The organism is Neisseria mucosa, assembly GCA_003028315.1.
GTDB lineage: Bacteria > Pseudomonadota > Gammaproteobacteria > Burkholderiales > Neisseriaceae > Neisseria > Neisseria mucosa.
This window is the reverse complement of record CP028150.1, coordinates 2355423-2470765: the sequence shown is the minus strand read 5'-3', so window position 1 is coordinate 2470765 and position 115343 is coordinate 2355423. Positions and strand designations below refer to the sequence as shown.

Annotated in this window: 98 protein-coding genes, 7 tRNA genes, 3 rRNA genes and 18 pseudogenes (2 of these 126 cut by a window edge); 43 read left to right on the top strand and 83 right to left on the bottom strand. The window is 50.7% G+C overall.

The window, feature by feature from the left end; all coding sequences use genetic code 11:
* Together NM96_12530 and NM96_12525 are read right to left on the bottom strand one after the other, a co-directional pair.
* Nucleotides 1–650: the 5' portion of a peptidylprolyl isomerase gene (locus NM96_12530; protein AVR80023.1), read on the bottom strand. It extends 346 nt beyond the left edge of the window; 650 of the gene's 996 nt are visible here — the first part of the coding sequence; it begins with the start codon at nucleotides 648–650; the stop codon falls past the left edge of the window.
* Complete coding sequence (locus NM96_12525) at nucleotides 647–3028, bottom strand: LPS-assembly protein LptD (protein ID AVR80022.1); 2382 nt, start codon at nucleotides 3026–3028, stop codon at nucleotides 647–649. Before NM96_12525 ends, NM96_12530 begins: the two co-directional genes overlap by 4 nt.
* 96 nt (nucleotides 3029–3124) lie before the next feature.
* Here NM96_12525 and NM96_12520 point away from each other — a divergent pair, with 96 nt between their 5' ends.
* A complete protein-coding gene (locus tag NM96_12520; protein ID AVR80021.1) occupies nucleotides 3125–4129 on the top strand; it encodes an aminoglycoside phosphotransferase in 1005 nt (334 codons plus the stop codon).
* On the opposite strand, the pseudogene NM96_12515 reads toward NM96_12520, so the two are convergent.
* A pseudogene (locus tag NM96_12515) lies at nucleotides 4130–4246 on the bottom strand (NAD(P)H-flavin oxidoreductase).
* Between NM96_12515 and NM96_12510 the strand changes: the two are divergent.
* Nucleotides 4199–5206: an IS5 family transposase gene (locus NM96_12510; GenBank protein AVR80020.1), complete on the top strand. Its 1008-nt coding sequence runs from the start codon at nucleotides 4199–4201 to the stop codon at nucleotides 5204–5206. The pseudogene NM96_12515 and the gene NM96_12510 sit on opposite strands and share 48 nt — an antisense overlap.
* Here NM96_12510 and NM96_12505 read toward each other — a convergent pair.
* The 5 genes and pseudogenes from NM96_12505 to NM96_12485 all read right to left on the bottom strand — a co-directional run bounded on the left by NM96_12505 (nucleotide 5175) and on the right by NM96_12485 (nucleotide 8814).
* Nucleotides 5175–5359: pseudogene (locus NM96_12505) on the bottom strand (IS110 family transposase). The gene NM96_12510 and the pseudogene NM96_12505 sit on opposite strands and share 32 nt — an antisense overlap.
* A 330-nt stretch (nucleotides 5360–5689) precedes the next feature.
* On the bottom strand, nucleotides 5690–7165 hold the full coding sequence (locus tag NM96_12500) for a malate:quinone oxidoreductase (GenBank protein AVR80019.1): 1476 nt from the start codon (nucleotides 7163–7165) through the stop codon (nucleotides 5690–5692).
* Nucleotides 7166–7175: 10 nt separating this feature from the next.
* Complete coding sequence (locus tag NM96_12495; GenBank protein ID AVR80349.1) at nucleotides 7176–7361, bottom strand: phage-shock protein; 186 nt, start codon at nucleotides 7359–7361, stop codon at nucleotides 7176–7178.
* A 179-nt stretch (nucleotides 7362–7540) separates the two neighbouring features.
* Nucleotides 7541–8128, bottom strand: a complete 588-nt coding sequence (locus NM96_12490; GenBank protein AVR80018.1) for an N-acetyltransferase — start codon at nucleotides 8126–8128, stop codon at nucleotides 7541–7543.
* A gap of 95 nt (nucleotides 8129–8223) precedes the next feature.
* The gene (locus tag NM96_12485; GenBank protein ID AVR80017.1) at nucleotides 8224–8814 is read right to left on the bottom strand and encodes a 5-formyltetrahydrofolate cyclo-ligase; all 591 of its coding nucleotides are present in this window, start codon (nucleotides 8812–8814) and stop codon (nucleotides 8224–8226) included.
* A gap of 77 nt (nucleotides 8815–8891) precedes the next feature.
* Between NM96_12485 and NM96_12480 the strand changes: the two genes are divergently transcribed.
* The 8 genes and pseudogenes from NM96_12480 (at nucleotide 8892) to NM96_12445 (ending at nucleotide 15062) form a co-directional block, all read left to right on the top strand.
* A complete protein-coding gene (locus NM96_12480; protein ID AVR80016.1) occupies nucleotides 8892–9134 on the top strand; it encodes a hypothetical protein in 243 nt (80 codons plus the stop codon).
* A 173-nt stretch (nucleotides 9135–9307) separates the two neighbouring features.
* Complete coding sequence (gene rpsB, locus NM96_12475; GenBank protein ID AVR80015.1) at nucleotides 9308–10036, top strand: 30S ribosomal protein S2; 729 nt, start codon at nucleotides 9308–9310, stop codon at nucleotides 10034–10036.
* A 24-nt stretch (nucleotides 10037–10060) separates the two neighbouring features.
* A pseudogene (locus tag NM96_12470) lies at nucleotides 10061–10218 on the top strand (elongation factor Ts).
* A complete protein-coding gene (locus tag NM96_12465) occupies nucleotides 10158–11012 on the top strand; it encodes an elongation factor Ts (GenBank protein AVR80014.1) in 855 nt (284 codons plus the stop codon). The pseudogene NM96_12470 and the gene NM96_12465 overlap by 61 nt, the downstream one beginning before the upstream one ends.
* A 433-nt stretch (nucleotides 11013–11445) precedes the next feature.
* On the top strand, nucleotides 11446–12165 hold the full coding sequence (locus tag NM96_12460; GenBank protein AVR80013.1) for a UMP kinase: 720 nt from the start codon (nucleotides 11446–11448) through the stop codon (nucleotides 12163–12165).
* Nucleotides 12166–12443: 278 nt separating this feature from the next.
* Nucleotides 12444–13285: pseudogene (locus tag NM96_12455) on the top strand (IS30 family transposase).
* A 46-nt stretch (nucleotides 13286–13331) separates the two neighbouring features.
* Entirely contained in the window at nucleotides 13332–14138 is an 807-nt protein-coding gene (locus tag NM96_12450) for an IS481 family transposase (GenBank protein ID AVR80012.1), read from the top strand.
* 204 nt (nucleotides 14139–14342) lie between these two features.
* A complete protein-coding gene (locus NM96_12445) occupies nucleotides 14343–15062 on the top strand; it encodes a bifunctional 3-demethylubiquinol 3-O-methyltransferase/2-polyprenyl-6-hydroxyphenol methylase (protein AVR80011.1) in 720 nt (239 codons plus the stop codon).
* Between the two features lie 168 nt (nucleotides 15063–15230).
* Here the strand turns inward: NM96_12445 and NM96_12440 are convergent, their stop codons facing one another.
* The 3 genes from NM96_12440 to NM96_12430 are packed head-to-tail and all read right to left on the bottom strand — an operon-like array spanning nucleotide 15231 to nucleotide 16464.
* Nucleotides 15231–15719, bottom strand: a complete 489-nt coding sequence (locus tag NM96_12440; protein AVR80010.1) for a TlpA family protein disulfide reductase — start codon at nucleotides 15717–15719, stop codon at nucleotides 15231–15233.
* A complete protein-coding gene (locus tag NM96_12435) occupies nucleotides 15716–16102 on the bottom strand; it encodes an acyl-CoA thioesterase (protein ID AVR80009.1) in 387 nt (128 codons plus the stop codon). The genes NM96_12440 and NM96_12435 overlap by 4 nt, the downstream gene beginning before the upstream one ends.
* On the bottom strand, nucleotides 16102–16464 hold the full coding sequence (locus NM96_12430; GenBank protein AVR80008.1) for a VacJ: 363 nt from the start codon (nucleotides 16462–16464) through the stop codon (nucleotides 16102–16104). Before NM96_12430 ends, NM96_12435 begins: the two co-directional genes overlap by 1 nt.
* A gap of 141 nt (nucleotides 16465–16605) precedes the next feature.
* Here NM96_12430 and NM96_12425 point away from each other — a divergent pair.
* Together NM96_12425 and NM96_12420 are read left to right on the top strand one after the other, a co-directional pair.
* A pseudogene (locus tag NM96_12425) lies at nucleotides 16606–17013 on the top strand (transposase).
* On the top strand, nucleotides 16917–17813 hold the full coding sequence (locus NM96_12420) for a hypothetical protein (GenBank protein ID AVR80007.1): 897 nt from the start codon (nucleotides 16917–16919) through the stop codon (nucleotides 17811–17813). Before NM96_12425 ends, NM96_12420 begins: the two are co-directional and overlap by 97 nt.
* 90 nt (nucleotides 17814–17903) lie before the next feature.
* Here the strand turns inward: NM96_12420 and NM96_12415 are convergent, their stop codons facing one another.
* From NM96_12415 to NM96_12405, 3 genes are all read right to left on the bottom strand, one after another.
* Entirely contained in the window at nucleotides 17904–20012 is a 2109-nt protein-coding gene (locus NM96_12415) for a TonB-dependent siderophore receptor (GenBank protein ID AVR80006.1), read from the bottom strand.
* 262 nt (nucleotides 20013–20274) lie between these two features.
* Nucleotides 20275–20781 carry a pantetheine-phosphate adenylyltransferase gene (gene coaD, locus NM96_12410; protein ID AVR80005.1) on the bottom strand — a complete coding sequence of 169 codons (507 nt, stop codon included), beginning with the start codon at nucleotides 20779–20781 and terminating at the stop codon, nucleotides 20275–20277.
* 129 nt (nucleotides 20782–20910) lie between these two features.
* Nucleotides 20911–21597 carry a BAX inhibitor (BI)-1/YccA family protein gene (locus NM96_12405; protein ID AVR80004.1) on the bottom strand — a complete coding sequence of 229 codons (687 nt, stop codon included), beginning with the start codon at nucleotides 21595–21597 and terminating at the stop codon, nucleotides 20911–20913.
* Nucleotides 21598–21848: 251 nt separating this feature from the next.
* On the opposite strand from NM96_12405, the gene NM96_12400 reads away from it, so the two are divergent.
* From NM96_12400 to NM96_12385, 4 genes are all read left to right on the top strand, one after another.
* Nucleotides 21849–22490 (top strand): orotate phosphoribosyltransferase, encoded by a 642-nt coding sequence (locus NM96_12400; GenBank protein ID AVR80003.1) that lies wholly within the window; start codon nucleotides 21849–21851, stop codon nucleotides 22488–22490.
* A 112-nt stretch (nucleotides 22491–22602) separates the two neighbouring features.
* Nucleotides 22603–23088 carry a hypothetical protein gene (locus NM96_12395; GenBank protein ID AVR80002.1) on the top strand — a complete coding sequence of 162 codons (486 nt, stop codon included), beginning with the start codon at nucleotides 22603–22605 and terminating at the stop codon, nucleotides 23086–23088.
* Nucleotides 23085–24395, top strand: coding sequence for an amino-acid N-acetyltransferase (gene argA / locus NM96_12390; protein AVR80001.1), 1311 nt, complete (start codon nucleotides 23085–23087; stop codon nucleotides 24393–24395). The genes NM96_12395 and argA overlap by 4 nt, the downstream gene beginning before the upstream one ends.
* Before the next feature lie 314 nt (nucleotides 24396–24709).
* Nucleotides 24710–24785: transfer RNA gene (locus NM96_12385), tRNA-Thr, on the top strand.
* 69 nt (nucleotides 24786–24854) lie between these two features.
* Here the strand turns inward: NM96_12385 and NM96_12380 are convergent.
* Both NM96_12380 and NM96_12375 read right to left on the bottom strand, forming a co-directional pair.
* The gene (locus tag NM96_12380) at nucleotides 24855–25484 is read right to left on the bottom strand and encodes an IS3 family transposase (GenBank protein AVR80000.1); all 630 of its coding nucleotides are present in this window, start codon (nucleotides 25482–25484) and stop codon (nucleotides 24855–24857) included.
* A 170-nt stretch (nucleotides 25485–25654) separates the two neighbouring features.
* Nucleotides 25655–26038, bottom strand: a pseudogene (locus NM96_12375) (transposase).
* Here NM96_12375 and NM96_12370 point away from each other — a divergent pair.
* Nucleotides 25998–26078 (top strand): annotated as a pseudogene (locus tag NM96_12370) (bifunctional heptose 7-phosphate kinase/heptose 1-phosphate adenyltransferase). The pseudogenes NM96_12375 and NM96_12370 overlap by 41 nt on opposite strands.
* A gap of 14 nt (nucleotides 26079–26092) precedes the next feature.
* Here the strand turns inward: NM96_12370 and NM96_12365 are convergent.
* From NM96_12365 to NM96_12335, 7 genes and pseudogenes are all read right to left on the bottom strand, one after another.
* A complete protein-coding gene (locus NM96_12365; GenBank protein ID AVR80348.1) occupies nucleotides 26093–27577 on the bottom strand; it encodes an NTPase in 1485 nt (494 codons plus the stop codon).
* Nucleotides 27578–27710: 133 nt separating this feature from the next.
* Nucleotides 27711–28169 (bottom strand): hypothetical protein, encoded by a 459-nt coding sequence (locus tag NM96_12360; GenBank protein ID AVR79999.1) that lies wholly within the window; start codon nucleotides 28167–28169, stop codon nucleotides 27711–27713.
* 185 nt (nucleotides 28170–28354) lie between these two features.
* Nucleotides 28355–28771, bottom strand: coding sequence for a hypothetical protein (locus NM96_12355; GenBank protein ID AVR79998.1), 417 nt, complete (start codon nucleotides 28769–28771; stop codon nucleotides 28355–28357).
* 324 nt (nucleotides 28772–29095) lie between these two features.
* Nucleotides 29096–29386, bottom strand: a pseudogene (gidA, locus tag NM96_12350) (tRNA uridine-5-carboxymethylaminomethyl(34) synthesis enzyme MnmG).
* 163 nt (nucleotides 29387–29549) lie between these two features.
* Complete coding sequence (locus tag NM96_12345; GenBank protein AVR79997.1) at nucleotides 29550–30905, bottom strand: sel1 repeat family protein; 1356 nt, start codon at nucleotides 30903–30905, stop codon at nucleotides 29550–29552.
* Nucleotides 30906–31045: 140 nt separating this feature from the next.
* A complete protein-coding gene (locus tag NM96_12340) occupies nucleotides 31046–32941 on the bottom strand; it encodes a tRNA uridine-5-carboxymethylaminomethyl(34) synthesis enzyme MnmG (GenBank protein AVR79996.1) in 1896 nt (631 codons plus the stop codon).
* 23 nt (nucleotides 32942–32964) lie between these two features.
* Nucleotides 32965–33153, bottom strand: a complete 189-nt coding sequence (locus NM96_12335; protein AVR79995.1) for a hypothetical protein — start codon at nucleotides 33151–33153, stop codon at nucleotides 32965–32967.
* Between the two features lie 513 nt (nucleotides 33154–33666).
* Here NM96_12335 and NM96_12330 point away from each other — a divergent pair.
* Nucleotides 33667–34454, top strand: a protein-coding gene (locus tag NM96_12330; protein AVR80347.1) for an IS630 family transposase whose coding sequence is annotated in 2 segments (ribosomal slippage) — nucleotides 33667–33910 and nucleotides 33910–34454 — 789 coding nt in all. Because the reading frame shifts where the segments join, the coding sequence is not laid out codon by codon here.
* Between the two features lie 313 nt (nucleotides 34455–34767).
* Here the strand turns inward: NM96_12330 and NM96_12325 are convergent.
* The 6 genes from NM96_12325 to rpoC all read right to left on the bottom strand — a co-directional run bounded on the left by NM96_12325 (nucleotide 34768) and on the right by rpoC (nucleotide 43983).
* The gene (locus NM96_12325; GenBank protein AVR79994.1) at nucleotides 34768–35079 is read right to left on the bottom strand and encodes a 30S ribosomal protein S10; all 312 of its coding nucleotides are present in this window, start codon (nucleotides 35077–35079) and stop codon (nucleotides 34768–34770) included.
* Nucleotides 35080–35096: 17 nt separating this feature from the next.
* Nucleotides 35097–36281, bottom strand: a complete 1185-nt coding sequence (gene tuf / locus NM96_12320; GenBank protein ID AVR79993.1) for an elongation factor Tu — start codon at nucleotides 36279–36281, stop codon at nucleotides 35097–35099.
* A 91-nt stretch (nucleotides 36282–36372) separates the two neighbouring features.
* Entirely contained in the window at nucleotides 36373–38478 is a 2106-nt protein-coding gene (gene fusA, locus NM96_12315) for an elongation factor G (GenBank protein AVR79992.1), read from the bottom strand.
* Between the two features lie 18 nt (nucleotides 38479–38496).
* Nucleotides 38497–38967, bottom strand: a complete 471-nt coding sequence (locus tag NM96_12310) for a 30S ribosomal protein S7 (GenBank protein ID AVR79991.1) — start codon at nucleotides 38965–38967, stop codon at nucleotides 38497–38499.
* Between the two features lie 117 nt (nucleotides 38968–39084).
* Entirely contained in the window at nucleotides 39085–39456 is a 372-nt protein-coding gene (locus NM96_12305) for a 30S ribosomal protein S12 (GenBank protein AVR79990.1), read from the bottom strand.
* A gap of 351 nt (nucleotides 39457–39807) precedes the next feature.
* Nucleotides 39808–43983 carry a DNA-directed RNA polymerase subunit beta' gene (gene rpoC, locus NM96_12300; GenBank protein AVR79989.1) on the bottom strand — a complete coding sequence of 1392 codons (4176 nt, stop codon included), beginning with the start codon at nucleotides 43981–43983 and terminating at the stop codon, nucleotides 39808–39810.
* Between the two features lie 48 nt (nucleotides 43984–44031).
* Here rpoC and NM96_12295 point away from each other — a divergent pair, with 48 nt between their 5' ends.
* The gene (locus NM96_12295; GenBank protein AVR80346.1) at nucleotides 44032–44184 is read left to right on the top strand and encodes a histidine kinase; all 153 of its coding nucleotides are present in this window, start codon (nucleotides 44032–44034) and stop codon (nucleotides 44182–44184) included.
* On the opposite strand, the gene rpoB is transcribed toward NM96_12295, so the two are convergent.
* From rpoB to NM96_12215, 16 genes are all read right to left on the bottom strand, one after another.
* Nucleotides 44149–48327, bottom strand: coding sequence for a DNA-directed RNA polymerase subunit beta (gene rpoB, locus NM96_12290; GenBank protein AVR79988.1), 4179 nt, complete (start codon nucleotides 48325–48327; stop codon nucleotides 44149–44151). The genes NM96_12295 and rpoB overlap by 36 nt on opposite strands.
* Nucleotides 48328–48515: 188 nt before the next feature.
* Nucleotides 48516–48887 (bottom strand): 50S ribosomal protein L7/L12, encoded by a 372-nt coding sequence (locus NM96_12285; protein ID AVR79987.1) that lies wholly within the window; start codon nucleotides 48885–48887, stop codon nucleotides 48516–48518.
* A 58-nt stretch (nucleotides 48888–48945) separates the two neighbouring features.
* Nucleotides 48946–49446, bottom strand: a complete 501-nt coding sequence (locus NM96_12280) for a 50S ribosomal protein L10 (protein AVR79986.1) — start codon at nucleotides 49444–49446, stop codon at nucleotides 48946–48948.
* 17 nt (nucleotides 49447–49463) lie between these two features.
* Entirely contained in the window at nucleotides 49464–49607 is a 144-nt protein-coding gene (locus NM96_12275; GenBank protein ID AVR79985.1) for a hypothetical protein, read from the bottom strand.
* Between the two features lie 65 nt (nucleotides 49608–49672).
* Entirely contained in the window at nucleotides 49673–50368 is a 696-nt protein-coding gene (locus NM96_12270; protein AVR79984.1) for a 50S ribosomal protein L1, read from the bottom strand.
* Nucleotides 50368–50802, bottom strand: a complete 435-nt coding sequence (gene rplK, locus NM96_12265; GenBank protein ID AVR79983.1) for a 50S ribosomal protein L11 — start codon at nucleotides 50800–50802, stop codon at nucleotides 50368–50370. Before rplK ends, NM96_12270 begins: the two co-directional genes overlap by 1 nt.
* Nucleotides 50803–50908: 106 nt before the next feature.
* Entirely contained in the window at nucleotides 50909–51442 is a 534-nt protein-coding gene (locus NM96_12260) for a transcription termination/antitermination protein NusG (GenBank protein AVR79982.1), read from the bottom strand.
* Between the two features lie 2 nt (nucleotides 51443–51444).
* On the bottom strand, nucleotides 51445–51717 hold the full coding sequence (gene secE, locus NM96_12255) for a preprotein translocase subunit SecE (protein ID AVR79981.1): 273 nt from the start codon (nucleotides 51715–51717) through the stop codon (nucleotides 51445–51447).
* Between the two features lie 119 nt (nucleotides 51718–51836).
* Nucleotides 51837–51912 (bottom strand) — tRNA-Trp (locus NM96_12250).
* Between the two features lie 6 nt (nucleotides 51913–51918).
* Complete coding sequence (tuf, locus tag NM96_12245) at nucleotides 51919–53103, bottom strand: elongation factor Tu (protein AVR79980.1); 1185 nt, start codon at nucleotides 53101–53103, stop codon at nucleotides 51919–51921.
* A gap of 40 nt (nucleotides 53104–53143) precedes the next feature.
* Nucleotides 53144–53218 (bottom strand) — tRNA-Thr (locus NM96_12240).
* A gap of 11 nt (nucleotides 53219–53229) precedes the next feature.
* Nucleotides 53230–53303 (bottom strand) — tRNA-Gly (locus tag NM96_12235).
* A gap of 36 nt (nucleotides 53304–53339) precedes the next feature.
* A tRNA-Tyr gene (locus NM96_12230) sits at nucleotides 53340–53423 on the bottom strand.
* A 99-nt stretch (nucleotides 53424–53522) separates the two neighbouring features.
* Entirely contained in the window at nucleotides 53523–53774 is a 252-nt protein-coding gene (locus NM96_12225) for a ferredoxin (protein AVR79979.1), read from the bottom strand.
* Between the two features lie 121 nt (nucleotides 53775–53895).
* Nucleotides 53896–54462, bottom strand: a complete 567-nt coding sequence (rsmD, locus tag NM96_12220; GenBank protein AVR79978.1) for a 16S rRNA (guanine(966)-N(2))-methyltransferase RsmD — start codon at nucleotides 54460–54462, stop codon at nucleotides 53896–53898.
* A 141-nt stretch (nucleotides 54463–54603) separates the two neighbouring features.
* Nucleotides 54604–54825, bottom strand: a complete 222-nt coding sequence (locus tag NM96_12215; GenBank protein ID AVR80345.1) for a hypothetical protein — start codon at nucleotides 54823–54825, stop codon at nucleotides 54604–54606.
* On the opposite strand from NM96_12215, the gene NM96_12210 reads away from it, so the two are divergent.
* Complete coding sequence (locus tag NM96_12210) at nucleotides 54733–54954, top strand: hypothetical protein (GenBank protein ID AVR79977.1); 222 nt, start codon at nucleotides 54733–54735, stop codon at nucleotides 54952–54954. The genes NM96_12215 and NM96_12210 overlap by 93 nt on opposite strands.
* Nucleotides 54955–55143: 189 nt before the next feature.
* Entirely contained in the window at nucleotides 55144–55839 is a 696-nt protein-coding gene (locus NM96_12205; GenBank protein AVR80344.1) for a hypothetical protein, read from the top strand.
* A 71-nt stretch (nucleotides 55840–55910) separates the two neighbouring features.
* Here the strand turns inward: NM96_12205 and NM96_12200 are convergent, their stop codons facing one another.
* From NM96_12200 to NM96_12170, 7 genes are all read right to left on the bottom strand, one after another.
* Nucleotides 55911–58217 carry a type I DNA topoisomerase gene (locus NM96_12200; GenBank protein AVR79976.1) on the bottom strand — a complete coding sequence of 769 codons (2307 nt, stop codon included), beginning with the start codon at nucleotides 58215–58217 and terminating at the stop codon, nucleotides 55911–55913.
* A gap of 84 nt (nucleotides 58218–58301) precedes the next feature.
* Nucleotides 58302–58757, bottom strand: coding sequence for a DUF494 domain-containing protein (locus tag NM96_12195; protein AVR79975.1), 456 nt, complete (start codon nucleotides 58755–58757; stop codon nucleotides 58302–58304).
* A gap of 25 nt (nucleotides 58758–58782) precedes the next feature.
* Entirely contained in the window at nucleotides 58783–60003 is a 1221-nt protein-coding gene (gene dprA, locus NM96_12190) for a DNA-protecting protein DprA (protein ID AVR79974.1), read from the bottom strand.
* 377 nt (nucleotides 60004–60380) lie between these two features.
* Complete coding sequence (locus NM96_12185) at nucleotides 60381–61664, bottom strand: sigma-54-dependent Fis family transcriptional regulator (protein AVR79973.1); 1284 nt, start codon at nucleotides 61662–61664, stop codon at nucleotides 60381–60383.
* A complete protein-coding gene (locus NM96_12180; GenBank protein ID AVR79972.1) occupies nucleotides 61657–63780 on the bottom strand; it encodes a PAS domain-containing sensor histidine kinase in 2124 nt (707 codons plus the stop codon). The genes NM96_12185 and NM96_12180 overlap by 8 nt, the downstream gene beginning before the upstream one ends.
* Before the next feature lie 3 nt (nucleotides 63781–63783).
* The gene (locus NM96_12175; GenBank protein ID AVR79971.1) at nucleotides 63784–64377 is read right to left on the bottom strand and encodes a DUF4390 domain-containing protein; all 594 of its coding nucleotides are present in this window, start codon (nucleotides 64375–64377) and stop codon (nucleotides 63784–63786) included.
* Entirely contained in the window at nucleotides 64343–65602 is a 1260-nt protein-coding gene (locus tag NM96_12170; GenBank protein ID AVR79970.1) for a 16S rRNA (cytosine(967)-C(5))-methyltransferase RsmB, read from the bottom strand. Before NM96_12170 ends, NM96_12175 begins: the two co-directional genes overlap by 35 nt.
* Nucleotides 65603–65879: 277 nt before the next feature.
* Between NM96_12170 and NM96_12165 the strand changes: the two genes are divergently transcribed.
* Nucleotides 65880–66164, top strand: a complete 285-nt coding sequence (locus NM96_12165) for a peptidase (protein ID AVR79969.1) — start codon at nucleotides 65880–65882, stop codon at nucleotides 66162–66164.
* Nucleotides 66165–66281: 117 nt separating this feature from the next.
* Here NM96_12165 and NM96_12160 read toward each other — a convergent pair whose 3' ends face one another.
* From NM96_12160 to def, 3 genes are all read right to left on the bottom strand, one after another.
* Complete coding sequence (locus tag NM96_12160; protein ID AVR79968.1) at nucleotides 66282–66803, bottom strand: O-acetyl-ADP-ribose deacetylase; 522 nt, start codon at nucleotides 66801–66803, stop codon at nucleotides 66282–66284.
* Between the two features lie 133 nt (nucleotides 66804–66936).
* Nucleotides 66937–67863 carry a methionyl-tRNA formyltransferase gene (locus NM96_12155; protein ID AVR79967.1) on the bottom strand — a complete coding sequence of 309 codons (927 nt, stop codon included), beginning with the start codon at nucleotides 67861–67863 and terminating at the stop codon, nucleotides 66937–66939.
* Nucleotides 67864–68006: 143 nt separating this feature from the next.
* Nucleotides 68007–68510, bottom strand: coding sequence for a peptide deformylase (def, locus tag NM96_12150; protein ID AVR80343.1), 504 nt, complete (start codon nucleotides 68508–68510; stop codon nucleotides 68007–68009).
* Between the two features lie 280 nt (nucleotides 68511–68790).
* Here def and NM96_12145 point away from each other — a divergent pair, with 280 nt between their 5' ends.
* Nucleotides 68791–70071, top strand: a complete 1281-nt coding sequence (locus NM96_12145; GenBank protein AVR79966.1) for a LysM peptidoglycan-binding domain-containing protein — start codon at nucleotides 68791–68793, stop codon at nucleotides 70069–70071.
* A gap of 386 nt (nucleotides 70072–70457) precedes the next feature.
* Here the strand turns inward: NM96_12145 and NM96_12140 are convergent, their stop codons facing one another.
* Together NM96_12140 and NM96_12135 are read right to left on the bottom strand one after the other, a co-directional pair.
* Nucleotides 70458–71078, bottom strand: coding sequence for a nucleoside-diphosphate sugar epimerase (locus NM96_12140; protein ID AVR79965.1), 621 nt, complete (start codon nucleotides 71076–71078; stop codon nucleotides 70458–70460).
* Nucleotides 71079–72151: 1073 nt separating this feature from the next.
* Nucleotides 72152–73972 carry a putative heme utilization radical SAM enzyme HutW gene (locus NM96_12135; protein AVR79964.1) on the bottom strand — a complete coding sequence of 607 codons (1821 nt, stop codon included), beginning with the start codon at nucleotides 73970–73972 and terminating at the stop codon, nucleotides 72152–72154.
* A gap of 97 nt (nucleotides 73973–74069) precedes the next feature.
* On the opposite strand from NM96_12135, the pseudogene NM96_12130 reads away from it, so the two are divergent.
* A pseudogene (locus NM96_12130) lies at nucleotides 74070–74150 on the top strand (transposase).
* Nucleotides 74151–74319: 169 nt separating this feature from the next.
* Here the strand turns inward: NM96_12130 and NM96_12125 are convergent.
* Both NM96_12125 and ppk2 read right to left on the bottom strand, forming a co-directional pair.
* The gene (locus tag NM96_12125) at nucleotides 74320–75183 is read right to left on the bottom strand and encodes a TonB-dependent receptor (GenBank protein AVR79963.1); all 864 of its coding nucleotides are present in this window, start codon (nucleotides 75181–75183) and stop codon (nucleotides 74320–74322) included.
* A gap of 97 nt (nucleotides 75184–75280) precedes the next feature.
* Nucleotides 75281–76210 (bottom strand): polyphosphate kinase 2, encoded by a 930-nt coding sequence (ppk2, locus tag NM96_12120; protein AVR79962.1) that lies wholly within the window; start codon nucleotides 76208–76210, stop codon nucleotides 75281–75283.
* A gap of 166 nt (nucleotides 76211–76376) precedes the next feature.
* Between ppk2 and NM96_12115 the strand changes: the two genes are divergently transcribed.
* Nucleotides 76377–78293, top strand: a complete 1917-nt coding sequence (locus NM96_12115; GenBank protein ID AVR79961.1) for a bifunctional aminodeoxychorismate synthase component I/aminodeoxychorismate lyase — start codon at nucleotides 76377–76379, stop codon at nucleotides 78291–78293.
* A gap of 53 nt (nucleotides 78294–78346) precedes the next feature.
* Here NM96_12115 and NM96_12110 read toward each other — a convergent pair whose 3' ends face one another.
* The 3 genes and pseudogenes from NM96_12110 to NM96_12100 all read right to left on the bottom strand — a co-directional run bounded on the left by NM96_12110 (nucleotide 78347) and on the right by NM96_12100 (nucleotide 80387).
* Nucleotides 78347–79798, bottom strand: a complete 1452-nt coding sequence (locus NM96_12110) for a TIGR00341 family protein (protein ID AVR79960.1) — start codon at nucleotides 79796–79798, stop codon at nucleotides 78347–78349.
* 134 nt (nucleotides 79799–79932) lie between these two features.
* Nucleotides 79933–80031 (bottom strand): annotated as a pseudogene (locus NM96_12105) (superoxide dismutase).
* 267 nt (nucleotides 80032–80298) lie between these two features.
* Nucleotides 80299–80387 (bottom strand): annotated as a pseudogene (locus NM96_12100) (superoxide dismutase).
* Nucleotides 80388–80733: 346 nt separating this feature from the next.
* Between NM96_12100 and NM96_12095 the strand changes: the two are divergent.
* The 3 genes from NM96_12095 to NM96_12085 all read left to right on the top strand — a co-directional run bounded on the left by NM96_12095 (nucleotide 80734) and on the right by NM96_12085 (nucleotide 83265).
* Complete coding sequence (locus tag NM96_12095) at nucleotides 80734–80970, top strand: acyl carrier protein (GenBank protein AVR79959.1); 237 nt, start codon at nucleotides 80734–80736, stop codon at nucleotides 80968–80970.
* Nucleotides 80971–81145: 175 nt separating this feature from the next.
* On the top strand, nucleotides 81146–82393 hold the full coding sequence (gene fabF / locus NM96_12090; protein AVR79958.1) for a beta-ketoacyl-[acyl-carrier-protein] synthase II: 1248 nt from the start codon (nucleotides 81146–81148) through the stop codon (nucleotides 82391–82393).
* Nucleotides 82394–82572: 179 nt separating this feature from the next.
* A complete protein-coding gene (locus NM96_12085) occupies nucleotides 82573–83265 on the top strand; it encodes a hypothetical protein (GenBank protein ID AVR79957.1) in 693 nt (230 codons plus the stop codon).
* A gap of 237 nt (nucleotides 83266–83502) precedes the next feature.
* On the opposite strand, the gene NM96_12080 is transcribed toward NM96_12085, so the two are convergent.
* Together NM96_12080 and NM96_12075 are read right to left on the bottom strand one after the other, a co-directional pair.
* Complete coding sequence (locus NM96_12080) at nucleotides 83503–84510, bottom strand: IS5/IS1182 family transposase (GenBank protein ID AVR79956.1); 1008 nt, start codon at nucleotides 84508–84510, stop codon at nucleotides 83503–83505.
* Between the two features lie 226 nt (nucleotides 84511–84736).
* Nucleotides 84737–85264 (bottom strand): hypothetical protein, encoded by a 528-nt coding sequence (locus NM96_12075; GenBank protein ID AVR79955.1) that lies wholly within the window; start codon nucleotides 85262–85264, stop codon nucleotides 84737–84739.
* Between the two features lie 221 nt (nucleotides 85265–85485).
* Here NM96_12075 and NM96_12070 point away from each other — a divergent pair, with 221 nt between their 5' ends.
* The 4 genes from NM96_12070 to NM96_12055 all read left to right on the top strand — a co-directional run bounded on the left by NM96_12070 (nucleotide 85486) and on the right by NM96_12055 (nucleotide 88537).
* Complete coding sequence (locus NM96_12070) at nucleotides 85486–86124, top strand: hypothetical protein (protein ID AVR79954.1); 639 nt, start codon at nucleotides 85486–85488, stop codon at nucleotides 86122–86124.
* A 47-nt stretch (nucleotides 86125–86171) separates the two neighbouring features.
* Complete coding sequence (locus NM96_12065) at nucleotides 86172–86630, top strand: transposase (GenBank protein ID AVR79953.1); 459 nt, start codon at nucleotides 86172–86174, stop codon at nucleotides 86628–86630.
* Nucleotides 86631–86632: 2 nt separating this feature from the next.
* Entirely contained in the window at nucleotides 86633–87430 is a 798-nt protein-coding gene (locus tag NM96_12060) for a hypothetical protein (protein ID AVR79952.1), read from the top strand.
* 141 nt (nucleotides 87431–87571) lie between these two features.
* A complete protein-coding gene (locus tag NM96_12055) occupies nucleotides 87572–88537 on the top strand; it encodes an IS30 family transposase (GenBank protein AVR79951.1) in 966 nt (321 codons plus the stop codon).
* Nucleotides 88538–88595: 58 nt separating this feature from the next.
* Here the strand turns inward: NM96_12055 and pyk are convergent, their stop codons facing one another.
* The 3 genes and pseudogenes from pyk to NM96_12040 all read right to left on the bottom strand — a co-directional run bounded on the left by pyk (nucleotide 88596) and on the right by NM96_12040 (nucleotide 91361).
* The gene (gene pyk / locus NM96_12050; GenBank protein ID AVR79950.1) at nucleotides 88596–90068 is read right to left on the bottom strand and encodes a pyruvate kinase; all 1473 of its coding nucleotides are present in this window, start codon (nucleotides 90066–90068) and stop codon (nucleotides 88596–88598) included.
* 359 nt (nucleotides 90069–90427) lie between these two features.
* Complete coding sequence (locus tag NM96_12045) at nucleotides 90428–90619, bottom strand: hypothetical protein (protein AVR79949.1); 192 nt, start codon at nucleotides 90617–90619, stop codon at nucleotides 90428–90430.
* A gap of 349 nt (nucleotides 90620–90968) precedes the next feature.
* A pseudogene (locus tag NM96_12040) lies at nucleotides 90969–91361 on the bottom strand (IS5/IS1182 family transposase).
* A gap of 142 nt (nucleotides 91362–91503) precedes the next feature.
* On the opposite strand from NM96_12040, the gene NM96_12035 reads away from it, so the two are divergent.
* The 9 genes and pseudogenes from NM96_12035 (at nucleotide 91504) to NM96_11995 (ending at nucleotide 103230) form a co-directional block, all read left to right on the top strand.
* Nucleotides 91504–92577 carry a hypothetical protein gene (locus tag NM96_12035; protein AVR79948.1) on the top strand — a complete coding sequence of 358 codons (1074 nt, stop codon included), beginning with the start codon at nucleotides 91504–91506 and terminating at the stop codon, nucleotides 92575–92577.
* Nucleotides 92578–92756: 179 nt separating this feature from the next.
* Nucleotides 92757–93734, top strand: coding sequence for an IS30 family transposase (locus NM96_12030; protein AVR79947.1), 978 nt, complete (start codon nucleotides 92757–92759; stop codon nucleotides 93732–93734).
* A 65-nt stretch (nucleotides 93735–93799) separates the two neighbouring features.
* Nucleotides 93800–95197, top strand: coding sequence for an ATP-dependent RNA helicase HrpA (hrpA, locus tag NM96_12025; protein AVR79946.1), 1398 nt, complete (start codon nucleotides 93800–93802; stop codon nucleotides 95195–95197).
* 223 nt (nucleotides 95198–95420) lie between these two features.
* Complete coding sequence (locus NM96_12020; GenBank protein AVR80342.1) at nucleotides 95421–95858, top strand: DUF4760 domain-containing protein; 438 nt, start codon at nucleotides 95421–95423, stop codon at nucleotides 95856–95858.
* A 62-nt stretch (nucleotides 95859–95920) separates the two neighbouring features.
* Complete coding sequence (locus NM96_12015) at nucleotides 95921–99208, top strand: ATP-dependent helicase (protein ID AVR79945.1); 3288 nt, start codon at nucleotides 95921–95923, stop codon at nucleotides 99206–99208.
* Nucleotides 99209–99224: 16 nt separating this feature from the next.
* Entirely contained in the window at nucleotides 99225–100457 is a 1233-nt protein-coding gene (locus NM96_12010) for a hypothetical protein (GenBank protein AVR79944.1), read from the top strand.
* 24 nt (nucleotides 100458–100481) lie between these two features.
* A complete protein-coding gene (locus NM96_12005; protein ID AVR79943.1) occupies nucleotides 100482–101252 on the top strand; it encodes a hypothetical protein in 771 nt (256 codons plus the stop codon).
* Between the two features lie 203 nt (nucleotides 101253–101455).
* Nucleotides 101456–101551, top strand: a pseudogene (locus NM96_12000) (DNA-formamidopyrimidine glycosylase).
* A gap of 173 nt (nucleotides 101552–101724) precedes the next feature.
* Nucleotides 101725–103230: a hypothetical protein gene (locus tag NM96_11995; protein AVR79942.1), complete on the top strand. Its 1506-nt coding sequence runs from the start codon at nucleotides 101725–101727 to the stop codon at nucleotides 103228–103230.
* Nucleotides 103231–103347: 117 nt separating this feature from the next.
* Here the strand turns inward: NM96_11995 and NM96_11990 are convergent.
* The 3 genes and pseudogenes from NM96_11990 to NM96_11980 all read right to left on the bottom strand — a co-directional run bounded on the left by NM96_11990 (nucleotide 103348) and on the right by NM96_11980 (nucleotide 104641).
* A pseudogene (locus tag NM96_11990) lies at nucleotides 103348–103641 on the bottom strand (IS30 family transposase).
* Nucleotides 103602–104075, bottom strand: a complete 474-nt coding sequence (locus NM96_11985) for a hypothetical protein (protein ID AVR79941.1) — start codon at nucleotides 104073–104075, stop codon at nucleotides 103602–103604. The pseudogene NM96_11990 and the gene NM96_11985 overlap by 40 nt, the downstream one beginning before the upstream one ends.
* A gap of 170 nt (nucleotides 104076–104245) precedes the next feature.
* A pseudogene (locus NM96_11980) lies at nucleotides 104246–104641 on the bottom strand (transposase).
* A gap of 19 nt (nucleotides 104642–104660) precedes the next feature.
* Here NM96_11980 and NM96_11975 point away from each other — a divergent pair.
* Nucleotides 104661–104804, top strand: a pseudogene (locus NM96_11975) (IS5/IS1182 family transposase).
* Here the strand turns inward: NM96_11975 and NM96_11970 are convergent.
* The 8 genes and pseudogenes from NM96_11970 to NM96_11935 form a co-directional block, all read right to left on the bottom strand.
* Nucleotides 104773–104963, bottom strand: a pseudogene (locus NM96_11970) (IS110 family transposase). The pseudogenes NM96_11975 and NM96_11970 overlap by 32 nt on opposite strands.
* 26 nt (nucleotides 104964–104989) lie before the next feature.
* Nucleotides 104990–105782 (bottom strand): IS5 family transposase gene (locus NM96_11965; protein AVR79940.1). Its coding sequence is split into 2 segments (ribosomal slippage): nucleotides 104990–105518 and nucleotides 105517–105782, totalling 795 coding nucleotides; the frame shifts between segments, so codons are not numbered across the junction.
* Between the two features lie 192 nt (nucleotides 105783–105974).
* Nucleotides 105975–106274, bottom strand: a complete 300-nt coding sequence (locus tag NM96_11960; protein ID AVR79939.1) for a topoisomerase — start codon at nucleotides 106272–106274, stop codon at nucleotides 105975–105977.
* A gap of 337 nt (nucleotides 106275–106611) precedes the next feature.
* A 5S ribosomal RNA gene (gene rrf / locus NM96_11955) occupies nucleotides 106612–106725 on the bottom strand.
* Between the two features lie 91 nt (nucleotides 106726–106816).
* Nucleotides 106817–109714: ribosomal RNA gene (locus tag NM96_11950) — 23S ribosomal RNA — on the bottom strand.
* Between the two features lie 427 nt (nucleotides 109715–110141).
* Nucleotides 110142–110217: transfer RNA gene (locus NM96_11945), tRNA-Ala, on the bottom strand.
* A gap of 5 nt (nucleotides 110218–110222) precedes the next feature.
* Nucleotides 110223–110299 (bottom strand) — tRNA-Ile (locus tag NM96_11940).
* 99 nt (nucleotides 110300–110398) lie between these two features.
* Nucleotides 110399–111944: ribosomal RNA gene (locus NM96_11935) — 16S ribosomal RNA — on the bottom strand.
* Together the 16S, 23S and 5S rRNA genes with 2 tRNA genes alongside form the textbook arrangement of a ribosomal RNA operon.
* 84 nt (nucleotides 111945–112028) lie before the next feature.
* Here NM96_11935 and NM96_11930 point away from each other — a divergent pair.
* Complete coding sequence (locus NM96_11930; protein AVR79938.1) at nucleotides 112029–112256, top strand: hypothetical protein; 228 nt, start codon at nucleotides 112029–112031, stop codon at nucleotides 112254–112256.
* A 132-nt stretch (nucleotides 112257–112388) separates the two neighbouring features.
* On the opposite strand, the gene dksA is transcribed toward NM96_11930, so the two are convergent.
* The 5 genes and pseudogenes from dksA to NM96_11905 form a co-directional block, all read right to left on the bottom strand.
* The gene (gene dksA, locus NM96_11925) at nucleotides 112389–112805 is read right to left on the bottom strand and encodes an RNA polymerase-binding protein DksA (GenBank protein ID AVR79937.1); all 417 of its coding nucleotides are present in this window, start codon (nucleotides 112803–112805) and stop codon (nucleotides 112389–112391) included.
* Between the two features lie 193 nt (nucleotides 112806–112998).
* Complete coding sequence (locus NM96_11920) at nucleotides 112999–113553, bottom strand: hypothetical protein (GenBank protein ID AVR79936.1); 555 nt, start codon at nucleotides 113551–113553, stop codon at nucleotides 112999–113001.
* A gap of 2 nt (nucleotides 113554–113555) precedes the next feature.
* The gene (locus NM96_11915) at nucleotides 113556–114353 is read right to left on the bottom strand and encodes a pyrroline-5-carboxylate reductase (protein ID AVR79935.1); all 798 of its coding nucleotides are present in this window, start codon (nucleotides 114351–114353) and stop codon (nucleotides 113556–113558) included.
* Nucleotides 114354–114404: 51 nt separating this feature from the next.
* Nucleotides 114405–114561 (bottom strand): annotated as a pseudogene (locus NM96_11910) (IS5/IS1182 family transposase).
* 213 nt (nucleotides 114562–114774) lie between these two features.
* On the bottom strand, nucleotides 114775–115343 hold the 3' portion of the coding sequence (locus NM96_11905) for a YggS family pyridoxal phosphate-dependent enzyme (protein AVR79934.1). 139 nt of this gene lie beyond the right edge of the window; only the last 569 of its 708 coding nucleotides appear in the window; the start codon falls outside the window, past its right edge — the gene reads right to left on this strand; it ends in the stop codon at nucleotides 114775–114777.

The window sequence follows — 115343 nt, the reverse complement described above, 5'->3', positions numbered from 1 at the left end:
ATTTTGCGGATGGTGCTTTCAGCGCCGGCCGCAACGTTTTCGTTGTCGGCCTTAATCAGGATGTGCTGCGCGCTGTATTGGCGCATCGGTTCGCCTTCGGGCAGGGCGACACCTTGTTGGCGCGCGCGCTCGATGAAACTGTTGACTTCTGCATCGCTGACGCGGCTGTTTTGCATCACGGCCTGCTGGCGCACTTTTTCCATAATGATGGTGTCGGCGATTTCGCGACGGGTCTGTGCGGACGGATTTTTCAGGGACGGCGTTTGGGCGATGACGGCATCGATTTCGGCATCGGTCGCTTGAATGTTGCGGCGTTTGCCCGCTTGAACAATCAGGGATTGGTTGACCAGTTGCGCCAGGACCTGCTGGCGGAGTTCGTCTTCGCTGATTTGCGTGCCTTTAGGAAGGTGTTGGCGCGCTTCGGCAATGGCATGTGCCAGCTGGCGCTGGGTAATGACTTCGTTGTCGGCAATGGCGGCGATGCCGTCGGAAAGGCGTACGGCGCCCGAATCGGCAGGCGTGGCTGCCGCTGCCTGTTTTGCCGCTTTCTGCGTTTTGACCGGTTTGCCTTTGGATGCAGCTTTGGGCGCGGCGTGTGCGTTCAATGCCAGACCAAGTGCGGCGGCAAGAATCAGGGGTTTGACGTTCATGGGGTAACTACCTCGTTGGTTTTGCTGTAGCCGGGAATGGCCAAGCGCAGTTTTTCAAATGGGTTGTTGCCGAGATTGCTCAGGTCTTTGAGTTGGAGATTGAAGAAAACGGCATTTTTGCGGCTGTTTTCGCCGGTCACGTAGCGTTGTCCGACAAGGCTTGCGCTCCAGCAGCCGCAGTTGCTTTTATATTCAGCTCCTACCAGCATTTCAAGAGGTTTCTTGGCTTGAATTTCGTAGTTGTAACGTGCAACGGCGTAAAGGTTTTTACGGATAGGCCATTGTGCCGCCAAATCGACTTGGCGGATTTTATCGTAGAAATAGTTGCCGTCGGATTGCAGGTAAATGCGTTCGTTGCGCCCGTATTTGTAACGCGCGCTCAACACTTTGCCCGGCTCGGGATTGTAGCGGACGGTCGCGGCATAGCTTTCGGCACGGCTTTGATTTTGGTTGTAGTGCAGATCGAAACCTACATGAAAGCTGTCACTCAGTTTGCCGTGCGCGAAGCCGACCCAGTCGGATTGGCTGCGTTTATAGCGGCCGACGCTGCCGTCCAGCAATACGTTGTCGTTTTTTAAATAAAACTTCTGTCCGATACCGGCGCGGAATAGCTCGGCACCGTTGTTCGGATTGAGAAAACGGGTTTGCGCGGCGGCAGTCAGGCTGTTGGCGGAGTTGATGCGGTCATTGCCGACGTATAAATTTTCACGGAAAAGCTGGTTGTAAGAGAAGCTGTTTTCCGAGGTGTCGAAATTGGGTAAGTCGTTTTGAGACTTGGTCGGGATGTAGTTGTAGAACAGGCGCGGTTCGAGGGTTTGCAGATAGGCGTTGCCGAACAAATTGGCGTTGCGCTCGAAGGTCATGCCGGTATCGACGTTGAATATCGGCAATACGCGGCTGACGCGGCGACCGGATTGGTTGCCGAACGAGCCTAAGTCGTAATAAGTCGCGTGTACGCCGATTTTCGGACGGATATAGCCCCATTGGTTGTTGAAATCCCAACGGACGCTGGGATACAGCACGGTACGGCTGCCGTCTTGTTTGCTGTCGTGGACGAAACGGGTGAACTGGCTGAATACGTTGATATTCGCCTTGCCTATGGTTTTCTGCCAACGTCCGGTCAGGCGCGGCATGATGGCGTAGGGTTCGTCTTTGTAACCGTTTTGGTTGGCAAGGGTTTGGTATTTCTGTACGTTCAGCGCGCCGTCAAAAGAACCGCCCCAGATATTGTCGCCGTAGTTCAGCCACAGTTGGCGGTTGAGGTTGACGTTGCTGGCAATGTCCTCGCGTCCGTAGAAATCGCGGTAGTAATTGTCGTCTGAAACCTGATTGAAGTTGATGCCGCCGCTGAGTTTGTCGGTCAGTTGGTGGTTGTGGTCAAACTTGATTTGATAGCGGTTGTTTTCATGGCGTTTTTTATCGTGCGGCATCCAATCGCCGTCAATGACGCCGTTAAATTTCGGCTCGAGATAGCGGACCTGTCCGCCAAGCTGCACGCCGCGCGAGCTGATGATACCGGGGCGGAAGGTGGCGTCCAAGTTGGGGGCGAGGTTGAAATAATAGGGAAGGGCGAGTTCCAAACCGTCCGAACCGGTTGACAAGGTCGGCACCAACAGACCGCTCTTGCGATGGCCGTTGAGCGGGAAATCCGCCCAAGGCGTATAAAGTACAGGAACGCCGCCGAACACCAGCGACGCGTCTTTTGCCACGCCTATGCCCGTTTCCTGATCGGTTTCGATGCTTTTCGCTTTGATGAACCAACTCGCATCGCCGGGCGAACAGGTATTGAATTTGGTATTGATGAGCTTGTACAGCCCTTTGCCTTTCATTTCCGCCTTTTCGCTGACGCTCTGGAGGCGGCGGCCGTCTTTTTCGGCATCGACGCGGACGTATTCGCTCGAGCCGGTATTGTCTTTCAGGTTGTAAACCAAAGTATCGCCGCTGACGGTCGAGCCGTCTTGATACAGCGTAAAGCGGTCGCCCGCCCTGACGGTATCGCTGGTTTGGTCGTAATCCGCCCAATCGGCGTTCAACACTTCCTGATTGCGCTCGATGATGACATCGCCTTCGGCGCGGACGGCGACTTTAGACTGTCCGGCAACCTTGTCCGCAATCACGCGGGTGTAGTCCTGCGGCAGGGGTTCTTCGCCGCTGCGTTTGATTTCAGGCTGCTTGTTTGCTTCCGAAGCCTGATGCTGGCAAAACAGGCAGGTATCGCCCAAGGACAATTTATCCTGATCGGCAGGACGACGGTTTTCCCCGCTCTGAACCGCAGGCGGGGTGGCCCTTACCGGCTCGTAATCGGCAGGTTGCGGCAAAGATGCATTTTGCGCATATGCCCCTCCCGCGCCGAAGCCGACGCTTAACGCCAAAACCAATGGTTTGAGTGAAAATAAACGAGCCAAAATCGCCCCTTAAATCGGTTTGCCAGTTAGAATAGCGGTTATTTTAACCTGAAAATCCGCGACACCGCTATGCAACGACAAACCGAATTACAAAATTGGCTTCGTGCCGTCTATCCCGAACAAAACTTCGAATTGAGCTTCGCCGCCGCCGATGCCGACTTCCGACGCTACTTCCGCGCTGCTTTTGCCGACGGCAAGACCGTCATCTGTATGGATGCGCCGCCCGATAAAATGAGCGTCGCTCCTTACCTAAAAGTGCAAAAACTTTTCAATATGCTTAACGTTCCCCAAGTATTGCATGTGGACGAAGCGCAGGGATTTATGGTGCTCAACGACTTGGGCAACACCACTTTCCTGACCGCCATGCAGCAAGAACAAGGCGCGGAGGCACACAAAGTCCTGCTGCTTGAAGCCATAGACGAACTGGTCGAGCTGCAAAAAGCCAGCCGCGCGGGCGAATTGCCCGATTACGACCGCGACATCATGCTGCGCGAAATCAACCTTTTCCCCGAATGGTTCGTCGCCAAAGAGCTCGGACGCGAACTCAACTTCAAACAACGCCAGCTTTGGCAGCAAACCATAGACACCCTGCTGCCGCCGCTGCTTGCCCAGCCGCAGGTGTACGTCCACCGCGACTTCATCGTCCGCAACCTCATGCTCACCACCGGCCGACCCGGCGTACTCGACTTCCAAGATGCACTCTACGGCCCGATTTCCTACGACTTGGTTTCCCTCCTGCGCGACGCCTTCATCGAATGGGAAGAAGAATTCGTCTTGGACTTGGTCATCCGTTACTGGGAAAAAGCCCGCGCCGCCGGATTGCCCGTACCCGCCGCGTTTGACGAGTTTTACCGCTGGTTTGAATGGATGGGCGTACAACGCCATCTGAAAGTCGCCGGCATCTTCGCCCGCCTGTACTACCGCGACGGCAAAGACAAATACCGCCCCGAAATCCCGCGCTTCCTCAACTACCTGCGCCGCACCTCCCGCCGCTACACCGAGCTTGCTCCGTTGTATGCGCTGTTGGTCGAACTGGTCGGCGATGATGAATTGGAAACCGGGTTTACGTTTTAAAAGGCAGAGACCTTTGCAAAATTCCCCAAAATCCCCTAAATTCCCACCAAGACATTTAGGGGATTTCCCATGAGCACCTTCTTCCAACAAACCGCACAAGCCATGATCGCCAAACACATCGACCGCTTCCCATTATTGAAGTTGGATCAGGTGATTGATTGGCAACCGATCGAACAATACCTGAACCGTCAAAGAACCCGTTACCTTAGAGATTACCGTGGCCGTCCCGCCTATCCCCTGTTGTCCATGTTCAAAGCCGTCCTGCTCGGACAATGGCACAGCCTCTCCGATCCCGAACTCGAACACAGCCTCATCACCCGCATCGATTTCAACCTGTTTTGCCGTTTTGACGAACTGAGCATCCCCGATTACAGCACCTTATGCCGTTACCGCAACTGGCTGGCGCAAGACGACACCCTGTCCGAATTGCTGGAACTGATTAACCGACAACTGGCCGAAAAAAACCTAAAAGTAGAGAAGGCATCCGCCGCCGTCATTGACGCCACCATTATTCAGACTGCCGGCAGCAAACAGCGTCAGGCCATAGAAGTCGACGAGGAAGGACAAGTCAGCGGCCAAACCACACCGAGTAAGGACAAAGATGCCCGTTGGACAAAGAAAAACGGCCTCTACAAACTCGGTTACAAACAACATACCCGTACCGATGAGGAAGGCTATATCGAGAAACTGCACATCACCCCCGCCAATGTCCATGAGTGCAACCATCTGTCCCCTTTGTTGGAAGGCATTGCCGAAGGTACGACCGTCTATGCCGACAAAGGCTACGACAGTAAGGAAAACCGGCAACATCTGAAAGAGCATCAGTTGTTAGACGGCATTATGCGCAAAGCCCACCGCAACCGTCCGCTGACGGAAGCGCAAACCAAACGTAACCGATATTTGTCGAAGACCCGTTATGTGGTCGAACAGAGCTTCGGTACGCTGCACCGTAAATTCCGCTACGCCCGGGCCGCCTATTTTGGTCTGCTCAAAGTGAGTGCGCAAAGCCATCTGAAGGCGATGTGTTTGAACCTGTTGAAAGCGGCTAACAGGCTAAGTGTGCCTGTTGCCGCCTAAAAGGCGGCCCGGATGCCTGATTATGGGGTATCCGGGGAGGATTAAGGGGGTATTTGGGTAAAATCGGTGAATATTTGAAACGAAAACAGCCGAAAATCTGTGTTGGGGTTTCGGTTGTTTGGGGAAAGGCTTTTTTGCAAAGGTCTCAGGCAGATAGCTTTGTGCCATTCTTGATGATGAAAGAGGTCGTCTGAAAATCCTGAAATGGGGTTTCAGACGACCTTTTATATTCTTTATATTTATATATGTGAATTCGGGTTTGTCCACTGTGCCAATTTAAGCTTGATCCGGCAACAATCAAAACATCGGTACCTTCATTCCCGCGTAGATGGGAATGACGGCTGAGCCTTTTTGTTCAGGTTTGCCATGTATAGCTGACTTTATTGGTTTTATGCTGGCACTGCCAACGATGGGCATTTCCATTCTATCCACACATGAAAACAGCGTATCTCAAGGATACGCTGTTTCATCCTTACTTTCCCATCATTGATGATGAATACCCAATACTTTGGCGTTGTGGCTGATGATTTCTTCGGCAAGCTGCGGGTTGTCGTTGAGCTTGATGCCGAAGCCGGGAACAAGTTCTTTCAGACGACCTTCCCATGAGGAAATGCGGCTTGGGAAGCATTGGTGGATGAGTTTGATCATCAAGGGTACGGCGGTTGATGCGCCGGGGGATGCGCCCAAGAGTGCGGCGAGCGAGCCGTCGGCGTGGGCGACGATTTCGGTGCCGAATTGGAGGACGCCGCCTTTTTCGGAGTCTTTTTTGATGATTTGAACGCGTTGTCCTGCGGTGATGAGTTCCCAGTCGTCAGGGTTTGCTTCGGGGTAGTATTCCAGCAGGGAGGCGAAGCGTTCTTCTTTGGTTTTGCGCAATTCGCCCAAGAGGTATTTGGTCAGGGGCATATTTGCCCAGCCGGCGCGCAGCATGGGGTAGAGGTTGTCCAAGTGGATGGACAGGGGCAAATCCATGAGCGAGCCTTGTTTGAGGAAGTTGGAGCGGAAACCTGCGTAAGGGCCGAACATGAGGTGGCGTTTGCCGTCCACATTGCGGGTGTCGAGGTGCGGGACGGACATGGGCGGCGCGCCGACGGAGGCTTGTCCGTACACTTTGGCGTTGTGTTGCGCGGCAGTTTCGGGGTTGCTGTTGCGGAAGAACAGTCCGGAAACGGGGAAGCCGCCGTAACCTTTGCCTTCGGGGATGCCGGATTTTTGCAGCAGGGTCAGTGCGCCGCCGCCTGCGCCGAGGAAGAGGAAGCGGGTGCGGAGAGTGAGTTGTCCGTCGGGGTTGCGGGTGTCGCTGGTTTTGAGCACCCATGCGCCGTCGGATTCGCGTTTGATGTCGTCGACGTGGCGGTTGAACTCGGTTTTGACGCCTTTTTCGCGCAGGTATTGCACCATTTGGCGGGTCAGGCTGCCGAAATCGACGTCTGTGCCTTCGGCGGAGTAGTTGGCGGCGACGGGTTGTCCTTCTTTACGGCCGTTGATGACCAGCGGCGCCCATTCGGCGATTTTGGCGCGGTCGGTGGAGAATTCCATCCGTTCGAAGAGTTTTTGGGATTTGAATGCGTCGAAACGTTTTTGCAGGTAGTCGCAATGGTCGGTGTTCATGACCAGCGACATATGCGGGACGGTATGGATGAAGGAGTTGTCGGTGATTTTGCCTTCTTCGACAAGCGATGACCAGAACTGGCGGCTGATGTGGAATTGTTCGGCAATATTGAGGGCGCGGGTCGGGTCGATGGTGCCGTCTGCGCCGAGCGGGGCGTAATTGAGTTCGCATAACGCGGAATGCCCTGTGCCGGCGTTGTTCCAAGCGTTTGACGATTCCAGCGCTACGTCTTCCAAGCGTTCGATAAGGGTGATTTCCCAAGACGGTTCGAGTTCTTTGAGCAAAACGCCCAAAGTCGCGCTCATAATGCCTCCACCCACCAAGACAACATCTGTTGCTTCAGCCATGGTTGTACTCCTAGAAACAGGCATATCCTGCCTTTATGATTATCCGTTGTATTACGAACGCCTGTTTCGGCGGTAAAACCTGCTGGCGCGGTGTTTTTGGCGTGGAAGATTGCGCGCGGGTTTTACGTTTTGAACCGATGTTAAACCGTTCATAATATGTTATTGAGAATTTAGTGGATTTTTCTGAGAATTGCAAAGATTTTCTGTTTGGATTTACATAAACGCGGTTTAAAAAGGTCGTCTGAAACATTCAGATGACCTTTATTTATCAGGGTATTGGCGGTGTCACACCTTATTTCATTAATTTTTTAAAGACTTCAGATTGTCAGCAAGATGGACTTGTTTTGATGAAAAAATGAAGAAGAAAACGTTTTTTCAGGATGCGTCATAAGCTGCCACTTTTTCGAGCAGTTTTGCCCTTGCCTGCGGCCATTCTTCGCGCAGCAGGCTGTATTCCACCGTATCGCGCACGCTGCCGTCTTTCCGCAGCTTGTGGCAGCGCAAGATGCCGTCTTGGTGTGCGCCCAGGCGTTCGATGGCGCGTTGGGAGGCGGTGTTGAGGTTGTCGGTCTGCCAGCAGACGCAGCGGCAGTTTAAAGTGTCGAAAACGTAGTCGAGCAACATGATTTTGCAGGCGGTATTGATGCGTGTGCGCCGTGCCGACAGGGCGTACCATGTGAAACCGATGTAGAGGCGGGGGATGGCGGGATCGATGTGGTAAAGCGAAGTCGATCCGACGATTTTGCCCGTGTCTTCGTCGATGACGGCAAAGGCGAGGCGGGTTTGCGTGGCGGTGCGGATGTAGTCCGCCACTTGGTCGGGTTCGGGCGCGGTGGTTACGTTCAGCTTCCAGACTTCGCCGTCGCAAACTGCTTCGCGCAAACCGGCTTCGTGTGCCGCCGTCAAAGGCTCGAGACGGACGCGGTCGAAGGACAAAACGGGAACAGATGAAAAATCAGCCATGGGGTTTCCTTTGTATTTGAAGATTTGAGTTTTCAGACGACCTTTGTATAGTGTCTTAACGGGCGACATCTTTGAGGTCGTCTGAAAGCTATTGATTAATGATGTTTGAACACCAGCACGCCCGACTCCGATACAAACCCGTCCAGCGGCAGGTCGTGCGGTTCGCGCGGCAGCGTGTCAACCAGTTGGCAAGCGAAGCCTACGCCTATGGTTTTTGCCTGTAAACGGTATTTCATCGCTGCGAGCGTCGCGTCGTAATAGCCGCCAGCCTGCCCTAAGCGGTAGCCTTCGCGGTCCATGCCGACAATCGGGACAAGCAATATCGATAAACCATGTACGCGGATTTTGCGTCCCGCAAACTGCGGTACATGGAGCTTCGCCCTGCCGCGTTTGCGTTCTTGTTTCGTCCCGTCGGCAGGATAGGGCGTGAACCACATCCGCCGCGAACGCGGTTCGATATAAGGCAGATAGAGTTTGGCGCCGCGTTTTTGCGCCACACGCACAAAGCCGTCCAGCCGCAGCTCGCTGCCCATCGGCCAATACACGCCGATCTTCCGCCCCTTCTTGATATAACGTTTGAGCAGGCGGTTAACCGTTTGCCCCGCCGCCAGCCGCCCTTGATGCCCCATCTGCGCGCGGGCGCGGCGCAATTCTCGGCGCAGGGCGTGTTTTTCCTCATTCCTCATTCCAGACGACCTTTTGAGCATTGTTGTAGAATACGGCGATTATAAACGCTCCGTTAACATCAAAACAGGATTCCGCCATGTGGCATATCGTCCTTATCGGTTACCTCTTCGTCGCCGTCATGTATTCCGCTGCCCAGCCCAGCATTGCGCGCGCTTTGATTTATTTGGTTTTTTGGGCAGTCCTGCCCGTCGCGTTTACCGTTTTCACCGTCACCATCCGCCGCCGCAACCGCCTGATGAAGCAGCAGGAAAAGGAAGCATTCGAACAAAGCCGCCGCGCAGCCGGACAAGAAGGCGGCAAACAGGATGGCAGTGCATAAAATTCCTTTTCAGACGACCCCTTATCCGCTATAATCCGTCAGTTTTCCATTTCGGAAACACACTATTTTTTAAAACTTATGCCCACTTTCGCCGAAGGGTGCTTGACAATAGGCGCAGCCTATCAAGTTCTATGCGATTGAATGTGTGCTCTTAACCCTTTCAAGGAAATAAAATGTCTCAAATTACTATGCGTCAGATGATTGAAGCCGGCGTTCACTTCGGCCACCAAACCCGTTTCTGGAATCCGAAAATGGCACAATACATTTTCGGTGCGCGCAATAAAATCCACATCGTCAACCTGGAAAAAACCCTGCCGATGTTCCAAGAAGCGCAAGAAGCCGTACGCCGTCTGGTTGCCAACAAAGGCACCGTGCTGTTTGTCGGCACCAAACGTCAAGCGCGTGAAATCATCCGCGAAGAAGCTACCCGCGCCGGTATGCCTTTTGTCGATCACCGTTGGCTGGGCGGCATGCTGACCAACTACAAAACCGTTAAGCAATCCATCAAACGCCTGGAAGAAAAAACTGCCGCTTTGGAAAACGCTGCCGAAGGCGGTTTCAACAAAAAAGAAATTCTGGAAATGCAACGCGACGTTGAAAAACTGGAACGTTCTTTGGGCGGTATCAAAAACATGAAAGGCCTGCCTGACGCGATTTTCGTTATCGACACCGGCTACCAAAAAGGTACTCTGGTCGAGGCTGAAAAACTGGGCATCCCCGTTATCGCCGTAGTCGATACCAACAACAGCCCTGATGGCGTGAAATACGTTATCCCCGGTAACGACGACTCCGCCAAAGCCATCCGCCTGTACTGCCGCGGCATCGCCGACGCAGTTTTGGAAGGCAAAAACCAAGCGCTGCAAGAAACCGTAGCCGCTGCCCAAGAAGCTGCTGCCGAGTAATCCGGCAAACTGAAGAGGGGCGTTATGCCCCTTTTCTCAAATCCCGTTCTGAAACCTTTTCAGACGACCCCATTCCCAAACACGGATATCCCGTGTTTCCCCAAAATCTAGGAGATTCAAAATGGCAGAAATTACTGCAAAAATGGTTGCCGACCTGCGCGCCGCTACCGGCCTGGGCATGATGGAATGCAAAAAAGCCTTGGTTGAAGCCGAAGGCAACTTCGAAAAAGCCGAAGAAATCCTGCGCATCAAATCCGGCGCGAAAGCCGGTAAACTGGCCGGTCGTACCGCTGCCGAAGGCGTATTGGCTTACGCCATCAACGGCAATGTCGGCGCATTGGTTGAAGTAAACTGCGAAACCGACTTCGTTGCCAAAGACGCAGGCTTCGTAGAATTCGCCAACTTCGTTGCGAAAACCGCTGCCGAGAAAAAACCTGCTTCTGTTGAAGAACTGAGCGAACTGGTTGAAGCAGAACGTAAAGCCATCATCGCCAAATTGGGCGAGAACATGTCTGTCCGCCGCTTCCAAGTGATCGACACCGCCAACCAACTGGTTGCCTACATCCACGGCGCATTGGCTACCGAAGGCGTATTGGTTGAGTTCAAAGGCTCTGAAGACGTAGCGCGTAAAATCGGTATGCACATCGTTGCCGCCAAACCGCAATGCGTAACCGAAGCCGAAGTAGATGCCGAAACCATCGAAAAAGAACGCCACATCTACACCGAGCAAGCCATCGCTTCCGGCAAACCTGCCGACATCGCCGCTAAAATGGTTGAAGGCCGTATCCGCAAATTCTTGGCCGAAATCACCCTGAACGGCCAAGCATTCGTGATGAACCCTGACCAAACCGTTGCCCAATTCGCTAAAGAAAACGGCACTGAAATCATCAGCTTCGTACGTTACAAAGTAGGCGACGGTATCGAAAAAGCCGTTGTCGACTACGCAGCCGAAGTTGCCGCTGCTGCTAAAGTGTAAGGCAGAGATGAAAAAGAAAGCACCTGGATTCCAAACGAATCAGGGTGCTTTTTTTTGAGAGTTACACTGTTTAAAATACTGTCGAACAGAAAATATTTCATCATAATCAACACATAATAATTTATCCAAACCCATATACACCCACGGAAAACGCGTTACCCTGTCAGCCAAACATCCCGAAAGGTCGTCTGAAAATCAAACGCCCTTCCCCCGAATTGAAGCAGCGCCGCAGGGTGAACTGATCATTTGGAACGAGTCGGTTTTTGGTACGGAAAACGGCAGATTCAAGGCAAAAAGCGCAGCAAGATTGGACATCTTGCAAGTATTTTTAACGCAGAATATGCCGTTTTACGGAGCAAAATACCGCCGTTATCAAATGGTCAGTTTGCCCTGCATAACTAGCGCTATCCACCCAAAGAAAGCAAGGTATCCCATGACACAGCAAATCAAATACAAACGCGTATTACTGAAACTCTCCGGCGAATCCCTGATGGGTTCCGACCCTTTCGGCATCAATCACGACACCATCGTCCAAACCGTCGGTGAAATCGCCGAAATCGTCAAAATGGGCGTACAAGTCGGCATCGTTGTCGGCGGCGGCAACATCTTCCGCGGCGTATCCGCCCAAGCAGGCAGTATGGACCGCGCCACAGCCGACTACATGGGCATGATGGCGACCGTCATGAACGCCCTTGCCCTCAAAGATGCCTTCGAAACCCTCGGCATCAAAGCGCGCGTACAATCCGCACTTTCCATGCAGCAAATCGCCGAAACCTACGCCCGCCCGAAAGCCATTCAATATTTGGAAGAAGGCAAAGTCGTGATTTTCGCCGCAGGTACCGGCAACCCGTTCTTCACCACCGACACCGCCGCCGCCCTGCGCGGAGCCGAAATGAACTGCGACGTCATGCTCAAAGCCACCAATGTGGACGGCGTTTATACCGCAGACCCGAAAAAAGACCCGTCCGCCACGCGCTACGAAACCATCACCTTTGACGAAGCCCTGAACAAAAACCTCAAAGTCATGGACGCAACCGCCTTTGCCCTCTGCCGCGAACGCAAACTCAACATCGTCGTCTTCGGCATCGCCAAACAAGGCTCGCTCAAGCGCGTCATTACCGGCGAAGACGAAGGCACGCTGGTTCACTGCTGATTCCCATCAGGCAATAATTGCAGTGATTTGATAAAGCGACAGGTCGTCTGAAAACCCGAAAATAGGTTTTCAGACGACCTTATTTTTTCTCAATATCCTCTCCCCTATGTATGGTAACGGATTACTGGAAATCTAAAGATTGCGTGCGGCGACGTAGCGCATCCGTTGCCTGCACAATCCATCTAAAGTCGGCGGATTCGCATTTGAAGTGCAACTTTCCATAACAGAAAAAGGCCAGTATGCGGTAGCATACGGCCTTTCCTGCAAGAAAGATTGCCATGAGCTACACACAACTGACCCAAGACGAACGATACCATATCCAATACCTGTCACGCGACTGCACCATCGCCGAAATCGCCAAACAACTTAACCGCCACAAAAGCACCATCAGCCGCGAAATCAAGCGGCACTGCATCCAAGGACAGCAATACAGTGCCGAAAAAGCGCAACGGCAAAGCCGGCTTACCAAACAGCGTACCACGGGATCACGCTCCATCACAGCACCATTTACCGCCACCTCCGCCAAGACAAAAACAACGGCGGCACTTTGTGGCAACACCTCAGAATATGCAGCAAACCCTACCGCAAACGCTACGGCAGCACATGGACCAGAGGCAAAGTGCCCGACCGCGTCGGCATAGAAAACCGACCTGCTATCGTCGACCAGAAAACCCGCATCGGCGATTGGGAGGCCGACACCATCGTCGGCAAAAATCAGAAAAGTGCATTATTGACCTTGGTCGAACGCACTACCCGCTACACCATCATCTGCAAATTAAAGAACTTAAAAGCCGAAGACACTGCCCGGGCGGCCATTAGGGTATTAAAGGCATATAAAGCCAAAGTCCACACCATCACCATGGATAACGGCAAAGAGTTCTACCAACACACCAAAATAGCCAAAGCATTGAAGGCGGAAACCTATTTTTGCCGCCCTTACCATTCGTGGGAGAAAGGGCTGAATGAGAACACCAACGGACTCATCCGACAATATTTCCCCAAACAGACCGATTTCCGAAATATCAGCAATCGGGAGATACGCAGGGTTCAAGATGAGTTGAACCACCGGCCGAGAAAAACACTTGGCTACGAAACGCCAAGTGTTTTATTCTTAAATGTAGAAATCAGTAGCGTTGTTTACAGTATTTCCAGGAGAATACTGAAACATGAACATGCACAAAAACACCCGTCTCACCCCGCACCACCGACAAGCCATTTGGCTGGCCTACACGCAGGGGAAGGAAAGCGTCACCTCCCCGGCACGCCGCTACCAAGTCAGCCGCGTCACCATTTACCGCGCCCTTAAAGCCGCAAGGGCCAAGCTGCTCAAACCGCAAACCAGTACCAACAACCGTTTCAAACAGGCAAAGTACGGAATGAAACGCCTGGCCAAGGTAGAACGCGGCATTCAGGAAAAACTCAAAAGGCAGGCCAAACGCTACAATAAATCCTATCCCGGAGAGCTGGTACATCTCGATACCAAACGGCTGCCGCTGCTCAAAGGGCAGAAAGCCACCGATAAGCGGGATTACCTGTTTGTCGCCATCGACGATTTCTCAAGGGAGCTATACGCCGCCATTTTGCCGGACAAAACCGCAGACAGCGCCGCCAAGTTTCTGACCGAACACCTGATTGATCCCTGCCCATACCTGATTGAGTGCGTTTACTCCGACAACGGTACGGAATACAAAGGCTCGGCCAACCATGCTTTCGGTGTAGCCTGTTACGAGAACGGGATTGGTCAAAAGTTTACCCGGGTTGCCCGTCCGCAGACCAACGGTAAGGCGGAGCGGGTTATCCGTACCCTGATGGAGATGTGGCATGAGAAACAGTCGTTTGAGAGTCCGGAACACCGGCAAAAGGAGTTGTGCCGCTTTGTTAATTTTTATAACACTGTGAAGCCACACCGCAGTTTGAACGGCGATACGCCGTTTGAGGTCTTGCAGGCTTATTTTTCTCAACCTGTTGTGTAAACAACGCGACGATTTTCTACATCTGTTCCAACCACTGGTACCCTAGTGTTGCACTTGAAATCCGAATCCAAGGTCGTCTGAAAAGGGTAAGCGGCGTTTTCAGACGACCTTTTGGCGGCTGGCGGCGGTTTGTCTCTGTTCCATCCTGCCGCTTTGCTATAAAATCGAAACCCTCTTCAACCCGAAATCCAAATCAGGAAAATCATGATGGAAGCAGCCGGACAACACAACGTCGATGCGGACGAAATCGCTAAATTCAGCCAAATTGCGGATAAATGGTGGGATAAAAACGGCGAGTTCAAACCTTTGCACGACATCAATCCGCTGCGCTTGGGCTATATAGACTCGTTCGCGCAATTGGCGGGCAAGCGTGTTTTAGATGTCGGCTGCGGCGGCGGGATTTTGTCGGAAAGCATGGCAAAGCGCGGCGCAGCGCACGTTACCGGCATCGATATGGCGGAAAAATCGTTGCAAACCGCCCAAGCCCATGCTGCTGCCGAAGGTGTGGACAATATCGATTACCGCTGCATCCGCGTCGAAGACCTTGCGGCCGAACAGCCGCACAGCTTCGATGTTGTAACCTGTATGGAAATGATGGAACACGTTCCCGACCCCGCCGCCATCGTCAAAGCCTGTTCGGAGCTGGTGAAGCCTGACGGCATGGTGTTTTTCTCCACCATCAACCGCAACCCTAAATCTTATCTCCATCTGATTGTCGGCGCGGAATATGTGTTGAACGTCGTTCCCAAAGGGACGCACGATTGGCAAAAATTCATCACGCCCGCCGAGCTGGCGCGGATGTGCAGGCAGGCAGGTTTGGACGTTATCGACACCAAGGGCATGACCTACAATCTTTTGACCCGCCGCTATTCTTTATGCGACTCGACAGAAGTGAATTATATGATTGCCTGCCGGCCGGTTTGAGAAGGTTCTTTGTCCGAATCATGATAAAAGGTTATGAAGAAAGGCACACAAAAACAATATTGCTGAAACTGCTGCCGTTTTCACACCAATCAGCATTTGCGAGAAAAGGAATCCACACGTTATCCCAATAAATACATAAGGGTGCATCATTGCGCCCTTTTTTGATTGCTACTTTGCCAATTCTTTGTCGATTTCCTGATAAAGCGCGGCGAAGTCGGGTTCTCCGACAAAGGTTTTCAGGATTTCGCCTTTTTTATTGATCAAGAAAGAAGTCGGGTAAACCTGCGTACCGAAGGCTTGGGCGGCGGCTTTATCGGCATCAAACATGACGGTAAAGGGCAAACCGTATTCTTGGACGTATTGGGTTACGCTTTCCAACGGGTCTATCGGTTGGGCAATGCCGAGTACTTGGAAGTCTTTTCCTTGATAGTCTTTGGACATTTTGATGACTTTGGGCATTTCACTGACACAGCCCGGACAGGAGGGAAACCAGAAATTGATGAAACTGACCTTGCCTTGCAAATTGGCGTTGGACACCGGTTTGCCTTGCAGGTCGAACAAAGAGAATGTGGGAGTAGGTTTGTTATCCGGAATAAGGACGATGGCGAGCAGCACGCCGATAATGGCGACTGCGGCAATGGTAATGAGTTTTTTCATGCTTCGGAGTATTGTTTTAAAAGGGTAAATAGAGGTTCGGGAATGCTGATGCTCCGCCCGCTTTCTGCGCTGACAACCATCAGCGTACTTTCGGCTTCGACGGCATTTTTGCCGCTGGGCAAAACGATGTTTTGAGTAAGGATAATATGACGCGAGGTCAGCTCTTTCAGACGACCTTCAAAACGTAATATGTCGCCATCGATGGCGGCACGGCGATAACGGATGTCGATGCGGACAACCACCAGCATCAAGCCGTCGATTTCGGACAAGAAACCGTGTTCCTCAAAAAATGTCCAGCGCGCTTCTTCGAGAAATTCGAAATAGCGCGCGTTGTTGACATGACCGTAGCCGTCAAGATGGTAATTGCGGACGCGGATATTCATCAGTTCAGATTGAAGGGTTGAAAGGCTTCACGGGCAAGCGGTTCGTGTTCGAGGTCGGTAATGACGGTGGAGAGCTGTATGTCGAACCATTCGTTGAAAATATCGGCGTCCAAATCAGGCCACTCGCTCTCATCTTCGCACCAGTCGGCAAGTTCGGCAGCGAAAATGTCTTCAAACCGCGCTTCGATTTCGTCCCATACTTCGTCGGCGGTTTCACACGGACGGACGAGATAAGAATTGGCATCGGCTTGAATATCTTCAAGCGTCAAACCGTCAAGATGATTACCGGGCAGGGTTTGCAGCCAGTTCCAAAAAGGATCGAGCGGGATGAGCAGGAAGACGCTGCGGTTGACTTCGTACATGATGTTTTCCTTGGTTTCAGATAAGGGAATGATATAGCAAAGGCCGTGCAAACGCCATCTTTACGGACTGCTGCATTCTTTGCAGCCTCAAGCGTCCCGCCTTATTCATGAGCGTATAGAAGGTAAAAGGTCGTCTGAAAACTGAACTGCACCCCAAAAGTTGGACATCCCCTCCAACTCACAAGGTGCAGTTTTTTTATGAGCAAATATACATTACACTTCAAATACCAAGCCGTACTCCACTACCTGCATATACGCAGCCAACAGCGTACCGCAGACCACTACGGCATTTCCCGAACCCACCTGCGACGATGGATACGCGCCTATCAAGAAGGCGGTATCGGTGCACTCGAACATCCCCAATCCAAAACCATGCCCCAACATCGAAAAAACCCCTTCATCGCAGATAAACCCGATCAAGAAAAAACGCAGGCAGAGCTTATTGAAGAGTTGTGCTATATGCGCGCAGAGGTCGCCTACCTAAAGGAGTTAAAAGCCCTCAGCCAAAAGCAGACCGCAAAGGACAAAGCCAAACCGTCCAAACACTGAGGGCGCAACACCCGCTCAAATACCTGCTGCACATCGCAAACCTGCCCAAAAGCAGCTTTTACTACCACCACCAAGACCGACCCGACCCCGACGCAGCCGACAAAGCCCTCCTTGTCGAAACCTACCGGCGGCATAAAGGACGCTACGGACAAAGGCGCATTGCCGCCGCATTAGATTGGAACCGCAAAAAAGTGGCGCGGTTGATGAAGCAGTTGGAACTGAAAGCCCTCATACGGGCGAAAAAAGCCTACCGCCATCCCGCCATGGGCGAGATATCGGAACACCTCCTCAAACGCCGGTTCAAAGCCCGAAAGCCCAACGAAAAATGGCTGACCGACGTTACCGAACTCAAAGGGAGCGACGGCAAACTGTACCTCTCGCCAATCTTGGACTTGTTCAACCGCGAGATCGTCGCCTACGCCATGAGCCGCAGAGCCGACAGCGAAATGGTGAAGGAAATGCTCGAAAAAGCCGCACCCCGTCTGACTGATAAAGGAACGATGCTGCATTCGGACCAAGGTGTGCTGTACCGTACGGCGGGGTATAGGGAATTGCTTGCGGAGCATTCCATGGTTCAAAGCATGTCGCGAAAGGCGAACTGTTGGGACAATGCGCCGATGGAAAGCTTCTTTGCGGTGTTGAAGACGGAGTGTTTCTATAACGCAGGTGAATTGACGGTAGATGAATTGATGAAGCAGATAGATGACTATATGGATTACTACAACCGGGAGCGTTGCAGTTTGAAATTGAAAAAGCTGAGTCCTGTCGCATACAGAACCCAGCTTGCACAGAGCGCCTGAATAGGCTTTTATGAGTGTCCAAGATTTGGGGGCCAGTTCAAACCAATATCAGGGGTTTCAGACGACCTTTGTTCCATTTCCTGCCTGGAATTAGAAACTGTAATTCACCCGCGCCGTATAAGTGCGCGGCGCGCCGGGCATGGCGTCGGAACGCCAGTATTTTTGATTGAACAGATTGCCGACGGCGAAAGTGAGGTTCAGATTTTTGCGGTTCCAGCCGAACATGGCGTCGGTGCGGACGAAGCCGGAAAGCGTGGTGGTTACCTTTTGGCTCGAATCGTAGCCGTAGCGTTTGCCCGTACCGGTTACGCCGATTTCGCCGTAGAGGTTTTCGGTCGGCGTGTAACGGAAGAACAGGTTGCCGGTAACGTTGCTGGTGTTGTCCAAATGGATGCCCACTCTGTCGGGATTTTCTTTGTCTTCAATGACTTTCGCCTGCATCACGCCCAACGATCCGCGCAGGTAGAGTTTTTTGGGGATGATTTGTCCGATGGCGGACAACTCCACGCCGCGCGAACGGTGTTTGCCGCCGACTGCCCAAGTGTAGGGATTATTTTGCGCGTCGGGGCGGTAGCGGATATTGAAGCGTTCGATTTGGTAGGCGGACAATGTGGTGCTGAGGCGGTCGTCCAGCCAACTGCTTTTGACACCGGTTTCGTATTGGCGGGTGTATTCGGGATCGGCGTTGAACACGGCGGAAGACGAAGTGTCGATGCTCAAATAGCCGCCGCGTCCGCCATAAGGTGCGAAGCCTTTGTTATACGAGGCGTAGAGCGTGTGGGCGGGCGTTACGTTCCACACTGCGCCGATATTGGGGCTGAACGAATGGCCGCTGTATTGGCGGCTGCTGCCGGTGAGTTTGTTTTCGGAATTAAAGGTGTACTTATCGTAACGGCCGCCGAGGACGAATTTGAGGTCGGGCGTGGCGGAGAAGATATTTTGCACGAAGATGCCGTAGGAGTCGGCTTTGTGGCGGTTTTGGGTGAGGACGGGTTGCAGCCTGCCCGAAGCCGGCCAGCTTGCGCGGTCGTAGGGGTCGATGGAGGCGGAGAAGGCGCGGTTGTAACCCAATGTCGGGGTGCGGTGTTCGCGGCTGTAATCCATGCCTACGGTCAGGTGGTTTTCAAAACGGCCGATGGTGTAGTCGCCGTTGAGCGTGAAGTTGGACGACAGGGTTTTGTTGTCGGTCTGCTGCCAGGCGTAATTGCGCTTGATTAGGCTGCCGTTTTCGCTGCCTGCATAGAAATGGTCGAAATCCTGCGCCGCCGTGCGGTGGGCGAGCTGCCATTGGGCGCGCCATTTGTCATTGAAGGCGTATTCGAGGTCGGAACGCCAGACTTGCAGCTTGTCTTTCACAAAATCGTTCGGGTGGGCGAAACCCATGCGGTAAGGTAGTCCGAAGCGGTCGTACACGGACTTGGTCGGGCTGCGGTCGGGCGTGCGCTCCACGTTGTCGTAGGTGTATTGCCCCGTCCATTTCAAGCCGTTGTCGAGTTTGACGGTAATGCTGGGCGAAACCATGACATTTTTGCTGTCTATGCCGCTGCGGAACGAATTGGCGCGCCCGACTTCGCCGGTGAGGCGGATGGCGACGTTTTTGTTCAGCACTTCGTTGATGTCCATATTCAGGCTGCGGTTTGCCCACGAGCCGTAAACCGCACCGATGTTGCGGCTTTGTTTGAAGTTGGCGTATTTGCTGACCATATTGATGACGCCGCCGCCGTTGGTGCGTCCGTAAAGCACGGAAGACGGGCCTTTCAGGATTTCCACGCGCTCGATGTTGGCGGTGCTGCGGCGGACCTGCCCGCTTTCGCGCACGCCGTCGCGGTAGATGTCGGATGCGTCGGCTTGAAAACCGCGCAGGAAAATGCTTTCGCCGCGCATATCGTAGGCAGCGTCAATACCGGCGTTGCCTTCGAGGATGGAACTCAAATCGTTCGTGCCGTAGTTTTTGTTTTTCTGGATGTTGAGCGTATCGACGGTTTGCGGCGTTTCTTTGATGAGCTGGCCGTTGCGGGTAACGGCGGCTTCGTCGTAATTGATGTAGCCTTTGAGTACGCTGGTGTCGGACTGTCCGACCACGGTAACGGTGGGCAGGGTGGCGGTGTAGTGTTCGCTATCGGCGGTATCGGCGGCATACAGCGGGAAGGCGGAGGCAATCAGGGCGGGAAGCAGGGAAAGGCGGGCAGAATATTGCATGTTCAACTCGAAAGGTGAAGGGATGCGGCATTATAGGAAATATTTTTGCTTAATCGAAATAATTGATAATAATTATCTTTATTTATGACAAACCGTGTTTATATTTTGCAACAAATCAGCCACCAAAAATTATATTTAAATTGAATTTAATCATTTGATTATTCAATGTAAATTTAGAATTACACAAACACTGCCATAAATCGAAAGATCGTCTGAAAACCCATATCAAGCTTTCAGACGACCTTTTCATCAACAACAGATTTCAAGTTTCATAATCCTGCACGATTTTTTCGTACACGGCTTCGGGCAGGTAGCGGCGTATTATGTCGTGCCAACCATCGGGGCCGACCAGGCCTTTGACCATAGTGGAAGACACTTCGGCGATTTCGCGCGGCGGCATCAGGAAAACCGTCGAAATTTCGGGTGCAAGGTCGCTGTTGATATAGCGCATGGAGCGTTCGTATTCATAGTCGGCGGCAGAACGAATACCGCGAACGATAAACCCTGCTCCGATTTCGCGCGCGTAGCGAACCAAGAAGCGGTTTTCAAATACGCTGATGCGGACATTGGGAAAGCCTTCCGTAATCGCTTCGAGCATATCGCGGCGTTCGTCTATAGTGTAGGTATTGTGTTTTTCAGGATTGATACCGATGGCGACGACGAGTTCGTCAAAAAGCGCCTGCGCTTCTTGTATCATCCAAAGATGACCGAGGGTCGGCGGGTCGAAGCTGCCTGCGTAAACGGCACGGCGCGGGGGGATAGTGTTCATGAGTAGTGGTGTGAGTGATGGCAGCCGTCAGGATAGCGGGCGGGGAATGGAATGTCAAAAAGGTCGTCTGAAAATCAGAAAACCTGTTTTCAGACGACCTTTGAATTCTTTCGTCAGATGCGTAAACGGTTAATCATCGCCACTGAACGCCAACAAAATACGCAACAGGCTGCTGAAGATATTGTAGATGGAGATGAAGATGGTCAGAGCCGCGCTGATATGGCTGTCTTCCCCACCGTCAATCACCGCACGCACCTGCCACATAATCATCAGCGAGCTGAATAGGACAAACGCTGCCGAAACGGCGAGGCTCAATGCCGGGATTTGCAGGAAGAAGTTGGCAATCATCGCAATCATCAACACTACCGCGCCGACGGTCAGGAAGCGGCCTAGCGAATTCATATTGACATTGGTGCGGCGCGCCATGGCAGACATGGTGAAGAATACCCCGGCAGTCATGGCGGCAGCGATGCCGACGATTTGCGTACCGTTTGGAATAGCGAGCGTATATTGCAGAAGCGGGCTGATCAGCACACCCATGCCGAAAGTGAAGATCATCAGGAGGGTTGCGCCGACATTGCTGTAACGGTTTTTCTCAATGAGGAAAGTCATGCCGTAGAAGAATACCAGCACGGCAACCAGCCCCATCCAGCCCTGACCGAACAGAGAGAATAGATTCAGTCCGAACTGGCCGCTGAAATATGCGCCGGCGACGGCGGGAATGAAAGACAGACCGAGCAGGCGGTAAGTTTTTTGCAGGACGGTATTTTTAGCAACCTGTCCCGTGGCGGTATAGTCGTAAACGTCGTTTCGCATGGCGTTTGCTCCTGAAAAATGGTTTGAAAACAAATAAATTCGGATTCTAACAGTAAATCATCGGCTTGGGCATATTATGTATGCTGCCATCGCCACTTACCGGTAGATAATGGCGGATGGCAGATTTTAAAGGGCTTGAATGAAACAGGTCGTCTGAAACCAGAAAACCTGTTTTCAGACGACCTGCATTTTCCTCATGAATCCTTTATAATCTCTTCCTTTATAAATCAATATCTTTCGAAAGAAGCAAAATGTCCGATTTCCGTCAAGATTTCCTCAAGTTTGCGCTGGCGCAGAATGTATTGAAATTCGGTGAATTCACGACCAAGGCAGGCCGTCAGTCGCCTTATTTTTTCAACGCCGGACTGTTTAACGACGGCGCATCGACGCTGCAACTGGCGAAGTTTTACGCGCAGGCGATTATCGAGAGCGGCGTAAAATTCGACATGCTGTTCGGCCCGGCTTACAAAGGCATTATTTTGGCGGCGGCGACGGCGATGATGCTGGCGGAAAAAGGCGTGAACGTACCGTTTGCCTACAACCGCAAAGAAGCGAAAGACCACGGCGAAGGCGGCGTATTGGTCGGTGCGCCGCTCAAAGGCCGCGTTTTGATTATCGACGACGTGATTTCTGCGGGAACATCTGTGCGCGAATCGGTCAAACTGATTGAAGCAGAAGGCGCAACGCCCGCCGCCGTCGCCATCGCACTCGACCGCATGGAAAAAGGTACGGGCGAATTGTCCGCCGTTCAGGAAGTGGAAAAACAATACGGCTTGCCCGTCGTCGCCATTGCCAATCTGAACGACCTGTTCACACTCCTGCAAAACAACGCGGAATTCGGCGGCTTCCTCGAGCCGGTCAGAGCCTACCGCGAACGCTACGGCGTTGCCTAAAATAGGATAAACAAAAGGTCGTCTGAAAACGGACAATCCCTTTTTCAGACGACCCACCCCAATCAAACACACATTAAAACAACACATTCCACACTTTACACGGAAAACCCCTATGCCCGCCTGTATATGCCCACACTGCAAAACCTCACTTTGGGTCAAAGACACCCAGCTCAACGTCGCACAAGGCTTTGTCGTTTGCAATAAATGCGAAGGCCTGTTCAAAGCCAAAGACAGCCTGGCGCCGTCTTCAGCACCCGCCAATCCCGACACGCTGCCCAACGCCGTTACCGACGTCCGCCTCGTACACGACATGGGCGGCAACATCCGCAACCGCAAACAACTCTCCCGCCACGAAATCGCCAGCCTGCTCGACAGCGCCGAACGCGCCAAAAAAGCCAAAGAAGAGGCGGCACGGCGCACCGAAGAGGAAAAGCGTCGTGCAGAAGAAGAAAAACGGCGGACTGAAGAATTCCAAGCCCTGATGGCGGCAGCCGCTGCCAAACCCGCCAAATCCGAAGAAGGCTTCAACTGGACGCTGGCGGTACTGGTTGCGCTGACCGTCCTCATCATGCAGCTTTTCTATCTGGTCTTGTTATGAACACATCTCCGGGCTTTGTCGCCGATTTTCGCGAAGCCGCGCCCTATATCCACTACCTGCGCGGCAAAACACTGGTTATCGGCATCACCGACAGCCTGCTCGAAGGCGACACCCTGAACCGGCTCGCCGCTGATTTCCACCTGCTCGCCGGATTGGGCGTGCGGCTCGTGTTGGTACACGGCACGCGCCATTTCCTCAACCGCCTCGCCGCCGACAGACAATTCGTTCCGCAATACCACCGCAACCGCCGCATTACCGACGACGCCACCCTGCGCGACGCCAAGCAGGCGGTCGGCATGATACGCAGCGACATCGAAGCCGCCCTGTGCAGCAGTGCATCCGCGCCCTTACGCAACAAACCGATTCCCACCGCTTCGGGCAATTTCCTCACCGCCCGTCCGCTCGGCGTCATTGACGGCATAGACATGGGCTACACCGGCATCGTCCGCAAAACCGACACAGACTCCATCAACCGACGCCTCGACGACGGCGCCATTGTCCTCATCAGCCCGCTCGGACACTCCTACGGCGGCAAAACCTTCAACCTCAGCATGAGCGAAGCCGCCGAAGCCGTCGCTGTCGCCCTTCAAGCCGAAAAACTCGTGTACCTGACTGAAGAAGCCGGCATTTGCAACGCCGACGGCATCCTCATGTCCACCCTGTCCTCAGGCGAAGTCCGCCACCTGATAGAAACCGCGCACAACGTCCCCGTGCGCCTGCTCCAAGCCGCCGTCAACGCCGTCGAAAACGGCGTCAGCCGCGTTCAAATCCTCAGCGGGCGCGAAGACGGCGGACTGTTGCGCGAACTCTTCACCCGAGAAGGCTGCGGCACCGCCATCGCCCGCGATTCCTTCGTCTCCATCCGCCAAGCCCACAGCCGCGACATCCCCCGCATCATCGCCCTGATCCGCCCGTTGGAAGAACAAGGCATCCTGTTGCACCGCAGCCGCGAATATCTCGAAAACCACATCTCCGGCTTCTCCGTCCTCGAACACGACCGCAACATCTACGGCTGCGTCGCCCTCAAAACTTTCGACGACCCCGAAATCGGCGAACTCGCCTGCCTCGTCGTCTCCCCCGAAGCCCGCGACGGCGGCTACGGCGAAATGCTGCTAGACCACCTCTTCCAAAAAGCCCGCGCCATGGGCATCCGCCGCCTGTTCGCCCTCTCCACCCACACAGGCGAATGGTTTGCCGAACGCGGTTTTCAGACGACCTCTCCCGACGCATTACCCGAAGAACGCCGCCGCGACTACCTCGCCAACGGCCGCAATTCGCAGGTGTTCGTCCGCCATCTTGAACCTTGATGCAACACACTTTGCTCCCCCCGTTCATCCAACCTTGCAGGCGAACCCATCATTCAGATTTAGCTTGTTCACTGTTAAATATTATATTTGGACGGAGGCTGACAGTTTGCCGATTCCGGATAAACCTGCCCAACCCATTGCCGTTTCCGTGTGGGCGGAAAGTGGAAAAGTCAAACAACAAAACACTATCCCCATACGGCCTTTTTAAAAGAGGTCGTCTGAAAACACGGCATATATTTTCACCGAGCAACAACCTTATCGGGAAATGCGAACTTGCCGAACATCCCGTTTATGTATATGATAACGAACACCGTGCCGGTGTAGCTCAGTCGGTAGAGCAGCGCATTCGTAACGCGAAGGTCGGGGGTTCGATTCCCTTCTCCGGCACCAGATTGGATAAAGAAAGGTCGTCTGAAAACTGAACTGGCCCCCAAATCTTGGACACTCATAAAAGCCTATTCAGGCGCTCTGTGCAAGCTGGGTTCTGTATGCGACAGGACTCAGCTTTTTCAATTTCAAACTGCAACGCTCCCGGTTGTAGTAATCCATATAGTCATCTATCTGTTTCATCAATTCATCCACCGTCAATTCTCCTGCGTTATAGAAACACTCCGTCTTCAACACCGCAAAGAAGCTTTCCATCGGCGCATTGTCCCAGCAGTTCGCCTTACGCGACATGCTTTGAACCATGGAATGTTTTGCAATCAATTTCCTATATTCCGCCGTACGGTACAGCACACCTTGGTCGGAATGCAGCATTGTTCCCTTATCAGTCAGACGGGGTGCGGCTTTTTCGAGCATTTCCTTCACCATTTCGCTGTCGGCTCTGCGGCTCATGGCGTAGGCGACGATCTCGCGGTTGAACAAGTCCAAGATTGGCGAGAGGTACAATTTGCCGTCTTTTCCTTTGAGTTCGGTAACGTCGGTCAGCCATTTTTCGTTGGGCTTTCGGGCTTTGAACCGGCGTTTGAGGAGGTTTTCCGATATTTCGCCCATAGCGGGATGGCGGTAGGCTTTTTTCGCCCGTATGAGGGCTTTCAGTTCCAACTGCTTCATCAACCGCGCCGCTTTTTTGCGGTTCCAACCCAATGCTGCGGCAATGCGCCTTTGTCCGTAGCGTCCTTTATGCCGCCGGTAGGTTTCGACAAGGAGGGCTTTGTCGGCTGCGTCGGGGTCGGGTCGGTCTTGGTGATGGTAGTAAAAGCTGCTTTTGGGCAGGTTTGCGATGTGCAGCAGGTATTTGAGCGGGTGTTGCGCCCTCAGTGTTTGGACGGTTTGGCTTTGTCCTTTGCGGTCTGCTTTTGGCTGAGGGCTTTTAACTCCTTTAGGTAGGCGACCTCTGCGCGCATATAGCACAGTTCTTCAATAAGCTCTGCCTGTGTTTTTTCTTGGTCGGGTTTATCTGCGATGAAGGGGTTTTTGCGGTGTTGGGGCATGGTTTTGGATTGGGGATGTTCGAGTGCGCCGATACCGCCTTCTTGATAGGCGCGTATCCATCGCCGCAGGTGGGTTCTGGAAATGCCGTAGTGGTCTGCGGTACGCTGTTGGCTGCGTATATGCAGATAGTGGAGTACGGCTTGGTATTTGAAGTGTAATGTATATTTGCTCATAAAAAAACTGCACCTTGTGAGTTGGAGGGGATGTCCAACTTTTGGGGTGCAGTTCAAACTTGGTTTTGGGTTTTCAGACGACCTTTTTTATTGCGGTGTTTGTTCAAGGCTGAGGACTTCGAAGGTTTCTTTTAGGATATAAAGAACGCTATCTATTCCTAGAGGAAAAATTTCTTCATTCTTAAAAAAATATTTATTTATAAGGTTTTCCCATGATTCTGGATTATGAAGGTTATCAGAGTTAAAATGTGTATCCATTTGGCTATTTAGAATGAGCATCATAGCAATTACATTTGTACTTGTATGAATACCACCTGAAATATTTTTCGGAATATTTGCTAAAGACTGAATATTAAACAATCGAGCAAAATCTTTGGCATCAGTACGATTTTTATTTATATTCTCCCTTAAACTCGGATAGAAGCAGAAAATAAATACCCCCGTAATACGCAGCAGTATATATTGCCACATTTCCCGACTATCTAATCCTCCTCTACTCAAAGAATGGTATATCTCTAAAAATCGGACTAATCGTTCCGTTTCTCTAAGTGATATATCGTTTCGTTCTATCATATCGCTGATAAAATTTATTGTTACATTGTGTTCTTCATCAATTAAGCCTCGTAGCTCACTAGCCATATGACTGGTTCGTATCAACTGTTTGAAATATTCAACTGAAACTAAAGCCCATCCTCCCCAAGAACGAACCGAAACCTTGTCAGGCAAAGCAAAGCTATACTTCAAAAACTTATCCAAATATTTGTGCGCATCCACTTCCACCCCATACCGATGATTAATTGCCGCGCGCAGTTGCTTGGTGTTCGTTACCAGCACGACTTTGACGTTTTCGACATCAAAGACATGTTTGATGACTTCCAGCATATCGACGGCGTAATCGGGGCGGCAGCGGTCGAGCTCGTCGATAAACAGGATAATCGGTTTTTCCTCTGCAAATTCTTTTAGGCAGGCTTTGAGCGTTTCCAGATTTTTTTCCGCTTCGATTTGCTCTTTCAACAAGGCTTCGACGGTTGCATCAATAGTTGCATCAATGGAATGGCTAGCAAGTGTGGTGGCAGCACCAGCTACGGTTGCCGCTGCATTTTTTGCTTCTTGTTTATCATTTATAATTTGGCTCATTCCTTCTGCTAAATCTTCCATATTTTGCTTTAGGACATGACCAACCGCTGCCTTAGCAACGGTTTTCATTACGAATCCTGCGGCTTTCGCGACTTTCTTCGTCATTTCTTTGCGTTGTTCAGACGGCTGCTCGCCAATATCTTCAGGCGTACAGGCTTTGATGATTTCGGCAAGCAATGCCAGCAGAGGCTCTCCGCTGTGGTCTGAACGGAAGGCGTCAATATAGACAGGCTGGTAATCGGGATGTTGCTGCTGCATGAGCCGAATCAGCTTTTGGCAAAATTCGGTTTTGCCCGTTCCCCAGCCACCGTCGATGACCATAGGGGAAAGGTCGATGGTCGAGGTAAGCAGCCTGATGATATTTTCAGCTATCGGCTTACGATTGAATTCGTCTTGCGTAACGAAAGTGGGGTTTTCTGAAGTTTGAGTTTCCATGTCATCCCTTTGTTTAATCATAAATTTAAGTAAGAATACCCGCATCGTCATTCCCGCGCAGGCGGGAATCCAGACCGCAATCATTCACCCGTAGCAACTGTATTTTTCACCCCGTCGGACAAAAATACAGTTACTACAAAATACGGTTTTTCCAAGCTTGAAACTGATGAAATCCGTTTAAAAGCAGCATTTGTAGCTCTTCTCCAGAAGATATGACAGTATAGTTATCACTATATTCTTCCGGTAAATGTTGTGCAGTGTCTTGTTCTAATAAGATAAATAAGGGTTCAGTATCGCTAACTTGCGGATTAACAATCACCCAATCCGCAGCACGGCACAGCTCATAGATGAAACTACACTCCTCATCCGTTAAATATGCATGACCAATATTTCCTTCAAACTGGCATTCCCTATCATTGAAATCCGTTATTTCCAAATCTGTGGAACAGTCATCAAACTCTAAATAGTTGCCGTCCTTATCACGAAGGCAGCTATCTAGTCTTCTGCTGTTTAAAAATGATTTTGCACCTTCGCGGTTGCCGTCTACCTGTTCGCCATTTTCAAAGCGGTAGAAATATAGAGAAAAGCCCATTGTTACTCCTTGTTTATTTGATTTTCAGGTTGGGTTTTACACATCAATTTTAATGTGTAGGCTGCTTTTGTAGACTTTGAAAACCTACCGCAAGTCAGATTCTTGAATCTGACATCTTGTAGTAACAGATGTGTCGAAACACAAGAATTATCTGACCTGCGGCTGCTATAGAGACTGATGAGCTTTTAGATAGCCCGAAACCGCAACCGATAAAGCAGCAACAGTGTTAGCACGGCAGTTGCTAAAAAGGGAATAGCCACCAACTGCCATACAGTATGGATGGTTTCAACAAAATCGTAAGTACTCCAACTGCCTTCGTAAGCATTCCATATCTCCATATCCGCGAAAAACCACAAACCGACCAGCCACCATCCTCCAATGGCAAAACGGACGTGCGGATGGTGTTTTAGAAGAGGGACGACCGACACTGAGACATATAGCAACGACACAACCAGCGCATCAAGGGCGATATGTGTGTAATAGTTACAAAACCAGCTATCAGAAAGACAGCTATTATCTGTATTTTCGCTCAGCTGATTCGTTGCCCAATACAGTTGGATGAAGGTAGCAGTGGCGATTGGCAGTACGGGGCGAAGTGACATATTTTTCCTTTCGACCAAGTAATTCGATATGTTTTTGACAGCATTTTTAAAAAATCGCACGTACGATGAACATCTGCCCTTTGCCTTCCTTTTCAAAGCCATAAAGAGGCTTAAAAGCAGTAGCCATAGGCCAGATTTTTGAATCCGAGATTGTGGAGTAACGGCTGTATCGGATACAAGTATCCGAATTACGGAACCGCTTCTGGATTCACGCCTGCACGAGAATGACAGCAGGGATACGTTCTATTTTAATCTACATAAATATGTGCCGGTATTAAAAAAGGCCGTCTGAAACTTTCAGACGGCCTTTATTCAAATTAACCCTTACTTGGCATCCTTAAATCCACGCTTCAAATGCACCATCAACAATGCGACGGCGGCAGGGGTTACGCCGGAGATGCGGCTGGCTTGGCCGACGGTTTCGGGTTTGTGCTGGTTGAGCTTTTGCTGCACTTCTGCCGACAAACCTTTGACTTTGCTGTAATCGATGTCGTCGGGCAGCTTTAAGGTTTCGATGTCGCGGCGGCTGTCGATTTCTTCGTTTTGGCGGTCGATATAGCCTTGGTATTTGACTTGGATTTCGACTTGCTCAATCACGTTTTCAGGCAGCCTGCACTGGCCGAATGTCAAACGGACTAAGGCGGTTGAAGAAGCCCTCAACCGCTGGACGAGAAAAGCATTGGATGATGAGATGTCGGGTGATTTGTTTTTAGTGGCGCTCGCCAATAGCATTTAAGCATTGCGCTTGAATTGCGAATACAAGGGCATCACAAGCCGTTCAATAACCTTTCTGATTTAAATAGCGGTATTGGTTGCAGGCTTCTTGAACTCCACCATCACATGCTTTACCGAACCATTCCTTGCTAAGATGCAAATCTTGGCGCACGCCTTGTCCGATGTGATACATCTCACCCAAATTATATTGGGCTTCGGCATGTCCCTGTTCCGCCGCTTTACGAAACCATCTGAACGCTTCGGCATCGTCTTGGCGTACGCCTTGTCCGTTGTCATACATAACACCCAAATTAAATTGAGCATCGGCATCCCCCTGTTCCGTTGCTTTGCGAAACCATCTGAGCGCTTCAGCATAGTCTTGGTGCACGCCATATCCGTTGTAATACATCGCCCCTAGATTATTTTGGGCATCGGCATTCCCCTGATCCGCCGCTTGGCGATACCATTTGACTGCTTCGGCATAGTCTTGGCGCACGCCATATCCGTTGTAATACATCGCCCCTAGATTATTTGGGGCATCGGCATTCCCCTGTTCTGCTGCTTTGCGAAACCATCTGAGCGCTTCAGCATAGTCTTGGCGCACGCCATATCCGTTGTAATACATCGCCCCTAGATTATTTTGGGCATAGGCATCCCCCTGTTCTGCCGCTTGGCGATACCATTTGACTGCTTCGGCATAGTCTTGGCGCACGCCTTGTCCGTTGTCATACATAACACCCAGATTATATTGGGCTTTGACATACCCCTGCTCCGCCGCTTCGCGAAACCATCTGAATGCTTCGGCATAGTCTTGGCGCACGCCTTGTCCGATGTGATACATCAGACCCAAATTATATTGGGCTTCAGCATGTCCCTGTTCCGTCGCTTTGCGATACCATCCGAGTGCTTCGGCATGGTCTTGGCGCACGCCTTGCCCGTTGTTATACATCACACCCAGATTATATTGGGCTTTGACATACCCCTGATCCGCCGCTTGGCGATACCATTTGACCGCTTCGGCATAGTCTTGGCGTACGCCTTGTCCTTTTTCATACATAACACCCAAATTATATTGGGCATAGGCATCCCCCTGTTCTGCTGCTTTGCGATACCATCTGAGTGCTTCGGCATAGTCTTGGCGCACGCCTTGTCCGTTGCCATACATAACACCCAAATTAAATTGGGCGTCGGCAAACCCCTGCGCTGCCGCTTGGCGATACCATTTGACCGCTTCGGCATAGTCTTGGCGTACGCCTCGTCCGTTTTCATACATCACACCCAAATTATATTGGGCATAGGCATATCCCTGTTCCGCCAACTGCAGGGTTTGCCGGAAATCCAATGCGTCATCCGCCCAAACTGCCTGATTCAAACCCAAAGCCAGCAATGCGGTTGCCAGTAATTTTGTCAAATGCTTCATTTTAATTCTCTTATGGTTTTAAAAACGTTCATGTATGGGCGCGTGGTATGTGCTCGAAATCTTCATACCGTCTGAAAAACGGATTTCATTCCTATTGTTTCATGACGGCTATTTGTGTGCAGCCTGCACTTTCAAGCAGCCTACTTCGCCCCCTTAAACCCGCGTTTCAAATGCACCATCAGCAACGCCACCGCCGCAGGCGTTACGCCGGAGATGCGGCTGGCTTGGCCGACGGTTTCGGGTTTGTGCTGGTTGAGCTTTTGCTGCACTTCTGCCGACAAGCCTTTGACTTTGCTGTAATCGATGTCGTCGGGCAGCTTTAAGGTTTCGATATCGCGGCGGCTGTCGATTTCTTCGTTTTGGCGGTCGATATAGCCTTGGTATTTGACTTGGATTTCGACTTGTTCGACCACTTCGGCAGACAGGTTTTCAGACGACCTTGCGCCTTCGAGCGTCATCAGTGTGGCGTAGTCGAGGTTCGGGCGGCGCAGGAGGTCGTGCAGGTTGGCTTCGCGGCTGAGTTTTTGGCCGAATACGCGCAGCTGCTCTTCTTCGGCGAGTTTTTGCGGCGTGTACCACGTTGTTTTCAAACGTTGGATTTCGCGTTCGATGGCTTCGCGTTTTTCGTTGAACATGCGCCATTGTTCTTCACCCACTAAGCCGATTTTGTAGCCGTCTTCGGTCAGGCGCATATCGGCGTTGTCTTCCCTAAGTTGCAGGCGGTATTCGGCGCGGCTGGTGAACATTCGGTAAGGCTCGTTCACGCCTTTGGTGATGAGGTCGTCCACCAATACGCCGAGATAGGCTTGTTCGCGGCGAAGTAGGAGCGGGTCTTGTTCACGGACGTATTGCACGGCGTTTGCGCCTGCGAGCAGGCCTTGCGCGGCGGCTTCTTCGTAACCGGTCGTGCCGTTGATTTGTCCGGCGAAGAAGAGGCCTTGGATGGTTTTGGTTTCGAGGCTGGCTTTGAGGTTGCGCGGGTCGAAGTAGTCGTATTCGATGGCGTAGCCGGGGCGCAGGATATGGGCGTTTTCAAGGCCTTTCATGCTGCGCACGAGCGCGATTTGGATGTCGAACGGCAGGCTGGTGGAAATACCGTTGGGGTAGTATTCGTTGGTGGTCAGGCCTTCGGGCTCGAGGAAAATCTGGTGGCTGTCTTTGTCGGCGAAGCGGTTGATTTTGTCTTCGATAGACGGACAATAGCGCGGGCCGACGCCTTCGATTTTGCCGGTGAACATGGGGCTGCGGTCGAAACCGCTGCGGATAATGTCGTGGGTTTTCAAATTGGTATGCGTAATCCAGCAGGACACTTGGCGCGGGTGCATTTCGGCGTTGCCACGCACGGAGAAAACGGGCACGGGCGTGTCGCCGGGCTGTTCGGTGAGCTGGGAGAAATCAATCGTGCGCCCATCAATGCGCGGCGGCGTGCCGGTTTTCAGACGACCTTGCGGCAGGTTCAATTCGCGCAAGCGTCCGCCCAGCGATTTGGCGGCGGGGTCGCCGGCGCGGCCGCCTTCGTAGTTTTCCAAACCGATGTGGATTTTGCCGGACAAAAACGTGCCTGCGGTCAGTACGACGGCGCGGGCTTTAAATTCCACGCCCATCGCGGTGATTACGCCTGAAATGCGGTCGCCGTCGAGCGTTACGTCGTCAACCGACTGCTGGAAAAGCTCCAAATTTTCTTGGTTTTCCAGCATTTCGCGGATGGCGGCTTTATACAGGATGCGGTCCGCCTGCGCGCGCGTGGCACGAACCGCCGCGCCTTTGCTGGCGTTCAGACGGCGGAACTGGATGCCGGATTTGTCGGTCGCCAACGCCATCGCGCCGCCGAGCGCGTCGAGTTCGCGCACAAGATGGCCTTTGCCGATGCCGCCGATGGAGGGGTTGCACGACATTTGTCCGAGCGTTTCGATGTTGTGTGTGAGCAAAAGCGTCTGCGCGCCCATGCGGGCGGCGGCAAGCGCGGCTTCCGTGCCTGCGTGGCCGCCGCCGACGACGATGACGTCGTAGGTTTTGGGGTAAATCATGTGGGTCATGTGTTTCAACGGGCCTAATGGTTTCAGACGACCTCTTTTCCCTGACGGAGGTCGTCTGAAAATATAATGAATTCAAAAATAAACGTGGGATTGTACGCTTTTTCGGTGGGATTTGACAGGTAGAAAGGCGCTTGCGGGTACGGGATGGGAAAAAGGTCGTCTGAAAATGCGGTTTCACCGAAATGAAAACGGATGAAACGGATTTGGCCCAATCTCAAATCTACAGTTTTTTAGAAGACCTTTGACTTGTTTTTAGCCCATCCTCCTTGTTTGCCGAGACCTTTCCCATTAATTTATATCAAGTCCTCCCCGCATTGCCGAAACAGCAAACCCCGACCTTCACCAAAAAGAAAACCCAATGAAACCATTTATCCGTGCCACATCCCTACTCTTCCTTGCCACCGCCTCCGCGCTTGCCTCCGGCAAAGACTTTATCATTTACGACCGCATGAACTACGTCGGCAAACCCGACCTGACTGCCGACAAATTGTCCAAAGTATTCCTGATTTATAGTCAATTAAAAATAAAATAGTACAATACTCAACTTTGAAGGTCTAACCATGGCATACTCTGCGGACTTAAGAAACAAAGCTTTAAACTATAGTGGATTAAATTTAAATCAGGACAAGGCGACGAAGCCGCAGACAGTACAGATAGTACGGCAAGGCGAGGCAACGCCGTACTGGTTTAAAGTTAATCCACTATATTACGAACAATGCAAAAACATCAGCCAAACCGCAGCAACGTTTAACTTGTCAAGAAACACGCTTTACCTGTGGATTCGCCTTAAAAAACAAACGAGCAGCCTAAAACATCAAGTTACCGGTCTAAATGCCGTCAAATTGGATAGGCAAAAACTGGCTCAATATGTTGGGCAACACCCGGATGCCTATCTGCATGAAATCGCCAAACATTTTGATTGTACGCCAGCCGCCGTTTGCTATGCACTCAAACAGATGGGAATGACGTGCAAAAAAAGACCACCACTTACAAAGAACAAGACCCGGCCAAAGTAACGCATTATTTGACACAGCTGGCCGAATTTCCCGACTACCAACGTGTTTATTTGGATGAAACAGGATTTGACCGCTACCTGTTCCGTCCCTATGCCCGCAGCCCGAAAGGGCAAATAGTGAAAGCGCAGATAAGTGGAAAAAGATACCGACGCTTATCTCTGGTGTCCGCACAAGTCGGCAACCGGCTGATTGCTCCGATGGTTTATCAAAATACGATGACCGGAGTCTTTTTTGAAGCGTGGTTTCAGCAATGCCTACTGCCTGCATTGACTCAAAAATCGGTGATTATTTTAGATAATGCGCGATTTCACCGTATGGGTGTCTTACGGGAAATGGCGGAAAAATGGGGACATAAGGTATTGCCTCTTGCACCTTATTCACCTGAGCTCAACCCGATTGAGAAGGTGTGGGCGAATATTAAGCGGTATCTGCGAACCGTATTGTCTGATTACGCCCGATTTGACGATGCGCTACTGTCCTATTTTGATTTTAATTGACTATACAAAGGTAGTCGAAAAGAGCAATGATTTTCAGACAACCTTAGATATAGGAAATTGTCACGTTGTTTACACTTTTTCTACGTCAAACAGCTGTGTTTTTGATTAAATGTTTTTTAATTAACCATCCAGCATTATCAAGAACTTAGCAGGTTTCCCGCGTCTATCAACATTCTTGACAATACCGAATTTCTACTCAATCAGCTCTTCAAACAAAAGCCGAAAGTCTAACAGCGCGGTTGATTTCCACAACACATATGGATAACAAAAAGCCGAACGGATAAACCATTCGGCTTTCTATCAAAAGCAGCGATTATTGAACTTTAATTTCTACATCAACACCGGCTGGCAAGTCCAGTTTCATCAGTGCATCGGTAGTTTTGTCAGTCCAATCCACGATGTCCATCAGGCGCAAGTGGGTGCGGATTTCCAATTGTTCACGAGAAGTTTTGTTCACGTGTGGAGAACGCAGAATGTTGAAACGTTCGATTTTAGTCGGCAACGGAATCGGACCTTTTACAACGGCACCGGTACGTTTTGCAGTTTCAACGATTTCTTGAGCAGAACGGTCGATCAGGCTGTAATCATAAGCTTTCAGGCGGATACGGATTTTTTGGTTTGCCATTTATCGATATCCTTCAATTAAGCGATGATAGAAGAAACCACACCTGCACCTACGGTACGGCCACCTTCGCGAATCGCAAAGCGCAGACCTTCTTCCATAGCAATAGGCGCAATCAGTTCTACAGTGATGGCTACATTCTCACCAGGCATAACCATTTCTACACCTTCTTCCAAAGTAACCGCACCGGTTACGTCGGTAGTACGGAAGTAGAATTGAGGACGGTAGTTAGCGAAGAACGGAGTATGACGACCACCCTCTTCTTTGCTCAATACGTACACTTCTGCTTTGAATTTGGTGTGCGGAGTGATGGTACCCGGTTTAGCCAATACTTGACCGCGTTCCACTTCTTCACGTTTGGTACCGCGCAGCAATACGCCTACGTTGTCACCGGCTTGACCTTCGTCCAGCAGTTTGCGGAACATTTCAACACCGGTACATGTGGTTTTTTGGGTTTCTTTCAGACCTACGATTTCGATCTCGTCACCAACGTGGATAACACCGCGCTCTACACGGCCGGTTACTACTGTACCACGACCGGAGATGGAGAATACGTCTTCGATAGGCAACAGGAACGGTTTGTCTACGGCACGCTCGGGAGTCGGGATGTAGCTGTCCAATGCGGCAGCCAGTTCGAAGATTTTTTCTTCGTAAGCGGCATCGCCTTCCAAGGCTTTCAGTGCAGAACCTTGTACGATCGGGCAGTCGTCGCCTGGGAAGTCGTAGCTTGACAGCAAGTCACGGATTTCCATTTCAACCAGCTCCAACAGCTCGGCATCGTCAACCATGTCGCATTTGTTCATGAACACGATGATGTAAGGTACGCCTACTTGGCGGGCTAACAGGATGTGTTCACGGGTTTGCGGCATAGGACCGTCAGCAGCGGAACATACCAAGATTGCGCCGTCCATTTGTGCGGCACCGGTAATCATGTTTTTAACGTAGTCGGCGTGACCCGGGCAGTCTACGTGTGCGTAGTGGCGGGTTTCGGTTTCGTATTCTACGTGTGAGGTATTGATGGTAATACCGCGGGCTTTTTCTTCGGGAGCGTTGTCGATTTGGTCGTAAGCTTTTGCAGCACCGCCGAATTTTTTAGCCAAAATAGTAGTCAAAGCAGCAGTCAGAGTGGTTTTACCATGGTCAACGTGACCGATGGTGCCAACGTTTACGTGCGGTTTGCTACGTTCAAATTTTTCCTTAGCCATGAGCTAATTCCTTTACATTAAAGATCGATTAAAGAACAGGGGTGGTCGTCTGAAAAATCATTTCAGCCTTTCAGACGACCTATTTGCCTGATTAGCCTTTACGGGCTTCAGTTACAGCAGCAGCTATGTGGGCAGGAGCTTCAGAATATTTCTTGAACTCCATAGAGTAAGTAGCGCGGCCTTGGGTTGCAGAACGCAGGTCGGTCGAATAACCGAACATTTCTGCCAGTGGTACTTCGGCACGGACTTTTTTACCGCCGATACCGTCATCATCCATACCCAATACGACGCCGCGACGACGGTTCAAGTCGCCCATTACGTCACCCATGTATTCTTCAGGAGTTTCCACTTCAACTGCCATGATTGGCTCAAGCAGAGCAGGATTGGCTTTACGCATACCTTCTTTGAAGGCTTGGGAAGCAGCCAATTCAAAGGCCAGTTGAGAGGAGTCGACGTCGTGTGAAGAACCGAAGATCAAACGTACGCGTACGTCAACTACTGGGTAGCCTGCAACAATACCGTTAGGCAGGGTATCGCGGATACCTTTATCGACAGACGGAATGAATTCGCGAGGAATCACACCACCTTTAATTTCGTCGATAAATTCGTAACCTGCACCACCCGGTTCCATAGGTTCCATTTTGATCACAACGTGACCGTATTGACCTTTACCACCGGATTGTTTGGCGTGTTTGTATTCGGCTTCGACTTCTTTGCGGATGGTTTCGCGGTAAGCCACTTGAGGCGCACCGATATTTGCTTCCACGCCGAATTCGCGTTTCATACGGTCAACAATAATTTCCAAGTGCAGCTCACCCATACCGGAAATAATGGTTTGACCGGATTCTTCGTCTGTACGGACACGGAAAGAAGGGTCTTCTTTAGCCAGACGGTTCAGGGCGATACCCATTTTCTCTTGGTCGGCTTTGGTTTTCGGCTCAACGGCAATATGGATTACCGGCTCAGGGAATTCCATGCGTTCCAAGATAATCGGCGCGCTTTCTGCACACAAGGTCTCACCGGTAGTAACGTCTTTCAGACCGATAGCGGCTGCGATGTCGCCAGCGCGCACTTCTTCAATTTCAGTACGGTCTGCAGCAGTCATTTGTACCAAACGACCGATACGTTCGCGAGTGCCTTTTACAGAGTTCAATACGGTATCACCGGATTTCACGACACCGGAGTAAACGCGGATGAAAGTCAGCTGACCAACGTATTTGTCGTTCAACATTTTGAACGCCAATGCAGAGAATTTCTCTTCATCGCTGGCTTGGCGGCTGTCGGCTTCTTCAGTGTTAGGGTTAACACCTTGAACCGGAGGAATATCGGTAGGAGCAGGCAGCAATTCTACAACTGCGTCCAACATACGTTGAACACCTTTGTTTTTAAATGCGGAACCGCACAACATCGGCTGAATTTCGCCTGCCAAAGTACGTTGACGCAATGCACCTACAATTTCTTCCTCGGTCAGCTCGTCGCCGCCCAAGTATTTGTCCATCAATTCTTCGCTGGCTTCTGCTGCGGCTTCAATCATGTTTTGACGCCATTCTTCAGCAGTTTCAACCAATTCAGCGGGAATGTCGCCATAGGTAAAGGTTGTACCTTTATCGGCTTCATTCCAGATGATGGATTTCATTTTCAGCAGGTCAACAACACCGGTGAAACTGTCTTCTGCGCCTACCGGAATAACGATAGGTACTGGGTTTGCGCGCAAACGGGTTTTCATTTGCTCGACAACGCGGAAAAAGTTAGCACCTTGACGGTCCATTTTATTTACAAACGCCAAGCGTGGCACTTGGTATTTGTTGGCTTGACGCCATACGGTTTCAGATTGCGGTTGAACACCACCCACCGCGCAGTAAACCATTACCGCACCATCCAATACACGCATAGAACGCTCTACCTCTACGGTAAAGTCAACGTGTCCTGGTGTGTCGATAATGTTGAAGCGGTGTTCTGGGAATTGTTTCGCCATACCGGACCAGTAGGAAGTAACGGCAGCGGAGGTAATGGTAATACCACGCTCTTGCTCTTGTTCCATGTAGTCGGTAGTAGCCGCGCCATCATGTACCTCGCCCAATTTGTGGGTCAAACCGGTATAGAACAAAATACGTTCTGTAGTAGTGGTTTTACCCGCGTCAATATGGGCGGAAATACCGATGTTGCGGTACAGGCTGATCGGGGTCTTACGAGCCATTTTATTAGCCTTTCAAAATTAGAAACGGAAGTGAGAGAATGCTTTGTTGGCTTCAGCCATGCGATGTACTTCTTCACGTTTTTTCAACGCACCGCCGCGGCCTTCGGACGCATCAATCAACTCGCCTGCCAAACGCAGGTCCATGGATTTCTCACCACGTTTGCGGGCCGCATCGCGAACCCAGCGCATTGCAAGAGCCAGACGGCGTGAAGGACGAACCTCAACAGGAACTTGGTAGTTTGCACCACCTACACGGCGGCTTTTCACTTCCACGATAGGTTTGGCGTTTGCAATGGCTTCGTTGAATACTTCGATTGCTGCTTTGCCGGTTTTTTTCTCAATTTGCTCCAACGCACCGTAAACGATACGCTCGGCAACAGATTTTTTACCGTCAATCATCAATACGTTCATGAATTTAGTCAGCTCGACGCTGCCGAATTTAGGATCAGGCAATACATCGCGCTTGGGGACTTCTCTACGTCTTGGCATTTTAATTTCCTTTAATCTATTCAGTCGGGTCAATTCCCATGAATACCCAATAGAGTATTCACTTACTCGGCCGTTGTTTAGCTTAGGCGGCCGACGTGCCTATTTAAGTCCCTGTAATTATTTAGGACGCTTAGCACCGTATTTAGAACGGGCTTGTTTACGGTCTTTAACACCTGCAGTATCCAAGGAACCGCGTACAGTGTGGTAACGTACACCCGGCAAGTCTTTTACACGACCGCCGCGAATCAGTACGACGCTGTGCTCTTGCAGGTTGTGGCCTTCACCACCGATGTATGAAATGACTTCAAAACCGTTGGTCAGGCGAACTTTACATACTTTACGCAATGCAGAGTTAGGTTTTTTAGGGGTAGTCGTGTATACACGGGTGCACACGCCGCGTTTTTGCGGGCAGGCTTCCAGTGCAGGCACTTTGTTTACGTACACGGGCTTTTGACGGCCTTTGCGTACCAATTGGTTGATAGTTGGCATATTTTCTCGTCCTGTTGAGTTAAATACTTGCCGACACCATGTCGGCAAGAGTGGAATTATATTTTTATTGCAAGAGTTTAGTCAAGCAAACGGTAGAGAAAAGTTGGTATTTTGTATTTACTAAGAACTATTTAGCAACTGAGGTCGTCTGAAATGGATAAAGAGTTCTCAAACTCTGCACTCCCTATTTCAGACGACCTTTATCAAAAATAAGTCGGTTCGCAACTCTTAAGGGCCGCCCTTCCTACCGTACTTTTCACAACGGCATTGATAATCCACACAGGTCGTCTGAAAAAGAAAACCGCAAGTGATATTGCCTTGCGGTTTTCTTTTAAACAAACATCCTACGGATTATTCATCTGTTGCTTCGATTTCGGAAGCTTCTTGCTCTGCTTCCTGCCATTGCTGGCGGCGGCTGCGGTGGTAGGTCAAACCGGTACCGGCAGGAATCAGACGACCTACGATTACGTTCTCTTTCAGACCGCGCAACTCGTCTTGCTTGCCCATAATGGCGGCTTCGGTCAGAACGCGGGTCGTTTCTTGGAACGATGCGGCAGAAATAAAGCTGTCGGTTGACAAGGAGGCTTTGGTAATACCCAACAATACATTTTCGTAACGTGCCGGTTCTTTGCCCTCTTCCAAAGCTTTTTCATTGGCTGTCATGACATCGCCACGTTCGACTTGCTCACCGGTAATGAATTCGGTTTCACCTGAATCGACAATATTCACACGGCGCAGCATCTGACGGATGATGACTTCGATGTGTTTATCGGAAATCTTCACACCTTGCAGACGGTAAACCTCTTGCACCTCTTGAACAATGTAGCGTGCCAGTGCTTCGATACCTTGCAGACGCAGAATATCATGAGGATCTACCGCTCCGTCCACAATGGTTTCGCCACGGTTTACCACTTGACCGTCGTGCACCAAAATTTGTTTCTCTTTGGAAATCAAAGTCTCGTATGCTACGCCGTCTACATCAGTGATAATCAGACGCTGTTTGCCTTTAGTCTCTTTACCGAATGAAACGGTACCGGTGATTTCTGCCAACATACCTGCATCTTTCGGCACACGTGCTTCAAACAACTCGGCAACGCGCGGCAGACCACCGGTAATATCGCGGGTTTTGGAAGAGGCTTGCGGGATACGCGCCAATACGTCGCCTTTACCAACTTCCTGACCTTCGCGCACGGTAATCACTGCACCCACAGGGAATGCCATAGATACCGGAGTAGAGGTACCCGGAATGCAGATTTCCAGACCATTTTCATCCAACAGTTTTACAGTAGGACGAAGCAGTTTGGATGCGCTGCCGGAACGGCGCTTGCCGTCGATAACCACCAAGGTAGACAAACCGGTTACATCGTCAGTTTGTTTGGCAACGGTTACACCCTCTTCAACATTTTCGAATTTCACCCAACCTGCGTGTTCGGTAATCATCGGACGGGTATGCGGATCCCAAGTTGCCAACGTTTGACCGGCTTTAATGGCTTCACCATCTTGAACCATCAAGATCGCACCGTAAGGCACTTTGTGGCGTTCGCGTTCACGGCCGATGTCATCATGGATAACTACTTCGCAAGAGCGGCCGATGACAACCAATTCGCCTTTATTGTTGGCAACATAACGCATTTGGCTGCTGAATCGTGCCGTACCGTTGGATTTGGCTTCAACTTGGCTGGCTGCTGCCGCACGGGATGCCGCACCACCGATGTGGAACGTACGCATGGTCAACTGGGTACCCGGTTCACCGATAGACTGAGCGGCAATCACGCCGACTGCTTCACCGGCATTAACCAGTTTGCCGCGTGCCAAGTCGCGACCGTAACAGTGCGCACACAAGCCATGGCGGGTTTTACAAGTAATCGGGGTACGGACTTTGACCTCATCCACACCGGATTGATCAATCATATCCACCAGTTTTTCCGTCAACAACGTACCGGCTTCAACCAAGGTCTCGCCACTTGACGGATCGACAACGTCAGACGCGGTAACACGACCCAAAATACGATCGCGCAATGCTTCAATCACATCACCGCCCTGTACGACCGCTTTCATAACAAAGCCGTCTGAAGTACCACAATCGTCTTCAACAACGACCAAGTCTTGGGTTACGTCTACCAGACGACGGGTCAGGTAACCGGAGTTCGCGGTTTTCAATGCGGTATCCGCCAAACCCTTACGCGCACCGTGGGTCGCAATAAAGTATTGCAGTACGGTCAGACCTTCGCGGAAGTTTGAGGTAATCGGCGTTTCAATAATCGAGCCGTCTGGTTTTGCCATCAAGCCACGCATACCGGACAACTGTTTAATCTGAGCCGCAGAACCACGGGCACCGGAGTCTGCCATCATATAGATGGAGTTAAATGACTCTTGATCGACTTCGTTGCCGTCACGGTCGATAACTTTTTGCTTGGACAAGTTGTCCATCATCGCTTTAGCGATTTTATCGCCGGCACGACCCCAAATATCCACCACTTTGTTGTAGCGTTCGCCGTTGGTGACCAAACCTTGACGGTATTGGTCTTCGATTTCTTTAACCTCGGCATTGGCTTCAGCCAACAAGGCTGCTTTTTCTTTCGGAATTTCCATGTCGTCAACAGCAATGGAAATACCGCCTTTGGCTGCGAATCCGAAACCGGTATACATCAAGTGGTCGGCGAAGATAACCGTATCGCGCAAGCCGCACAGGCGGAACGATGCGTTAATCAGCTTGGAAATTTCTTTTTTCTTCAGCGCTTTGTTGATGTATTCGAACGGCAGGCCTTTAGGCAGGATTTCGCTCAACAATGCACGACCGACAGTCGTTTCGTAACGGGTAACGACTGGCTCGAATTCTCCAGCTTCGTTTTTCACCCATTCGCGCAGACGTACGGTGATTTTCGTACCCAGTTCAACTTGTTTGGTATGGTATGCACGATGCACTTCTTTCACATCAGCAAACAGGCTACCTTCACCTTTGGCATTGATGCGGTCGCGGGTCATGTAGTACAGACCCAATACGATGTCTTGGGAAGGTACGATAATCGGTTCGCCGTTTGCAGGAGACAATACGTTGTTTGAAGCCAGCATCAGGGTGCGCGCTTCCATTTGCGCTTCCAAGCTCAATGGAACGTGTACCGCCATTTGGTCACCGTCAAAGTCGGCGTTAAACGCGGCACATACCAACGGATGCAGCTGAATGGCTTTACCTTCAATCAGGATGGGTTCAAACGCTTGAATACCTAAACGGTGCAGGGTCGGCGCACGGTTCAGCATAATCGGATGTTCGCGGATGACTTCCTCCAAGATGTCCCATACTTCCGGTACTTCTTGTTCTACCAATTTTTTCGCTGCTTTAACGGTAGAGGCCAGACCTTGTTTTTCCAGTTTATGGAAAATGAACGGTTTGAACAGTTCCAAAGCCATTTTTTTCGGCAAACCGCATTGGTGCAGACGCAGGTATGGACCTACGGTAATCACGGAACGACCGGAGTAGTCCACACGTTTACCCAGCAGGTTTTGACGGAAACGACCACCCTTACCTTTAATCATGTCTGCCAATGATTTCAGCGGACGTTTGTTGGCACCGGTCATGGCTTTACCGCGACGGCCATTATCCAACAGCGAGTCAACTGCTTCTTGCAACATACGTTTTTCGTTGCGGACGATGATGTCAGGAGCGTGCAGTTCCAGCAGGCGTTTCAGACGGTTATTACGGTTGATGACGCGACGGTACAAATCGTTCAAATCGGAAGTGGCAAAACGACCGCCGTCCAACGGCACCAAAGGACGCAAATCAGGCGGCAATACCGGCAGCACGTCCATAATCATCCACTCCAGTTTCATACCGGAACGATGGAAGGCTTCCAACACTTTCAAGCGTTTGGCGATTTTTTTAATTTTGGTATCAGAACCGGTCGACTCAAGCTCTTGGCGCAGGATTTCGATTTCGCCTGCTACATCCAAGGTGCGCAACAATTCGCGGATACCTTCCGCACCCATTTTGGCATCGAAATCGTCGCCGTATTCGTCCAGTTTGTTGTAGTAGTCATCTTCAGTCAGCAATTGACGGCGTTGCAGCGGAGTCATGCCGGGGTCGGTCACAACAAATGCTTCAAAGTACAATACGCGTTCAATGTCGCGCAAAGTCATGTCCAACACCATACCCAAACGAGAAGGCAGGGATTTCAAGAACCAAATGTGTGCCACAGGTGCAGCCAATTCGATATGACCCATGCGTTCGCGGCGCACCTTGGACAAAGTCACTTCCACGCCACATTTTTCACAGGTTACACCTTTAAATTTCAGGCGTTTATATTTTCCGCACAAGCACTCGTAGTCTTTAACCGGACCAAAGATTTTGGCGCAGAACAGACCGTCACGCTCAGGTTTGAACGTACGATAGTTGATGGTTTCAGGCTTTTTAACTTCGCCGTAAGACCATGAACGGATGGTTTCGGGAGAAGCAATGCCGATTTTGATGGCATCAAACTCTTCTTCCATGCCGGCAGTTTGCAACGGATTAAATAAGTTCAACAAATTCATTTTTGCTCCTTGAAGGAAGTATTTTTACCGCATGGCGGATTTTCGATATTGGAAACGGTACGTTACGGTTTCAGACGACCTGATATTTTCAGATTTCGATTCATTCATTCTTATTCTGCAACCGCTTTTTCAGACGACCTAGAGAGGTCGTCTGAAAACTTCTGTTTAGTAACGTTCCAAATCGATATCCAAGCCCAGTGAGCGAATCTCTTTAACCAATACGTTGAAGGACTCAGGCATACCGGCATCGATTTTGTGTTCGCCTTTGACGATGTTTTCGTACATTTTGGTACGGCCTGTTACGTCGTCGGACTTCACGGTCAACATCTCTTGCAGTGTGTAGGCTGCGCCGTATGCTTCCAGCGCCCAAACCTCCATCTCACCGAAACGTTGGCCACCAAACTGAGCTTTACCGCCCAGAGGCTGTTGAGTAACCAGACTGTACGGACCGGTAGAACGCGCGTGCATTTTTTCGTCAACCAAGTGGTGCAGCTTCAGATAGTGCATCACACCTACTGTTACCTTGCGGTCAAACGGTTCGCCTGAGCGTCCGTCATACAGCGTGATTTGGGTTTTGCTGTCATTAAAGCCCAATTTTTCGACTTCAGGATCATCGCTTGGATAAGCCAAGTTCAGCATTTCGCGGATTTCAGATTCTTTCGCACCATCAAACACCGGCGATGCGAAAGATGCGCCTTTACGCAGGTTGGAAGCCAGTTCGATGATTTCTTCATCAGTCAGGGCATCCAAATCTTCTTTCTTACCGCTGCCGTTGTAGAGTTTGTTCAAGAACTCGCGCAGCTCGCTGGCTTTGCGTTGCTCTTTCAGCATACGGTCGATACGCTCGCCGATACCTTTTGCCGCCCAACCCAAGTGAACTTCCAAAATCTGACCGATGTTCATACGGGAAGGTACGCCCAACGGGTTCAGTACGATGTCCACGGGACGACCGTCCGCCATGTACGGCATGTCTTCCACAGGCAGAATGCGCGATACCACACCTTTATTACCGTGGCGGCCCGCCATTTTGTCACCGGCTTGCAGACGGCGTTTGATGGCGATAAAGACTTTCACCATTTTTTGTACGCCAGGCTGCAATTCGTCGCCTTGGGTCAGTTTTTTCTTCTTGATTTCGTACAATTCGTCCGCTTCTTCGCGTTTTTGTTGCAGGCTCAATTTAATCAGTTCCAACTGTTTGGCCAAGTCTTCGTCAGCCAGACGGATGTCAAACCAATCATGTTTGCTGGACAGGCTTGCCAAATATTCGGTAGTGATTTCACTGCCTTTAGCCAGCTTCATCGGACCACCATTGGCTTTTTGACCCACAATCATACGTTCGATACGGTCGAATGCGTCATTATCGAAAATACGCAATTGATCGCCCAAATCTTGACGGTAACGTTTCAATTCAGAATCAATAATGGATTGAGCACGTTTGTCGCGTTGGATACCTTCACGGGTAAAGACTTGAACATCGATAACCGTACCGCTCATACCGGTAGGCATACGCAACGAGGTGTCTTTTACGTCGGATGCTTTTTCGCCGAAGATGGCGCGCAACAGTTTTTCTTCCGGAGTCAACTGGGTTTCGCCTTTAGGCGTTACTTTACCAACCAACACATCGCCGGCTTCCACTTCTGCACCGATGTAAACGATACCGGATTCATCCAAACGGTTTTGCATACGCTCGGACAAGTTCGGAATATCGCGGGTGATATCTTCCGCACCCAGCTTGGTATCGCGGGCAACGACATTCAATTCCTCAATGTGAATCGAAGTATAGCGGTCGTCCGCAGCCACTTTTTCAGAAATCAGAATCGAGTCTTCATAGTTATAACCGTTCCACGGCATGAAGGCGATGGTCATGTTTTGACCCAAGGCCAATTCGCCCAAATCAGTGGATGCACCGTCAGCAATCAAATCGCCGCGTTGCAAAACGTCGCCGGCTTTGACCGCAGGACGTTGGTTAATGTTGGTAGATTGGTTGGAACGAGTGAATTTAACCAAGTTGTAAATATCGACACCCACTTCACCAGCAGTCGCTTCATCGTCATGAACACGAATCACAACACGGTTGGCATCTACATACTCAACCACACCGCCGCGACGGGCAACGATTGCAGTAGCAGAGTCAACGGCAACGGAACGCTCAATACCGGTACCAACCATCGGTTTTTCAGGACGCAGGCACGGTACGGCCTGACGTTGCATGTTGGCACCCATCAATGCACGGTTCGCATCATCGTGTTCCAAGAACGGAATCAGGGATGCCGCTACGGATACCACTTGACCGGTTGCCACGTCCATATATTGCACACGGTCAGGCGTTGCCATAATGGTTTCGCCTTTTTCACGACAAGTTACCAAGTCACCAATCAAATTACCGTCTTTGTCCAAATCAGCATTCGCCTGTGCAATCACATAACGGCCTTCTTCGATGGCAGACAAGTAATCGATTTCCTCGGTTACTTTGCCGTCGATAACGCGGCGATAAGGAGTTTCCAAGAAACCATAATCATTGGTACGTGCATAAACGGACAATGAGTTAATCAAACCGATGTTCGGACCTTCAGGCGTTTCAATCGGACATACGCGGCCATAGTGAGTCGGATGCACGTCTCGCACCTCGAAACCGGCTCGTTCACGGGTCAAACCACCCGGGCCTAACGCAGATACACGGCGCTTATGGGTTACTTCAGACAAGGGGTTGGTCTGATCCATAAACTGACTCAATTGGCTTGAGCCGAAGAATTCTTTGATGGCAGCAGAAACAGGTTTCGCATTAATTAAATCATGCGGCATTAAGTTTTCTGATTCCGCTTGATTCAAGCGTTCTTTTACGGCACGTTCCACACGAGCCAAACCGCTGCGGAATTGGTTTTCAGTCAACTCACCTACCGAACGCACACGACGATTGCCCAAGTGGTCGATATCGTCCACTTCGCCATGACCGTTTCGCAATTCAACTAAAGTAGCAATTGATGCAACAATATCTTCAACGCTCAGGACATAACCGCCTTTTTCGGCAGCACCTGCGAAAGTTTCGTTCAACAAACGGCCATACCAAGACTGCTGTTGTACTTCAGACAATTTTTGCTCATAAGTACGCGTATTGAATTTCATACGGCCTACGCGAGACAAATCGTAGCTGTCTTCACTGAAGAACAAGCGGTTAAACAATTGCTCGACTGCTTCCTCGGTAGGCGGTTCGCCCGGGCGCATCATGCGGTAAATCGCAACACGTGCTGCTTGCTGATCAACAGTCTCATCAGTGCGCAGAGTATTGGAAATGTAGCCACCCTGATCCAATTCATTAATGTAAAGCGTAGTAAGCTGTTTTACACCATGGATATCAAATTTTGCCAATAATTCTTCAGTGATTTCATCATTGGCCACAGCCAATACTTCACCCGTTTCAGGGTCAATCAAATCCGCGGCCAAAGCTTTGCCAATCAGGCTTTCCGGCTCCACATCCAAACGAGTCAATCCCGCATTGCTGATATCACGGATATTTTTTGCGGTAATACGTTTACCCTTAGCAACCAATACGTTGCCTTCTTTATCCAAGATATCAACTTTGGCAGTTTCACCTTTCAGACGACCTACAACCAAATCAGTTTGGACACCATTTTCAGACAGATAGAACGTTTCTTTATCGTAGAAAATATCCAAGATCTGCTCATTGTTGTAGCCCAAGGCCTTCAACAAAATCGTAACCGGCATTTTACGGCGACGGTCGATACGGAAATACAGCAAATCTTTCGGGTCAAATTCGAAATCCAACCACGAACCACGGTAAGGAATGATTCGAGCAGAGAACAACAATTTACCGGAGGAATGAGTTTTACCACGGTCATGCTCAAAGAACACACCGGGAGAACGATGCAACTGAGAAACAATTACACGCTCGGTACCGTTAATGACAAACGAACCACTTGGAGTCATCAATGGGATTTCGCCCATGTACACTTCATTTTCACGAACTTCTTTGACTGTCGGTTTAGACGCTTCCTTGTCTAAAATAACCAGTCGGATACGCGCGCGCAAAGGGGCTGCATAAGTGATTCCGCGCAATTGACATTCAGGAATATCGAACAAAGGCTCACCCAACGTGTAATGCACAAACTCCAGACGCGCATAACCATTGTGGCTTACGATAGGGAAAATAGAATTAAATGCAGCCTGCAGACCATCGTCAGTGCGCTGATCGAAAGCATTTTCTAATTGCAGAAATTTCGCATAAGAATCAATTTGTGTTGCCAACAAAAAGGGAACGTCCAATACGTTCTCTCGTTTCGCAAAACTCTTACGGATACGTTTTTTCTCGGTAAACGAATAGTTCATATACACTCCGAAAAGCAATTTTAAAGAAAGAGGTCGTCTGAAATAACGCCTATTGTTTGTATTATTTACATTTATTTAAACTTAACTTGCGAATAAATTGCAAATAAATGTAAATAACAAATTAGCCTAATAACAATAAGCAAAATAAGGCTGGCAGAAAACTGCCAGCCTTCACAGGAAGCATCAAATTATTTGATTTCGACTTTAGCGCCGGCTTCTTCCAATTGTTTTTGGATGTCTTCAGCTTCAGCTTTAGAAACACCTTCTTTAAGAGTTTTAGGTGCACCATCAACGATGTCTTTAGCTTCTTTCAGACCCAGACCAGTAATTGCGCGGACTACTTTAATCACGCCAACTTTTTGATCACCGGCAGAAGCCAATACTACGTCAAATTCAGTTTTTTCTTCAGCGGCAGCAGCACCAGCACCAGCAGGACCTGCAACTGCAACTGCAGCAGCAGAAACGCCAAATTTTTCTTCAAAAGCTTTAACCAAGTCGTTCAATTCCATTACGGTCAAAGAACCAACTGCTTCCAAAATGTCTTCTTTAGTAATAGCCATGCTATTTATACTCCAAATATTGTATTAAAAAATAATTGATTAACAGAAACAAAATTGATTAAGCGGCTTCTTCGCCTGCTTTTTTCTCTGCCAAAGCAGCCAAACCGCGCGCAAAGCCTGATACAGGAGCTTGCATAACGAACAACAGTTTGGACAACAGCTCTTCGCGGCTCGGAATAGAAGCCAACTCAGCAACCTGAGCAGCATTCATCACTTCACCATTGTAAGAACCGGCTTTAACTACAATTTTGTCATCTTTTTTCGCGAATTGGTGCAACACTTTAGCAGCAGCAACAGCATCTTCAGAAGCAGCATAAACCAACGGACCAACCATTTGATCAGCCAAAGCTGCGAATGAAGTACCCTCTACTGCACGACGAGCCAATGTATTTTTCAGAACGCGCAAGTAAACGCCTTCTTTACGCGCATTAGCGCGAAGCTCAGTCATACTGGAAACACTGATACCGCGATATTCAGCAACCACGAGAGTCTGAGCGTTAGCAATTGCTGCGCTGATTTCCTCTACGGCTACTTTCTTGGTTTCAATATTGAGACTCAAGGTCTACCTCCCACTGTTTATAAACAGGATATCGGAATGATATCCCACCAGCGCGGTAACCTAAAAAGACATCTTACAAGCAATCTTGTAATGTGTTTCAGGACTACCGTCTGCGTAGGGCAGTTACGATTAAATCTTGCGATCCCTACGGTCTTGGACATCTACTTAATTCTAAGTAGCCCAAATTCAAGCAACTCTATTTTGAGTTGCTTGAAAATTTCTTAGATTAGTTATTCACGCTTGATGTATCAACGCGAACACCTAAACCCATAGTGCTGGATACAGCAACTTTTTTCAGGTACTGACCTTTAGCAGCAGCAGGTTTAGCTTTAACGACAGCATCCAGCAATGCATCAAAGTTCTCTTTCAAATCAGCCTCAGCGAATGAAGCACGACCGATAGTTGCATGAACGATACCAGCTTTGTCTGTACGATATTGCACTTGACCTGCTTTTGCATTTTTAACTGCTTCAGCCACATTAGGAGTAACAGTACCCACTTTAGGGTTTGGCATCAAGCCACGTGGACCCAAGATGGTACCCAATTGACCAACGATGCGCATTGCATCAGGAGAAGCAATAACAACGTCAAAGTTCAGATTACCTGCTTTGATCTCAGCAGCCAAATCTTCAAAGCCGACAACATCAGCACCAGCTTCTTTAGCTGCATCAGCATTTGCACCTTGAGTAAATACTGCTACGCGGGTTGTTTTACCGGTACCTTTAGGCAGAACAACTGAACCACGGATAACTTGGTCAGATTTACGCGGATCAACACCCAAGTTGAAAGATACGTCAACAGACTCGTCAAATTTAGCAGTCGCTGCTTTTTTTACCAAAGCAATTGCTTCATCAATTGCATATAATTTATTGGCCTCAACAGAAGAGCGCAAAGCTTTCAAGCGTTTAGATACTTTAGCCATTATACAACACCCTCCACATCCAAACCCATTGAACGAGCAGAACCAGCAATAGTGCGAACAGCGGCATCCAAATCAGCAGCAGTCAAATCAGGTTCTTTAGTTTTAGCAATTTCTTCCAACTGAGCACGGGTCAATTTACCCACTTTATTTGTCAGAGGATTAGAACTACCTTTTTGCAGACCAGCAGCTTTTTTCAACAGAATAGAGGCTGGAGGAGTTTTCATCACAAAAGTGAATGACTTATCCGCAAAAGCAGTAATTACAACTGGAATCGGCAAACCAGGCTCCATGCCTTGAGTTGCAGCATTAAATGCTTTACAGAATTCCATAATATTCAGACCACGTTGACCCAAAGCAGGACCAACTGGGGGAGATGGATTGGCTTTACCTGCAGGAATTTGCAGTTTGATATAGCCGATAATTTTCTTTGCCACTTATAGGACTCCTAAAAACGGGTATAACGCGGAACCATTTCCGCTTCCCAAAAAAGAATTCAGCATTATATTTACTTAGAGATTTTTTTTCAAGGGATTTAAAAACTTAAATCTTTTCAACTTGACCAAACTCCAGCTCAACCGGGGTTTCACGACCAAAAATCTGAACAGAAACCCTCAATTTATTACGCTCATAATTCACTTCATCTACAATACCGTTGAAGTCAGCAAAAGGGCCTTCGTTTACACGAACTTGCTGCCCCACTTCAAATTCAACTTTAGGTTTAGGCTTCTCAACCCCAGAACGAACCTGTTGCAAGATTGCATCAGCCTCTCTTTGAGAAATCGGAGTAGGCTTATTTGCCGTACCACCAATAAAGCCTGAAACACGAGGAGTACTTTTCACCAAATGCCATGAGTCATCAGTCATTTCCATTTCGACCAAAACATAGCCCGGATAGAACTTACGCTCGCTAATGGTTTTGCGACCATTTTTAATATCGACCACTTCTTCAACCGGAACAAGAATCTGACCGAAATAACCTTCCATACCTTCGCGAGCGATACGCTCTTTTAGGGTCTTCTGGACATTTTTCTCAAAGCCGGAATAAGCCTGCACAACATACCAACGTTTTGACATTTTTACCCCCTCTTCAACAACACATCAAAAAACAGCCAGGAAATAGCACTGTCTGCCGCGTAAATAAATACTGCCAAGATTGCTACAAATATAACGACGAAGATCGTCATCTTAACTGCATCATCCCGCGTAGGCCAAACAACTTTTTTAAACTCAGACCATGAGTTTTTAAAATAAGAAAGCAGCCCTTCTCGCTTAGGCGGCGTAGAATGATTGCCGGATGTTACAAGCTGACCCGACTTTTCTGCTTTATGTTCAGATGTATGTTCAGTCATCTTTACTCACTCACCACAGCATCAAAGTCGCACTATCTCACTCATGCAATGGTTTAAATTAATTACTAAAAAAGAAATGCAAAAAAATTAACCGGCACAGGGCCGGTTAATTTTTTATTTGGCAGGCCAAGAGGGTCTCGAACCCCCAACCCTCGGTTTTGGAGACCGATACTCTACCAATTGAGCTATTGGCCTCTAAACTTAAGCGATGATAGAAGAAACCACACCTGCACCTACGGTACGGCCACCTTCGCGAATCGCAAAGCGCAGACCTTCTTCCATAGCGATAGGCGCAATCAGTTCTACAGTAATGGCTACGTTCTCACCAGGCATAACCATTTCTACACCTTCTTCCAAAGTAACCGCACCGGTTACGTCGGTAGTACGGAAGTAGAATTGAGGACGGTAGTTAGCGAAGAACGGAGTATGACGACCACCCTCTTCTTTGCTCAATACGTACACTTCTGCTTTGAATTTGGTGTGCGGAGTGATGGTACCCGGTTTAGCCAATACTTGACCGCGTTCCACTTCTTCACGTTTGGTACCGCGCAGCAATACGCCTACGTTGTCACCGGCTTGACCTTCGTCCAGCAGTTTGCGGAACATTTCAACACCGGTACATGTGGTTTTTTGGGTTTCTTTCAGACCTACGATTTCGATCTCGTCACCAACGTGGATAACACCGCGCTCTACACGGCCGGTTACTACTGTACCACGACCGGAGATGGAGAATACGTCTTCGATAGGCAACAGGAACGGTTTGTCTACGGCACGCTCGGGAGTCGGGATGTAGCTGTCCAATGCGGCAGCCAGTTCGAAGATTTTTTCTTCGTAAGCGGCATCGCCTTCCAAGGCTTTCAGTGCAGAACCTTGTACAATCGGGCAGTCGTCACCAGGGAAGTCGTAGCTTGACAGCAAGTCACGGATTTCCATTTCAACCAGTTCCAACAATTCGGCATCGTCAACCATGTCGCATTTGTTCATGAACACGATGATGTAAGGTACACCTACTTGACGGGCCAACAGGATGTGTTCGCGGGTTTGCGGCATAGGACCGTCGGCAGCAGAACATACCAAGATTGCGCCGTCCATTTGTGCGGCACCGGTAATCATGTTTTTAACGTAGTCGGCGTGACCCGGGCAGTCTACGTGTGCGTAGTGGCGGGTTTCGGTTTCGTATTCTACGTGTGAGGTATTGATGGTAATACCGCGGGCTTTTTCTTCGGGAGCGTTGTCGATTTGGTCGTAAGCTTTTGCAGCACCGCCGAATTTTTTAGCCAAAATAGTAGTCAAAGCAGCAGTCAGAGTGGTTTTACCATGGTCAACGTGACCGATGGTGCCAACGTTTACGTGCGGTTTGCTACGTTCAAATTTTTCCTTTGCCATGGCAAATTTCCTATCTTTAAAATACTGAGAAAATGGTATTTGGTGCCCATGGGCAGATTTGAACTGCCGGCCTCTCCCTTACCAAGGGAGTGCTCTACCCCTGAGCTACATGGGCCAATAGACTATTGGAGCGGGTGAAGGGAATCGAACCCTCACCGTAAGCTTGGAAGGCTTCTGCTCTACCATTGAGCTACACCCGCAGACTTACTGCATCAATGCTCCAACACATTGGAATTTGGTGGTGGGAGAAGGATTCGAACCTTCGAAGCTCTCGCAACAGATTTACAGTCTGCCCCCTTTGACCGCTCGGGAATCCCACCAAAAGAGAACGCAAGTTTATTCGTGACTCAGATTTTCGTCAAGTTCTTTTTTAATTTTGTTTTCTTAAAATCACTCAATTTATTGCTTTAAAAAAGAATTTATTTGAACTGAATGATTTTTTCGTATTTTGCCATCAGCTCTTCGTGCGTTTCCGGATGCTCTTCATCAATCAGGATGCAGTCCACGGGGCATACCTGCTGACATTGCGGCTCATCGTAATGGCCTACGCACTGCGTACACAAATTAGGGTTGATTTCGTAAATTTCCTCACCTTGCGAGATGGCGTCATTGGGGCACTCCGGCTCGCAAACGTCACAGTTAATGCACTCATCTGTAATAAAGAGCGACATTTCTTTTCCTTTTTCATTTAAATTATCAAAACCGATTGGGCGCGGATTATAGCACAAACGCGTCAAAAACAATCCGTTTAGGCGAATGTTTACACCCTGGTAATGATTCTCAAATCTCTTACTATTCAGCTACTTGGACAAACTGCAAGAGCACAAAACCGCTCTTACCCGCCCGTCCTTCGCGATAAGGCTCCAGCCACTCGGGGAAATCGGGCAGCTCCCCTGCTTCAATATAGACCATTGCCCCGTTTTTCAAGCTGTTTTTCAAAGAAGCAAACAAATTTTCCCAATCCCGCCACGCAAACGGCGGATCCAAAAAGACCACATCAAACTTTTCAGACGACCTCTGCAGATACGCAAGGCCATCGGTATTGAGGATTTCCAGTTTATCCAAACCCAATGCTCTGGCGTTTTGCCGCAGCATATCGGCAGTTTTGCGATTATTATCCGCCAGCACCACCCTCTTCGCGTTACGGGACGCGGCCTCAAATCCCAACGCGCCGCTTCCGGCAAACAAATCCAACGCATTCAGACCGGTCAAATCCTGACCCAGCCAATTGAAAAGTTTTTCGCGGACACTGTCAGGCGTTGGACGCAGACCGTCCGCATCTGCAAAAACCAGTTTCCGTCCCCTGCATTGCCCGCCGATGATACGGACTTGATTTGAATGTTTGCTGTGTTTGCTCATGATTAAAACGAATCGTCCAACAGTTTCAGACGACCTCTAAAGAATGACAAAGCAGCCATTATACCGCAGCGTTTTTTTCATTTAAGGCCGCATGAAAACAAATCGGCGCATCGTGAAATTTTATTTTTTATAATGCTAAACTTACAAAATTTTATAAATCATAAAATATTTTCTCAAATAAAAAGGTCGCTTACGTCCGCCATTAGAACTTTCCCACCGCTTTTTCAGTCTATTGGCCATAATACTTAATGAAAATATGGATGGCTGACAATGCCGCTTTGGAAAATTATTTTGGGTGTTTATATCGGCGGCGTGATTGCCTTCACCGCCCACGCCCATTTTTTTGACGAATATTACCGCCACTTGGGATTGATTCCGAACTTGGGGCGCGGTCTGCTTTGGTTCGTCTTTTGCCTGCCCTTGATCGGCAAAACCGTTGCTTTGATTGTCAGCTTGTTCTTTCTTGCCACGTTGGTTTTTGCAAGGCGTTAAATCTCTTCTTAATAAAACTGAAAAGGTCGTCTGAAAATTTTTCAGACGACCTTTTCAGTTTGAGTTTGACGACATGAAATACTGAACTATGTTTCACCATGTAAAGTGCATTTTAAACTTAAACTAGATAAATTACATTTACTTATTTATAATGAGTATCTCTCTGTGAAATATTTATATAAGGTTATTATCATGTCAGACCTGAATCTCAGTAACAGTATATTCCAAGGTTACAACGACAAACATGGCTTAATGATTTGTGGGTATGAATGGGGTTGGAGTAAAGCCGATGAGGCTGCTTATGTAGCAGGTGAATACAAACTCCCTGAAAACAAAATCGACCATACATTTGCCAATAAATCCCTCTATTACGGTGAGCAGGCAAAAAAGTGGCGTTACGACAATACGATAAAAATTTGGTTTGAAATGTGGGGACACCCCTTAGACGAAAATGAATTGGGCGGTGCATTTGAAAAATCCCTGGCACAAACCAACTGGGCAGCTACTCAGGGCAACAAAATCGACAATCCAAACAAATTTCTCCAGCCTGAACACGTCGATAATTTTCTCTACCACGTTGAGAAACTACGCCCTAAATTGATTCTCTTCATGGGAAGCAACCTGACAAATTATCTTAATCGCGCAAATGTATTGCCGCGCTTCGAGCAGCTTGTCGGAAAACAAACTCAACCGCTACGAGTAGTACAAAAAGATTTTAGCGGTAAACGTTTCAAAATCAGATTCCAATCGTTTGAAAATTGCGAAGTCGTCTGCCTGCCCCACCCTAGCGCCAGCCGCGGTCTATCTTACGATTACATAGCCTTATTTGAACCAGAAATGAACCGTATTTTATCGGACTTTAAAACGACACGCGGATTCAAATAAACCAATCACAGAAAAGCAAAGGTCGTCTGAAATTTTTCAGACGACCTTTTCTCTTTTAAACCGACCTAATCTCACTCTTTCGGTGCAGGTGGTTCAATCTGTTCTTTCCAGCCGCATTCTTTTTGCGGGCAGACTTTTTCCACGCCCCAGCGTTTGGTGGTTTTGATGGTCAGTACCGGCCATGCGCATTTTGGACAGGTTTCGGCGACGGGCGGATTCCAAGTGGCGTAGTTGCAGTCGGGATAGGTGCTGCAACTGTAAAACAATTTGCCGTAGCGGGATTTGCGCTCGACGAGGTTGCCTTTTTTGCATTGCGGGCATTGGACGCCGGTATCTTTCGGTTTTTCCAGCGGCTCGACGTGTTTGCATTTGGGGTAGTTGGCGCAGCCGATGAATTTGCTGCCGGTGCGGCTGTATTTGTACACCAACCGTCCGCCGCATTTGGGGCATTCGCGCCCGTCGAGTTCGGCTTGCTCAGCTTCGGCTTTGGCGATGCGCTCGGCGGCTTCTTCGGCGGTTTCGTTGACGTTGCGCGTGTAGCTGCACTCGGGATAGCCGGCGCAGGCGACGAAGCGGCCCATTTTGCCGAACTTGATTTGCAATTTGTGTTCGCCGCATTTCGGGCAGGTTTCGTCGAGTTCCTGAGTGGTGAATTTGGCGCGTTCGATGCCTTCTTTTTCTTCCACTTGCTTGATGAACGGTTTCCAGAATTTGTCCATCACGGGAATCCAGCGGCGTTTGCCGTCGGCGATTTCGTCGAGCTGGTCTTCGAGTTTGGCGGTGAAGTGGTAGTCGACGTATTGGGCGAAGTGTTCGGTCAAGAATTTGTTGACGATGTCGCCTGTGTCGGTGGGCATGAAGCGTTTTTGCTCAAGGGTAACGTATTCGCGGTCTTTGAGCGTGGAGATGATGCTGGCGTAGGTCGAGGGGCGGCCGATGCCGTATTCTTCGAGGGCTTTAACCAATGTAGCTTCGTTGTAGCGCGGCGGCGGGGTGGTGAAGTGTTGTTCGCCGTAGAGTTTGTCCACGGGCAATTTATCGCCTTCGCTCATTTCGGGTAGTTTTTTGCTGTCTTCGCCTTCTTCATCGTCGCTGCTTTCTTCGTAAACGCTGAGGAAGCCTGCGAAGGTTTGCACTTGTCCGGTTACGCGGAATACGCCTTTGCCGACGGCAATATCGACGGTGGTTTGGTCGAATTTGGCGGGCGTCATCTGACAGGCGACGGTGCGCTGCCAAATCATTTGATAGAGTTTGAACTGGTCTGCGCTCAAGAAGGGTTTGACGCTTTCGGGCGTACGGTACACGGAAGTCGGACGGATCGCCTCGTGGGCTTCTTGAGCGTTTTTGGATTTGGTTTTGTATTGTTTGGCGGCACTCGGCAGATATTCTTTGCCGATTTTGTTTTCGATGTAATGGCGGATTTCGGTTAACGCTTCATCGGCCAAATTCACGCTGTCGGTACGCATATAGGTAATCAGACCGATGGCGCCCTGCCCTACGTCTATACCTTCGTAAAGCTGCTGGGCGGTACGCATGGTGCGGTCGGTGGTGAAGCCGAGTTTGCGTACGGCATCCTGCTGCATGGTAGAAGTGGTGAACGGCGCGGCGGGATTGCGGCTGCGCTTTTTCTTTTCGATGGCGGTAACGACTGCCTCTTTGCCTTCGAGTTCTTTCAACACGTCGGCTTGCGCGGCTTCGTTCGGCAGGTCGAATTGTTCGAGTTTCGCGCCGTTGTATTGGGCGAGTTTGGCGGTGAACTTGCTGCGGCCTTTGTGGCTGTCGAGATGCACCGTCCAATATTCCTGCGCTTCAAAGGCACGGATTTCGTTTTCGCGTTCGCAAATCAAACGCAGGGCGGGACTTTGCACACGGCCCGCGCTCAAACCGCGGCGGATTTTTTTCCACAACAATGGCGAGAGGTTGAAACCGACCAGATAGTCCAAAGCGCGGCGGGCTTGTTGCGCATCGACCAAGTCCATTTCAATTTCGCGCGGGTTGGCGACGGCGTCGAGCACGGCGTTTTTGGTGATTTCGTGGAACACGACACGCTGCGGCTTGATGTTTTTCAGGCCGCGTTTGGATTTGAGGATTTCAAAAAGATGCCAGGAAATCGCTTCGCCTTCCCTATCCGGGTCGGTTGCGAGGTAGATGTTTTCGGCTTCTTTGGCTCCGGCAACAATAGCATCGACGTGTTTGGCGTTGCGTTTGATCAGCTCGTATTTCATGGCGAAGTCGTGTTCGGGATCGACGGCACCGTTTTTGGGGACGAGGTCGCGGACGTGGCCGTAGGAGGCCAGAATTTCGAAATCGCCGCCAAGGTATTTTTTCAGGGTTTTGGCTTTGGACGGTGATTCGACGATTAAGAGGTTTTTCGCCATTGTTTGTTCTCTTTTAATGTATTGGATGATGCGTTTCAGACGACCTTTCTGAACAAGCTGCGTCAAAAGGTCGTCTGAAAAGGTTTAATGCATGGTCGCTTTGCCGTTGAGCGCGCCCATCAGGTCATCGCCGATTAAGACGGGCAATTCGCTTGTGTGCGCCCACAACAAGAGCAACACCAGCACTTTCGCCGTATCGAGCGTGATTTCTTCGGGCGGGATGTGCATCAGGGCGTGGATGACGATTTCGCGCTGCTCGTAAGTGATGGCGCGTTCGGCAACCAGATACTGCATCAGCCCCATGACTTCCTGCGGCAAGTTTTCCACTTCCTCGTTGCAATACACGCGCAGGGCATGGCTGTCGAACGGCGCGGCGGCGAATTCGGACGTATTGAACAACACTTCCATCATCATCAGCGTATTGCCGATTTCCGTTACGTCAAAACCCGCATCTTCCAACAGGCGGCCCAAATCCTCCGGCGGCGGGCAGTTGTCGAAATCTTGGAAGTGTTCGATGAGATAGGCGATGACTTCTGTCATGCTGGTTCCTTAATGAATGAATCGATTATGCTTTTATGCGCTGATAGCGTCCGCCCGGCAAGGCGGCGACGATGCCGTCGAGTTCGTATTCCAGCAGTCGGGCGTAAACGTCTGCCGCCGCCCATGCGGTTTGCTGCGCCAATATATCGGGATGCACGGGGTCGTAACCCATGGCGTCCAGCAGCTCGTCTTCCGCTGTCGGCGCGGCAACCGTATTGGCTGGTGCCGAATGTTTTCGGACATCAAGGTCGTCTGAAAACGGCAAAACAGGTTCAGACGACGCCTCTCCGACGGCAGTGCGTTTTTCCATTTTTTTGTTTTTCTTATTTATAGAATATGATGGAACTGCCGCATTTTGCAATAGCCCCGGACATTCGTGAAGGATGTCGTCCAAACATTCCACCAGTTTCGCGCCGTCTTTAATCAGCTTGTGGCAGCCTTTGCTGTGCGGATTGTCTATCGAACCGGGCACCGCCATCACCTCCCGCCCCATCTCCGCCGCCAGCTTGGCAGTAATCAGCGAACCGGATTCCAACGCGGCCTCGACCACTAGCGTAACCTGCGACAACGCGGCAATCAGGCGGTTGCGGCGCGGGAAGTTGCCCGCAAACGGGCGCGTATCCAGAGGAAACTCGCTGACAATCAATCCTTTTTCGGCGATTTCATAGGCAAGGTTTTTATTGGACGGCGGGTAAATGCGGTCTATGCCCGTCCCCCATACGGCGATGGTGCCGCCGCCCGCCTGCAACGCGCCTTGATGGGCGGCGGTGTCGATACCCGAAGCCATACCCGACACGACGGGAATATCCTGTTCACTCAACGCCCTGCCGAAATCTTTGGCAATCCGCATCGCCTGCGGTGTGGCATGGCGGCTGCCGACGATGGCGGCGGAAGGTTTGTGCAGCAGTTGCACGTTACCGCGCAAGAACAAAACCGGCGGCGCGGTAATGCCCTGCGTCAGCATTTCGGGAAAATCATCATCTTGCAGCAGCAACAAACGGCAGCCGTCCTGCTTTTCCCATTGCAACGCCGCTTCCGCAGCCTTTTGCGCCAACGCCCGTTTTTCACCGTTGCGCCAAGATTCGGCTGCCTGCTTGTGGCGCACTATCGTGGCAATTTGCTCCACAGGAGCATCCAGCGCGGCTTTCGCGCTGCCGAAACGTTGCAGCAGGAGCAAGAAGCCCTCCGCGCCGACATAAGGCGTAAACGCCAGTTGCAGCCAGGCAAGGCGGTCGTTTTCCGTCATCAATTGTGTCCCCTTGTTGTTTTCAGACGACCTTTGTTCGGGAGGTCGTCTGAAAACGGATAAATGTCAGTATTTAACGATAAAGCCGGCGAACTTTAAACCGATACGGCGTTCCCGCACCTGCTTCCGGTTTCATGTCTGTTCACCGTCATGCGGATGCTGCCAAACAGCCGGCAGCCCGTTAGTAACTTTTGTAATATTTTTATATTCTACACGATACGGCAGGAAAATCTGTCATTTGAATGGTTGTCGCCCATTGTGTCAAAAGTGAGTCGGCTCTACGGCAAAAACGGGCGGCTTGATGGCAAACAAGGTCGTCTGAAAACATACCGCAGCGTGCCGTATGCTTTCAGACGACCTCTTATCCTACTACCGCCCTACTCTTCTGCTTTTTCCGCTGCACTGCGGCGGGAAACGCTGATGCCTAATTGTTTGAGTTTGCGGTAGAGGTGCGTGCGCTCCAGGCCGACTTTTTGGGCGACGCGGCTCATGTTTTGCCCTTCTTGGGCGATGTGGTACTCGAAATAGCGGCGTTCCAATTCTTCACGCAGTTCGCGCAAAGGCATATTGAAGTTGAAACCGCCGACGATTTCGGTGGCGACCGTCGCCCGTTTTTGCCCCAATGCGGCAACGACCGCCTGCTCGTGGACTTCCTGTCCGTCCGCTTCCAGCATCAGGTTTTTCACGACGCTGCGGAGTTGGTCGAAATTGCCCGGCCAGTTGTATTGGCAGAGGACGGTCAGCGAGCCGTTGCTGAATTTGACGGGCTGGATTTTTTCGCTGTCCGCCAATTCGGTCATGACTTGGTTAACCAAGAAGGCGATGTCTTCGGATTGGCTGCGCAACGGCGGGATGCTGATGACGTTGCCGGAAAGCAGTTCGGACAACTTGGCATCGGCGATGGCGTCTGCCGGGCTTTCATCGGCGGCGTGGCTGCCGGCGACGATGACGCGCACGTTGTAACGGTCTGCCTTGCCGAGGATGAAACTGATGCCGTTTTGGATGTTTTTGCTGTACTGCGCGGCATCACCGAGATAGAGCGTGCCGCCCGATGCTTTTTGCAGCAGTTCCAAAGGCGCGTCGGCAATGAGTTCGACGCGGCTGAGTCCGACCCAAGGCGTGCCGCTTTTGTGGAAATATCGGGCAACGATTTCAAACGGCGAACCGGTTTCGCCGCTGAGCAGCACGGGGCCGCTTTTTTTCACGGCAGGCTCAAGCTGCTGCTTGAATTCCTGAATGACGGGGCTGTTGCCGAGTTTGTCGAAGGACAAGCCCGCCGCCATCTGCATTTCGCCGTGTTTGAGGGCGCGGTCGACGGTAGAGAGCAGCTTTTGCAGGGCAATCGGTTTTTCCAGAAAATCGAGCGCGCCGATTTTGGTGGCTTCGACGGCGGTGTCGATGCTGGCGTGTCCGCTCATCATCACTACGGGCATGTTGAGCTGTCCGTTTTTCGCCCACTCTTTGAGCAGGGTGATGCCGTCGCAGTCGGGCATCCAGATGTCCAACAAAACCATGGCGGGACGGGTCTGGTGGCGCAGTTGGCGCGCCTCTTCGGCGTTCTCCGCCAAAGCCACGGAATAACCTTCGTCTTGGAGGATTTCCGAGAGCAAGTCGCGGATACCTACTTCGTCATCTACAATCAAAATATCACTGCTACGCATAAGTTTCTACCAATCGGGGTAAGGCTATTTTCACACACGCGCCGCCTTCGTTCTGATTGCTCAGGCTGATGCGGCCGCCGTGCTCTTCGATGATTTTCTTCACAACGGGCAATCCCAGTCCCGTACCTGTCGGCTTGTCGGTTACATACGGCTCGAAGGCATTATGCAGCATTTCCTTGCTGAAACCTTTGCCGTTGTTGCAAACGGTCAATAAAACCTGTCCGTCGTTATCTTCGCCGACGCTCACATTCACTTGCGGAACTTCCGCCTCTTCCGCTGCTTCCGCCGCGTTTTTGAAAATATTGTGCAATACCTGCCGCATGGCGGTGGTATCGGCGGAAATCGGCTGCGGCTTGTCGGACAAGTTCGGAACAAAGCGGCACGCCCCGCCTTCGTACAGCAGCAACACTTCTTCAACCAAGCGGTTCAAATCCTGTTTTTCAAAATTCAGCGACGGCGCGCGGGCGTAATTGCGGAAGGCTTCGACCATTTCTTTCAATGCCGCCACCTGTTTGACGATGGTGTCGGTCGAACGGCTGAGGATTTGGGCGTGTTGTTCGTCCAATTTATCATGCAATTTCCATGCCAATCTCTCGGCGGAAAGTTGGATAGGCGTGAGCGGATTGCGGATTTCATGCGCCAGCCGTTTCGCCACTTCGCCCCAAGCGGCTTCTTTTTGGGCGCGGATGAGGACGGTGATGTCGTCGATCACCATCACCACGCCGTTGTCGTTGTCGTCGGGCAGGATGGTGGCTTTACCCAAGAGAATGCGCGCATCGTCGGGGGCGGCGTATTCGACTTGGACGGGCTTGGCGGCATTGGCGGTTTCTTCAATGGCGGCAAACACTTCGGCAAGCAGGGTCTGCTGCGGCGATTGTCCGCGCCAGTCGTGCCAGTTGCTGCCCCACAGCGGCACCAATTCAATGCCCAAAATCCGTTCGGCGGCTTTGTTGAAGGTTTTCAGACGACCTTCGGCATCTAAGGTAATCACGCCCGTGGTCAAACTTTCCAACACGCATTCGAGATAGTGGCGCGCCGCTTCTTCGCGCAGGCGGTTGTTCTCGTCGGCTTCTTTGGCGATGGCAAGCTGTTCGGTCATGTGGTTGAACAACTGGGTCAACCTGCCGAATTCGTCGTTGCGGAACACGGGGCGTTTCTGGCTGAAATCGCCCTGCGCCACCGCCCTTGCGCCTTCTGCCAACGACAATACCGGCTCGACGAAGCGGCGGGCGAAATACAGCGCCATCACCAAGGCAAGGAAAATCGCCAACAGCGCGGCGACCAGCAAAGTCGCCAAGAAGAAGGTTTGCAGGCCTTGTTTGGTGTAGCTCAATTCGGCGTATTTCGCCCGCGCCGCTTCAATCAGCGTCGCGTCTTGCGCCACATCCTGCGGGATGGGCTGGCGGAAAAACAAGGCGTAATCACGTCCGTTGTGCGCGCCGATGAGCATCCAGCCTTGCGCGTACAAGACATTTTCTATGTTTTCCAAACTGCGTATCGAGCCGGTCTGCTCCAGCTTCTCCCATCCTTCTTTGTCGAGTTCGGGTTGGTTTAGTTTCAGCGGATTGACACTTTTCTCGGTTTTATGGGTTTTGACGTCGTAGAGCGAAAGCTGGGTAAAGCCGCCCGATTTGGCGGCACTTTTCAGCGCCTTGCCCAAATCGCCGTCCACAGACGCGGTGCTGATCAGGTCGATTTGCACCGGCGTGGCGTTGCTGACGGCGTTGTCCACCGCCAGATTCAATGCGGATTTACTCAGGCTCAGGCTACGCTCAAGGGCTTCGTGGGTATCGTTGCCGAACCACGAATTAATCGTACCGTTGATGAACTGCGCGGAAATGCCGAACAAAAACACGCCCGGCAATACCGCCACCAGCGTAAACATCCCCGACAGCCGCCGCGCAATCTGCGAACCGAACACGCCCTTGCTTTTGTCGCGCATGAGGAGCAGGACGTAGCGCGTCAAAACCGACGCCAACACCAGCATGAGCAGCGCACACAGGGCGATAATCCACCAGAAATATTCCGCCAGCGGGCTGGTGCTGCCCGTTGCAATGGTCAGTCCGTAGAGCAGTCCCACCGCCGCCAACACGGCAATCAGGAGAAAGCGGCGCATGGTTTACTCCTGAGAGATGGTCAGAGACTTCCAGCCGGAATCCAAGTGCCAGTTTTTAGAAGTCAATGCGTTGATTTGGAAGGGTTTAGGCAGCTTCGCCGTCGAGAGCAGCAGGCGGATTTCGGCTTGTGTGTCTTTCGCTGCGACGCCGCTTAACGCGCCTTTGGACAGCACTTTCCAGTTGGCGACCGCCCCTACGCCGCGCAAGGCGGTCTCGAGCGTGTCGTATTCGGTGGAAAACGTGCCGACGGTTATGCGGTAGCGGTTGGTCAGCGGATGGAAGGAAAGTTTGTAGTGGATGGTGTTGTCGCTGTTGAGCAGCTGGTCAAACTTGAAGCGGTAAGACGGCATGGAAGGCGCAGAAAGCTGCCAGCTCAAAGTGAAATTCAACGGCACGCCCTGCCGGAGCGCCTGTTTGAGCTGGTCGGGCAAATCGGTGCGGAAACGGCTGCTGACGGAAAGCTGGCCGGTCTCGGTCAGCTTCGCCTCGGAGCGGGTCACGCTGATACCCTCCGCCGCCGCATTCAGCGACAGGGCGAGCAACAGCGTTCCAAACAGCCGTTTACTGCTTTTTGATAAGCGCGTAATAAAAGCCATCTTGATGTTTGTTCGGTAAAAGCACACGCGACTCGATCAGCTCGGCATCGGCGTGGCGGTTGAGGAATTTTTGCAACTGAACGTCGTTTTCTTCGACGAACACCGAGCAGGTGGCAAGCAGCATTCTGCCGTTTTTCGTCAGGGTTTGCCAAAGCGCGTCCAGCAATGACTCCTGCTGACGGGCGGTTTTGGCGGCATCGGTCGGACGGCGCAGCCATTTCACGTCGGGATTGCGCCGCGCCACACCCGAAGCGGTACACGGCACGTCGGCAAGGATGGCCTCGAAAGGCTTTCCATCATACCACGCCGCCAAGTCCTGCGCATCGGCGCAAGCCAGAGCGGTCGTCTGAAACCCCAAGCGGTCGAGATTGTCCTTCACCCTTTTCAGACGACCTTCGTCTATGTCCAAAGCGGTTACATGACAATCCGCCAGTTCCAACATATGCCCCGTCTTCCCGCCCGGCGCGGCGCACGCGTCCAAAATCCGTTCGCCGTCTTTAGGGTTTAACAGATACGCCGCCTGCTGCGCCCCGAAATCCTGCACCGACACCAGCCCTTCGGCAAAACCGGGCAGCCGGTTCACCGGCACAGCTTCTTCCAACGTAACCGCATATTCGTCCAACGCCTTAGCCGCAATACCTTCCGCCGCCAGCTTTTCCAAATACGATTCGGCATTGCCGTGGCGGCGGTTGACCCGCAGCGTCATCGGCGGATGCGATTGCAGCGCGGTGGTGATGTTGTGCCAGTGTTTCGGATAATGGTTTTTCAGGTATGCCACCCACCACAACGGCAGGTTGTGTTTCGCCACATCGTCTTTTTTGCACGAAGCCGCGAGCTTGTCGCGTTCACGCAAAAAACGCCGCAAAATCGCGTTGGCAAACGAACGGTACTGCCCGCGCCCGATTTTCGCGATACTCTCGACCGCCTCATTGACCACCGCATGAGGCGCGTTGCGCGTGTAATGCAGTTGGTACATCGCCGCCAAAAGCAGGCTTTCAAGCTGCGGATTGTCAATCGGCTTTTTCAGCATCTGCGCGAGCATATGTTTCAAGCTGCCCAAATAACGCTGGCAACCGTAGGCAATATCCTGCAACGCGCCGTTTTCCTGCGTCGTCAGCTCGGGATGCGCCGCGCGGATTTGCGCCAACACATCCTGAAGGTTGCGCCCTTCGGCGACCGCCGCAATGCTGTCGGCGGCGAGTTTTTGGGCGAGGGACATACTCATAAATTCAATTCCTTAAATACCTGCTTCGGTTCGATTGGTTCGTTATAGTGGATTAACTTTAAACCAGTACGGCGTTACCTCGCCTTGCCGTACTATCTGTACTGTCTGCGGCTTCGTCGCCTTGTCCTGATTTAAAGTTAATCCACTATAAAAATGTAAACGCCGTACACGGAGTTCAGGCGGTGTTCGGGGCAAAATTCAAATTGTGTTAATCCGATTGCCCGCTCATGACAATATCCATATAGTCCGTTCTTTTCAACACACATAAGGATTCATCATGACTTTGCGCGCCCTCTCCCTGCTTGCCGTTTCCGTCGCACTCGTTTCCGGCAGCCTGACCGCCGCGGCGGCACCACACAAACATTCCCGCGCCATCTCCCAAGCGCAAGCCGTCAAAATCGCCAAGAAACGCGTCGGCGGCGGCCGCGTTACCGACATCGACCACAGCGACGGACGCTGGGAAATCGAAATCCGCAGAGGCTGCACCGAATACGATGTGGACGTTTCCTCACAAAGCGGCCGCGTCATCAAAGTGGACACCGACAACCACTGCGACGATTAATGAGTTCTTAGAGGAAGCCAGACTTATATGTTCGGCTTTTTCGTTTTCAGACGACCTCAAGTTTACCCGAGGTTGTCTGAAAACCTTTTATCTACCGTTTCGCCCGATTCAAGACTTTCAGACGACCGCCCCGTCCCGTTCCAACAATGTCCGATAGCGTTCGGCATCCTGCGGCGAATAGCAACAGAAAATGATTTTTTCGACAGACGGACACTGCGGCAAGGTTTTTTTCAAAATCGCCAAAGCTGTTTCGGCAGCCAAATCAGCGGGGAAACGGTACACGCCTGTGCTGATACAGGGGAAGGCGATGCTGCGGATGCCGTGTTCTTGCGCCAACAGCAGGGAATTTTGATACGCCTCTGCCAGCTTGACCGCTTCGCTGCGGTGTCCGCCGAACCAAACCGGCCCGACGGTGTGAATCACAAATTTCGCCGGCAGCCGGTAGCCTTGGGTGATTTTCGCTTCGCCCGTGCGGCAGCCGTTCAACTTTCTGCACGCTTCCAACAATTCCCGTCCCGCCGCGCGGTGAATCGCGCCGTCCACGCCGCCGCCGCCCAACAACGAGGCATTGGCGGCGTTCACGATGGCATCGACTTCAAGTTTTGTAATATCGCCTTCGACTACTTCAAACACTGCCATGATCTGCTCCTAAACGTGGGGAATCTTGTCGTCAGTTCAACAAAACCAAACGTTTCCCTGCCGATATTTTCAGACGACCTCTGAATCATTCAAAGAAAGGTCGTCTGAAAATTAATCAGTCTGCAAACGGCTTCTACAAAACCGTCCCAACCTCAATCTTATGCCCTGCCGCAAACGCCGCAATCGGCATCCGTTTGCTGCCGGAAGGCTGCAATTCGGTAATCTTCAGCGCATTCTCGCCGCAGGCAACGACCAAGCCATCAGCCGAGCAAGACAACACTTCGCCCGCCCTGCCTTGTTGTGCCACTACTTCAGCCCGCCAGATTTTCATCGGTTTACCCTGATATTCCACCCACGCAGCGGGGACGGGGTTGAAGGCACGGATTTTGCGTTCAATCACTGCCGCGCTTTCGTTCCAATCGATACGCGCTTCTTCTTTGCTTAATTTTTGCGCATAAGTCACGCCTTTTTCTGGCTGTTTGACGCTTTTCAGACGACCTTCTGTTTTTAATTGTTGCAAATCAGCAACAATCGCCGCCGCACCGAGATTCATCAGCGCATCGTGTACTTCATTCGCCGTATCGGTCGGTTGGATGGCGTAACGGTGTTCGCTGACCACATCGCCAGTGTCCAAACCGATGTCCATCTGCATGATACACACGCCCGTTTCGGCATCGCCCGCTTCAATCGCGCGCTGAATCGGCGCCGCGCCGCGCCAACGGGGCAGCAGCGAGGCGTGGATGTTGAGGCAGCCGTGTTTCGGCGTATCCAACACGTCTTGCGGCAGAATCAGTCCGTAGGCGGCAACGACCATTACGTCGGCTTCAACCTCTTTGAGCATTTGCAGGGCTTCGGCGTTGTTGCGCAGTTTTTCAGGCTGCGCCACGCGCAAACCCAATTCCAACGCGGCCTGCTTCACAGGAGACGGAGCAAGCTGCATCCCGCGTCCTTTGGGGCGGTCGGGCTGGGTCAACACCAGCGGGATTTCAAAACCGGCGGCGGCTATGGCTTTTAAGGCGGCAGCGGCAAAATCGGGCGTACCGGCAAAGATGACTTTCATGGGAAACTCCTTGGAAATGGGTTTCAGACGACCTATATAGCGCAACGGCAAACATTGCGACAGGTCGTCTGAAAGTTTGAAAAACAACGGCTTGCTGCCGCTTTCCTCTTTCAGACGACCTGTTCGACCGTATCATTCGGCTTTTAGATGGTGTGTTTCTGACGTTTTTTCAGTTTGGTCTTAATCCGACCCTGTTTGAGCTGCGACAGGCGTTCGACAAAAACGATGCCCATCAGGTGATCCAACTCGTGCTGCACGCAAATCGCCAACAGTCCGTCCGCCTCTAGCGTAAATTTCTCGCCTTTTTCGTTCAAAGCCTCGACCTTGACGCGCTCGGCGCGGGTAACGGTGTCGTAAATGCCCGGCACGGACAGGCAGCCTTCCTCGTAAGTGGTTTCGCCGTCTTTTTCAACAATGACGGGGTTGATGAACACGCGCGGCTCGCTGCGGTCTTCGGTCAAATCCATTACGACGACGCGCTCATGCACATCGACCTGCGTCGCCGCCAGCCCGATACCGCGCGCTTCGTACATGGTTTCAAACATATCGGCAACCAGCTTTTGGATGCGCTCATCGACTTGCTCGACAGGCTTCGCCACGGTGTGCAGACGCTCGTCGGGATATTGCAGGATATTCAGTAAAGCCATAATTTTCTCTTCGTTTTTCAATACTTGGGACGCGCATTCAAACACGTCCGGCAGCAGATTGTGTGTGTTTTCATACAAATTTTGCGCCTGTCTTCACAATTCCCGTGATGACACTAACATTCAATGATAAAATATGTACCAATGAATTTCCGTTCAATGCGCACGAAACGCCCATTGACGTTTTTTAAAGGGGGACGGCGGTTTTTGCAAACTCCCGGCCATTTCATTTTCTCCATTTATCATTTAAAGACAAACCGAATCAATTTCAAGGGGAACGGTTATGCAACAACGTATTATAACCCTGCTTTGTGTCGCAGGCATGGCAATTTCCGCCCACGCTCAAGCAGCTTCATTAAAAGTGCGCCCCGATGCGCCGCAACGCTACGTCGTGAAAAACGGCGACACACTCTGGGGTATCTCCGGCAAATATCTGTACAGCCCGTGGCAGTGGAACCGCCTTTGGGGCGCAAACCGCGGGGAAATCCGCAATCCGCATCTGATTTATCCGGGTCAGGTGTTGGTTTTGCGCTACGTCAACGGCCGCCCGCAACTGGGCTTCGAAAACGGCTCCGCAGGCAATGACGGCATTCCGGTCATCAAACTCAGCCCGCGCGTCCGCGAAACCTCTTCAGGCTACGGCATCCAAACCGTCAACGTGAACTTCTACCGCATGTTCATGCAACATCCGCAGTTCATCGACCAAATGAAGACCCAAGACGCACCGCGCCTGATCGACGGTCCTGACAACCGCATCATGTACAGCAAAGGCGAACGCGTGTACGCCTACGGCGTTACCGAACCCGGCCGCTATCTGGTTTACCGCGCCGTCAAAGACCTGACCGATCCCGATACCCGCAAATACCTCGGACAAGAAGTTGTCTTCAGCGGCATCGTCAGCACCCTGCCCTACACCAACAGCGCGCTGGACTCCGCTTCCGACGAAGACCGCAAATACCTGAAAGACGGCGAATACTACACCCGCCTGCACCCGCTGGCGAAAGTGCCGACCCAAACCGCGCAGCCTATGATTGTGGAAGAAGCCGTTTCCGAAATCCGCAAAGGCGATTTCCTACTGAAAATGGACGGCGAAACCGAGCCTTTCCAAATCATGCCGCACGCACCGACGCAACACATCGACGGTAAAGTCATCTCCATCCTCGACGGCGTACACGAAGCCGGACAATTCCAAACCGTTACCCTGAACAAAGGTTCCGCCGACGGCTTGGACAAAGGCACGGTCTTGAGCATTTACAAACGCGACCGCCAAGTGAAAGTCGATTTGGAAGAAGGCAAAAAAGGCCGTAAGAACATCGTTAAATATGTTTCCATCCCTGCCGAAGAAACCGCATTGGCCATGGTATACCGCACCGGCGAACATCTCTCGTCCGCCATCATTTTGGAAAACCTGACCAGCATCAACATCGGCGACACCGTATCCGAACCCGGCCGCGACTTGGACAACATGTCTGACGACAAACCGCACGTCCGCAACGAGCCGCAAGATTCCCACGATACGGAACACAACCAATACAATATCCACAGCAACATCAATAAATATTGATTGATTGCCGACAACAAAACGTCGTCTGAAAATTTCAGACGACGTTTTTTATAAAAATTTGAATAAGCAACGCCGTACCGTCATTCCTAATCAGCGTGAGTCTGATCCTGAGTTTTTCAAAAAATTATGAAGATTGCCGTAATCTCAAACCTCCAAATACCCGCCCGCGCGGAAATGACGATGCCGGCATTTCCTGCTATCGCCCGCTCTATCTGCCCAATCCGCTTTATCCTCAAGATAACTTGTTTCTTGAATGTGCCGATAAACTTCTGCCGCTCATCCCTACCAAGCCATAAGCGGATATATTGTTACCTATCGAATCAGTCAAGCGCCAAACAGGTCGTCTGAAACCTTTTCAGACGACCTGTTTGGCTATGGGCGCTGTGTTAACTGCCTGAACCGACGGTGTAAACCTTACCGATGCTTTCGGGGTCTTGCAGGACGACGGTGACGGCGGCGGCGAGTCCGTTTCGGCTCATGTAGTTTTTAGGGATGCCGTCGGGGTGGTCGGTCAGGATGTGGCGGTTGTCTTCGCTGTTGTCCAATCCGCAGGGGCGGAGGATGGTCCAGTTCAGGCTGCTTTGTTTGAGGTAGATTTCGGCTTCGGTTTTGGCGCGGACGGCTTCGCCGAGGGCTTGTTTGAAGGGTTCGCTCATCATGTCCCATTGTTCGCCGCAGCCCATGCTGGTAATCAGGATGAAACGGGCTTGCGGGTTGGTAGCCTGGGTGGCGGCAATGATGTTGATGTTGCCCAGTGCGTCGCTGCGTATGCCTTGTTCGTTTTTGCCGCCAACGAAGCTGATGACGCTGTCGGGGCGGTATTGTGCGAACACTTTGTCGAGCGCGTCGGCATCGAGCGCGTCGGCGGTGGCCGTCTGAATGCGGTGTTCGCTAAAGAACGAGTCTTCAGGCGGCTTTCTTAATACGGCGACGGTGTCGGCAGGATGGGTGAGTGTGCTGATGAACGCGCGGCCGGACGGGCCGTTGGCACCGAAGATGAGTTGCATGGGGAGCTCCTTTGTGTGTTGGATGGTTAGGGGTTCAATAATCTGTTTACTTTGTTGAGTGGTTGGGACAGGCTGGTTGATTTTCAGACGACTTTGTTGTGTTTGATGCTGCGTGGTCGTGGGCAAAGCCCACGCTGCCTTTTTTCGGTTTTCTCTTGCGACAGAACTGAGATTGTCTGAAAAACAGGCAAAACGAGTTTTATAACAATAGCCGTAGCATGGGTTTTGTCTGCGGAATTAACTTACCGGTTTGGGGTCGTACCCTCTCCCTAGCCCTCTCCCACGGGGAGAGGGGATGGGTTGGTAGGGAGAATCCAAACGACAGAGAATGCCAAAAATGGTTGGTGCTCAGTTGAATCAAAGGTCGTCTGAAAACGGGCAAAGCGGGTTTTATAACAACAGCCGTAGCGTGGATTTTGCCTGCTGAATTGACTTACCGGTTTGTGCTTTACCCTCTCCCATCCCCTCTCCCACGGGGAGAGGGGATGGGTTGACAGGGAAGCTAAAAGTGGCAGAGAAGCCAAAAATGGTTCAGTTGTAGCGTGGGCTATGCCCGCGATTTTGCTCCAAAGGTCGTCTGAAATCTGTATTTGTTTTTAACGAAACTCGCTGTATTCGTTTTAACTTCATTGATACTGCGCTTTCAGACGACCTTGTTGTGTTTGATGTTGTGCTGTCGTGGGCATAGCCCACGCTACTTCTTTTTGGTTCTCTTTCGCGGCAGAGTATTAGGTCGTCTGAAAGCGGGCAAAGCGGGTTTCATGACAACTGCCGTAGCGTGGGTTTTGCCCTCTCCCTAGCCCTCTCCCGCGGGGAGAGGGGATGGGTTGACGGGTAAACTTCAAGTGGCAGAGAAGCCAAAAATGCTTGAATCTCAGTATCCTCAATCCCCTCTCCCCGTGGGAGAGGGTTAGGGAGAGGGCGGTAAGCGTAAGCTTACTTTGGGGCAAACACCAATCTTGCAGGCAGCCTGTCGAATTTCATCGGCTATTTACGATGCCGAAAGATGGTTTCGTTTGTGCAGGAATGCGGCAATTTCTATCGGTTTCGGGCAAAGGTCGTCTGAAACCTGTTTAAGCCGCCGCAAACAGTTTTCTCATGGCTTCGATTTGGTGTTGTTTGAGTTCGCCTGCTTCGTCGCGTCCGACGAAGATTTTGAACATGGCGCCGCCGTTGCGGTTGATGAAGTTGAGCGAGCAGGTGTCTTTGCCCATAAACGGACGCTCTAAAAGGTAGATGGCGGCGCAGTTTTCGTAATAGATATGACCGTGTACGCCGCCGTCGGTTTCGGGGTGGTCGAAGTTGTAGAAGCCGCGACCGACTTTGCCGCCGGGCAGTTTGCCGGTAACTTCGACGATGGCGTCGGGGGTGTGGGCGATGAAGGTGACGGCTTCGTCCCAAGCGGCGACGGCTTGGAGGATTTCGACGATGCGGCTGCCTTCGGTTTGGCGGATGCAGTTTTCGGGCAGGCAGCGGATGACGTCTTCAAAGCTGCATTGGTTTTGCGCGGCGAGCATTTCGAGCACTTGGCCGGGATTTTTTTCCAATGATTGGCGCAACATGATTTGTTGTTCGGATGAAAGTTTTTGCATGGTTTGATCCTTTTCTTGAGTCGGAAGGGTGAGCATGAGTTTGCGGATGAGGGTGGGCGACCAGTAGCGGCCGCTGGTGTTCAGGCGGATGAGGCCGTCTGAACCTTGTTCTTCAAAGAGCTGCATTGCCTGCCATTGGGCAATCAGCTTCTGCGCGGCGGCGTTGCCGTCAAATAGCGAGGGATTCAGACGACCTGTTTCCATGTCGTGCTGCACTTGTCCGAGCAGGGTTTTGTTCGGGCTGTGGCCGCTCATGAAGGCGATGTTTTTTTCGCCTTTCGGGGTGGCGAGGTAGCTGTCTAAATCGCCCTGCACCTGATAGCTGAAGCCGCCGAGGTTGCCGCCTGCGCCGGAGCCGAACGCCCAGCAGGGGATATTGGATTTGACCAGTGTGTTGTAGCGGTTGCGTTCGCCGCGGCCGGGATAGGCGAAATGGCTGTTGCTGACTTGGTTCCAGCCTTTTTGCGCCAGCGTTTCGACGGAGTAGGCGTATTGGTCTGCCTGAACGTCGAAACCCGGCGGGGCGGGAAATGCGCCTTTTTCCACCATGCGGTTGATGGGCAGCATGGGATAGAGATTGAAGGCGTAGGTGTCGAGTCCGGACAAAGGCAGGGCGGTGGCGCGTTCGAGGTCGTTTTGCCAGACGGCGTCGGTTTGGTTGGGCAGGCCGAACATCAAATCGACAACGATAACGGCATTGATTTCACACAGTTTTTCCAGATAAGCAAAGGCTTCGTCTCCGCCGTGTTTGCGGCCGAGGCGGCGGCGGATGGCGGTGTCGAAAGTTTGCACGCCGATGGAAATGCGGTTGGCACCCGCTTCGACGCAGGCTTGGGCTTTTTCGATGTCGAAATGGCTCATGCGGCCTTCGATGGTGAACTCGCAGTCGTCGGCAATCGGCAGGTATTGGTAACAGGCGCGGATGAGTCTGGCTAGGTCTTGGGTTTGCAGCGCGGTGGGCGTGCCGCCGCCGAAATAGACGGCGCGGATTTTACCGTTGCCTTGGCGGATTTCGGCTTCCGCCGCCATTTCTTCGATGATTTTGTCGGTGTAAACGCTGCTGTAACTCTCTTTCCACGCGTTGCGGTAGAAGCCGCAGAACACGCAGTGGTTAGCGCAGAAGGGGATGTGCAGATAGGCGAGCGCGTCGGAATCGGCGGCATGGGGGAGCTGCTGCCGCCAAATATTTTGCCATTGCGGACGGGGAATCGGTATGCCGCCCCATATCGGCATCAACGCCTGCCGTTCGGGAAAGGCTTTGGGCGCGGATTGGCGCGGTGTCCAAACAAGCTGCTGTTCCATAGTTGATTAAAAATGATTATTAATCAGATTTGAAAATTAAATCATTAGCGATAGGTAGTGTCAAGGGGCGATAGTGAAGGGAAACAGAAAATGAAAAGTATCGGTAACTGACTATAGTGGATTAACTTTAAATCAGGACAAGGCGACGAAGCCGCAGACAGTACAGATAGTACGGTAAGGCGAGGCAACGCCGTACTGGTTTAAAGTTAATCCACTATAAATTTTGAGGTCGGCATTGTGCGGGATGGCTTGAGGTCGTCTGAAAAATCAAAGATTTGATTTGCTGTTTGGTTTGGGTGTCAGGCATTTAACCCATGACCTGTTTTCAGACGACCTCTTTGGGAACACTAAAACTTAAGCTGCACGCGGGCGGCGAAATTGCGTCCAGTTTCGGTGTACAAATCCATCACGCTTGAGCGGCTCATGCCGGCGACGTCTGCGTGTTGCCAGTATTTTTTGTTGCCGATGTTGTAAATGTTCGCGCCGATTTCGACGTTTTTAGACGGCTTGTACCACGCGCCGACATCCCATACGCCGTAGCCCGGCGCTTGGAAAACGCTGTCGCTGCTGACGCGGCTGTGTTTTTTCGACCAGCGCAGTTTGGTATCGACGCCCCATTTTTCTTGTGCGTAGTCTAATCCCAAAACGCCGTTGAGCGGGTAGGCGGAATCCAGCGGCGTGCCGTCTTGCTGCTTGCCGCGCATCCACGCGATGCTGCCGGAGACTTGCCAGCCCGGCAGGAATTTGTAGGCGGCGGAGGCTTCGGCACCGTAGGTTTTGACCCTATCCAGATTTTGATATTGGTACTGGATAATCGGGCGGCCGCCTATGGAGGCAGTGCCGACTTCGGTGCGGTCGATGAAGTTTCGATAACGGTTGTAGAACGCAGTAACTTGCGCGCGGGCGCGTTCGTTTTTGAACTTCATGCCCAATTCGAAGCTGTTGGAGCGTTCGGATTTGAGATTCGCATTCGGGATGACGGCATAGCCGTAGGTCGTGTTGGCAAACGCCATGGTCGCGCTGTCAAACGGCGGCGTGCGGAAGCCTTGTGAATAGGTGGCGAAACCGGTGAACTGTTCTCCCATCGGTACGCTTAGGCGCAGGCTGGGCGTGAGCGCAGAATCGTTGAAGCGGGTTGCCGTACCGTCGGGGTTGGCGTTGAGATAAGCTTGGTCGGTTTCGGTGGCCAGCCTGTCTTTTACGACAGTCAATATCCAAGACCTTTACCACACAAACAAAGGTCGTCTGAAAACCCGTATTTCAGGTTTTCAGACGACCTTTTTACTGCTCAAACGGCTGACCGCTCAATCAGTCGTGACCGATATCGACGGTTTTCTCTTTGTAGCGCGTATCGGGGACGAGGACGATTTTTTCGTCCACTTTGCCGATGGCTTTCACGTCTTTGCCCGGGTAGTCCAACTGATGCAGGAAGTAGCGGATACAGTTGAGGCGGGCGCGTTTTTTGTCGTCGGAACGGATGATGACCCAAGGCGCGTCGCCGGTGTGGGTGTGGAAGAACATGGCGTTTTTGGCTTCGGTGTAGTCGTCCCAGCGGTCGAGCGACTGGATGTCCACGGGGGAAAGTTTCCAGTGTTTCAGGGGGTCGTCGCGGCGGGAGATGAAGCGGCGCAGTTGTTCTTCGCGGGATACGGAGAACCAGAATTTGAAGAGGTGGATGCCGCTGGCGACGAGCATACGTTCCAATTCAGGGGTTTGGCGCATGAAGAGCAGGTATTCGTTGGGTTCGCAGAAGCCCATCACGCGTTCTACGCCGGCGCGGTTGTACCATGAGCGGTCGAAGAATACCATTTCGCCTGCGGTCGGCAGGTTTTGGATGTAGCGTTGGAAATACCATTGGCCGCGTTCGGTGGTGGTCGGTTTTTCCAAAGCGACAACGCGTGCGCCGCGCGGATTCAAATGTTCCATAAAGCGTTTGATGGTACCGCCCTTGCCTGCGGCGTCGCGGCCTTCAAACAGGCTGACGATGCGTTGGCCGGAGTCTTTGACCCAGCTTTGCACTTTCAGCAATTCGATTTGCAGCTTTTGTTTTTCTTTTTCGTATGCGGCGCGGCGCATACGTTGTTTGTAGGGGTAATTGGCGGGAAGCGGTGCGCTGCCGGAATCTTCGTCCGTACCGCGTCCTTCGTGTTCCAAAACGGCTTTTTCGAAAACTTGCAACTGGTCTTGCTTTTCGCCCAATTCAACGTTTTCGAACGGTTCTAACTGATGATCTGCCATAGGGTCTCCTTATTGATTAAGTTTGAAATGATATGGTGTGGTATGGTTTGATTCTACTCCTTTGCCCCTCAGCGGACTACATAAAATTACACTGACCCATTTTTTTCGGCGCGGTCTGCTAATTTGTGTAAAAACGGCGTATAATCAGGCTATTTGCACCACAGCCATGCCCTATTTCGCCCTGTTTGACGATGCCGTAAGCGGCCGCGCAAAACTCTATCAAAATCATGTGGAAAACCGCCTTTTCCATCATAACGAACTGGATTCGCTGGACGATACGCTGCAAAAGGGCTGGCAAAAAGGGCTGCATGCTGTGTTGTTTGCAGACTACGAATTCGGTTTGCCGCTGATGGGGATAGCGTCCGAACGCGGCGGCAATCTTGCCCTGCACTGGTTTGCCGACTGCGCCGACATCGATGCCGCAAGCTGGCTTGCCCAAAATTCAGACGACCTCCCCGCCGGTATTTCCACGCCGCAATCCTCCGTATCCGAAGCCGATTACCTCGACCGCATCCGCCAAATCCACGAAGCCATCCGGCGCGGCGACACCTATCAAATCAACTACACCACCCGCCTGCACCTGCAAGCCTACGGCAATCCCGTCAGCCTCTACCGCCGCTTGCGCCAGCCCGTCCCCTATGCCGTTTTGTCCCACCTGCCCGATGCGGCAGGAAAATCCGCGTGGACGCTGTGTTTCTCGCCCGAACTCTTCCTCAAAATCGGTGCGGACGGCACCATCAGCACCGAACCGATGAAAGGCACCGCGCCGATTTTGGGCGACGGGCAAGACGAACGCCGCGCCGCCGAGTTGCAAGCCGACCCGAAAAACCGCGCCGAAAACGTGATGATTGTCGATTTGCTGCGCAACGACCTCGGCAAAATCGCCCAAACCGGCAAAGTATGCGTGCCCGAGCCGTTTAAAGTATCGCGTTTCGGCAGCGTCTGGCAGATGACCAGCACCATCCAAGCCCAAGCCCTGCCGCACATTAGCGCCGCCGACATCCTCCGCGCCGCCTTCCCCTGCGGCAGCATCACCGGCGCACCCAAACGCATGAGCATGCAGATTATCGAATCGCTCGAAGCCGAACCGCGCGGACTGTACACCGGCAGCATCGGCTACCTGAAACCCTGCGCGGGCGGGCTGGGATTTGAAGGTATATTCAACGTCGTCATCCGCACCCTGTCGCTCAAACCCGTTTCAGACCCGATTTCAGACGACCTTCCATTTTCAGACGACCTAGATAGTGGATTAAATTTAAATCAGGACAAGGCGACGAAGCCGAAGACAGTACGGCAAGGCGGGGCAACGCCGTACCGGTTTAAAGTTAATCCACTATATCAAGGCATATACGGCGTCGGTTCCGGCATCGTCATCGACAGCGACCCCGACGCCGAATATCGGGAATGCGGCTGGAAAGCCCGTTTCCTCAACGAACTGCGCCCCGCCTTCGGCATCTTCGAAACCATGCGCGTGGAAAACAGGCAATGCCGCCTGCTCGACCTGCATTTAGGTCGTCTGAAAATCTCAGCCCAAGCCCTCAACCTGCCCCTGCCCGACGATGGCGAAACCCGAATCCGGCAATACATCGCCGACTTGCCCGACGGCCTCTTCCGCTTGAAAGCCGAACTCGTTTCAGACGATCTCATCCTCAGCCATGCCGCCACCGCCGAGCTGTCCGCCCCGCAGCGCGTCATCCCCGCCCCGCAACCCCTCCCGCGCCGCGACTACCTGCGCCGCTTCAAAACCACCCGCCGCGCCCTCTTCGACCAAGCGTGGCAAACCGCCGAAACACAAGGCGCGTTCGACAGCCTGTTTTTCAATTCAGACGGCCTCCTGCTCGAAGGCGGCAGAAGCAACGTATTCATCAAATACCAAGGGCAATGGCTCACCCCGTCTCTGGATTTGGACATCCTCAACGGCGTCATGCGCCAAGCCGTGTTGCAACAGCCGCAAACCTACTTGGGCGCGGACGCAGTCATCGAAACGCACATCACCCGCGACATGCTGGAACACGCCGAAGAAATCCGCCTCTCCAACGCCTTAAGGGGCATGTTTGAGGCGGATTTGGTCGTTAAAGAATAAAATTATTTCCTGAAAACGGATAAAGCCGACAGGCGGAGTATTCGTGAAACGGGTTATATGTCTGAAACTTGAGTGTTCACAAACATGCGCACGGCCTTACCCTCATAACGCTGGTTCAACCACGCCTGTAAGCGTTCGCGGTCTTTGGCAGGCAAAGACTCCTTAAATTCGAGCGAAACCACGACAATATCGTCATGTTCGCCTGTTTTCGATTTAGTATTTTTGCCGCTTTCAGGCTGCTCGGAAACAGGCTCTGTTTGCGCTTTCTCCCAAACCAAGCCGCGTCCGACAACGATTTTTTCCGCTTCCGGATATTGGGCTTTTAATTCCTTGAGTACCGCTGCATCGTCAGCACCGGCGGTATCGGCAGTTTTGCCCGCAAGCACGGTATCGATATAGGCCTGCTGCTCTTTCAGTTCATTTTGCTGCTGAACCGGATTGTTTCGGCTTGCCAGCAATTCTTCGATTTTGGCACCATCCCCTCCCGCATAAACCACGTTCACCTCCGGCTCTTTTACCCCCGACGCATTAAGGCTTTTTTCCAACAGGGCGATGATTTTCTCGGCATTACCCGTTCCGTTGACAATCAGACCGACTTTATTTTCCTTGTAGTTCAATACCTTACGAAGAACAAAAAAACTTTCCTGCTGCTGCGCGGCGGTGATCGCGGCATTGGCTTTTGTGTTGAACAGTTCCTGGCGCACCAGTCCTGATGCCATATAGCCGCTCGGAATCATCACAGCCAACACGACAACAGTAATCATGATACTTTGCAACCGGCGTTTGGATTCCGTTACCAACCCCCTGCGCGGCAGCTTGAGCAGTTTGGAAAACAACAAGGTCGAAAAAGCTATGAACACGCAGTTGATGGCAAAAAGATATGAAGCGCCGAAAAAATATTGCCAGTTGCCATGTGCCAGTCCGTAGCCCGCAGTACACAGGGGCGGCATCAATGCGGTCGCAATCGCCACACCCGGTATGGCATTGCCTCCTTCTTTTCGGGTCAGCGCCACAATGCCCGCACTACCGCCGAAGAAGGCAATCAACACATCCCAAAGGGTCGGCTGAGTACGCGCCAAAAGCTCGCTTTGCGCCTCTTTAAGCGGGGTTAATAGAAAATACAGTGTAGCAGTAACCAAACTGATGGCGACGAATACCATAATATTGCGCACCGCTTGGCGGATCAGCGCAGTATCGCCCACCGCCAAACCGTAACCCATACCGACGATCGGCCCCATCAACGGGGAAATCAACATCGCTCCGATCACTACCGCCGTGCTGTTTACATTTAGACCGATACTCGCCACAGCAATGGCAAACATCAATACCCACATATTCGTTCCGGACACCCGAGTATTGGTACGGATAGTGGCATCGATCTTATCGGGATGAGCTTGGTCATGCGCAAGATTGAACACATCTTGCAACTTGGTCATGGCACCCTTGTCTTCTTGTTCCTGCTTTTCTTGTATTTCCTGATTTTTACTTTCTTCCTGATCTTGCATGTGCGTATCCTAAAATTTTAATATTTTATTTTAAATATCTAATTCATAGAGAATTTTTGAGTAATGAAATAATGCCTTGCCATTACGGCTAAATCTGACAGGCACAATTCTCGCAATATATTAGCATACGTACGCAAATTTCCTCCGTTAGATGAAGGAAGGGCAAAGTTGCCGTTACAGCAAGCCGTAACGTGGGCTTTACCCACGAGATGAATGCCAAAATGAAAGTCTATGTGACTGTTGTCGGATTTAGTTGTTGGATGGTGGATTTCGTGGGCAAAGCCCACGCTACTTGGGTTATCCCAAATCTGCCTTGATTGAATAAAAGGTCGTCTGAAAATGAACGTGAACGTGTTTCCCTAACACCCAAATCCCAAAGTTTTCAGACGACCTTATTTTTGCCTGCAACCTGCCCCCTCTCCCGTCTCGCGTGAGAGGGCTGGGGAGAGGGTGGCTCTGCGGACTGTACGAATTTGATTTGACCTAAACTCCAAAAGCCACCCCAATCCCAACCTTCCCCCGCCGGACGGGGGAAGGGACAAGTTCCGTTGCAACAACGAGTAGCGTGGGTTCTACCCACGATATAAATGCAAGAATAACCGCTAAATTCAAATTGTGGACAACAGGCTTGCGGACGAGGCCCACGCTACTCATTAACTTCCAAGCCCCCATTAATCTCATAAAAAGGTCGTCTGAAACGGGAAAATCAGTTTTCAGACGACCTTTCCGCTTATTAACTTATTGATACCAAAGAAAAACAAATTCCCGCTTGTAGGTTAAAATCAGGCTATGCTAATATGCACAACAACAGGTTTTTCCAGAATAATCTGTGTTAGAATGCAGGTTTAGATGGAAAACTCTATCCGAACTCGGTACAATACCGACGAATTTATTTCTCTTAAACAACCCGCCGCAAGGCAAAAGGAACGACTGATATGTCAAACATCGAACAACAAGTTAAGAAAATTGTTGCTGAACAACTGGGCGTAAGCGAAGCCGAAGTCAAAAATGAATCTTCCTTCCAAGACGACCTGGGTGCAGATTCTTTGGACACCGTAGAATTGGTTATGGCTTTGGAAGAAGCTTTCGGTTGCGAAATCCCCGATGAAGAAGCCGAAAAAATCACTACCGTACAACTGGCTATCGACTACATCAACGCCCACAACGGCTAATCGGCCGCACCAAACATCCCCAGCCTCTGCTGCGTTAGCGCAATAGAGGCTGTTACCTTATATATGTGGGGCAAAATCCGTTATAATAGCCGCCAGGAATCCGATTCCGAACCGCTATTATCATTTTCAGACGGCATCTTGCCGCATCCTACCGAAAACCAACAGCGAGATTATCATGAGTCAGAGAAGAGTAGTCATCACAGGCCTCGGCCAAGTATCACCGGTCGGCAACGACGTCGCCACCGCATGGAGCAACCTGCTCGCAGGCAAAAGCGGCATCGGCCGGATTACCCGCTTTGACGCATCCGACATCAACAGCCAAATCGCCGGCGAAGTGCGCGATTTCGACATCGGCCAATACATCAGCGCCAAAGAAGCCCGCCGCATGGACGTGTTCATCCACTACGGCATCGCCGCCGCGCTGCAAGCCATCAACGATGCCGGTTTGGACGCATTGGAAAGCCTCGACAAAGACCGTGTCGGCGTGAATATCGGTTCCGGCATCGGCGGTCTGCCCAGCATCGAAGCCACCGGCAAAGCCGTTATCGAAGGCGGCGCGCGTAAAATCAATCCTTTCTTCATTCCTGGTTCGCTGATTAACCTGATTGCGGGTCATGTAACCATCCTCAAAGGCTACCGCGGCCCCAGCTACGGCATGGTTTCCGCCTGTACCACCGGCGCACACTCCATCGGCGACTCCGCCCGACTGATTAAATACGGCGACGCCGACGTGATGATTGCAGGCGGTGCCGAAGGCGCGATCAGCACTTTGGGCGTGGGCGGCTTCGCAGCCATGAAAGCCCTTTCCACCCGCAACGACGATCCCGTCACCGCTTCCCGTCCGTGGGACAAAGGCCGCGACGGTTTCGTCATCGGAGAAGGTGCGGGCGTGCTGGTGTTGGAAGAATTGGAACACGCGAAAAAACGCGGCGCGAAAATTTACGCCGAAATCGTCGGTTTCGGCATGAGTTCCGATGCCTACCACATCACCGCTCCGAACGAAGAAGGCCCTGCATTGGCGGTTACCCGCGCGTTGAAAGATGCCGGACTGAATCCCGAAGACGTCGATTACGTCAACGCACACGGTACATCCACTCCGTTGGGCGATGCCAACGAAACCAAAGCGCTCAAACGCGCGCTGGGCGACCATGCCCGTAAAGTTATTGTCAACTCCACCAAATCCATGACCGGCCACTTGCTCGGCGCGGCAGGCGGCGTGGAAGCGTTGTACAGCGTGTTGGCAGTACACGAGCAAAAATCTCCACCGACCATCAACATCTTTGAACAAGACGTTGAAGCCGGTTGTGATCTGGACTACTGTGCCAACAAAGCGCGTGACGCGAAAATCGACGTTGCCATCTCCAATTCCTTCGGCTTTGGCGGTACCAACGGCACATTGGTATTCAAACGCTTCAAAGACTGATAGAAGGTTTTAAGTAGATTGAAAAGGCCGTCTGAAACTCGGTTTCAGACGGCCTTTTTTATTTTGAAATACAAATATTCTTGATAATCTGTATCATTTATATAAAAATATTGACTCCTACCAATATCGCCCGGATTTTATTGGGTAATCAACCCAATTACATTTTTAAGGAGTCTGCAATGAAAACCATCCGTATTCTAGCATTGGCCGCTGCACTGGCCGCCGTGCCTGCATTTGCGTCTGATTTCGGCCATGAACAGGCATTGACCATAGACGGCAAGCCTGCCCATCTGGCAGAAACTTCAGCCCGTATTTTGGCAAACGAAACCCTGACTGCGCCGCAACTGGTCGAAGATATCACTGATGGATTAGGTTCGAAAAAAATTCCAGGTTATAAATTGATGATTATGGGCCGCACTTATTCGGTGGCGGCAGAAACCAAACCGCCGAAAGAAGGCCAAACTCAGTGGCGGGACAATACGTTCATTCATCGCGGCGTAAAACTGTTTGTCGGCATTCCGGTCAAAAACGGCAAGATGGATTTGGCGTCTGCCAGATTGATTAATATCGGCGTAGTTGACGACAACGGTGGTGCCGCGCCTCATGATGAGGGTGAAAAAATCCGTCCGGTCGGCAAGCAGCTGATGTCTCCCGATACCAAAGTGGAAAATGTGAAACTCAATATTGCCAAACTGACGTTGCCAAATATGAAATTGGGCGAAACCAGTGGCGGTGGTGTGAAATTGGAAGCATCGACAACATTGGACGGTAAGCCGATACAGACCAAAATCGACAGCACTTTCTCCCGCTTCTATTCCGCCAAACCAGCCGCTACACGGCCGTTTATGGCAGATGTACGGTTTGTGAAATAATCGCAAAGGCCGTCTGAAATCCAGTTTCAGACGGCCTTTTATATAACGAAACTGCATAAGTTTAGTTTTTCATAGATTAAAGGTAAGGAGAGACCTTTGCAAAATTCCTTTCCTTCCGACAGCCGAGATCCAAATAAAGATTTTCGGCTGTTTTTGTTTCAAATATCCACTGATTCTACTCAAATATCCCCGTAATTCACCTTGGATACCTGATCAATCAGGTATCCGGGCCGCCTTTTAGGCGGCAACAGGCACACTTAGCCTGTTAGCCGCTTTCAACAGGTTTAAACACATCGCCTTCAGATGACTTTGCGCACTCACTTTGAGCAGACCAAAATAGGCTGCCCGGGCGTAGCGGAATTTACGGTGCAGCGTACCGAAGCTTTGTTCGACCACATAACGGGTCTTCGACAAATATCGGTTGCGTTTGGTTTGCGCTTCCGTCAGCGGACGGTTGCGGCAGGCTTTGCGCATAATGCCGTCTAACAACTGATGGTCTTCCAGATGTTGCCGGTTTTCCTTACTGTCGTAGCCTTTGTCGGCATAGACGGTCGTACCTTCGGCAATGCCTTCCAACAAAGGGGACAGATGGTTGCACTCATGGGTATTGGCGGGGGTAATGTGCAGTTTCTCGATATAGCCTTCCTCATCGGTACGGGTATGTTGTTTGTAACCGAGTTTGTATAAACCGTTTTTCTTTGTCCAACGGGCATCTTTATCCTTACTCGGTGTGGTTTGGCCGCTGACTTGTCCTTCCTCGTCGACTTCTATGGCCTGACGCTGTTTGCTGCCGGCGGTCTGAATAATGGTGGCGTCAACGACGGCGGCGGATGCCTTCTCTAATTTTAGGTTTTTTTCGGTCAGTTGTCGGTTAATCAGTTCCAGCAATTCGGACAGGGTGTCGTCTTGCGCCAGCCAGTTACGGTAGCGGCATAAGGTGCTGTAATCGGGGATGCTCAGTTCGTCAAAACGGCAAAACAGGTTGAAATCGATGCGGGTGATGAGGCTGTGTTCGAGTTCGGGATCGGAGAGGCTGTGCCATTGTCCGAGCAGGACGGCTTTGAACATGGACAACAGGGGATAGGCGGGACGGCCGCGGTGGTCTCTAAGGTAACGGGTTCTTTGACGATTCAGGTACTGTTCGATCGGTTGCCAATCAATCACCTGATCCAACTTCAATAGTGGGAAGCGGTCGATGTGTTTGGCAATCATGGCTTGTGCGGTTTGCCGGAAGAAGGTGCTCATGAGAAATCCCCTAAATGTCTTGATGGGAATTTAGGGGATTTTGGGGAATTTTGCAAAGGTCTCGATGGGTCTGCGACGCACAGTCCGCCATCAGGCAAAGAGAGCCTTATCTCAAATTCACGTTATATATCATTAGGTTTAAGTATCTTTCCCTTGCTATTTTCCGATATTCTTTATCTCCCTAAACCTATGAAAACCGGTCGTCTGAAAAACCGAAAAAGGATTTTCAGACGACCTTTCTATCCGGTTCCTGTGCTGCGGCAGGCACGACCGTATCCGCTTGCGGCAAACGGTGCAGTTTGTACCAATCGTACAGCCGCTTCAGACACAATAAGGCAATCAGCGGCATACAAAATGCGCTGGCCAAATAGCGCGGGTTGCCGAAATTGAACACGGGATGCCCTGCGGCAGCGGAAATCAGCGCATTGCCCCATTCCCACAGCGACGGCACGCTGAATGCCAATACCGCCAGCAGCCCCAACGTGCGGAAAATGCCGATGGGCAGGATACGGCGTTTTAAAACCGTACCGTTAAGTTGGAGCAGAGTCAGCAGTCCGAAGCCGATAATAACCATCATGCCGCCGTTGGCAATAATTTGCAGGCTGTTGAACGCAATGTCGGGTGTAACGGCAAGCCCGCCGTCAGAAGGTGTGCTTTGCTGCAAATTAAGCCCTTGCGAGATATTGAGGACAAAGCCGTAAACCATGTCGGCTAAGACAATGAAAATAGGCAACGAGGTGATCAGTTTTTTCATGGCAGTTGTGTGATGGGAAGTGGTGGCGGCATTTTTACCGAAAGCGGCTTATGGTAAAGCAGCGGGCGGCGGGAGGCAATAGCGTCGCCGTCCCTCTTCCGATTATGCCGTTCGTTATTCGGGCGTGTTAAACCATATGGTTTACGTTACAATCATATCGTCTTAAGACAATACCGCACAGCGGTTTCAGACGACCTATTCTGCCACCGACAGGAATCTTTATGCACGCATCCGTCCTCAGCCGTTTTGCACCGGCTTTATACATTTTGATGTTTTTTGCCGGTTTTCTAACCGCCTGCGTCTGGTTTAACCCCCAAGACTATCTCGCCGACCTTACCCCTGTCATCACGGCATTTGCCGCCATCGCGCTGGTTTGGCTTGCGTGGGCTGTCGCCTCGGTCAGAATCAAGGCAAAAAGCGAAATGCAGCATCGGGAAAAACTGATGCAGCGTGAAAGCGTCCACCCCGTCCTGCATGCCGCCATCCGCCCGGTAGAAGACAAACCCGGCATGATTGCCTTCGTTATCCGCAATCACGGCAAAGGCATGGCGAAAAACATCCGCCTGAAAGCCACCGCTATTTCTGACTACCCTTCCGCTTCGGCTGTCGCCGCCGCGCTGGCACGGCTGCCGGTATTTGCCGAAGGAGCGGACATGCTGGCGGCAGACGAAATTTACGCAGGTATTTTCGCCGACATCCACACCCTTGCCAAATCAGGAGAATTCGGCGGAATCGTCCGCGTGGACGCCGACTGTGAAAACGTTTTCGGCGATGCCTGTACCTCGCAGACGGATTTGGACGTCAGCCTGCTGAAACAGGTCGGTATAATTGAAATACCCCGCAAAAAACTGCTGTATTGAGCATCAGGCAATAACCCGCCCCGGCAAGCCATCGCCCCACATTCCGCATGACGACACGGCATATTGCGAAAAGGTCGTCTGAAAACCCGTTTCCAAGTTTGAACTGCACCCCAAAAGTTGGACATCCCCTCCAACTCACAAGGTGCAGTTTTTTTATGAGCAAATATACATTACACTTCAAATACCAAGCCGTACTCCACTACCTGCATATACGCAGCCAACAGCGTACCGCAGACCACTACGGCATTTCCCGAACCCACCTGAGACGATGGATACGCGCCTATCAAGAAGGCGGTATCGGCGCACTCGAACATCCCCAATCCAAAACCATGCCCCAACATCGAAAAAACCCCTTCATCGCAGATAAACCCGACCAAGAAAAAACACAGGCAGAGCTTATTGAAGAGTTGTGCTATATGCGCGCAGAGGTCGCCTACCTAAAGGAGTTAAAAGCCCTCAGCCAAAAGCAGACCGAAAAGGACAAAGCCAAACCGTCCAAGCACTGAGGGTGCAACACCCGCTCAAATACCTGCTGCACATCGCAAACCTGCCCAAAAGCAGCTTTTACTACCACCACCAAGACCGACCCGACCCCGACGCAGCCGACAAAGCCCTCCTCGTCGAAACCTACCGGCGGCATAAAGGACGCTACGGACAAAGGCGCATTGCCGCCGCATTGGGTTGGAACCGCAAAAAAGCGGCGCGGTTGATGAGGCAGTTGGAACTGAAAGCCCTCATACGGGCGAAAAAAGCCTACCGCCATCCCGCTATGGGCGAGATATCGGAACACCTCCTCAAACGCCGGTTCAAAGCCCGAAAGCCCAACGAAAAATGGCTGACCGACGTTACCGAACTCAAAGGGAAGGACGGCAAACTGTACCTCTCGCCGATATTGGACCTGTTCAACCGGGAAATCGTCGCCTACGCCATGAGCCGCAATGCCAACAGCGAAATGGTGAAGGAAATGCTCGAAAAAGCCGCCCCCCGTCTGACTGCTAAAGGAACGATGCTTCATTCGGACCAAGGTGTGCTGTACCGTACGGCGGGGTATAGGGAATTGCTTGCGGAGCATTCCATGGTTCAAAGCATGTCGCGAAAGGCGAACTGTTGGGACAATGCGCCGATGGAAAGCTTCTTTGCGGTGTTGAAGACGGAGTGTTTCTATAATGCAGGTGAATTGACGGTAGATGAATTGATGAAGCAGATAGATGACTATATGGATTACTACAACCGGGAGCGTTGTAGTTTGAAATTGAAAAAGCTGAGTCCTGTCGCATACAGAACCCAGCTTGCACAGAGCGCCTGAATAGGCTTTTATGAGTGTCCAAGATTTGGGGGCCAGTTCAGTTTTCAGACGACGGCGGATTCGCATTTGAAGTGCAACTTTCCATAACAGAAAAAGGCCAGTATGCGGTAGCATACGGCCTTTCCTGCAAGAAAGATTGCCATGAGCTACACACAACTGACCCAAGACGAACGATACCATATCCAATACCTGTCCCGCTACTGCACCATCGCCGAAATCGCCAAACAACTTAACCGCCACAAAAGCACCATCAGCCGCGAAATCAAGCGGCACTGCATCCAAGGACAGCAATACAGCGCCGAAAAAGCACAGAAGCAAAGCCGGCTGACCAAACAGCACCGGCGAAAACCCTATAAGCTCGATTCGCAGCTGATTCAACACATCGACACCCTTATCCGCCGCAAACTCAGTCCCGAACAAGTATGCGCCTACCTGCATAAACACCACGAGATCACACTCCATCACAGCACCGTTTACCGCTACCTCCGCCAAGACAAAAGCAACGGCGGCACTTTGTGGCAACATCTCAGAATATGCAGCAAACCCTACCGCAAACGCTACGGCAGCACATGGACCAGAGGCAAAGTGCCCGACCGCGTCGGCATAGAAAACCGACCTGCTATCGTCGACCAGAAAACCCGCATCGGCGATTGGGAGGCCGACACCATCGTCGGCAAAAATCAGAAAAGCGCGTTATTGACCTTGGTCGAACGCACTACCCGCTACACCATTATCTGCAAATTAAAGAACTTAAAAGCCGAAGACACTGCCCGGGCGGCCATTAGGATATTAAAGGCATATAAAGCCAGAGTCCACACCATCACCATGGATAACGGCAAAGAGTTCTACCAACACACCAAAATAGCCAAAGCATTGAAGGCGAAAACCTATTTTTGCCGCCCTTACCATTCTTGGGAGAAAGGGCTGAATGAGAACACCAACGGACTCATCCGACAATATTTCCCCAAACAGACCGATTTCCGAAATATCAGTAATCGGGAGATACGCAGGGTTCAAGATGAGTTGAACCACCGGCCAAGAAAAACACTTGGCTACGAAACGCCAAGTGTTTTATTCTTAAATCTGTTCCAACCACTGGTACCCTAGTGTTGCACTTGAAATCCGAATCCAAGGACCTCTTGTTTATCTGCCGTTTGCGTGTCGATTATTTAACGCGCAGCACTTCCAGCGTATTGGTCGAACCGGATTCGCGCATTTGCGAACCGCTGGTGATGATGTATTGGTCGCCGGAGCTTAAGATTTTATGTTCGACCAACATGGCTTCCACTTCGTTCAGCGCGGTATCGTGGTCGGTGCTGGTCGCCAGAATCATCGGGCGCACGCCGCGATACATCGCCATACGGCGTTGGGCGGAAATGCTCGGAGTCAGGGCGAAAATCGGCAAAGTGATGTTGTGGCGGCTGATTTCGAAGGCGGTTGAGCCGCTTTCGGTCAGGGCGACGATGGCTTTGGCGTGAACCGCGCGCGCCACGCTGACCGCGCCGCCGGCAATCGCCAAGTTGGTGCTGACGGCTTCGGGATAATCGACCTGTTCGGCAACGCCGTTGAGTGAATCTTGTTCTTTTTCCGCAGCCGCACAAATAATCGCCATTTGGCTGACGGTTTCAAACGGATACGCGCCGACGGCAGTTTCGGCGGAACACATCACCGCATCGGTGCCGTCCAATACCGCGTTTGCCACATCGCTGACTTCCGCGCGGGTCGGGACGGGGTTGGTGATCATGGATTCCATCATTTGGGTTGCCGTAATGCTGAAGCGGCGCAATTCGCGTGCACGGCGGATCATGCGTTTTTGCAGGGCGGGGACGGCTGCGTGTCCGACTTCGACCGCCAAGTCGCCGCGCGCCACCATGATACCGTCGCTGGCGAGGATGATTTCGTCCAAGTTTTCAATCGCTTCCACACGTTCGATTTTGGAAACCAAGCCGGGGCGAACCGCAGTGCTGCCTTTCATTTCTTCTTCGACTTTGGCGCGGGCAGTGTGCAAATCTTCGGCGGATTTCACAAAGCTGATGGCGAGGTAGTCGCAACCGATGGCAATCGCGGTTTTCAGGTCGCGGAAGTCTTTCTCGGTCAACGCGCCTGCGGACAAACCGCCGCCGCGTTTATTGATGCCTTTGTTGCTTTTCAACACATGGCTATTTTCAACTTTAGTAACAATCTTACTGCCTTCAACGGATTCCACGGTCAAAGTCAGCAAACCGTCGTCCAACCACAAAACATCGCCTGCAACGACATCATTAGGCAGGTCGCGGTAGTCCAAACCGACCGCGTCGCGCGTGCCTTCGCCTTCGAGTGCGGCATCAAGAACCAGCGTTTCGCCTTTGTTCAATTCGATGCTGCCGCCGGCGATTTTGCCGACGCGGATTTTTGGACCTTGCAAGTCGGCGAGGATGGCGATTTCCTGTCCTGCGCGTTTTGCTGCTTCACGCACGATGCGGGCGTTTTCCTGATGGAATTCAGGCGTGCCGTGGCTGAAGTTGAAACGGACGACATTCAGACCGCCTACACGGATCATGTCTTCCAACAACTGGACATTGTTGCTGCCCGGCCCCAACGTAGCGACGATTTTGGTGTTGTGGCTGATGCGGGTTACATCGCGTTTTGCATTACTCATGTGAAGCGTCCTTTCGGTCAATCCGTTGATAAATGGCATACGGCTTTGTTGGAAAATTACAAAATAGCGTCCTAACGTCGTCTGAAACTGTAAATCTAAAACTTACGTCGAGACATCCAAGCCGTAAATCATGATGCAAATTAATATTTTGGGATTTTACTCTCAAAGTTAAATGATTGGTGGAAAATTACAGGATTTTATGACTTAGGCTAAATTTGGCAGGCTTATACAGATTCTGGAAAAACATCATTGCAAAAACTGATTAACTGCCAACTGACCGAAAAAGGCCTATAAAGTAGAGAACGCATCCGCCACCGTCATTGACGCCACCATTATTCAGATCGTCGCAGCAAACAACGTCAAATTGAAAGCCAACTGGCTAAGTGTGTCTGTTGCTGCCCAAAAGACGACCCAGATGAATGATTATCGGGTGTCCGAGGAGGATTAAGAGGGTATTTGGGTAGAATAAGTGGATATTTGTAACGGAAATAGCCAAAGACCTGTGTTTGGGTTTCAGCTGTCGGGAGAAGGGCTTTTTGCAAAGGTCTCAGGTCGTCTGAAACTGGTTTTCAGGCAGCCTTGTACGTTTGAAATACTGTTAAACCTAAAACGGAGACCTTTGCAAAATAGTCTGTTAACGAAATCTGACGCATAAAAATACGCTAAAAAATTTTCAATTGATTATAAAGCCTTTCTGATATTGAAAAAAGTAGGAGAAATCAGGGAGGTTCTTCATTTTCAAAATGGTATTGAGCATAAAATTTTAATAACTCTCCGGATTGCCTTTTAGGCAGCAACAGACACACTTAGCCAGTTGGCTTTCAATTTGACGTTGTTTGCTGCGACGATCTGAATAATGGTGGCGTCAACGGGCGGATGCTTTCTCTACTTTTAGGTTTTTTTTTCGGCCAGTTGGCAGTTAATCAGTTTGAGCAATTCGGACAGGGTGTCGTCTTGCGCCAGCCGGTAGCGGTAGCGGCATAAGGTGCTGTAATCGGGGATGCTCAGTTCGTCAAAACGGCAAAACAGGTTGAAATCGATGCGGGTGATGAGGCTGTGTTCGAGTTCGGGATCGGAGAGGCTGTGCCATTGTCCGGGCAGGACGGCTTTGAACATGGACAACAGGGGATAGGCGGGACGGCCGCGGTGGTCTCTAAGGTAACGGGTTCTTTGACGATTCAGGTATTGTTCGATCAGTTGCCAATCAATCACTTGCTCCAACTTCAATAATGGGAAGCGGTCGATGTGTTTGGCAATCATGGCTTGTGCGGTTTGCTGAAAGAAGGTACTCAGGCTATATCGGACAAGCTAAATAGGGAATTGCCACTTACCAGAGCCGTTTGTGAGTTGGTGGTTGAAAAAAATGAAATTTGCGTATCTTATCCTTGTTCTTGTTATAATTCAGTAACTTTTTAAGTTAAATTAGATAAAAAATATGATCAACCTGCCTTATGTTTTGACCGATATTTATGGCATTTGGTGGATACCGTTTTTGGTAATTTGCTGTGGCGCTTTAATTTTTGGGTGGTTCGGACTACGTCGCAATCCCGTTGTTGCACGCCGTTGCCTTCGTGCCGGTTCGATAGCCTTATTCTGCTTTATTATCGGTACTCTGCTTGCAATGTCTGTCATTAATATGCTGCAATGGAGGAGTATTTGGACAATAGAAAGGCCTGTCAAGGGAGTAGATTGGCCATATTTGGCAGGTATTGAAGACCTGCCTGCAGATGCCCGTATAACTGTTGCTGTTGAAAGTGGCGAGAGGTTAGGTGTGTCTAGCCCGATACAAAAATTTTATTGGAACGATTTTCCTCTGACGGTGTTGAGTTTGCCGCAAGTATATGATTGGGTATCCATCCCGGCAGAATACGGGCGTGTACTACGCAATAAGCGCACGTTCAGTTGGCAAGGGAAGCCGTGTCTGTCCGATGGGGATTTCTATTTTGAACGGCGTGCCAAGGGTGGCATAGGAATAAGGCCGGAGGATTTCGAATTGACGCATTGTCGTACGGAATCCGATCAAAGTATTATCCGAACGCCACAAGGCATTATCCGTTTATTGGATTCGCCCAGACCGAAATCTGATGATGATGTGTGGCAGGAGCAGGATTCGGCAGACTCAGTCAATATTTATCACTATTATGATGGTAGTGACAGCTGGAGCGAAAATGTAGACGGCAGTCCAAACGGTGTGGCATTGGATTTACCTGTCTTGCCTCCTTCTAATGGAATAGATGTTCGCGAGCTGCGTACCGATACAGAAAACAGGTTGACTGCGATTGTTGCTGAATTTAATTCTCTGCCTGATGGTCGGGACAGTATCGGAGAAGGCATGATTTCAATTGGTAAGTGCCGTTATCATCCAGGTAGTGTGATACTGACTGATTTTACTGAAACTGAAGCACGTTGGCATTTCGAAATTTATGATAACGGTGAATATCGGCAACCGGCAGAATGCGCCGAGCAGATTTTGCCTTACCGTTTGGGCAGGGGAAGGTTGCGCGGGTAGGCAGGGAATGGCAATGTTAGATAATTCACTATGAGTCTGGCTGTTCTAGTACTGCCGAATTGCCGTTTTGAGGCCTTTTCAATAATATGAGGGCGGATTCGCATTTAAAGTGCAACTTTCCATAATAGAAAAAGGCCAGTATGCGGTAGCATACGGCCTTTCCTGCAAGAAAGATTGCCATGAGCTACACACAACTGACCCAAGACGAACGATACCATATCCAATACCTGTTCCGCCACTGCACCGTCACCGAAATCGCCAAACATCTTAACCGCCACAAAAGCACCATCAGCCGCGAAATCAAGCGGCACTGCATCCAAGGACAGCAATACAGCGCCGATAAAGCCCAACGGCAAAGCCGGCTGACCAAACAGCACCGGCGAAAACCCTATAAGCTTGATTCGCAGCTGGTTCAACACATCGACACCCTTATCCGCCGCAAACTCAGTCCCGAACAAATATGCGCCTACCTGCGCAAACACCACGGGATCACACTCCATCACAGCACCGTTTACCGCTACCTCCGCCAAGACAAAAGCAACGGCGGCACTTTGTGGCAACATCTCAGAATATGCAGCAAACCCTACCGCAAACGCTACGGCAGCACATGGACCAGAGGCAAAGTGCCCGACCGCGTCGGCATAGAAAACCGACCTGCTATCGTCGACCAGAAAACCCGCATCGGCGATTGGGAGGCCGACACCATCGTCGGCAAAAATCAGAAAAGCGCGTTATTGACCTTGGTCGAACGCACTACCCGCTACACCATCATCTGCAAATTAAAGAACTTAAAAGCCGAAGACACTGCCCGGGCGGCCATTAGGGTATTAAAGGCACATAAAGCCAGAGTGCACACCATCACCATGGACAACGGCAAAGAGTTCTACCAGCACACCAAAATAGCCAAAGCATTAGCAGCGAAAACCTATTTTTGCCGCCCCTACCATTCTTGGGAGAAAGGGCTGAATGAGAACACCAACGGACTCATCCGACAATATTTCCCCAAACAGACCGATTTCCGAAATATCAGCAATCGGGAGATACGCAGGGTTCAAGATGAGTTGAACCACCGGCCAAGAAAAACACTTGGCTACGAAACGCCAAGTGTTTTATTCTTGAATCTGTTCCAACCACCGGTACCCTGGTGTTGCACTTGAAATCCGAATCCAAGGACCTTTACTATAATCACTCCCTTTGTTTTATTTAAAATTTTTCCAACGCCATGCCCCATCCCGACCTCTCCCAAACCCTCTCCAAAGACCGCCACTTCCTGCAATCCGCCTTCAAAAATCCCAACAAATACGGCGGCTTGTCCAAAGTCGAAGAAAAATACCGAAAATCGCACGAAATCTTTTTGAAGCGTTTGGCCGCCTTGCCCAAACCCGAGTTCGACAACACCCTGCCCGTTCACGAGAAGCTCGAAGAAATCAAAAAAGCCATTGCCGAAAATCAGGTAACGATTATTTGCGGCGAAACCGGTTCGGGCAAAACCACGCAGTTGCCCAAGATTTGTCTGGAACTCGGGCGCGGGGCGGCGGGGCTGATCGGGCATACCCAGCCGCGCCGTTTGGCCGCGCGTTCGGTGGCGGAGCGGATTGCCGAAGAGTTGAAATCCGAAATCGGCAGCGCGGTGGGCTATAAGGTGCGTTTTACCGACCACACCTCGCGCGATGCCTGCGTCAAGCTGATGACCGACGGCATCCTGCTGGCGGAAACGCAGACCGACCGTTATCTCGCCGCCTACGACACGATTATCATCGACGAAGCGCACGAACGCAGCCTGAACATCGACTTCCTGCTAGGCTACCTGAAACAGCTCCTGCCGCGCCGCCCCGATTTGAAAGTCATCATCACCTCGGCAACCATAGACGCAGAACGCTTCTCCCAACACTTCAACGGCGCGCCCGTGCTGGAAGTGAGCGGGCGCACCTATCCCGTCGAAATCCTCTACCGACCGCTGACCAGCAAAGACGAAGACGATGCAGAAGTCGAGCTGACCGACGCGATTGTCGATGCGGCGGACGAATTGGCGCGGTATGGCGAAGGCGATATTTTGATATTCCTGCCGGGCGAACGCGAAATCCGCGAAGCCGCCGAAGCCCTGCGCAAATCCACGCTGCGCCGCAACGACGAAATCCTGCCCCTGTTCGCGCGCCTATCGCACGCCGAACAGCACAAAATCTTCCACCCCTCAGGCGCGAAACGCCGCATCGTACTGGCAACCAACGTCGCCGAAACCTCGCTCACCGTGCCGGGCATCAAATACGTCATCGACACCGGCCTCGCGCGCGTCAAACGCTATTCCGCACGGGCAAAAGTGGAGCAGCTTCATGTCGAAAAAATCTCCCAAGCCGCCGCCCGCCAACGCTCCGGCCGCTGCGGACGCGTCTCCGCAGGCGTGTGTATCCGCTTATTTTCAGAAGAAGATTTCAACAGCCGCCCCGAATTCACCGACCCCGAAATCGTCCGCAGCAACCTGGCCGCCGTCATCCTACGCATGGCAGCGTTGAAACTCGGCGACGTGGCGGCATTCCCGTTTTTAGAAATGCCCGATTCTCGGTATATCAATGATGGGTTTCAGGTGTTATTGGAATTAGGGGCGGTGGAGGAGGTCGTCTGAAAACGCCAAACAACCGCTTGGGTGGTAAATCTGACAAAATTCCTATAAACCATTTGAAACATCATTTTTTATTATTATGGAGTTTATTATGAATGAAAAATTAGTATGGATATTTTTTTGGTTACTCGCAGCTTCTCTATTATTAGCATCAATAGTATTAACTTTTATTGCTTATGCATTACAAGTACCTGACAATAGTTCTTCTATTTTGGAGGCAACAAAAATGTTTTGCCTTTGCCTTGGGGGAAGTGGTGTTGTGTTATCTACATATTTCACTGGTATGAATATGTTCTTGCAAAGACAAACAGCCATTATTGAAAATACATTTGAACTTTTATCTCGCTGGGATGATCCACATTATTTGGAAGCTAGAAAATGGACAAGAAAAGCCAAAGAAGAAAAAGCTGATACATCAGACAATGAATTGATAGATAAGATTAAAGCAGACGAAGAACTTAAACAATCTGTTGTATTGGTAATGAACTACTTGGAACATGTAAGATTTTCCTTAGGAACCAAAAGAATAGATAAGGATCTTTTTAAACGTGCATTAGGCGATACCCTCATCGATATTGCTAAAAGATTTGAACCATATGGCAAAACAGTAAATGAACAGATCAGCGAAGATTTAAAAGAGTTAATTAAAAAATTAGACAGTTAATAATCGCCAACACATTCTACACTTTCACTACGCCAAAAGGCAGCCTGAACTCCAATTCCACCATGCAAAACACAAAAAACCCCAACACGCCGTCTGAAAAACCAAACTGCTACCGCCTCACCCCCCTCGGCAAACAAATGGCGCGCTTGCCCATCGACCCGAAAATCGCGCGCATTTTGTTGGCGGCGAAGAAGCACGACTGCATGGCGGAAATATTGGTGATCGCGTCCGCGCTGTCGATTCAAGACCCGCGCGAGCGGCCGCTGGAGGCGCGCGATGCCGCCGCCAAGGTGCACGAGCGTTTTACCGACAAGCAGTCCGATTTCCTTGCCTATCTGAACATTTGGGACAGTTTCCAGCGCGAGCGCGATAAAGGCTTGTCTAACAAGCAGCTGGTGCAGTGGTGCCGCCAATATTTCCTGTCGCACCTGCGGATGCGCGAATGGCGCGAGCTGCACCACCAGCTTGCCCAAACCGCGATTGAAATGGGTTTGACCACCAAGGAAGCGGCTTTCAGACGACCTCCCGAAGTCAAGCAACTTACGTCGTCTGAAAACCAAGGCGACCAAGACCTATCCGCCAAACTCAAACAAAAACAACTGGATAAGAAGCAACACCGCGCCCAAATCCGCGCCGCCAAAGAAGCGGGCTACGAACAAATCCACCGCGCCCTGCTCACCGGCCTCATCGCCAACGTCGGCATGAAATCACCCGAAGGCAACGACTACACCGGCGCGCGCGGCAGCCGCTTCCACCTTTTCCCCGCCTCCGCCCTGTTCAAAGCCAAACCCAAATGGGTGATGGCGGCAGAACTCGTTGAAACAACAAAACTTTATGCCCGCGATGTGGCCGCCATCCAGCCCGAATGGATCGAGCAGGAAGCGCCGCACCTCGTCCGCTACCACTATTTCGAACCGCACTGGGAACAAAAACGCGGCGAAGTCATCGCCAGCGAACGGGTAACGCTCTACGGCCTGACCGTCTTGCCGCGCCGCCCCGTGTCCTACGGCAGAATCGCCCCCGAAGAAGCGCGCGAAATCTTTATCCGCAGCGCGCTGGTGGCGCAGGAATGCGATTTGAAAGCAGACTTTTTTGTCCACAACAAAAAGCTGATTAAGGAAATTACCGAACTCGAACACAAATCGCGCAAGCAAGACGTGCTGGTCGATGATGAAGCGCTGTTTGCGTTTTATCACGAACGGCTGCCCGATTTTTATACGGCGGATGCGGTTTCAGACGGCCTGCGTCCTACAAACCCTCAGCAAACTACCCCCTCCCCCGTGGGGGAGGGTCGGGGAGAGGGCAAAACAGTTGCCGCCCAAACCAACTTTTCCGCAACCGCAGCAAGCCCTCTCCCTAACCCTCTCCCACAGGAGAGAGAACAAAGTGCCGCAATTTCAACGGTTTCAGACGACCCCAAAGCCCAAAGGCTACCTGAAAACTCCCTATGCTACGCCAACGGTCAACCGATACTGCTGGGTGACCGTGTAACTATCGACAGCAAACAATGGCACGGCAAAATCGTTGCCTTGATTGCCGAGCAGCAATGCGACCCGTCCATCGGTTCCGCCGAAGAATGGGCGACATTACAAACTGGCGTAATGGTGCAATTTGACGAAGCAGGCTTGGTGCACTATCCCGATGCTGAGACTGCCGACGAACTCATCTTATTGGCACGAGCGGATGCAGCAGATGTCCTAAAATCTAACAAGCACAACATAGGGGGTGTAGCCCAAGCCATGCACGCGGATTCCAAAGATACGGATAACCGCGTGCGTGAACCGAGTTCACACACCCTACAAAATGTTTCAGACGACACCAAACCCAAAAAGCAGCCTGCACCCCAAAAAGGCCGTCTGAAACCCCTCCCCCTCTCCGACATCCGCACCTTCCAAGCCTGGCTCAAAATCGCCGAGCGCGACAACCCGCGCCTGCTGTTCCTCAGCCGCGACGACCTCATGCAGCACGCCGCCGCGCACATTACCGAAGAACAATTCCCCAAACACTGGCAAACCGCAGACGGCAAATTCAAACTCAGCTACCGCTTCGAGCCGCACCACCCGCTCGACGGCGTTACCCTCACCCTGCCGCTCACCGTGCTCAACCGCATCAGCCCCGCCGCCCTCGAATGGCTCGTGCCCGGCATGATACGCGAAAAAATCCAGCTACAAATCAAAGCACTGCCCAAACAAATCCGCCGCATCTGCGTACCCGTGCCCGACTTCATCACCCAATTTTTAAGCCAAAACCCCGACCGCAATGCCCCCATCCTGCCCCAACTCGCCCAAGCCATCGCCAAAACCGCAGGCGACATCCGCATACTGGAGCAAATCAACCAAGACGAATGGGCCGCGTTCAGGCTACCCGAACACTGCTATTTCAACCTCCGCATCATCGACGACGGCGGGCAAGAATTAGCCATGGGGCGCGATTTAATCCAAATCCAACAACAACTTGGCAAAGCCGCCGCCACCACCTTCCGCGACAACACCCAAGAATTCGAGCGCGACAACGTTACCGCATGGGACATCGGCACCCTGCCCGAATCCATCAAATTCGCACGCGGCAAACAACAACTCACCGGCTACCTCGGCCTGCAAAAAGAAAAAGACGGCCGCATCGCCCTGCGCCTGTTCGACACATCTGCCGCCGCCGAACAAGCCCACAGATTAGGCGTGATCGAACTCATGAAACTACAACTAAAAGAACAAGTTAAAGACCTGAACAAAGGCATCCAAGGCTTCACCCAAGCCGCCATGCTGCTCAAACACATCAACGCCGACACCCTGCGCGACGACCTCACCCAAGCCGTCTGCGACCGCGCCTTTATCGGCGAAGACGAGCTGCCGCGCAACGAAAAAGCCTTCAAAGAACAAATCAAACGCGCCCGCAGCCGCCTGCCCGCCGTCAAAGAAGCCCTCAGCCGCTACTTGCAGGAAACCGCCGCCGCCTACGCCGAACTGAACGGCAAACTCGGCAAACACCCGCTCACCCACCTCATGCGCCAACGCCTGCAAACCCTGCTCGCCGCCGGCTTCGCCACCCGCACCCCGTGGGCACAATGGCCGCGCCTCCCCATCTACCTCAAAGCCATGACCCTGCGCCTCGAAAAATACAGCGGCAACCCCGCCCGCGACTCAGCCCGCGAAGCCGATATACAGGAATTGGAACAAATGTGGCAGGAAAAAACCGACGGCTTGGTGAAACAAGGACAACCCGTTTCAGACGACCTCGCCGCGTTTAGATGGATGATTGAAGAATTGAGAGTGTCGCTGTTTGCGCAGGAATTGAAGACACCGTATACTGTTTCCATTAAACGGTTACTAAAAGAATGGCAAGCAATTATTTAACAATGAGGATTTTCAAATGAGTGATCTAAATAACATTACGCTTCATGGTGATGCTACAAAACAAAATATTTATTTTATTACTGGTGAGAATGGGACTGGCAAAAGTAGGCTACTTGAAAAAATAATTGATAAATTAAAAAAAGGCAAAGGCATTAGTTCATATAATAATATTATTGCTTTTTCGGGAACATTTTTTGATAGACTTCCAGTAAGAGACTTCATTGTCAAAAAAAATAATGGAAAATTAAAATATATCTATTTTGGAGTAAAAACAAATAGTAATCTAGTGTCTAGATTAACTCCCATTAAAAAATTTATATCAGAAATAATTAATTTTCATAAACTTAGCCAAGAAAATAAAGATCAAGAAAAAGTGGTTAAGCTTATACTGAGCACTGCCTCTAAAATGCTTCACAAAATTGGTTTTGATAGTAGAATTCATATTGAAATTAATATTATCGCAGAGACAGGTGGTTTTACTAAAAGTGGTAAAAGACAAACTAAATCCATAGATAAGGAATATTTAGATTTTTCTCTTAGTGAGTTTAGTGATGAGAATGTAAGCAACTTAATTGATATTTTTCAATTAGAAGATAATTATAAATTAGACGATTCGAAAAAAATAATAGAGAATATTGCTTTTTACAAAATTAATAATAATGAGAAAATTTACTTCCAATTAGGCAAATCAAAAGATAGGCACATGCTAAGTTCGGGTGAAATATTATATATTACAATGATACTAGGTCTAGGGTGGGGATTATGCCAGACTGGGAAATCTCTAATTATATATGACGAACCTGAGAATTCCATGCATCCTGAATGGCAAAATTCTATTATTCCTATGATGATTAACTTCATAGATGTAATAAAAAAAGAATGTAATAGCATCATTCTTCCTGATATTTTAGTTGCAACGCATTCTCCAATTATTGCATCCAGCATGAAAAGTGATGATAAAAGAAGAGTTTTGACGTTATCTCTCCCAAATGATTTAAATGATGGATTTAAAGAGACACAATATTTTGGAAATGATACTGGCTATGTACTTAAAGATTTGTTTAATTCGCTAGACCGATCAAAAATATTTGTAGAACATTTACAAAAATGCATTAATCATTTTGCTAATAACGAATTAGAAGATGCTAGAAATGAATTAAATAATATACAAGATACTCATTTAAATGAAAACGATCCGTTAAAATCAGTATTTGATATGCTTAAGTTAAAGCTTTTGTCTAGTAATTAATCGCATTTAGTAGGTTATTACATAATGAATAAAGAAGAATTTGAAAATAATTTTGGTTGCACTCGGATTGATAGGTCTAAAATTTCAAATATTATTAACCAACAAAAGTATACTCAACTTATAGCCCTGCTAAATACATCTTGTTGCGGTTGGGAGATAAAAAAAGAAAAAATCAAGGATATTCGTGAGCGCGCTATACAAGAAAGACTGATCCAACCTAATGAAAAACTTGTAAAAAAATCTTTAGAAGCTATATTTCAAGAGTTAAAAAATGAATTGCGAACAGAGCTTGATGAACAGCAGAAAGGGAAATGTTTTTTTTGCAAGACTATTTTGCATAGAAATGAACATAATTCCGATAGACATTTAGAACATTTTAAGCCTAAAAATATATTTCCTGACAAAACAGTGTCTGATAACAATTTAATTTTATCATGCATCTCTTGTAATTTTTCAAAGGTAGGATTATATCGAGATTATGAAAATAGATGGGTGCATCCATACAATGATAATTATCATGAGCATATTGAGATAGATTATTTTATACTTAAACCAATAAATAATTCTGAAAAAGCTAAAAATATGATAAGTGAGCTATGTTTGAATGATTATGATAAAGTAGCAAATAGATTCAGTAATGAAAAAAATCATTTGGAAAGAGCTTTAAAAAAAACTGGCATTCCTCAAAATAATATAGATTTTATAATAAATAAAATGGATGAATGTTATTATAGTAATTTATGTTATTTGAAAGATTCTGTTGAAATAAATCAGGAAACAGAAGATTGCAGATGAGTTCTAACTTATATGTTAGCTAGATTATACATAATAATAAATAAATCAATATCGAAAAAATCTCTAAAAAGCAAAGGCAGCCTGAAAATCATCAAACCCCATTTTTAGCCTGCCCTTCCCATTATAATCCCCCTCTTCACAAACAACACCCCAACACTCCCACCATGCCCGAACTCCCCGAAGTAGAAACCACCCTGCGCGGTATCGCCCCGCAACGCGCCGCCAAATCGTTAAGCAAAACCGAATGTGCGGCTTTAACCGCCGCCGTCAAACACATCCTGTGCCGCGCGATTGAAACAGCACGCGGTCTTTCTAAACTACTTCCCTTCCTACCCAAACCAAAGGTTGTCTGAAACCCATTTTCAGACGACCTTTTGCCACTTTGCCAAACAAGAATTCCCACTACCCTCTCCCCAAACGTCGCCCAAACCAGTAAACTCCCCATGTTTCAACAACTTCTTGGAAGCAAACCATGTCCGGTATCTACCTACCCCGCCTATTTCCGCCCCACATCGCCGAACGCGGCCTGCTGTATTTTCAGCAGGGTAAGGTTCGCGATGTCCAAAAAACTTCCGCCGGGCGTTATCGGGCGGAAGTGTGCGGTTCGGAAAACTATTCGGTATGGCTGAAGCTGGATAGTGATTTGTACATTAAGGACGGGGGCTGCGATTGTCCTTATGGCTGGGCGTGCAAGCATATGGCGGCGTTGTGGTATGCGGTGCGCGCCCAAACGCCGGACGAGCAGCCTGACGAATCTGACGCGCAGCAGCCTAAAAAGGGCGGCAATCCGTATCGGCAGCAGCTCTCCAAAATCTTTTCCCGAACCCGATATTATGATTACTACGAAGCCGCTGATTTGGGCTTCAGGCTGCAAAACTGGTTGGAAGATGTGGCGCAAGAGGGGACGGCGGCGTTGGCGCAGGCTTTGCCTCTATTGATACCGCGTTTGCAGGATGCTTTTGAAAAGGCGGACGATTCAGACGGTATGTTGGGCGATGCTATGTATATTGCAATCGATCTGCTGGAAGAGGCGGTTATGGAAAACGTCACTAAGCGTTTGATTAATTTTTTGGACAAATGTTTGGACGACAGCCGCTATTTTGATTTCTCGGAGGCAGGCAATAAAATCTACCAAATCCGCGCCCGAATCTGGCGGCTGCGCGGCGAATGGCAGGCGTGGCAAGATTATGTGGCTAAACGTTTGGCTGTTACCGAGTCGGGCTGGGAACATGAATTTTGGGCGCTCGAAGGCTGGCAGGTATTGCAAGCGAAAGGCGATACTGCTGCCGCGCAGGATTTTTTCAGACGACATCTGCGCCTGCCGAAATTCAGACAAATTGCGGTAGAACAAGCAGTCGGGCAGCAAGATTGGGCGGAAGCGGAACGCCTCTTGCGCGAAGGCATCAGCATTGCCGAAGACGAAGGAACACTCGGCACAGCGCACAAATGGAAGCTGCAACTTTTCGATGTATTGAAGGAAACCGGTAAAAATATACGCGAAATCGCAGCGGATTTGGCGCTTTCCACCAGCCTTTCGTTGCCGCATTACGAGGCATGGAAAGCCACGTTTTCCGCTGCCGAATGGCCGCATGAATTCAACCGCCTGCTTGCGCGCTTGTCGGGTCAATATTCGCTGCAAGCTGAAATATTGGAGCACGAACAGGAATTCGATCTGCTGCTCGCCCTATTGCAGCAACACCTTTCGTTGTACATGATGGAACGTTTTGCCCCGTCTTTCCCCGAGCCGTATCACGACCAAATCGTAGCTTGCTACCTGAAAATCTTTGCGGCTGAAATCAATAAGGCAAGCAACCGTAAGCAATACCGCCAGCTCTTGAACCAATTAAAAGTCCTCCGTCGCCAATATTCCGCACAACGGCAGGCAATGGAAGACTTTGCCGACGAGATCAGGGAACGATATAGCGAAAAACCGCGCCGGCCTGCTCTGTTGGAAGAGTTGGATCGGGCGGGGTTTTAGGAAAAAGCTATTCATCTACACCCTTACGATGAATCTTTCCAAACAAGCCTGCAATCCTTACATATAGAAACCAGAAGCGTTGTTTACAGTATTTTCAGGAGAACTTGGATTCGGATTTCAAGTGCAACACCAGGGTACCGGTGGTTGGAACAGATTCAAAAATAAAACACTTGGCGTTTCGTAGCCAAGTGTTTTTCTCGGCCGGTGGTTCAACTCATCTTGAACCCTGCGTATCTCCCGATCGCTGATGTTTCGGAAATCGGTCTGTTTAGGGAAATATTGCCGGATGAGTCCATTGGTGTTCTCATTCAGCCCTTTATCCCACGAATGGTAAGGGCGGCAAAAATAGGTTTCCGTCTTTAATGCTTTGGCTATTTTGGTGTGTTGGTAGAACTCTTTGCCGTTATCCATGATGATTTCGCCTTTCGCGACATGCTTTGAACCATGGAATGCTCCGCAAGCAATTCCCTATACCCCGCCGTACGGTACAGCACACCTTGGTCCGAATGAAGCATCGTTCCTTTATCAGTCAGACGGGGGGCGGCTTTTTCGAGCATTTCCTTCACCATTTCGCTGTCGGCTCTGCGGCTCATGGCGTAGGCGACGATTTCCCTGTTGAACAAGTCCAATATCGGCGATAGGTACAGTTTGCCGTCTTTCCCTTTGAGTTCGGTAACGTCGGTCAGCCATTTTTCGTTGGGCTTTTCGGATTTGAATAGGCGTTTGAGGAGGTGTTCCGATATCTCGCCCATGGCGGGATGGCGGTAGGCTTTTTTCGCCCGTATGAGGGCTTTCAGTTCCAACTGCTTCATCAACCGCGCCGCTTTTTTGTGGTTCCAACCCAATGCTGCGGCAATGCGCCTTTGCCCGTAGCGTCCTTTATGCCGCCGGTAGGTTTCGACAAGGAGGGCTTTGTCGGCTGCGTCGGGGTCGGGTCGGTCTTGGTGATGGTAGTAAAAGCTGCTTTTGGGCAGGTTTGCGATGTGCAGCAGGTATTTGAGCGGGTGTTGCGCCCTCAGTGTTTGGACGGTTTGGCTTTGTCCTTTTCGGTCTGTTTTTGGCTGAGGGCTTTTAACTCCTTTAGGTAGGCGACCTCTGCGCGCATATAGCACAACTCTTCAATAAGCTCTGCCTGTGTTTTTTCTTGATCGGGTTTATCTGCGATGAAGGGGTTTTTGCGGTGTTGGGGCATGGTTTTGGATTGGGGATGTTCGAGTGCGCCGATACCGCCTTCTTGATAGGCGGTTATCCAACGTCTCAGGTGGGTTCGTGAGATGCCGTAGTGGTCTGCGGTACGCTGTTGGCTGCGTATATGCAGATAGTGGAGTACGGCTTGGTATTTGAAGTGTAATGTATATTTGCTCATAAAAAAACTGCACCTTGTGAGTTGGAGGGGATGTGTCCAACTTTTTTTTGGGGGGGCAGTTCAGTTCGGTACGCTGCACCGTAAATTCCGCTACGCCCGGGCCGCCTATTTTGGTCTGCTCAAAGTGAGTGCGCAAAGCCATCTGAAGGCGATGTGTTTGAACCTGTTGAAAGCGGCTAACAGGCTAAGTGTGCCTGTTGCCGCCTAAAAGGCGGCCCGGATGCCTGATTATGGGGTATCCGGGGAGGATTAAGGGGGTATTTGGGTAGAATTAAGGAGTGATTGGGGGCGGAAACAGCCGAAAACAGCCGAAAACCTGTGTTTGGGGTTTCGGTTGTCGGGGGAAAAGGAATTTTGCAAAGGTCTCTGCCTGTTTGTTTTTTAAGAGCGTGTTCATAGTCTTCGTAGCAGGACTCCCAAGAAAGCCAAAGCTACCATTTGCAGACTGGTACTCAACTTACGCTCGCAGTTTTTCCAAAGCCGCCTGTTCTTTTCCAACCAGGAAAAGCTGCGCTCTACTACCCATCGCTTCGGCAATACTGCAAAACGGTGCAATTCGTTTCGTTTGGCAATCTCTACTTCTGCACCAATCAACTCCTGTACCGACGAAGCAAATGCCTTACCCGTGTAACCACCGTCAGCAAGGATTTTTTGTATCGCACCAAGATTATCCCGCCCACGTTCCAATGCCACCAGGCAGCCTTTTCTATCCGTAACATCCGCCGTCGTTACCGCAAGGGCATGCGGCAAACCTTGCGTGTCAACCGCTATATGTCGCTTGATACCGCTAACCTTCTTGCCCGCATCGTAGCCTTTTTCCATGGCGGTATCCGTGTTCTTCACACTCTGCGCATCAATAATCAGGAAAGTAGTTGCTTCATGGCGCCCCTGCTTGCGGCGCTCCGCAACTACCTGATTTTTTTAATGCTTCCTCAAGGATGCTGATGCCACTCTCGCGTGGTTCGGTCCATCTCTGGAAGTAGGAATGCACGGTGCGCCATTTGGGGAAGTCGCCCGGCAAAGCGCGCCAGGAGCAGCCAGTGCGTTGCAGGTAGAGAATGGCACAAAAGACATCGTACAAGTCCACCTGGCGTGGCGCTGTGCGTTTACGGGCACTTTCCAGCAGGGGAAGGAGAGGCGCAAATTGCTCGCGACTGATATCGCTTGGGTAGGTTTTTCTGTTCATGCCGATAGTTTACAGCAGAGGCTGAGACAATGAACACGTTCTAAGGCGAAGACTATACATTGTCTTTCCCTAGTCTGTTCCACGGTAACAAGATCGGTTCAACGAACAAAAACGCCCGCTCCCTTCCGGGATTGGACGTTTTTTAGTTTGGCCATTGTATTCACCTACAATTTCACGAATACGTGGATAGGTTTATTTTTTAGATAATGGGACGGCGTTTTTAGCTTTTGGGTTGGCAGGTGCGGGAGCGACGGTTGCTTCGGCCTTCAGTTTGGAGAAGATACCCTCGCCGATGCCTTTAACGTTTTTGAGCTCTTCCACTGATTTGAAGGCACCGTGCTGCTGGCGGTAGTCCACAATGGCTTTCGCTTTGGCCGGGCCGATGCCGGGCAGGGCTTCCAATTCGGAAGAAGAGGCGGTATTGATGTTGACGGCTGCCAGCGACAGCGAGGCGGTCAGAACGGAGAGTGCGGCAAAGAGGAATTTTTTCATAAGGGCGTTTTCCTATCATTTCGTTAATATGGACGGCACCGCCGTGGAGGCGTTACCACTAAATATTTTATTATCATATGCTTCTCATCATTTTAATTCAAACAATTTTAAATATTTCCGACTTCACTATCCCCAAATGTATTTATTCTGCAACATTCTCCAACTTACTTCAATTCCGGAGCGGCCTCCTCCCACATCAATAAAGCCCATCCTTCTGCAACCGGATCATCCGGAATATTACCCCACTCCACCGCCGCCATACAGGGTAATGATATTCGCCAAACCGAAACAATACAAAGTAAAAGCCCCCGACATCTGTCGGGGGCTTAGGATAGGTGTTTGGCAGTGACCTACTTTCGCATGGAAGAACCACACTATCATCGGCGCTGAGTCGTTTCACGGTCCTGTTCGGGATGGGAAGGCGTGGGACCAACTCGCTATGGCCGCCAAACTTAAACTGTACAAATCGGCAAAGCCTTAATCAATATATTCGGTGATGACTGGATCAGTCAGTAAGCTTTTTATTTGAAGTTCTTCAAATGATAGAGTCAAGCCTCACGAGCAATTAGTATGGGTTAGCTTCACGCGTTACCGCGCTTCCACACCCCACCTATCAACGTCCTGGTCTCGAACGACTCTTTAGTGCGGTTAAACCGCAAGGGAAGTCTCATCTTCAGGCGAGTTTCGCGCTTAGATGCTTTCAGCGCTTATCTCTTCCGAACTTAGCTACCCGGCTATGCAACTGGCGTTACAACCGGTACACCAGAGGTTCGTCCACTCCGGTCCTCTCGTACTAGGAGCAGCCCCCGTCAAACTTCCAACGCCCACTGCAGATAGGGACCAAACTGTCTCACGACGTTTTAAACCCAGCTCACGTACCACTTTAAATGGCGAACAGCCATACCCTTGGGACCGACTACAGCCCCAGGATGTGATGAGCCGACATCGAGGTGCCAAACTCCGCCGTCGATATGAACTCTTGGGCGGAATCAGCCTGTTATCCCCGGAGTACCTTTTATCCGTTGAGCGATGGCCCTTCCATACAGAACCACCGGATCACTATGTCCTGCTTTCGCACCTGCTCGACTTGTCGGTCTCGCAGTTAAGCTACCTTTTGCCATTGCACTATCAGTCCGATTTCCGACCGGACCTAGGTAACCTTCGAACTCCTCCGTTACTCTTTGGGAGGAGACCGCCCCAGTCAAACTGCCTACCATGCACGGTCCCCGACCCGGATTACGGGTCTGGGTTAGAACCTCAAAGACACCAGGGTGGTATTTCAAGGACGGCTCCACAGAGACTGGCGTCTCTGCTTCAAAGCCTCCCACCTATCCTACACAAGTGACTTCAAAGTCCAATGCAAAGCTACAGTAAAGGTTCACGGGGTCTTTCCGTCTAGCAGCGGGTAGATTGCATCTTCACAACCACTTCAACTTCGCTGAGTCTCGGGAGGAGACAGTGTGGCCATCGTTACGCCATTCGTGCGGGTCGGAACTTACCCGACAAGGAATTTCGCTACCTTAGGACCGTTATAGTTACGGCCGCCGTTTACTGGGGCTTCGATCCGATGCTCTCACATCTTCAATTAACCTTCCAGCACCGGGCAGGCGTCACACCCTATACGTCCACTTTCGTGTTAGCAGAGTGCTGTGTTTTTAATAAACAGTCGCAGCCACCTATTCTCTGCGACCCTCCGAGGCTTACGGAGCAAGTCCTTAACCTTAGAGGGCATACCTTCTCCCGAAGTTACGGTATCAATTTGCCGAGTTCCTTCTCCCGAGTTCTCTCAAGCGCCTTAGAATTCTCATCCTGCCCACCTGTGTCGGTTTGCGGTACGGTTCGATTCAAACTGAAGCTTAGTGGCTTTTCCTGGAAGCGTGGTATCGGTTACTTCATGTCCGTAGACACTCGTCGTCACTTCTCGGTGTTAAGAAGACCCGGATTTGCCTAAGTCTTCCACCTACCGGCTTAAACAAGCTATTCCAACAGCTTGCTAACCTAACCTTCTCCGTCCCCACATCGCATTTGAATCAAGTACAGGAATATTAACCTGTTTCCCATCGACTACGCATTTCTGCCTCGCCTTAGGGGCCGACTCACCCTACGCCGATGAACGTTGCGTAGGAAACCTTGGGCTTTCGGCGAGCGGGCTTTTCACCCGCTTTATCGCTACTCATGTCAACATTCGCACTTCTGATACCTCCAGCACACTTTACAATGCACCTTCATCGGCCTACAGAACGCTCCCCTACCATGCCAGTAAACTGGCATCCGCAGCTTCGGTTATAGATTTGAGCCCCGTTACATCTTCCGCGCAGGACGACTCGACCAGTGAGCTATTACGCTTTCTTTAAATGATGGCTGCTTCTAAGCCAACATCCTGGCTGTCTGGGCCTTCCCACTTCGTTTACCACTTAATCTATCATTTGGGACCTTAGCTGGCGGTCTGGGTTGTTTCCCTCTTGACAACGGACGTTAGCACCCGCTGTCTGTCTCCCGAGGAACCACTTGATGGTATTCTTAGTTTGCCATGGGTTGGTAAGTTGCAATAACCCCCTAGCCATAACAGTGCTTTACCCCCATCAGTGTCTTGCTCGAGGCACTACCTAAATAGTTTTCGGGGAGAACCAGCTATCTCCGAGTTTGTTTAGCCTTTCACCCCTATCCACAGCTCATCCCCGCATTTTGCAACATGCGTGGGTTCGGTCCTCCAGTACCTGTTACGGCACCTTCAACCTGGCCATGGATAGATCACTCGGTTTCGGGTCTACACCCAGCAACTGTTCGCCCTATTAAGACTCGGTTTCCCTACGCCTCCCCTATTCGGTTAAGCTCGCTACTGAATGTAAGTCGTTGACCCATTATACAAAAGGTACGCAGTCACACCACATGGGTGCTCCCACTGTTTGTATGCATCAGGTTTCAGGTTCTATTTCACTCCCCTCCCGGGGTTCTTTTCGCCTTTCCCTCACGGTACTGGTTCACTATCGGTCGATGATGAGTATTTAGCCTTGGAGGATGGTCCCCCCATATTCAGACAGGATTTCACGTGTCCCGCCCTACTTTTCGTACGCTTAGTACCACCGTTGAGATTTCGAATACGGGACTATCACCCACTATGGTCAAGCTTCCCAGCTTGTTCTTCTATCTCGACAGTTATTACGTACAGGCTCCTCCGCGTTCGCTCGCCACTACTTGCGGAATCTCGGTTGATTTCTTTTCCTCCGGGTACTTAGATGGTTCAGTTCTCCGGGTTCGCTTCTCTAAGTCTATGTATTCAACTTAGGATACTGCACAGAATGCAGTGGGTTTCCCCATTCGGACATCGCGGGATCATAGCTTTATTGCCAGCTCCCCCACGCTTTTCGCAGGCTTACACGTCCTTCGTCGCCTATCATCGCCAAGGCATCCACCTGATGCACTTATTCACTTGACTCTATCATTTCAAGAACTTCTCTGACTTTGCCTGACATTCCGTTGACTAGAATATCAAACTTGAATTTCCTACTCTGATAAAGCTTACTGCTTGTTGTGTCTTAATCCCGCCTTTTGTCTTTCGGGATTAAGTCGATACAATCATCACCCAAATACTGTACCTGTTTTTCTTTTCCTGTTCAGGAGACAACTGACCGTTTGCAATCGGTCAATCATCAAAAACAGACACATTGTCTTTGTTTGTTGATTTCGGCTTTCCAATTTGTTAAAGATCGATGCGTTCAATATTGCTATTTACTTCGCAAATCAAAATGAGCTGATTATTATAGCAGCCTTTCTTTTTCCGTCAAACTAATTCGTCAGCAGACTTCTCTTTAGAAAAAAAGAAAGCAGTCACACTGCCTTTTTAACTCGCTTTGATTTGGAAAGTATTGGTGGAGGCAAACGGGATCGAACCGATGACCCCCTGCTTGCAAAGCAGGTGCTCTACCAACTGAGCTATGCCCCCGTTCTTGGTGGGTCTGGGAGGACTTGAACCTCCGACCCCACGCTTATCAAGCGTGTGCTCTAACCAGCTGAGCTACAAACCCGGATTCTCTTCTTAAGCGAACCTTGTCTTCACTCAAGCATTTTTCCGCATCTTCTACAGTTTACCGATAAGTGTGAATGCGACAACCTCTTCTTTCTCTAGAAAGGAGGTGATCCAGCCGCAGGTTCCCCTACGGCTACCTTGTTACGACTTCACCCCAGTCATGAAGCATACCGTGGTAAGCGGGCTCCTTGCGGTTACCCTACCTACTTCTGGTATCCCCCACTCCCATGGTGTGACGGGCGGTGTGTACAAGACCCGGGAACGTATTCACCGCAGTATGCTGACCTGCGATTACTAGCGATTCCGACTTCATGCACTCGAGTTGCAGAGTGCAATCCGGACTACGATCGGTTTTGTGAGATTGGCTCCACCTCGCGGCTTGGCTACCCTCTGTACCGACCATTGTATGACGTGTGAAGCCCTGGTCATAAGGGCCATGAGGACTTGACGTCATCCCCACCTTCCTCCGGCTTGTCACCGGCAGTCTCATTAGAGTGCCCAACTTAATGATGGCAACTAATGACAAGGGTTGCGCTCGTTGCGGGACTTAACCCAACATCTCACGACACGAGCTGACGACAGCCATGCAGCACCTGTGTTACGGCTCCCGAAGGCACTCCTCCGTCTCTGGAGGATTCCGTACATGTCAAGACCAGGTAAGGTTCTTCGCGTTGCATCGAATTAATCCACATCATCCACCGCTTGTGCGGGTCCCCGTCAATTCCTTTGAGTTTTAATCTTGCGACCGTACTCCCCAGGCGGTCGATTTCACGCGTTAGCTTCGCTACTAAGCAGTCATGCTGCCCAACAGCTAATCGACATCGTTTAGGGCGTGGACTACCAGGGTATCTAATCCTGTTTGCTACCCACGCTTTCGGGCATGAACGTCAGTGTTATCCCAGGAGGCTGCCTTCGCCATCGGTATTCCTCCACATCTCTACGCATTTCACTGCTACACGTGGAATTCTACCTCCCTCTGACACACTCTAGTCACCCAGTTCAGAACGCAGTTCCCAGGTTGAGCCCGGGGATTTCACATCCTGCTTAAGTAACCGTCTGCGCCCGCTTTACGCCCAGTAATTCCGATTAACGCTCGCACCCTACGTATTACCGCGGCTGCTGGCACGTAGTTAGCCGGTGCTTATTCTTCAGGTACCGTCATCAGACAGGGGTATTAACCCCGCCCTTTTCTTCCCTGACAAAAGTCCTTTACAACCCGAAGGCCTTCTTCAGACACGCGGCATGGCTGGATCAGGCTTGCGCCCATTGTCCAAAATTCCCCACTGCTGCCTCCCGTAGGAGTCTGGGCCGTGTCTCAGTCCCAGTGTGGCGGATCATCCTCTCAGACCCGCTACTGATCGTCGCCTTGGTAGGCCTTTACCCCACCAACTAGCTAATCAGATATCGGCCGCTCAAACAGCGCAAGGCCAAATGGTCCCCTGCTTTCTTCCTCAGAATATATGCGGTATTAGCTAATCTTTCGATTAGTTATCCCCCACTGCTCGGTACGTTCCGATATGTTACTCACCCGTTCGCCACTCGCCACCCAAGAAGCAAGCTTCTCTGTGCTGCCGTCCGACTTGCATGTGTAAAGCATGCCGCCAGCGTTCAATCTGAGCCAGGATCAAACTCTTATGTTCAATCTCTAACTTTTTAACTTCTGGTCTGCTTCAAAGAAACCAACAGGACAATGTCTAAAACATCATCTTGTCTGTCTTTCAAACAGTGTGAGGCTGTCGCACTCACACTTATCGGTAATCTGTTTTGTTAAAGAGCGAAAACGAATTATAAAGCATTTCATCTCATTGTCAATCAAAACTTTTCTTAAAACCTCGAAAAATCAGACCAACTGTGATATACTTACCTGTTCGTTCAATCACCGCCGAAGCAGCGAAGAACCGAACTATACCCCCCTCCTCAAAAACCGTCAACTCCTAAACCGCAAAAAATTCTAAAAAATCTAACAACAACCTGAAATACAAAGACTTTTATTTCAAATCAAAAAACAGCAAAGGTCGTCTGAAATTAATTTCAGACGACCTTTTCATTTTCTTACTGCCTAATTCAATTAGCCGATTTCGTTATACTTAGTCGGCAAACTGTTTTTTCATGCGTTCGCGGCGTTCTTGTGCTTCTACGGAAAGTGTAGCAGTCGGGCGGGCAAGGAGGCGTTTAAGACCGATGGGCTCGCCGGTATCCGCGCAGAAACCATAATCACCTTCATCGATGCTGCGGATGGTTGCTTGTACTTTACCTAGAAGTTTGCGCTCACGGTCGCGGGTGCGTAGTTCCAGCGCGTACTCTTCTTCTTGAGTAGCGCGGTCGGCAGGATCAGGAGCCGATTCGTGTTCTTGCAGGTGGCCGGTGGTGGCAGATGCGTTTTCAATCAGTTCGTCTTGCATTTTTACCAGCAGTTCGCGGAAGAATGCCAACTGATCGCTATTCATGTAGTCTTCTTCCGGGCCGTCCCAATTCAAAATGTCTTGTTCTGTCAGCTTTGCCATAATTTTTCTTTCAATCTATTGCGGGAAACGAAATGCTACTCAAGTGGTTTATTTTATTGATTTCTTAGGACTTCTTTTCTCAAGCCCGTTTGGAAATGGCGGCATGATACCATGTTTTCACAGCCGTGGTTTTGATTTTCACTTTTTTGCATTTTGCTTACGTCATACTGCAAATTCTTAATGAACTCGCTGCCTATTGCAGTAGCCACAAGTTGATTTGGCGGGTAATTTGGGGCGATAGACTGCTTAACCAGATCCACAGTAATAATGCCAATATACTACCTGAAAAATCGTAGCGTCCGTACTTTAAAAACTGTACGGGGGAAAGTATGGGGCGATATATCCGTTCCAGCGCGACGGAAAGTTGGGAATAGGGATCTTTAATACTGAGCGCCATGCGGATAAACAACCCTATCAACAACACATAAGCTGCTGATTTAATTGTATTCAATATTGCCAGTATAAAATTGGCGATGATGATTTTTGCGCTGAATGCGGTAGGCTGCGCCACTAAAGTGATGAAGGTGAATACGATGTAATATAACAACAGTCCTGACAACAGGCAGGCTGGGTCGTATTTTTTAACCGGCAGAATTTTATGCAGCGGGTTGACCAGCCAATCGGTTGATCGCTTGCTGAACGCCAAGAGCGCATGATTTTCACTCAATCCCGCCGCTTGCAGGAAAAGACGTGCCAAACACAGGATAACGATGCCGTCGGCAAGCAATATCAATAAATCTCCGCGCATTTTCAGACGACCTTATATTGTTGCGCCATTTCCTGCGAACGCTTGACGCAGGCTTCCACGCCTTGTGCAATGGCTTCGGCGACGCGGCATGATTTGAACGTTTCGATGGCTTCGTGGGTGGTTCCGCCTTTGGAAGTAACGTTTTGCTGCAATTGCGCGAAGTCCTCGCCGCTTTGCTCTGCCAAGGCGACTGCACCTTTAAACGTGGCGAGACTGAGGGCGCGGGCATCTTCTTCGCTAAACCCTTGCGCCTGAGCGGCAGCTTGCAGCGCGCCGAGCAGGTAAAAGACGTAGGCGGGGCCGCTGCCGCTAATGCCGGTAATGTTGTGCAACTTGTCTTCTTCATCCAACCAAACGGTTAAACCGACGGAACGCATAATCCGGTCGGCGGCGGTGCGGTCGGCTTCGGACACTTCCGATTCGGCAAACATGCCGGATACACCCAAACCGATTTTTCCCGGCGTATTGGGCATGGTACGGACAATGCGGCGTGTTCCGCCAAGGTAGCGGCTGAGGGTATCAATAGACAAACCGGCGGCAACGGATAGCACCAATGCGCCGTTGACACGAACGTTGTGGCACGCGGCTTCCATGTCCTGCGGCTTGACGGCAAGAATCAAAACGTCGTCTGAAAGCAGTTCGGGCAGGGATTCAGAAACTTCAACATTCAATTCCTTTGCCAAACGCTCGCGTTTTTCCGCACCGCGGTTGGCGATGTGAATGCAGTATCCACCCTGTTTGACCAATCCGCCCGCGATGGCGGCCGCCATATTGCCACCGCCTAAAAAGTAGATGTTCATAAATTTCCTTCAATTTTTAAATGAAATACATTTTATAGTAGATTAAATTTAAATCAGGACAAGGCGACGAAGCCGCAGACAGTACAGATAGTACGGAACCGATTCACTTGGTGCTTCAGCACCTTAGAGAATCGTTCTCTTTGAGCTAAGGCGAGGCAACGCTGTACTGGTTTAAAGTTAATCCACTATACTTGGGGTCGTCTGAAATGCCGTTCCCACCAAAGCGGAAAATTTCAGACGACCTTTTTACCAACGGACGCTTTCGGGCAGCGATGTTCGGTGTAAACCCTGTTTTTCCAAAAATCTATTGCCGCCGGCTTTTTGGGCTTGCACCAGTCTGACAAGGACGAACATGGATACCAGCCCATCAACCGACAACCCGTTAAGGTTAAACCCAGCAAAACGACCGAGATAATCTGTTTTATTGCCTGTCGTTCCCTTTTGGTTCCCGTCTGCCGAAAATCGCGCTGCCGATACGCACATGCGTTGCGCCGCACGCGACCGCCACAGGCATATCGCCGGACATCCCCATAGACAATACATCCGCGCGAACACCCGCCGCGTTCAGGTCGGCAAGCAGTTTCTGCATGGTTTGGAACTGAACGCGCAATGCTTCATCATCGCTGTCGGCTTTGGCGACACACATCAACCCGCGTACAACCACATTCGGCAACTTCGCCACTTCCACCGCCAGCGCGACCGCCTCATCGGGCGCAACGCCGTGTTTCGCCTCCTCGCCCGCGATATTGACTTCGATGCACACCTGCAAAGGCGGCATTTCGGACGGACGCTGTTCGCTCAAGCGGCGGGCGGTTTTCAGACGACCTATCGTATGCACCCAATGCGCGCGTTCGGCGACAAATTTGGTTTTGTTCGACTGCACATCGCCGATGACGTGCCAAACGATGTCGGGCAAATCCGCGAGCGTTTCCGTTTTTTCGTACCATTCCTGAATATAGTTTTCACCGAAATCACGCTGTCCTGCGGCAT

Bases quoted from the DNA above. Each gene is read 5' to 3' on its own strand.
- pyk (AVR79950.1), bottom strand. From the start codon at position 90,068: ATGAGTAATGCAAAACGCGATGTAACCCGCATCAGCCACAACACCAAA.
- rsmD (AVR79978.1), bottom strand. From the start codon at position 54,462: ATGAGCAAACACAGCAAACATTCAAATCAAGTCCGTATCATCGGCGGG.
- NM96_12085 (AVR79957.1), top strand. From the start codon at position 82,573: ATGAAAACCATCCGTATTCTAGCATTGGCCGCTGCACTGGCCGCCGTG.
- NM96_12055 (AVR79951.1), top strand. From the start codon at position 87,572: ATGAGCTACACACAACTGACCCAAGACGAACGATACCATATCCAATAC.
- NM96_12160 (AVR79968.1), bottom strand. From the start codon at position 66,803: ATGGCAGTGTTTGAAGTAGTCGAAGGCGATATTACAAAACTTGAAGTC.
- NM96_12030 (AVR79947.1), top strand. From the start codon at position 92,757: ATGAGCTACACACAACTGACCCAAGACGAACGATACCATATCCAATAC.
- NM96_12135 (AVR79964.1), bottom strand. From the start codon at position 73,972: ATGGAACAGCAGCTTGTTTGGACACCGCGCCAATCCGCGCCCAAAGCC.
- NM96_11995 (AVR79942.1), top strand. From the start codon at position 101,725: ATGTCCGGTATCTACCTACCCCGCCTATTTCCGCCCCACATCGCCGAA.
- def (AVR80343.1), bottom strand. From the start codon at position 68,510: ATGGCTTTACTGAATATCCTGCAATATCCCGACGAGCGTCTGCACACC.
- NM96_12175 (AVR79971.1), bottom strand. From the start codon at position 64,377: ATGGCTTTTATTACGCGCTTATCAAAAAGCAGTAAACGGCTGTTTGGA.
- NM96_12360 (AVR79999.1), bottom strand. From the start codon at position 28,169: ATGGGCTTTTCTCTATATTTCTACCGCTTTGAAAATGGCGAACAGGTA.
- NM96_12165 (AVR79969.1), top strand. From the start codon at position 65,880: ATGACTTTGCGCGCCCTCTCCCTGCTTGCCGTTTCCGTCGCACTCGTT.
- NM96_12365 (AVR80348.1), bottom strand. From the start codon at position 27,577: ATGGAAACTCAAACTTCAGAAAACCCCACTTTCGTTACGCAAGACGAA.
- fusA (AVR79992.1), bottom strand. From the start codon at position 38,478: ATGGCTCGTAAGACCCCGATCAGCCTGTACCGCAACATCGGTATTTCC.
- NM96_12435 (AVR80009.1), bottom strand. From the start codon at position 16,102: ATGAATATCCGCGTCCGCAATTACCATCTTGACGGCTACGGTCATGTC.
- NM96_12340 (AVR79996.1), bottom strand. From the start codon at position 32,941: ATGACCCACATGATTTACCCCAAAACCTACGACGTCATCGTCGTCGGC.
- NM96_12450 (AVR80012.1), top strand. From the start codon at position 13,332: ATGAACATGCACAAAAACACCCGTCTCACCCCGCACCACCGACAAGCC.
- NM96_11920 (AVR79936.1), bottom strand. From the start codon at position 113,553: ATGCGCGGAGATTTATTGATATTGCTTGCCGACGGCATCGTTATCCTG.
- tuf (AVR79993.1), bottom strand. From the start codon at position 36,281: ATGGCTAAGGAAAAATTTGAACGTAGCAAACCGCACGTAAACGTTGGC.
- NM96_12270 (AVR79984.1), bottom strand. From the start codon at position 50,368: ATGGCTAAAGTATCTAAACGCTTGAAAGCTTTGCGCTCTTCTGTTGAG.
- hrpA (AVR79946.1), top strand. From the start codon at position 93,800: ATGCCCCATCCCGACCTCTCCCAAACCCTCTCCAAAGACCGCCACTTC.
- NM96_12095 (AVR79959.1), top strand. From the start codon at position 80,734: ATGTCAAACATCGAACAACAAGTTAAGAAAATTGTTGCTGAACAACTG.
- NM96_12015 (AVR79945.1), top strand. From the start codon at position 95,921: ATGCAAAACACAAAAAACCCCAACACGCCGTCTGAAAAACCAAACTGC.
- NM96_11915 (AVR79935.1), bottom strand. From the start codon at position 114,353: ATGAACATCTACTTTTTAGGCGGTGGCAATATGGCGGCCGCCATCGCG.
- ppk2 (AVR79962.1), bottom strand. From the start codon at position 76,210: ATGGCAGATCATCAGTTAGAACCGTTCGAAAACGTTGAATTGGGCGAA.
- coaD (AVR80005.1), bottom strand. From the start codon at position 20,781: ATGAACACTATCCCCCCGCGCCGTGCCGTTTACGCAGGCAGCTTCGAC.
- NM96_12310 (AVR79991.1), bottom strand. From the start codon at position 38,967: ATGCCAAGACGTAGAGAAGTCCCCAAGCGCGATGTATTGCCTGATCCT.
- NM96_12345 (AVR79997.1), bottom strand. From the start codon at position 30,905: ATGAAGCATTTGACAAAATTACTGGCAACCGCATTGCTGGCTTTGGGT.
- NM96_12415 (AVR80006.1), bottom strand. From the start codon at position 20,012: ATGCAATATTCTGCCCGCCTTTCCCTGCTTCCCGCCCTGATTGCCTCC.
- tuf (AVR79980.1), bottom strand. From the start codon at position 53,103: ATGGCAAAGGAAAAATTTGAACGTAGCAAACCGCACGTAAACGTTGGC.
- NM96_12020 (AVR80342.1), top strand. From the start codon at position 95,421: ATGTTTTGCCTTTGCCTTGGGGGAAGTGGTGTTGTGTTATCTACATAT.
- NM96_12005 (AVR79943.1), top strand. From the start codon at position 100,482: ATGAATAAAGAAGAATTTGAAAATAATTTTGGTTGCACTCGGATTGAT.
- NM96_12355 (AVR79998.1), bottom strand. From the start codon at position 28,771: ATGTCACTTCGCCCCGTACTGCCAATCGCCACTGCTACCTTCATCCAA.
- NM96_12490 (AVR80018.1), bottom strand. From the start codon at position 8,128: ATGGCTGATTTTTCATCTGTTCCCGTTTTGTCCTTCGACCGCGTCCGT.
- NM96_12285 (AVR79987.1), bottom strand. From the start codon at position 48,887: ATGGCTATTACTAAAGAAGACATTTTGGAAGCAGTTGGTTCTTTGACC.
- NM96_12260 (AVR79982.1), bottom strand. From the start codon at position 51,442: ATGTCAAAACGTTGGTATGTTGTGCAGGCTTATTCCGGCTTTGAGAAA.
- NM96_12210 (AVR79977.1), top strand. From the start codon at position 54,733: ATGCCGCTTTGGAAAATTATTTTGGGTGTTTATATCGGCGGCGTGATT.
- NM96_12275 (AVR79985.1), bottom strand. From the start codon at position 49,607: ATGTCCAAGACCGTAGGGATCGCAAGATTTAATCGTAACTGCCCTACG.
- NM96_12510 (AVR80020.1), top strand. From the start codon at position 4,199: ATGAGCACCTTCTTCCAACAAACCGCACAAGCCATGATCGCCAAACAC.
- NM96_12065 (AVR79953.1), top strand. From the start codon at position 86,172: ATGACGACACGGCATATTGCGAAAAGGTCGTCTGAAAACCCGTTTCCA.
- NM96_12115 (AVR79961.1), top strand. From the start codon at position 76,377: ATGCCCTATTTCGCCCTGTTTGACGATGCCGTAAGCGGCCGCGCAAAA.
- argA (AVR80001.1), top strand. From the start codon at position 23,085: ATGAACACATCTCCGGGCTTTGTCGCCGATTTTCGCGAAGCCGCGCCC.
- NM96_12325 (AVR79994.1), bottom strand. From the start codon at position 35,079: ATGGCAAACCAAAAAATCCGTATCCGCCTGAAAGCTTATGATTACAGC.
- NM96_12500 (AVR80019.1), bottom strand. From the start codon at position 7,165: ATGGCTGAAGCAACAGATGTTGTCTTGGTGGGTGGAGGCATTATGAGC.
- NM96_12155 (AVR79967.1), bottom strand. From the start codon at position 67,863: ATGAAAGTCATCTTTGCCGGTACGCCCGATTTTGCCGCTGCCGCCTTA.
- NM96_12225 (AVR79979.1), bottom strand. From the start codon at position 53,774: ATGTCGCTCTTTATTACAGATGAGTGCATTAACTGTGACGTTTGCGAG.
- NM96_12480 (AVR80016.1), top strand. From the start codon at position 8,892: ATGTGGCATATCGTCCTTATCGGTTACCTCTTCGTCGCCGTCATGTAT.
- NM96_12195 (AVR79975.1), bottom strand. From the start codon at position 58,757: ATGACAGAAGTCATCGCCTATCTCATCGAACACTTCCAAGATTTCGAC.
- rpsB (AVR80015.1), top strand. From the start codon at position 9,308: ATGTCTCAAATTACTATGCGTCAGATGATTGAAGCCGGCGTTCACTTC.
- NM96_12080 (AVR79956.1), bottom strand. From the start codon at position 84,510: ATGAGCACCTTCTTCCGGCAAACCGCACAAGCCATGATTGCCAAACAC.
- dprA (AVR79974.1), bottom strand. From the start codon at position 60,003: ATGACGGAAAACGACCGCCTTGCCTGGCTGCAACTGGCGTTTACGCCT.
- NM96_12010 (AVR79944.1), top strand. From the start codon at position 99,225: ATGAGTGATCTAAATAACATTACGCTTCATGGTGATGCTACAAAACAA.
- NM96_12110 (AVR79960.1), bottom strand. From the start codon at position 79,798: ATGCAAGATCAGGAAGAAAGTAAAAATCAGGAAATACAAGAAAAGCAG.
- NM96_12180 (AVR79972.1), bottom strand. From the start codon at position 63,780: ATGCGCCGCTTTCTCCTGATTGCCGTGTTGGCGGCGGTGGGACTGCTC.
- NM96_12445 (AVR80011.1), top strand. From the start codon at position 14,343: ATGATGGAAGCAGCCGGACAACACAACGTCGATGCGGACGAAATCGCT.
- rpoC (AVR79989.1), bottom strand. From the start codon at position 43,983: ATGAATTTGTTGAACTTATTTAATCCGTTGCAAACTGCCGGCATGGAA.
- NM96_12430 (AVR80008.1), bottom strand. From the start codon at position 16,464: ATGTACGAAGTCAACCGCAGCGTCTTCCTGCTCATCCCGCTCGATCCT.
- NM96_12440 (AVR80010.1), bottom strand. From the start codon at position 15,719: ATGAAAAAACTCATTACCATTGCCGCAGTCGCCATTATCGGCGTGCTG.
- NM96_12075 (AVR79955.1), bottom strand. From the start codon at position 85,264: ATGAAAAAACTGATCACCTCGTTGCCTATTTTCATTGTCTTAGCCGAC.
- secE (AVR79981.1), bottom strand. From the start codon at position 51,717: ATGACTGAACATACATCTGAACATAAAGCAGAAAAGTCGGGTCAGCTT.
- NM96_12170 (AVR79970.1), bottom strand. From the start codon at position 65,602: ATGAGTATGTCCCTCGCCCAAAAACTCGCCGCCGACAGCATTGCGGCG.
- NM96_12070 (AVR79954.1), top strand. From the start codon at position 85,486: ATGCACGCATCCGTCCTCAGCCGTTTTGCACCGGCTTTATACATTTTG.
- NM96_12145 (AVR79966.1), top strand. From the start codon at position 68,791: ATGCAACAACGTATTATAACCCTGCTTTGTGTCGCAGGCATGGCAATT.
- NM96_11960 (AVR79939.1), bottom strand. From the start codon at position 106,274: ATGAAAAAATTCCTCTTTGCCGCACTCTCCGTTCTGACCGCCTCGCTG.
- fabF (AVR79958.1), top strand. From the start codon at position 81,146: ATGAGTCAGAGAAGAGTAGTCATCACAGGCCTCGGCCAAGTATCACCG.
- NM96_12200 (AVR79976.1), bottom strand. From the start codon at position 58,217: ATGGCGAAAAACCTCTTAATCGTCGAATCACCGTCCAAAGCCAAAACC.
- NM96_12460 (AVR80013.1), top strand. From the start codon at position 11,446: ATGACACAGCAAATCAAATACAAACGCGTATTACTGAAACTCTCCGGC.
- rpoB (AVR79988.1), bottom strand. From the start codon at position 48,327: ATGAACTATTCGTTTACCGAGAAAAAACGTATCCGTAAGAGTTTTGCG.
- NM96_12395 (AVR80002.1), top strand. From the start codon at position 22,603: ATGCCCGCCTGTATATGCCCACACTGCAAAACCTCACTTTGGGTCAAA.
- NM96_12140 (AVR79965.1), bottom strand. From the start codon at position 71,078: ATGCAACTCATCTTCGGTGCCAACGGCCCGTCCGGCCGCGCGTTCATC.
- NM96_12405 (AVR80004.1), bottom strand. From the start codon at position 21,597: ATGCGAAACGACGTTTACGACTATACCGCCACGGGACAGGTTGCTAAA.
- NM96_12485 (AVR80017.1), bottom strand. From the start codon at position 8,814: ATGAGGAATGAGGAAAAACACGCCCTGCGCCGAGAATTGCGCCGCGCC.
- NM96_12185 (AVR79973.1), bottom strand. From the start codon at position 61,664: ATGCGTAGCAGTGATATTTTGATTGTAGATGACGAAGTAGGTATCCGC.
- NM96_12035 (AVR79948.1), top strand. From the start codon at position 91,504: ATGATCAACCTGCCTTATGTTTTGACCGATATTTATGGCATTTGGTGG.
- NM96_12305 (AVR79990.1), bottom strand. From the start codon at position 39,456: ATGCCAACTATCAACCAATTGGTACGCAAAGGCCGTCAAAAGCCCGTG.
- dksA (AVR79937.1), bottom strand. From the start codon at position 112,805: ATGGCAAAGCTGACAGAACAAGACATTTTGAATTGGGACGGCCCGGAA.
- NM96_12465 (AVR80014.1), top strand. From the start codon at position 10,158: ATGGCAGAAATTACTGCAAAAATGGTTGCCGACCTGCGCGCCGCTACC.
- NM96_12520 (AVR80021.1), top strand. From the start codon at position 3,125: ATGCAACGACAAACCGAATTACAAAATTGGCTTCGTGCCGTCTATCCC.
- NM96_12400 (AVR80003.1), top strand. From the start codon at position 21,849: ATGTCCGATTTCCGTCAAGATTTCCTCAAGTTTGCGCTGGCGCAGAAT.